Source organism: Larkinella sp. (genome assembly GCF_965227735.1).
GTDB lineage: Bacteria > Bacteroidota > Bacteroidia > Cytophagales > Spirosomataceae > Larkinella.
On record NZ_OZ245776.1, the window covers coordinates 2,191,261 to 2,306,603 of the forward strand.

Below are 115,343 nucleotides of genomic sequence, written 5' to 3' on the forward strand. Positions count from 1 at the left end.
TCGTTGGTCTGGCGGTATTTTTCGTAGGTAGCAATGAACTCATTCGTCAGGATCTTCCGGCTGTCGTCGGCCGACCGCCCATCGACCCGCTTCGCCAACTGGCGGTTATCGACTTTGGGTTTGTTTTTAAACTCGAACGCCTTATACCGGGTCAGTTGGTTGTTCACCTGGGCGTTGGTGCCGCTAAAGCGGAAAGGCGCTTCGGACAAAAACAGAGAGTCGGCATCGAGCGCAATTTCGATGGTGCCGGCCGAACCCAGAAAAGCGGTCGAAATCTGGCCAAAATTGAAATACAGTTCTTCGTATGGATACACCAGCGGCAGCGTCACCTGAAACGAGCCGTCGGGCGCGAGCGGGGCCGGGCGTGCCATTTCGCGGCTGGCCTGCAGGATGTTGTTCCGCGAAACCGTTACATTGGGACTTTGGCGGTACAGTTGAAGCGTCAGATTTTTGATCCGGCCCTTCACCGTCACGGAATCGGATTTGAATTGGGCGTAAACGGAGGGGAATTGGCCAAAAAAGAAGGTCAAAAGAAGGCCGATGGCCGGGAATAGTCTATAACGTCGCGTTGGCATGAAGGCAATGGCTCAAATCCAGAAAAGATACAAGTTAAACTGCCAATTGCACACTACCAAACGTTCCGGGCTTGCCGGGCTATTTCACTTTGATTCCGTGGTACGTTTCCATCTCCCGATAGTCTTTCCGCAACGGATGGCCCTGCCAGTCGGTGGGGAGCAGAATCCGGCGCAAATCGGGGTGGCCGTCGAAGTGAATACCGACCAGATCGTAGATTTCGCGCTCGTGCCAGTCGGCCGTTCGCCAAACGCTGCTGACCGTCGGCACTACCGGCAGCGGTTCGCCTTCGGCCGTGCGCGGCAACACGACTTTCAGTGTCAGGTTATGTTCGTAGGGGATGGAGGTGAGGTTGTAAACAACTTCCATCGTGTTAACCTGCAGACCGTTGTCGATTCCGGTCATGCAGGCCAGAAAGTCAAAAAAAAGCCGGTCATCGTCGCGCAAAAACCGGCAAATTTCGGCAATCTGCGTTGACTCCACCACGAGGAAAGGCTGCGGATTGGCGGTGTTGGCTTGCAGAATTCCGTCGGTGCCAAATTGAGCCACCAGCACCTCGGTCAGTTCGGAAAAATTCATTCTGCAAGTTAGCGAATTGAGACGATCGTTATCTCATCGGCTTCGAATTTCGAGCCCCAGCCGCACTCGACGGTTTTCTTCCGGTCCGTAAATTTGTAGACGATGGTACCCTGCTTCTGGATTTCTTTACCCACGAAGTTCTCCACCAGGGCGACGGATTCGGCATCGGGTGCATACCGGATTATCTTCTGCGGATCGTTCCAGTTCAGGGCTACGTGCGCCTGACAACCGTCATACGCCAGTCCGTTGGGATACAGCATGACGTCCGACCGGAGTTCGGGGCCGGAAGTGGAATCGTCTTCGGTGCAGGCTGCGAAGCACAACACCATCAGGGTGATCAGGGTCGTTTTCATACGTGTTAGCATTTGTTAAACGATATGACCCTTTTATCCTTTCATTAGTTGGAGCGTATGCTGTTCTTTTCCAACAAAATTAATTCCCGTCCGGCGCTGCGTCAGCTTCCATCGCCAGCAGGGCCGTCGGGGCCGGTTCGTCCCGCAGGCTGCTGTTGCGGATTTTCTCCTGGAGTTTCAGAAAACCGCCAATCAGGGCTTCGGGGCGCGGTGGACAGCCCGGCACATACACATCGACGGGAATGATCCGATCCACGCCCTTCACGACATGGTAACCGTGCTGCCAGTAGGGGCCTCCGCAGTTGGAACACGACCCCATCGAAATCACGTAGCGCGGTTCGGGCATCTGTTCGTAGAGCCGCCGGATGCGGTCGGCCATTTTGAAGGTCACGGTTCCGGACACGATCATGACGTCCGACTGCCGGGGCGAAGGCCGGGGAAAAATCCCGAACCGCTCCAGGTCGTAGCCCGACGCGAAGGTTTGCATCATTTCGATGGCGCAGCAGGCCAGCCCGAAGCCCATCGGCCACAGCGACGAAAGCCGTGCCCAGTTCAGGAGGTCTTCGGCGGTGGTCAGCAACACCCCACCTTCGCCGGATTTGAATCGTTGATCGAGTAAACCGCTCATGGTTGTTTCGCCCCCAACCCCCTAATTGACTTAAACAAAGTAACTACTGAAGTGAATGGTCACCAGCCCACTGCTTTAGCTGTGGGTAAATTATAACGAAACCGGATCATGACAGAACCGTTTTAACGGTTTGCCGGCCGATGAAACCGTTAAAACGGTTTTATTAGAAGAGCGTTACTTTCCGATTGACCCACAGCTAAAGCAGTGGGCTGGTAAGCCAGATTCATAATTCGGCGGTTGCTTTGTTTAAGTCAATTAGGGGTTGGGGGCATTTTTTTATATTTCTGATTCACTTTTTCGTACAGCGAAACCGGTACGGCGGTTTTCATTTCCGGCACCTTCGGTTCCGGTTTGACCCAATCCAGGAAGCCTTTGGCCCAGACATACGCCAGCCCTAGTGCCAGAAGAGCCACAAAGATGACCATTTCTGCCAGCGAAAGCCAGCCCCACAAGCCGTTCGTTTCTTCGATCAAGGCTTTTTGCCCAAAAACCGTAGCCCACGGAAACAAAAAGACCAGTTCGACGTCGAACAAAACAAAAATAAGGGCAACCACATAAAACCGGACATTAAACTGCACATTGGCATTGCCAACCGGTTCTTCGCCGGATTCGTAGGTGGTTTGCTTTTCAATGTTGGGGCGATTGGGGCGCAACAGGCTCCCAACAAACAAAACCAGCCCAACGAACGCCAGGCCGGTAATGATGAACAAGAGGATGATTCCGAAGTCGGAGAGCATACGGTATTATTTCATATACGTTCCAAACACATGATCCCAGAGGGGCGACGATACGCCGTAGTTCTTTTCGTGGCTCTTGTAGTGGTGTACCGAGTGATTGATCCACAGCCACTTAAAGAGGTTCTTGGGCGGTGCGTAGGCATGAACGATGAAATGCACGAACAGATAGCCCGAATAGCCGACCAGAAAACCGGGGAAAAACGCGTAGGAAGCTTCGCCCAGCAATAGGAAAAGGACGCCAAACAAGGCCGACGCCACAAATACAGCCGCAGCCGGAGGCATCGCCAGCCGGGTTTTGTCTTTCGGATACTCGTGGTGAATGCCGTGGAAGGTATACTGAATTTTAGCCTTCGTCGGCGTGTCGGTTTCCATGTGAAAAACGCCCCGGTGAACGGCGTATTCGACCAACGTAAAAACGGTAATGCCCGCAAAAAAGAGGAAAGTAATCCAGAGAGCCGACATCTCCGTATACGCAAAAGCGTACCAGCCGAAGAGTGTGGACGTTACCAGATAAATCGTGATCGGAACCGCAATGTGGGTACGTGACAACCGTTCAAGAATCGGGTTCTCAAACAACGGCTTGGTGCCACTATTTTTAGGTCTGGTTTTGGTTATCGTTTGTTCCATACTATAAAGAATTAAATGCCGCCCAAACGTGGGGAACGCCGGGGCGCGGGTGTGTAAACTGCAAATTTAAACTACTTTTCAACAGATGGTCAAACAAGTTGACCATTTATTATTTTGTGATTAACTGGTCTTCTACTTTCTGCTGTATGGCTTCCATGTTGCCTTTCGGGAGTTTGGGTTTGATAATCAGCCGCAGCGATTGATCGTCGCTGAGGTAATTCCACGCCCAGTTGACCAGAATAAGCAACCGGTTTTTAACGCCGACAATGGCCATAAGGTGCACAAAAAGCCAGACCATCCACGCAAAAACGCCCTGAAAGCTCCAAAAAGGCAGATCAACGACCGCTTTTCCGCGACCAATCGTCGCCATTGTTCCCAAATCCTTATACGTGAACGGCTCCATCAGTTGACCCTTCACCAGCCTCACCAGGTTTTTCGACAGGTGTTTCCCCTGCTGAATGGCCGGTTGGGCAATTTGCGGATGACCATTCGGGTATTTCTCTTCCGTCATCAACGCAATGTCGCCCAGAGCAAAAATATCCGTAAAGCCCTGCACCTGACTGAACCGGTTGACGAGCAGACGCCCCCCTCGGCCCGTCGCTTCGGTCGGTAGCCCGTTCAACGGATTGGCTTTGACGCCAGCCGCCCAAACCAGGTTGTTTGTCCGAATCGTGGACCCGTCGGCCATGTGAACCAGTCGACCGTCGAAATCCTGAACGCGGGTATTCAGTTTAACGATGACACCCAGCTTTTCGAGATATTGCTGCGATTTCACCTGCGACTCTACCGACATCGGCCCCAGCAATTCCGCCCCGGACTCGACCAGATAAATCTGCATCATCCTGAAGTCCAGTTCGGGGTAATCGCTCGGCAGAACGGTTTTCCGCATCTCCGCAAAGGTTCCGCATAACTCGACACCCGTAGGCCCTCCACCCACTACGACCACATTCAAAAAACCTTCTTTTTCATCCAGCGTATCGACGGAAAGGGCATCTTCAAAATTTTGCAGCACCCGGTTTCGGAGCGCAATAGCCTCAGAGACCGACTTCATCGGCAACGCGCGCTCGATGATGTTCTTCATGCCGAAAAAGTTGGTGTCGGCTCCGGTGGCCACCACCAGGTAGTCGTAATCGATGGGTCCTAAATCGGTATCGACGGTTTTGGTGTCGGGATGAACCGCCGTCACGGTGGTGACGCGGATGTGAACATTCTTGCAATCCTGAAAAACCGCCCGGAGTGGAAACAGGATGGAACTGGCTTCCAGTCCCGAGGTGGCTACCTGGTAATAAAGCGGCTGAAACTCGTGGAAATTATGCTTGTTGATCAGAACGACCTGAAATTCTTTGCGGCTGGAAAGTTTGCGCGCCAGTTGCAGACCGCCGAACCCCGCTCCCACAATCACTACGCGTTTGCGGTCGGTACGTGGAATATTTGGGTTCATACGTCGTGGGATTAATCCTGTTGACAGAATAACTGCAATCGTTTCCGTAAGGTTTCAACCGCTTACGCGAATCGGTTGATTTTCGCCGAAACCGCTTTCGAACGGTTCCGTCCTCACGATTTTACTTCCACCGCTTTGCTTTCCATCACCGGCTTCGCTTTTCCGCGCTCAAACGTCAGGTCGATCCGGCCCAGGTAGATCCCGGCAAACCCCACCTGGTTGATCAGAACCGGAAGTCCGTCCTGGTTCAGCACATTGACCGGCGCTTCCAGAAACGTGTGCGTATGCCCGCCGATGACCAAATCGATATGCCTGCTTTTGGAGGCAAAAACCCGGTCCGACACGGCTTTGTCGTTGTATTGATAACCCAGGTGCGACAGACAGATCACGTAATCGCAGTTCAGGTCGTTCCGCAGCTTCGCGGCCATGTCGTTGCCGGTTTCAATAGGATCCAGATACCGGGTTTCCCGGAATAACTCCTTCGGAATCAACCCTTCCGGTTTGATACCCACGCCAAAGACACCAATCTTCAAACCGTCTTTTTTGAAAACCCGGTACGGTTCCGTGCGGCCATCCATCGCCGTGTTTTTAAAGTCATAATTGGCAATCAGAAACGGAAAGTTCGCTTTTCCGAACTGCGTCACCATATTGTCCATGCCGCCGTCGAAGTCGTGGTTGCCGATGGTGCTGGCGTCGTAGCGCATCTGGTTCATGGCCTGCACTTCGGGTTCGCCCTTGTAGAGATTGAAATAGGGCGTTCCCTGAAACAAATCCCCCGCGTCGAACAGCAGCACGTTGGCTTGTTCGCTCCGAATCTGGTTGATCAGCGTGGCCCGGCGGACAATACCGCCCCGCCCGGCATTGCGGCCGCCATCCATCGGAAACGGTTCCAGTCGGCTGTGGACGTCGTTTGTGTGCAGAATGGTCAGTTGGGTGAGCTTCGGTTTGGCCAGGGCTTCCGGGGCAAAACCGCCCACCACGGCAGCCGCACCGAACAGCTTCAGAAACTGGCGTCTATTGGATTGAAATGCGTCCATCGGTTGTCGGATTGATCGGTTGACCGGATTTACCAAGCTGTCGAAAATACTCAATGAAAACGTCCCGGATGGGAACGTTGAAATTCTTCCGGGCCACGGCATCTTTCAGAAACGCCGTTCCTCCACCCCGATCGGCCACGTAATCGCTCATCAAAACCGTGTAGTTCTGGTTGGGGTCGAAGGTCTTCCCGTTCGTAAAGGTAATGTCGGTCAGGATGTTGTTCTTGATCACCACCCGAACGCCACCCACTACCAGCGATTTTTCATCGATTTCACTGCCCACGAAAAACTCGAAAAACTCCCGCAGCATCGAGCCTTTCAGCGTTAGCATCACCAGTTGGTTGTCGAACGGCATCACTTCATAAATGCTGCCAATCCGGATCGGGCCTTGTGGCAATCCCGTCCGAATCCCGCCGTAATTGAGGTGCGAGCAATCGGCGGGTTGCCCCAGCTTCTGCTGCGCATATTGCAACATGGCGTCGGTGAGCATATTGTTGAGGGCGCACTCGGGTTTGGAGCGGTTCAAAGGCACCGCCGACTGCACCAGTACCTCGTTCATGGTTTGATCCATCTGCTGCTTAAAGGGTTGCAGAAAACGAGCCATGCTGCTATCGGCCGGAGCCGCCAGCGAGTCGACCTGAATGCGTTTGTAGCCCTGGTCGGTCAGGTGGTAGCCCGTCTGGCAAGCGGTGGTCAGCACGGCCAGCAGCGGAAGAAACCGTAGTGTTGAGAAGCGCGTCATATCCTTATTCCTGAGTTTTCTGTGCGGTTTCGACCAGGGGCCGGGCGCCGAAGTATTGCAATTCATACGCAAAATTTAACCACCCCTGCGACCGGCGAATGAGCATCGTCTGCCATTCCCGCGTGGTAAACAGGGTGTGCCAGGGGCCGTAGGCAAACCGGTATTTCAACGGCATGTTGAAACCGGGCGCGTCGGCAATCCAGCGGTGCTGCACTTCGATAAAGTCCCCCTTTTCGGTTACCTTGTATTCGAGCACGGGTGGCGCAGCATAGTTCAGAAACTGATCGAAGATGGGTCGCAGGTCTTTTTCGGTTTCCCGACACAAAATATCGATGATCTGTTTGGTGGTCACCAGCGAGTGTTTGCGTTCCAGCGCCACTTTCCGCAGCGCCATAAACCAGACGTTGTCGTCGTCGACCACACACCGCAGGGAATGCAGCAGCCACGCTCCCTTGTAATAAATATCCGTATCCTTGTGCTGGAAGTTGACGCCCCGCGGCCCCATCAGCGGAAATTTGTTTTTAATCAGCGGTTTTTGCGTCATCAAATACTTGATTGCCTGCGGGGGGCCGTGGGTGTTTTCCACATAAATCGATTCCATGTATGTAGCAAACGATTCGTGGATCCACATTTCGGCGGGATCGGAGACACTCAGGCTGTTGCCAAAATACTCGTGTGCACTTTCGTGAATCAGAATAAAATCGAAGCCGAAAGGATTGTTCTGGTATTTATTTCCGTAGCCAATGGCGCTCTGGTGCTCCATGCCCCAATACGGGGTTTCGACCACCGAATAACCATCACGCCAGTAGGGATAATGCCCGAAATACCACTCGTAACAATCGAGCATTCCGATCACCTGCTCGAAGTGTTTTTTGGCTTTTTCTTCGTTATAGCGCAGCACGTGGTAGTTCAGATCGAGATACTGGTAATCGCGGCTCCGGTATTGCTCCTGAATCGTGACGTAATCGCCCAGGTTGAAAGTAACGTTGTAGGTATTGATGGAATACGAAACCGCCCACACAAACTCCGTCTGGTTGTCACCCACCTCCCGCTCTTCCTGAAGCCTGCCGTTCGAGACGGCTTTCAGTCCTCGGGGTACGCGGAAAGTCATCTGCATTGATTCGGGTTCGTCGGACAGGTGATCTTTGCAGGGCCACCACGAACTGGCGCCCAGCCCCTCGCAGGAAACGCCCACCCAATCGTTGCCGGTGCTGTCTTTGCTCCAGGAAAAACCGCCATCCCAGGGCGGATTTACGGCTTCGCGCGGTTTTCCGTGGTAGGCTATTTTTATTTCTTCAATGTTATCTTTTTCCTGGGCCGCCTTCATCGTCACAAAAATAGCGTTGCCTTCACGGGTATACCGCAGGGATTGGCCGCCCTGCGTGATCGCATCGATGGTCAGGTTTTCAAACAGGTCAATCTGCATCCGTTTGAAGGGCGTTCGCACCCGATACCGGATGGTGTTGCTCCCCGCAATGCTTTTTGTAGCCGGATCAACGGATAAATTGAGGTCATAAAAAAGGACATTGTAACAGGTGCGTTCCGGCCGGAGCGAGCCCCGCAGCGAATCCTGCCGGGTAAAGGTGTCGACCGTAAGCCGTTCGGGTTCAGAAGGTTGCTTCGGTTGTTGAGCAAAAAGAGGAAATACGTACCAAAAGGCCAGCAGGCCCACTACCCATTGTTTCATGTAAAGAAGCTGCAAATTGTATACAATGATACGGAATAATCCAGCGCCAACCCGTATTGTCTACCACGCGTTAGTCGCCTACGGTTTACAAATCTATCCAGTTCTCAAGCTTCGCACCGGCCAAATCCGCGAAATGTCGCGTATTGCGGGTAACCAGCGTCAATCCGAATACAATAGCCGTCGATCCGATCAGCAAATCGAAGTCATCGACGGTCCGGCCCATCCGTCTGAGGGAAGCTTTTTGGCGGGCATACTCATATAGGCTTTCACCGATGCGGAGAATACGCCCCTGAAAAAAAGCCTGGAGATCATCTACATTTTCTCGATTCTTCTGCCGTCTATCAGGTGCGCTGTTCTCTACACCAAATAATAATTCGGCAATGGTAATCTCCGACACGAAACACGATTTTGTCCCAACGTCGGCAATTTTTCGTTTGATACCGAATTCGTCTTTAATCAGATGCACACAAATGTTGGTATCGAGCAGATAACGGCTCATAGGTGTATAGTGCGGTCATGGAAAGAACGCGCATTCTGGAGCATGGCCGCCAGTTCATCGCCAGATTCATCACTTTTCCAGCCACCAGCCACGCGATTCAGTAAACGCAATTCTTCGGCTTCGCTTCGTTCACCTTCCGTGTGCGTTTCTCTGATGCGAAGTCCCAAACGCTGTGCCAGGCCTTTGAACAACTCAAAATCAGTGTCGTTTTGGGTTTCAATCGTGATGGTGTGCATCATGCTATTTCTTGTTAATATCCCTGCTAATTTAACTAATTTTCGACGTAACCTGTTCCCTGTGTGCACTATTCACTATGAATTCAGACCCATTCCTTCTTATCTTTAAGAAAGCAAAAAGCCCTCCGTGTTTCCAGCGTCATGACCAAACCCCACATTGCCGATTTTCAGGACGTTAGTCGGTTTCACCTCGTTGAATCGTTCTCCGTCGACGACATGAAAGTGTTTTTGCTGCGCGAACTGGGCCTGAACCCGTCTGCGGAAAAGAAACCGGCCCGGCTAACCGCCAAGTCCGCCATTGCTGTTCTGATCATGGCGGGTTTTGGCGGTATTTTCGGCTTTCTGCTGGCCAAAACCGCCGGGACGGTTCCGTGGTGGCACATTCCCGCAGCCTTCGCCGGGCTGCTGCTGCTCCTGCCGATTCATGAAGGCATCCACGCCCTGGTTTTCAAGGCCCTGGGCGCGCCCGAGGTGGGTTTCGGGTATTCCATCAAAAGTTTGATTGTGTATGCCTACGCGCAGCGGTTTGTGATGACACTCCAGGGAAATGCGCTGGTGGCTGTCATGCCGTTTGTGTTCATTACCACGGCTTTGGTGCTGGCCTGGATCGCCTGGCCGTCAGGCGGTGTGATCTGGGGAATAGTCCTCCTGATGCACACGCTGGCCTGCATCGGCGACTATGTGCTGGTGCGGTATTCGTTTAAAAACCGCCACCGGACGATGTTTACTTACGACGATCTGGACGAACGGAGATCGTATTTTTACGAACAGACCGACGGACTTTAGTCCGTGTTACAGGAAACACGGACTAATTGATTTAAATTTAATAACCGCCGAAATGAATGTTTATCAGCCCACTGCTTTAGCTGTGGGTAAATTGTAGCGAAACCGAATCATTACAAAACCGTTTTAACGGTTTGCCGGACGATAAAACCGTTAAAACGGTTTTGTTAGCATGGGGTTACATTTCGCTTACCCGCAGCTAAAGCAGTGGGCTGGTAAGCCAAATATGAAGTCGGCGTTAAATCAATAAGTCCGTCGGCACTACAACAAGGTCGAAAGGTTCACTTCCAGCCCCGGCAGAACCGATTCGCCCGAAAGGGTTTCGGTAAACAATCGGGTTTCCGGTTCTTCATCCGGGCGATAGATGGTGGTTTGCTGTTGAAACGGATCGATCAGCCAAGCCAGCCGAACACCGTTTTTGAGGTATTTCTCCATTTTGACCGGCAACCAGTACTTTTCATCCCGATCCGACATCAACTCGATCACAAAATCCGGGCAAATTCGGGAGAATTTATCTTTGTCTTCTTCCGGCACGGAATCCCAGCGTTCATTGCTGATCCAGGCTACATCCGGAGCGCGAACGGACGTGTCGGGCAACGTAAAACCGCCATTCGAGTCTGTAACCTTACCCCGTTTTGCCAGTCGGTTCCAGATGCCGATTTCGATGACAAGATCCGCATTTCGTATACTCGTTTTCGTTCCGGTTGGCATCTGGAAATAGATTTGACCGTCTTCGTCCCGCTCAACCCGCAATTCGGGGTTCTGGCGACAGAATTCGAAGAACTCATCGTCGGTAAAGCGACCGTCGTAGGCGGGTAGTTTGATGGGTAAGCGCATAAGACGTTTTAGAGATAGACGTTCAACCGGATTAAAAGTAACGAAGAAACACCAAAAAGACTGGTTTTGATTCCGGGTTTCACCAGTTTGCCTGGCGCAGTTTTTCGGGCTGCAGCACCCGGATGGTGCCCGTTGAAGCAATTTCGAGCAAACCGTCGTGCCGGAACTCGCTCAGGGTGCGAATCAGGGTTTCGGTGGCCGTGCCGACAATGGCCGCCAGATTGTCCCGCGAAAGCTGAATAACGCCTTCCTGATCTTGACGGTAGAGGTTCAGAAGCGCGTCTGCCACCCGGCGACGGATGGAGTTGTAGGCCATGTGGAGCAACTGCTCCTCGCGCTCGCCGACGTGTCCCGCCAGCATTTTAATGAACTGTCCGCTCACCGTGGCATTCGCCAGGAGCAACTGCTGAAAATCTTCTTTCGGAATGTACACCAATTCCGAATCCTCCAGCGTTACGGCAGAGTCGCCATAATCCCGGTTTTCGAGCAGGGCGAGATACCCGAAAAAGTCGCCCGACTGGTAGAGTCCGGTGATAAATTCTTTCCCGTCGGCGTTGGTCCGAACGGTTTTGACCTTCCCGGATTTCAGAAAATACAGGCGTGTTGGCGTATCGCCTTCCGTATAGACAAACTGTTTTTTACGCAGCGGATGGGCTTTTCGATCCACCGACAGGCTCTCCAGATTGCCCGCGTGCCGGGCGTCGTTCAGAAAATGGTCGAAACCGTCCTGCTGCAGGTTGTAGGTCGGCCCGATGTTGCGGAAGCGGTTCAATCGCCCTTCAATCGCACTGAGCAGTTCCGACTCCTCGAAGGGCTTGGTCAGGTAATCATCGGCGCCGAGTTCCATGCCTTTGCGGAACTCCGTCCGCTCGGTTTTGGCGGTCAGGAAAATGAACGGAACACCGGCCAACTGCGGGTTTTTATTGAAAATATGCAGGACGCCATAGCCATCCAACACGGGCATCATGATGTCGCAGATGACCAGATCCGGCTTTTCGGCCAGGGCTTTTTCAACGCCCACTTTTCCGTTTTCGGCCGTGTGAACGGCATAACCGACCAATTCCAGAATTTCGGCGGTATTTTCGCGAATGGCGTCGTTGTCTTCAATCAAGAGAATGGTTTTCATACGGAATAAATAACGTAACGGACGTGCCCTGATCCAACTCACTTTTTAACGATACCTGACCACCCATCAACTCCACATACCGCCCCACGATGTGCAGACCGAGCCCGGTACCCGATATATCGGTTACATTTTGAGCCCGGAAAAACCGCTCGAAGAGGTGTTCCTGGTCTTCCCGGGAAATCCCCACGCCCTGGTCTTCCACCACCAGCTTCATCTGCCCGTCGGCGCAGGTTGCCCGGATGGTCACCGTCGATCCCGGCCCCGAATACTTGACGGCATTCGAAAGGAGATTCACCATAATTTTACGCAACAAAGACGGGTCGATCCATACCGAAATCGGGCACGACAGCTCGGTTTGAATCGTTTGTCCGGGTTTCAACAGACTCTGCATATCGGCCACGGTTTCGGCAACCAGTTGGGCAACCGCCACTTCAACGGGGTGAGCAACAACTTTTCCCTCCTCCAGTTTATCGACGGACAAAAACTCTTCGAGGATGTCGTTCAGGTGATTGACCGACGCCCGGATGCGGTCGAGGTGTTTCTGCCGGTTGCTTTGGTGTTCACTGCCGGCGTAGCGTTCGATCAGCGCGGCCGAGGTCAGAACCACCGTCAGCGGGGTCCGAAATTCGTGGGAAGCCATCGATACGAAGCGCGATTTTAACTCACCCAGTTCCCGTTCCACCACCAGCGCCTTCGCCAGTTCATCTTTTGAGTGCTCCAGTTGTTCCAGGGTGGTCATGAGCGCCTGGGTGCGGTCGGCCACTTTGTGCTCCAGGTCGGCATTGAGCCGCTCGATGTGGTCGCGGTGAGCCAGCAATTGCCGTTCGGCTTCTTTCTTAAACGTAATGTCAATAATATAGGCGACAGCGTGCAATTCATCTTCCAGCCGGAAGTAACTGAGGCTAATTTCAACCGGAAACACCGAGCCGTCTTTTCGCTGGGCGTGCAGATCGCGGTTGTGGCCCATCGCCCGCACCTGCGGATTTTCGTTGAAGGATTGCCGGAGTTTTTCGTGGTAACTGCTCACTTTTCGCGGAACCAACTGCTCGATGGTCAGGGCCATCAGTTCGTCCGGGGTATAGCCAAACAGTTGTTCAGCGAGTTGATTGGCCGACACGATCCGTCCCTGCTGGTTGCAAACGATGATGCCAATGGTGGCATTGGAAAAGATACCCTGATACCGCCGGACGCTGTTTTCCAGCTCGCGCTCGGCCTGGTGCAGCGGTTCCTGGTCGATGAGCTGAACGAGTGCGTAGGGCCGGTCATACACCACAAAAGTGCTGATGATGAGATGCCCCCAGAACATCTGCCCGTTTTGCCGCTTGATCGGTGTTCGTTCTTCATATTGCCCATCGCGCAGGAGCTGCCCGATCAGACGATTGCGGTCTTCGTCCGGCACAGGCTGCGTCCGGATGGAACGCGAACGAACCGGGTCGGCCAGCAAGGCCTGCTCCGAAGCAAAGCCCAGCATCTGAACACCCGCCGGGTTGACATGGACAAAGTGTTCTTCACTCAGGTCGTAGATGCCGAAAAAGTCGTCACTTTTTTCAAAAAGTAGATTGATTAAGGCCTCAGAGTATAGATTGACTAACATAGGATACGGCTATACTGCGGTAAAGTCTCCATCGGCACCGGCCGGATTGAACGAATACTCGTACAAAGTTACTAAATAGACCTTCCAAGTTACTCGATTCTGCTCACAATCCTCTATATACGTTGACTTTTTCAAAGAATGATCATCAATTTGTCAGGATCATTTCCGTTGGGCTTACTCCGCCAAGAATCATGACTGATCCTAACCAACATCAGTCTTTTTGGTCAACCAAATGAGCACATTTGTACCCATGAGGGCAACAACCCTGGTTGACGAACGAATGTGGCAACGCAAGCAAATGAACTTTAAAGATCCATACCCGGTGCAGACGCCCACCCGCCTGGCGGTTTTGCTCCTCTTCATGCCCTCGGAGCGGACCGACCGCATGCAGCAGGCGTGGCTACGAACCCTGGCCGATTCGCTGCAACACCAATTGTCCAGCCAGGTGCAGGTTTTGAAAATAGATGAACTCGCCCACCAGGATGTTTTCCGAAGCTTCGATATTACCCAGACGCCCTCGTTCGTGCTGGTGCAGCGGGGCGTCGAACTCTGGCGGCAGGTGGGAATGCCGCAGGAAGACCTGTCGGCGTTGCTGTCGGAACGCCTGGTTGCGGCAAGCGCCCCGGTCTTCAAGGCCTGACGGAATCGCTCAATTTTTAATCAGGTAGTTGACAGGAGCTGGCAGACAGGGAGTTAAAGGAGCTTCTTTGGAGGCCGGGGAAACCGGGAGCTTCCGGTTTTCTTTGGCAGCCACCCGGCCTTTGGGGCTGGATGCGTTCAAATCCGTACAGTCGAAATTTTCGGGCGATACGGTGCGGGTCAAAAGATAAAAATAGGGGCTTCGGGAAATGTTTCGGACGTCCCAGAAAGTCAAATGCGTATCGGGATAGGTGATGTAACCGGTCCACATCAGGGCCGTATGATCACACGGAACACCCGGTGCTTCGCAGCCAGCGGGGTGCAGCAGTCCAAACGCATGACCAATCTCATGACCCAGCCCACCAACATACCGGCCAATGCTCTCGTTTTCGTAATAGCCACGCCCACCCGAAACGCCCCGAACGTCGTAGCCCGACAGCACCACGACACTCCCGGCCGCAGCACCTCCCCCCTGCCCCTCCGCCGGATCGGCGTCGATGTAATAGACCCAGACCGTTTCCGGGTCGTCGTAACGCCCGCCGGTCAACGTCATGCCCTCGTTGGCGGCATTGTACCAGAACCACCACTGCTGGCTGTCGCCGATGGGGGTGGTGGCATACCAGCTCGCGGGATGGGCGGTTTTGATCACTTCAACCACCGGATAGCTGATGCTAAACGTCTGAAAACCGCTCAGTTGTTGCTGATACCAGATTTGCAGGTGCCGGATGGCGCGTTCCATGCCTTTCACCGCCGTCGGGTTCGCCGTCCGGTCGGCAGGAACCAGGTAAACCAGCCGAACCCGGTATTTGTAGGTTACGATGTTCAGGTTCTGCGTAAAAGCCCGTTCCTGGCTACCGGCCTGGGTCGTGATGGTAAAGGACGTTTCGCCCAGGCTGGCGGTAGACGCGCTGACCGACACCATGACTTTCGCTACGCCGTCTTTCGGAACTACCACCGGGTTGGCAAAGGGTTCGACGACAATACCGGGCGGCACATTCTTAAAAACCAGGGTGGTGGGACCACTAAATCCGTAGACGGATCGCAATTCCAGCAGGATCATCGCGGTGGTGGCCTGCGGCAGCACCAGCGGTTTGGCGGGTAAGGTGCTGACGATCGCTTCGGGCGTGTTGACGACAACAACGACGGTGGCGGTTTTTCCTTCGCAGGAAGCCGTGATGGTTACGTAAGCAGAAACGCCGGCCAAAGCCGTCACCAGCCCGGTTGATGAAACCCGCACTTTGGTCGAATCCGAACTGCTCCAGATCACAACCCGATCCGTTACGACCACGCCGTTTGCGTCCTTTATCGAAGGTTTCAGTTGCGTTTCCGAACCCACGTTCAAGACGAGTGAATCCGATGGCAGGCTGACCGAAGCAACGGGAATTTTACTGATGGTGAGCACCAGAAAATTACTTTTCCCCTCGCTGGTGGCCGTAATCCGGACGGTTCCGGGGGCCGTTGTTTTGACCAGCCCGGTTTGATCGACGGTCGCCAGTGCCGGGTTATCCACCGTCCAGGTGATGACCCGACCCGTCAGCAGATTGCCGGCCGCGTCGTTGAGAATGGCCGTCAGGGATAAGGGCTGCCCCACGGTCACGGTCGTACCCGGAGCCACCACCCGTACCGAAAAAACCGGGGCCGGATCGACCTGTTCTTTGCAGGAAAAAATAACCGCCTGCCCGATCAGGCAGATGAAAATGAATACGCGAAGGGAAAGGTTCATGGTCAGGGCGAAACAGGCTTGCGTACATCCGGAATACGCTTCCACAAAGTAACACCCTAACTACCTGTCTCACCATGACTTAGCTCACCCCTGGAGATGAGGACAGTTATTCCGGAGCCTGTCGACAATCAACTCTTGTTCAAACCGTTTGCGCTAGTTTTGGGCTTTCTGACCTTTGGAATACTCCCTGATCTGACTGATTTCATGAAACAACTACTGGCTTATTTTCTTACCACCTGTGCGATTTCGTGGCTGTGCTGGTCACCCTACTGGCTGCCTTTTTTCCCGGAAGCCTGGAAAACCTCTGCGTTTCTCCATTACCTGGGTTTGCTGGGCCCAATGCTTTCCGCCGTGATCTGGACAAAAAAGGAAAATTCCAGCCGGGGTCTTCGCGCCCTTTTCACGAGCCTGCTTGTTCCGCGCGAACCGGTTTTTTATGGCTTACTCAGCGCCCTGCTGCCATTCTTGATTCTTTTCGCTGCCGTGGGTATCAGCACCCACGGAGCAATCCAAACCGTCGACTGGCGGGGACTCTGGCATTCGCGTGAACTTGCCACCATTTCACCCATTCCGTTTGTGGCATTAAACCTCTTCGTGGTGGGTTTTGGTGAAGAAACCGGGTGGCGCGGCTATGCTCTGCCGCGTCTGCAACAGCGGTTTTCAGCCTTAACGTCATCGCTTCTCATCACGGCAGGATGGGCGCTGTGGCACTGGCCGTTGTTTTTTTATGTCCGCTCCGGCTATCATTCGATGGATGGTGCCGGCATCGGCGGCTGGCTGATCAGCCTGTTGACGGGTTCCATTCTTTTCACCTGGCTCTTCAACAGCAGCCGGGGAAGCCTGTTGGCCTGCGCCCTGTTTCATGCCACCATGGACATCGCCTTCATGGCCGATTTAGGCCGCCCCGACGTGATGACGTATGTCGGCATGGCCGTAACGCTCTGGGGCGTTGGTATTCTCCTGGTATTGAAACCCACCCATTTGTCCCGTCAGCCCCGCGTAAAAACCCTTGAACCGTAGTTATCGGCTGATCCATTTCAGCAGCCGTTCTACATCGTCCTTGTGGAACAACTCGGTGCCGGGGTTCATCGTAGCCGCCGTTCCGCAAGCCACGCCCAGCCGCAGCATTTCTTCGTAGGAGTGGCCCTGGGACAAAGCGAAAACCATTCCGCCGACCATGCTATCCCCCGCGCCGACGGTGGTTTGCTTTTTAACCGTTGGGGCCGGAACCCGGAAGCTCCTGCGCCGGTGTTCCCGGTGATTTTCTTTTGTCACCAGCAAAGCCCCCGCCGGTCCCAGCGATACGGCCATGATCTCGCACCCGCCCTGCTGAATCACCGACCGGGCGGCTTCTTCGACTTCCTCCAGTTCCAGTTTCTCAACGCCGACGAGGGACGCCAGTTCGCCCAGATTGGGTTTCAGCAAAAAAGTCCCTTCCTGAATTGCCCGTTTTAAGGGTTCGCCGGAGGTGTCGAGAACCAGCCGGATGTTCCGCTCCTTCGCCAGTTGGGCAATGGCGGCATAGTAGTCCGGTGGCAAACCAGGCGGCAAACTGCCACTGACCACCAGATACTCAATCGGTTCGGAAAAATCGCGCAAGCTGTTCAGCATCAGTTCGCCCTCAGCCGCCGACCAGGTGGGTCCCGGTAAGCCAAAGCGGAACTGTTGTCCAGTCGACGTCTCCAGAACAACAAAACTTTGCCGGGTCCAGCCCGCCATCGGAATCGCCCGGTAATCGATCCCCTGTTCGGCCACCAGTTGTTCCAGCCATTGACCCGTGGAACCACCCGCGGGAAAAACCGCCAGGGATTTTGCACCCAGCCGAAGCAGGGCTTTGGAGACGTTGATGCCGCCCCCACCGGGATCGTAGCGGGCGGTTTCACAGCGCAGTTTGTGTTCGGGTACCAGGCGGTCGATGGTGGTGCTGGCATCCACGGCTGGATTCAGCGTCAGTGTGAGAATCATCCTTTTAAATGGAAAAGCAACCCGTTTCGGAATTACCGGACGATCCGGCGACTCCCGAAACGGGTTGCGTAAGGTACGATGTATTGGTGAATTACCGCGCCAGATAACCGCCGTCGACCGGATAATACGATCCCGTTACGAACGAGGCTTTGTCTGACGACAGCCAGATCACCAGTTCCGCCACTTCTTCCGACCGACCCAGCCGCCCGATGGGGTGCAGGTCGACCAGCATCGTTTTGACTTCCGGCGGCAACACGCCCAGCAAAGGTGTATCGATGTAGGCCGGGCCAACTGCGTTGATCCGGATGCCGCGGGCGGCATACTCAATGGCGGCCGTCTGACTCAAACCTACCACCCCGTGTTTGGCGGCTACGTAGCCCGGCGACTGTGCCGTTCCGACCTGCCCCAGAATGGAGGCCATGTTGACGATGGACCCGGTTTTGTTCTGTTTCAGCATCGCTTCCAGTTCATATTTCAAACAGTAGAAAACGCTGTTGAGGTTGACGTTGATGATTTTCTGCCAGCCTTCCAGCGAATAATCCGCCGTCAGGTTCAGTTCTCCGCCGATGCCCGCGTTATTGCAGGCCATATCCAGCCCGCCAAACGCAGAGACGGTTTCCGAGACGAGTGCTTCACACTGCGCCGGATCACCGACGTCGGCCTTGAAAAACCGGGCAACGCCCCCGTCGGCGGTAATCTGGTCAACCACTTGCTGCCCCAGTGTTTCGTTGACGTCCGACACCATCACGCTGGCACCGTGCTGGCTATACAATACGGCAATCGCCTGGCCAATGCCCGAAGCCGCCCCGGTTACCAGAGCCACCTTACCTTGTAAGTCCTTTTCCATGTTTCCATTCAATTAAAAAAATGTTCTTAAGCGCGCATGATCAAAACCGGTATATCAGCATGATTCAGTACATCTTCGGCCACACTACCCTGAATCCAGTGGCGAATGCCGGTATAGCCGTGGGTATAGAGCACGATCAAATCGGCTTTTACGTCCCCGGCATAATCCAGTATACCCTCTGGAATAGACCGGTAAGGCCATATCTGAAATTTAAAATGATCGATGCCTTTGCTCAGCGCGTATTCGTCCATCCATTCCCGGATGCCTTCGGGTTGCCGGCCGTCGGTGGGCGTCAGCACATACACAAACTGACGAAGGCCCTGATCCGTGAGCTGAAACGGATACGGATGGCGTTGCTTCAGCTTGTCATCCACATCGATGGCACAGACAATGTTCCGGGGCTGAAAGTGTTCGATGGGGTGTTTGATCACCAAAACCGGGCAGTTGGCGTGCCGGACAATCAACTCGGCGTTCGAGCCTTCCAGCCACTCCGTCAAACCGGTGGCCCCTTTGGAAGCTAAAACGATCAGATCGGCCGGTTGTTCGGTAATGTTCCGAATTAAGCCGTCGAGGCTGCTGCCCAGTTTTGTTTTGATGGTAACATCCGCGTATTTCGGATTGGTCGCCAGCTTCTCCAGGGCCTCTTCGGCTTCTTTCCGGGCTTCGCCGTAGTTCTCCGTAACCATCAGCGACAGTTCCGGGGTGTAGTCCACGGCGGGCTGCGGAATCAGTTGGTAGAGAACCGTATGCAGGAGGATAATTTCGGCCCGGTAGGTCCGGGCCAGGCCCACGGCTACGTCCAGTGCATAAGCGGTCATGGGGCTCAAATCCGTGGGAACCAGTATTGTTTTCATCGTGAACATCCGTTAGTTTGATAGTCCAAAACACGTTGAAAACAGACTCCCTTTCCATGACGGAACGCACCCGGTTTGTTGAGAAAAGTCACTGGTTCAGTTGATGGATTGGCCGGGCAGCCACACCATCGCTTTCGTCCAGCCATCGGGGTAGCAACCGATCGACAGCGAACCGTGGTTTAGTTCAACCAGTTTTTTTACAATCGCCAGCCCCAGTCCAAAGCCCTGCTGCTCAAACTCCTGCCGGTCAAACTGCGTATAGGGTGCAATTTGGGCGACATGTTCCGGTTTAAACGTCCGTCCTTTGTTACCCACCGTAAGCCGGTATTCTTCACCTTCCAAATACCCTGTGACAACGATGCCGGTCTGATCCGAAAACTTGATGGCGTTATCGATCAGTTCGTCTAAAATAAGGGTCAGGTTTTCGTCCGAAACTTGTATTATTGCTTCCTCCACATCGACCCGCCAGGTGACTTGTTGCTCCTGCCGGTTTTCCACCAGCCGGATTTGCTCTTTCACGCGGTTGGGCTGCAAGGTGGTCGTTCCCGTCGTAAAATACGTATAGGCGCTGTGTGAAGGATCGACATGCTGAAGGATTCCAATCCGTTGAACATTGTCCAGCGACCTTTTGAGCCGCAGTCCGCACACGCGGATCGTCTCCAGCATCGACACCGCATCGACATCGTCGAACTCGTCCAGATGATTCGCCAGCAGGGTCGACATGCCAATAATCCCGTTGAGGGTAGTGTTGTATTCATGTCCGGCGGCCCGCGCCATCTTCAGGTGTTGTTCGGCCAGTTGGGACTGCAGGCTGGCTTTGCGCAGGGCCTCCCGTTGCAGGCGGTTTTCGACAGCCAGGAGCAGGCTTTCGCCCGTAAACGGTTTGGTCAGGTAATCATCCGCTCCCAGCGACATTCCCCGGCGCAAATCTTTCAGATCGGTTTTGGCCGTCAAAAACATGAAGGGGACGGTGGTCAGAGAACGATTGCTGCGGATGGTTTCCAACACCTGATACCCATCCATGTGCGGCATCAGAACATCGCAGAGGATCAGATCCGGTCGTTCCAGAATGGCTTGGGTAACGCCCTGTTTTCCGTCCGGAGCGGTTTCTACCTCAAACCCATTCAGCCGCAGCCACTCGGCCACATTTTCACGAATTTGTTCCTCGTCTTCAATAATCAATATTTGTGTCGACATAAAATAAGGTAAAACAGAGAACCATCCTGTACGAACGACAGAGAATAAACGGTTCGATTTGGAAAGCTAACTAAAGTTGAAAATCAGAAACTTAATGAAGAATAGGGTGGATTTATTGAACAAAACTACGTCGCATAAAGTCCCGTTTACATGACCTGATCTATGTAACGATATGACAAAAATCAGTAACATAGCTTTCGTAAATCATAAAAATCCACTCTTTTTCCCGGCATAAAGCCCGCCGGTTTTTCTCTCGGGTGTCGGGCCCGGCCTCCCGCAACATGCCGGTAATGAGCATCAGTAAGCCGCCTGAGTAACGTCATAGCGTCAAGGAGGTTCGTCCGCTAGTTTGCATCCGCATCTTAAACCCTTGAACGGACATGAACACGTGGGTACTTCCTTTCAGCCAGATCAACAACGGAATGATTGCCAAAGTGGGCGGCAAAAATGCCTCGCTCGGCGAAATGTTTAACGGACTGCGGTTTTATGGCGTCCGGGTTCCCGACGGCTTTGCCCTCACTACCGATGCCTACTACGAATTCCTGCATCACAATGAATTGCGGATGCCCATTCAGGCGTTGGTCGGCGAACTGGACACCCGGACGTTTTCCAACCTTCATGGCATCGGCCACCAGATCCGGAGCCTGATCCGGAAAGCCGCTTTTCCGCCGGTTCTTGCCGAAGCCATCGGCAAAGCGTTCATCGACCTGAAGCACCATTTTCCGAACCCGATTCAGGTGGCGGTTCGCAGCAGTGCCACTGCCGAAGATCTGGTGACGGCCAGTTTTGCCGGTCAGCACGAATCGTTCCTCAACATCCAGACCGAAGAGCAATTGCTGCAAGCCTGCCAGGCCTGTTACGCATCCCTGTTTACGGACCGGGCCATCAAATACCGGCATGACAACGGTTTTGATCACCTGAAAGTGGCGCTTTCGGTGGGCGTTCAGAAAATGGTGCGCTCCGATCAGGCATCGGCTGGCGTCTGTTTTACGGTAGACCCCGACACCAGCCACGAAAACCTGATGCTGATTACGGGGAGCTGGGGTTTGGGCGAAAACGTGGTGCTGGGCAATGTCAACCCCGATGAATTCTACGTCTTCAAACCGTCCATTGCCAAACGCCCCAACGCCATCGTCAGCCGGAAAGTGGGCGAAAAATCGGTGACGATGGTGTATGCCGATTCGCCCGAAGCCAGTCAGCCGACGGTCAATACCGATACGCCCCCGGAACGCCGGGATGCCTTCGTCCTGACAGATGCCGAGGTAAATCAGCTCGCCAGTTGGTCGCTGATCATTGAGCAACATTACCGCAAACCGATGGACATCGAGTGGGCCAAAGACGGCATCGATCAGCAGATCTACATCGTGCAGGCCCGGCCCATTACGGCCTTCGGATCGTCGACGCTGCAACTCACCGAATACCACCTGCAGGCACCGGGTAAAGCCCTCACGCAGGGCAAAGGCATTGGTCACCGAATCGTTACGGGAACCGCGCGGGTGGTGGCGTCGCCCAAGGATGTGCCGACCACCATCGGTGCGTCGGACATTCTGGTCACCGACATCACCACGCCCGACTGGGACCCTATTCTCAAAAAAGTGTCGGCCATCATCACCAACCGGGGTGGCCGGACGAGCCACGCGGCCATTGTGGCCCGCGAAGTGGGCGCGCTGGCGGTGGTTGGCACCAACAACGGCACGCAGGTCATTGCAGACGGGGCTACCATCACGGTTTCCTGCGTCGACGCCCAGGACGGTTTTGTGTATGAAGGTGCGTTGCCGTTTACGCAGGAAACCATCGATCTGACGGAACTGCCCAAACCCCACACCCAGTGCAACCTGATTCTGGGTGATCCTTCGCAGGCGCTGCGGCTGTCGCAACTGCCCAGCCAGGGCGTGGGGCTCATGCGGCTGGAATTCATCATCACCAATGCCATTGGCATTCACCCGATGGCGCTGGCCCGGTTCGACCAACTGACGGACGAAACCGTGAAGCAGGAAATTACGCAGCTCACCCACGGCTATACCGACAAAAAAGAATTTTTTGTGGATAAACTGGCCCAGGCCGTTGCGCTGGTAGCTGCCAGTTTTTACCCCCGACCGGTGATCGTTCGCATGAGCGATTTCAAAACCAACGAGTATGCCAACCTGCTGGGTGGCCGCGGTTTCGAACCCAAAGAAGAAAATCCGATGCTGGGCTGGCGCGGGGCGAGTCGCTACTATGATCCGCGGTACCGCGACGGGTTTCGGCTGGAATGTGACGCCATGCGCCGGGTGCGCAACCAGATGGGGTTCACCAATGTGAAACTAATGATTCCGTTCTGCCGGACGGTGGAAGAAGGCAAGCGGGTGCTTCAGGTGATGGATGAATACGGTTTGGCGCGGCACGAAAACGGGCTGGAGGTGTATGTGATGGCCGAAATCCCCAGCAACATCATCCAGGCCGAAGCGTTCGCCGAACTCTTCGACGGTTTTTCGGTTGGTTCCAACGACCTGACCCAACTGGCGCTGGGTGTCGACCGGGATTCGTCGACGGTGCAGGGACTTTTTGACGAAAACAACCCTACGGTGCAGACGTTGATTGCCATGCTCATCCGGAAGGCTCACCATGCCGCCCGTCCCGTGGGCATTTGTGGACAGGGCCCCAGCGACAACCCGGCCTTCGCCCGTTTCCTGACCGAAGAAGGCATCGACAGCATTTCGCTCACGCCCGACGCTTTCCTGCGCGGACTCACCACCATTCACGAAGCCGAGATTATGCTGGCACTCGATGCGCTATGACGGGAAGATGATTAAAAAAGGCGAATGTAAAAGTGGAAGCTGGCGGGCTACGGATTAAAAGATGAGCCCGGTTCTGACGCTAACCGGGCTCATCTTTTTAATACGGTTTGTTTGTGCCTTGTATGAGCCACATTTTGGCATAGTGGTGATCCTTACTTTGGCCGGCCGGAATAAAGTTGGTGCTACCCAACCGGTTCACGGCATCCGTGTAATTTGCGATGTATTTGGGATCCAGGTTGGGCGTAGGGTACATGTAACGGATTGGCAGGGCCGGGCCGAACTGTGCTACCGGACCGGTTTTCAGTGCGGGGTAGCCCGTCCGTCGCCAATCGAACCAGGATTGGACGCTGAACCAGGACGAGATCCATTTTTGCTCCAGAATCCGTTCCTGCTTGTTGCCAGCGCTGGCGTAGCTGACTCCGGGTTGCGCATAATACGTTTCGAAGTTGAATCCGGTAGCAGCCAGTGCTCCTTCTTTGTCCATCGACGCCTGAACCGCTTTTTTATAATGCGCTTCCGCATCGGTCGCACCAAATCCACCCAATAAGGCTGCCTCAGCCAGAATAAACTCGACCTCGGGGTAATTCATAAAATTCATGGCCACATAGGGATCGGTATTTTTCCGATAACGGTCATGAATAAACGAAATGTAGGGATTCTGTTCGTTGGGATAAACCGCCACATCATTTCCTTTGTTGTAAACGATGCCCTGCGTAATGGGCAGGCCGACGGGCAAACCAACGTACAGGTTTGTATCGGCACTGGAGGCCACACTCGGCACATAAACGACGGAATATGTTTCGCCGAACAGGTTCGTGACCGTCCTGGTGGTAATGGTGGTCACGTTGGCATCCCATTTTCTGCGCACCGGATTGGCCCAGCGCTGCAACCTCGGATCTTTCAGTTGAAGCAGCTTGTCGACGAGTGGTTTGGCCGGTTTTGTCAGCCAGTTGAAGGTAGCCGATGCCAGCGGGCCACCGGGCTGGGTATTGTCGGAGTTGGTACCCAGAAAAGCCAGCGTTGCATCGTCAGCCTTACTGGTAAATGCACTGGCGGCAGCCTCCTTAAACTCGGTCTCCAGATTGATTCCCAATGCCGCCATTTCCGCCTTTTTATCCACCAGACGAAGGGCGTAACGCAGACGCAGCGAATTGGCAAACTTTCTCCACTTTGCGGCATCTCCCTTATACATCACATCGGAAGTGGCACTCACCACATCCTTTGGCGTCAGGTTTTGAAGTAGCTCGTTCGCTTGTTTCAGGTCGGTCAGAATGCCCTTATAGACATCGGCTTGTTTGTCATATTTTGGAAAAAACGCTCCGGTGCTGGCCTTCAGTGCCTCGCTGTAGGGAATGTCGCCGTAAATGTCGGTCAGCAACCCGAAGAGCATGGCTTTCATGGTCAGTCCGATTCCCTGGAACAGTTTGTTGTCATCCCGCACGCCATTGTCATAAATGATCTGCACGTTCCGCAGGATATCGTAGTAGCTGCCCCAGCCTTCCTGACCCCACGCATACTGGTTCGTTTCGGCCGCACCTTCGTTTGTTCCCGCCTGCATGTACTGCATGGCCGCTGCGATTTTGGAACTGTTCTTCCCCAGACCAAAGACGAGCTTTCCACTATTGACCAGTGAATAGGTGAGGACGTAGTTGGACGACACATTTTCAGGACTGTTGGGATTTTTGTTCACCTCGGTAAGGTCCTCACAGGCGGACAGCCATAGAACCATCATCGCCAGCAGGGGAATTCTCAATGTTTTTATCGTTTTCATTTTCACTTCCAATTAAAAGTCTACGTTCAATTTAGCCCCGAACGAACCCGTGAAAGGCAGTACATTGTAGTACTCCACCCCCTGCGACCAGCCCACACCGTTGGGTCTGAAAGCCCGTTCGGGATCAAGCCCCTTAATGCCCGCGGCCGTCCACATGAAGATGTTGTTCGCGACGAACCCCACCGACGCGTTCTGCAGATGCAGACGGTTTACGAAGCCTTTGGGAAGGCGATAGGTGATGGAAACTTCCCGCACTTTCACGTAGGTAGCACTGTACATGTTCTTTTCGGCAAACGGACGGTTGGCGTAGCGGTAGGCACTGAAGGGATCGAGCCATTTACTGCCCGCCCCTCCCAGGTTTTCGGTATAAACCGTATTGCCGTTGGCATCTTTGGTGGCCAGTACGCCGGGATTAAGGCTGGCATCCTGCACCCGTCGGCTTGCTTCCACACTGCCTTCCGGCCAGGCAAACCCGTGGTATTCAGCATTGCGGCCACCCACCCAGCTCCCCAGGTATTTATCCGGATTTTCCTTGATCTGTTCGGCCAGGCTACGGTTCGGATCGTAGCTTTCACCCGTCAGGGTTTCTTCCAACTGTCCATTGTTGCCCAGGAACATCATCGTATTGGAGTAGAATGACCCGCCCAGGCGCCAGTCGACATTCGCGAACAACGTGAAATTCTTGTATGTGATCGACGGTTGAACGCCCATCAGGAACTTGTGGTTAAAGTTCCCGATCTTTTTCAGGCTGTTCACATCGTTGTCAGTCTGGTAAAGCCCCCCGTTGGTCACGATCGGGTAGCCGTAGTACGGAGAATTGGTATCTTTCACCCGCAGGATCGGGGCGGCATAGATATCCCCCACCTGGCCTCCTTCGTAGGTCCGCACTTCGGCACCCGAGTAGGACACAAACGAGAAGTACTTGATCCCGTCCGCCAGTCTGGTGATGTACGTGCGGTTCCGGGTCAGGGTGAAGTTCATGTCCCAGGTAAAATTCTCAGTTTTGATCGGAGTCGTGTAAAGGGCCAGTTCGAAGCCTTTGCTTTCCACCAGTCCGGCATTGATCTGCTTGGTGTTGGCCCCGGATTCAATCGGTGTCACGATCGACAGTACCTGGTTTTTATTGCCTCTCTGATAGAAGGTCGCATCCAATCCAAGGCGGTTGTTCAGGAACTTCAGGTCAACACCGATTTCGCCGGAAGTGGCGATTTCCGGTTTCAGATCCGGGTTGGTGAGCGTTCCACCCATGTACATGCTCTTGGCAGCGCCCCAGTCGAGGGCGGTCTGGTAGATACGGCTGTACGCGTAAGGGGCTACGTCGTTACCCACCTGCGCATAGCCCGCCCGGACTTTGGCAAAACTTACCCAACGCGGCATGGTGAACATTTCCGAAGCAATAACGCTCAGCGAAGCAGATGGATAAAAATAGGAATTGTTCCCTTTCGGCAGGGTGCTGGTCCAGTCGTTGCGCGCGGTCAGATCGAGGTAGACCATATCTTTGAAACCAATGGATGCCGATCCATACACGCCATAAAGCTGCTTCCGGTTCAGCAGGCTGTTGTAGGAAACCGCTCCCGGCGCGCCGTTGGAGATGTTGTAAACCCCGGGCACCACCAGGGCGGTTGCCGAAGTTGCCAGGCTCCGTCCGTATTGCTCCAGCCGGTTTACGCCGGCCAGTGCGTTCAGGCTCCAGGCTTCGCCAATGTTTTTCTTGTAGCTCAGGATCAGGTCCAGGTTGGTTTCCTTGTTGTAGTTGTTGGAAACCTGGTAGGCTCCATTCACAGCCTCGAAGTTGTTGTAGGCCTTTTTCGCTTCCAGAATCTCGGTATACGAGTCGCGCGAGTACCGGCCGGTGATCGAGAACGCCTTCGTGATGTCATAGTCGAGCTGGATTTTGCTCACCACCCGGTCGCGTTTAAAACCGGTGGGATTTTCGTACACCAGATAAAACGGATTATTTTGTTTGTCTTTGTACTTCCGCTGCGCAATGCCTTCCTGGCCGGGAAGCCAATAGTCGCGCAGGTCATTGATGTTGACCTGGGAACCGGTCTCGTAGACGCTCCGGACAACGTCATTGCGGCTTTGATCGATGATGGGCCGGTTGTCGGAACCCGATTCGGTGAGGTTCACATTCACCGAAGCCCGCAGTTTGTCGGTCAGGTTATAGGTGGTATTCAGGGCGATCGTCAGGCGGGACAGATCCGTGTTCGGGATGATGCCGGTATTCTTCATATTCCCGAGCGACAGCCTGAAGTTTCCTTTTTCGTAGTTACCATTGACCGATACGTTGTTCGTATTGGTGATGCCGGTTTGGAAAAAATCCCTGAACCGGTTGGGATACGAAACCAGGGGCACTTTTTGTCCGTTGCTGTTCCACAACGCCCATTGTTCCCCTTTGTCAAGTGCGGCTCCCCAGCTTTCATTTTCCGGCTCTTCCAGAATGTGCGCACCGGTTTTTCCCGATCCGAATTTGTTCTGAACCGCCACATACTGCAAAGGCACATCCGCCACCACCGAGGTGTTCAGCGACACACCGATCCCCTTTTTACCACCCGTGCCGGATTTTGTCGTGATCAGAACCACGCCGTTGCCAGCTCGTGAACCGTACAGGGCTGCGGCACTGGGTCCTTTCAGGATGGATACATTGGCAATGTCGTTCGGGTTGATATCGGAAATGGGATTACCCATGTCAGCACCGGCAAAACCGTTGGAAAGCTTGTTGGCAACCGGTACCCCGTCGATGACAAACAGCGGCTGATTGTCGCCGTTCAGCGAGTTGGCACCACGGATGATCATGCTCACTGAAGACCCAACGCCCCCGCCCATCTGCGAAATCTGAACACCGGCGATCTTACCAGCCATGGCGTTCAACACGTTATTTTGAGGGGTTTGTGTAATGGACGTTCCTTCAATCGTGCCTACGGAATATCCGAGCGACCTTTTATCGCGCTTGATCCCGAGGGCCGTCACAACCGCTTCCTGCAGGGTGTTGACACTTTCGACCATCACCACGTCAATCACGCTCCGGTTACTGACCGCAACCTCCTGTGTCTGGTAGCCGATATAGGAAAAGATCAACACGGCGCCTTCGCCGGTGACGTCCAGGGAAAACCTGCCCGTAGCATCGGTGGTTGTGCCAGACTGTGATCCTTTCAGGATGACGTTCACGCCCGGTATTCCCGCCTTGTCTCCACTGGAAGTAACAACGCCTGTCACCGTTTTTGCCGGTGCTGTACGCGCTTCGGACACCGGGATGATCACTGCCCCTGATTCATGGGGCGCGTTGCTGATCTTTTTGAAAAGCAGGATTTGTTTTCCTTTCACCTCATACCCGGTCTGCAAAGGGCTCAGCAGTTTGGTCAGCACATCACTCAACCGCTCATGACGGGCCGAGATGTTCACTTCCAGAGACGACTGAATTTCGCCGGGGTTATACACAAAACGGGCGTCTGACCGGGTTTCGAGCGCTAAAAGCACCTTTTTCAGGGTCATGCCCTCCATTTGAAGGCTTATTCTTTTCTCAAGGATTTCTTGTCCACGCGCGTCGGCACCGGCAAAAGAAAGGCTGGAAAAGACAAGGGCGATACAGAGCTGGAGTACCGATAGTTTCATAGTAGTGCGCCATAGGGTTTTGAAACGCGGGGTTGGGTTCATATTTTTAACTGTTTTACAACACTTGCTAATGGGGCAAAAAACCGCTGTTTGCCCGGATCAAGGCCTTGTCAACGGAAGAAGTTAAAGGGGTTTAGGAGCGAATGATGGTTGCGACATCATATGTTTTTTACAGATCAGTTTTTATTCATAGGGTTAAGGCTGGGTTTTGTGAATTAATTAGGCTTCTGAGGCAGTTATCGATCGGTTTCAATGATCACCCTGCCTTCTTCAATGTGGTAGGTGCCTTTGATAATGCGGCAGATGAGATGCAACTCGTCATGCAGGCTCATCTCCGAAAATGTGGCTGTCAGCCGATAGCCGTTCAACTTTTCAGGCTCGTATTCAATATCGATTCCATACGCTTTTTCAAGGGCGCTAAAAACGTCTGCAACGGGTGTTTCGTCGAACGAAAACCGGGGCGGGTGATACAGGTTCGCCAGCCCTTGAATCCTTGATCTGGTAAACCTGGCCTTATTCTGATTAAACGTAACCTGCTCATTGGGCAATAGAACCAGTCCCCCCGGACGAACCGCTACCCTGTCCATTTTTTCCAGGTCTTTTTTCGCGAATACGGTAACCTTCCCCGTGAGCACGCTTACCGAAGCCTGTTTTTCCCGCTCATAGGCCACTACGCGAAAAGAGGTACCCAACACCCTGGTAATTAGCTGGTTTGAATAAACGAAAAAAGGGTGAGCCGAATCTTTCACGACATCAAAGAAGGCCTCACCGTCGAGATACACGATGCGTCTGGGCTCTTTTTCCAAAGCCGAACTGAACGAGAGCTGGCTGCCCGGCTGCAAGATCACGGTACTCTTGTCACCCAGCAGCACCGTCATCGGCCGGTCGGTGTCATTGATCCGTTCCACACGGATTTCCGACGGTGATGACGTTGCGGAGACTGCCTCAGATGAAGCACCCAGGGGCAGCTTATGCACCAGCCAGCCAAGTCCGGCTACCACCAGAACAGCGGCCGCCACCCTGGCCCACACCAGATACATCCGCCTGCCCGTTGGCTGGCCCGTTTCCGGGTTACTGCTGAGCTTCCCAAGCGTGCCTTCCACGATCGTGTCGAGTTCATCGTCGGAAAGCGTTTGTTGTTTTTCAGCCATCGCCAGCAAAAGCGCCCTCGCGTCCTCAACGATTGCCGACCGGTCCGGATTGCCAGCCAGCCAGTGTTGCCAGAAAGCGGTCGCCTGGGCGTCACCGTTCAGGACCCATGCCCTGAAAAGAGCGTCGGTCAGAAAATCTTCGACGATAAACTTGCGGTAATCGGTCATAGAAACAGGCTTCAATAATGAGATGCAGGGAATGCCGCTCACATACCAGATTTTTGTATTATTTTTTGAAAAATTATGGGGAAGGCTTTTTCTAGACCAAAAACAGGGTCAATATGATGAAGATGCTGATCGCAACCGTCTTGATACGGTCTCGCAGATTCATGAACGCCAATTGAATCAGGTTCGATACCGTTTGGGGAGAAATGGTCATGACCTGCGCGATTTCATCCCGGCTGAGTTCCTGGTAGTATTTTAAATAGATCACCTCGCGTTGACGCTTGGGGAGGAGGTTGAGCAGGTGTCCCATTTTGCGGGTACGTTCTGCCAGACTTTCTTCTTCAATGAGCCACCATTCCGGAGAAAATTCAACGTGCAACCCGCTGTCTTCGGCATCCGCGCTTTCATGCTGAGAGAAAAGCGGGAGCTTGTGAACCTCCCGGTATATTTTGCGCCGGAGTGACGAAAAAAGATAGGCTTTGACGTTGTCGGGGCTCGACAGCGTTTGTCTCCGGTTCCAGATTTCGATGAACAATTCCTGGATGCAATCCTTGAGAAATTCTTCATCCCGGTTAAATTTTTGCCCGTAATTCAGCAAAGACCGGTAGTAGATCCGCATGAGCGATCCCAACGCCTGCTCGTTGCCAAGCACAAGATCTTTCCAGAGCCGGGAATCTCTCGATCGGTTGGTTTCAGGCAGATTGGACATGGTTTCGGGCTTAGCTAATGGTAACGGGTCAGAAGGGAGTGGTTCCCCGGGAAAGCGTGTGGCTGTTTATCGTTTCAATATTAGGAAAAGTACTAAAGAAATGACGCTGCATCAACATCTTTGTATTAAGAAAAAGTAAACCCCTGCGATTAGAATAGACGCCCATTTTTTATTCCCTGGTTCACAAACTGGCAAAAAGCGATCAAGCCCATCCAAAACCCACGATTACATTCAGCGTTCATCCTTTAAAAATTTGCATTTACGTCTCCAGCACTTCCGCTTTTTTTCACCAAAAAAGCAGGAGTCATCGACCCCTGCTTTTCCATCAATCCATCCTAGCTTACTTTCTTACGCTTCGTCAAAGAAGGGTTTCTCTGCCGATTCACCCCGGCTAACTGGCTCCGGGTCATACAGGGCCAGCAGCGGAACAGGCGGGCGGAAGGCCAGCCGACGCGTCAGGCTGCGGTTCCAGACCGCGTCCATCAGCGTTTTCCGGTGCGGAACGGTCACCAGCAAATCGACGGAATGTGTGGTCAGGTAGGTGTTGATCCCGTGTTCCACTTCATCGTCCATAATAAAATACGGCCCGGTTTCCACCGAATCGAATACCTGCGCGAGCCGCTGGTTGTAGTCATCAAACGCTTCGCCGACCAGCTTCGGCGTCTGGCTGTTCACGATGGACAAGGCCGTCAGACGCGCGCTTTTCCGCGTTACCAGTTCATTGAGCGGTTCCAAACAGGGCACATGCTGGAGCGTACTGGAGTCGGTGGCCAGCACCACCTCCCGAACGGGTCGGATGGTGATGGTATGGGGCACCACCAGCACGTTGGTTTTGGCGTGCCGAACCAGCCCGGTGGCCACGCTTCCCAAAACCGCCATGAATCCGGAGCCACTGGCGCCCACCACCACGTAGTCGAACGACTCCTGCTCCAGAGCCGCTTCCACCGCCCCGATGGGACTCCCGGGGGCGGTTCTAATCTGGTAGGAATGAAACGGCGGGTGGTAGTTGGCCATCAGTTCCGACAGCATTTCCTGCAGGCTGCGGTAGGCATTTTGTTCGGCCTCTTCCATCAGAAACGTTGTGCCATACATGGTATCGGATTCGAGCGGATACGCGTGCAGCAGACTGAATTCGACGGCCGTGTCGTCAAACAGAGCCTGGGCAAAGTGAATCGCTTTTTTCGATGCTTCCGAGAAGTCGGTTAGCAACAGTATCTTTTTCATAACCAGGGAATAAGGGTTTTCTTTTCTCCTGCAATTTCAATGCCGCTAAAAACCGTCTTGGTGAGTTTTCGGCACAGCAGGGCCTTAAAACTACCAATTTTATACAATCGCCAAAACCGGCACGTCAGATTGCCGCGCCATCTGCTGGGTGTTGCTTTCCAGAATGGAAAACAGAAACCGGTTGTGGGATTTGGGCAACATCATAACCAGGTCCGCACGGTTCTCCTGCGTAAACTCCAGAATGGTCCGGGTCAGGTCGTCTCCACCGACAACCGTTACCGTGTGCGGGCGGTGCCGGAGCAGGTCCCGAACGGCTTCCGCAGCCTGCTGAATGGCGGGGTCGGCGGGTTTGTCACTGACGCCGAGGATGTTCAGAAACGCATCGAACCGGGTGGCAAACCGCAGAACACCATCCAGCGCCAGGGCATCGACCGGTTTTCCGAAATCAATCGCCACGACGATGTTTTTGAACGGCACAAAATGGGCCGCTGGCGGCACCAGCAGCAAAGGCACCAGCGTGTGCAGAATCATTTCCGTGGCCTGGCTCCCAAAATACCGCGCACCGGGCGAGTTGGCACCGGCGGTGCCCATCACCAGCAAATCCGCCTTTTCTTCCTTCACCACCGCGTTGATGGTTTCCAGCGTCGCGCCCTCCCGGGCCTTGACCGAGATCGTCAGGCGGCCACCCGCAGCGGTTTGCATTTTGTCCCGCAACCGGTAGAGTTTCCGCCGGGCGCTCACTTTATTTTTTTCCTCCATGGGCGTAAACACGGCCTGCAAAGCCGGGATACGGAGCGGATGGTGGTAGACGTTCAGCAGAACCAGCCGGGCCTTGAGAAGCGTGGCAAGCTGGAGGGCAAAGTCCGACGCGGGCTTGGCACTTTTGGAAAAATCTGTCGCTAGAACAATGGTTTTCATTGGTAAAAGTAGGGTTGAAGTGGGGGCATGCAGAAAATGCCTTTGCCCCGTTTAGTGGATAACAATATCTTTTTCGGCCCAGTAATGACGTTTTCCATCCCACCAGTCCAGAATGACGTGCCAGAGCCCGCTGCTCAGTTGCTGCGTTGAAACCACCTGCCGGGGCCGTTGATTCGGCTGAACCACCAGATGAACTTCTTCGCTGTGCTCAAATCGTTTCTGAAAAATCACTTCCGCTTTCCGGAAGGAGACGGGCAGCACAAAGGCCAGTTGATGTTGGGCGGGTTCAAAAGTCATGGCGGTCTGGGTGGTTTAGGGCTGGATCAGGACTTTCATTCAATCTGTCGCAAAGCTAAAGCCCCCGCTCCGGTAACGCCCTGATATTCATTCGCCCAAAAGCTGACATAAATCACCTCGCCTGCCTATTATCATTAGCACTTCCCAGGCTGCGATCCCCTTCCTTTGATACCGGTTACCGCACCGATGCCGTCCACTCTTACCGCAACCGATGAATCTAAAAACGCTTTGGGTCCTCCTGGTTCTCATGACCACCCGGTTTCCGGCCGTGGTGGGTCAAACCCTTCCTGAATGGCAAAATCTGCTGTATCGGTCGGGGCTGGACACCACCGGGGTTCGGCTGGACAGCACCAGCCTGAGTCGGCTGGCGTATGAACTGGCCTACGGAAACCGCCCCAACCGGCTGATTTACTGGAACCTGCCGGAACAGATCGATTCGGCCCGCGTCGACCGGGTGGTTGAGCGGATTCGGATGAAAGCCCCCGACTGGGTGGCCCAATGGCACTCACTGGAGCCGGTTTTCGAGCCCTACCAAAGGCTGCGGGCGGGGTTGGACTCGTTGATGTTTTCCGGTGGCGATTCGATTCCGCGCTGGCAAGAAATCAAAACCGCCCTGAACAATTACCGCTGGCTGAATCGGGTGGATTCGGACCTGGTGGTGGTGGTCAACATTCCTTCCGCAACGCTTCGGGTTTTGAATCGCCAGGGGAACGAAGTGCTGCAGTCGCGGGTGATTGTCGGCAGTCCCCGCACCCCGACGCCCCTTTTCGGCGCGCAACTCACCCGAATCATTACGTACCCGTACTGGAATGTGCCACGTTCGATCGCCGTCAAGGAGTTTCTGCCGAAAATCAAACGCAATCCGGCGGGGTTTCTGGATGCAATGAAACTACAGGTACTCGATGCAAAGGGGAAAATTGTTGCGCCTGAATCCGTGAACTGGACGGCGCTTTCGGCCCAAAATTTCCCGTATCGGCTGCGCCAGTCTACCGGTTGCGATAACGCGCTGGGCGTAATGAAGTTCGACGTAAACAGTCCGTTTGATATTTACCTGCACGACACCAACCACCGGGAGTTGTTCAGCAATAGTCGGCGGTTTTTGAGCCACGGCTGCATCCGCGTGGCCAAACCGGTCGAACTGGCGAATCTGCTGCTGGCGTCGCCGTATTTCAAACCGGCTTTTCTGGAAAGCCGTCAGGTCAGTCTTCCCTCCCGAACCGTTCCTTTACCCGGCCCGGTTCCGGTCCTTATTCAGTACCAAACCGTCGATGTAAACTCGGCCGGCACGCTGGTTTTTTACCCGGATGTGTACGGCTGGCAAACCGTAAAACGCTAAATCCGATGTTAACCGAACTTACCAACGAAGTAATGGACTCCATGCTGGTCAATCAGTATATTGGCCGCATCGGTTGTGCCGCCGACAACCGGATTCTGATCGAACCCGTCATGTATTTCTACGACGGACATGCCATTCTGGGCCTCACCCGCGAAGGCACCAAAACCCAGTTGCTGCGCAAGAATCCGCACGTCGCTTTCGAAATCGACGAAATGATCAGTCCGGGTCTCTGGCACAGCGTGGTCATCGAAGGGTTGTTTGAAGAATTGCAGGGTGATGACCGGGATTACGCCCTGTATCTGCTCGAACACCGCAAAATCCCGGTTTTTGCCGGTGAAAAAATGGGGTATCCCGGCGAAAAAGAACCGGTCGATCACAACGTCGTCTACCCGGTGGTCTACCGAATTCAGATTCAGAGCAAAACCGGCCGGTGTTATACCCACTCGCTAACCTGACGATGATCAGCCGGTTACCTCTCATCCGTCATTCTCTTTTTCCCGATTCTGAAGGAGTTTTATACCGGTTTATACGCTCCTTCACTTACCAAGACGATGAAACGGATTACTTCAGTAGGAATCATGCTCGGCCTGTTGCTGGTCGGCTGCGCGGGGGCATCGGCCCAGACCGTCCGGGGTAGTATCGGCTTTTTTCAGATGGGCTACCTCAATGCCCCGCAATCCGGTGTTGTCGCCCAAGCCTTCGCTCCCGACTGGTTTCCCACGCTCCACAACCATTTCATCTACAGCGGAGGAGAAGGGTGGCTACGCCGAAACCGGTTGATGGCCGGTTTCAGCGCGTCGGCTCTGACGGCCCGCAGCATTTCGGTTCAGCAAACCCGCGTCGAACGCGTGGCTGGTCTGGGGCAGCTCAAGCTGGGCTACGTGCTGTTCGACAACCGTCGGTATCTGCTCTATTCGTCTTTTAGTCAGGGGTTTTCGTCATCCGTCATCAGCATCAACCAGTCGGGTTCGGAGCCGGTGGTGTGGATGCTACCCAGCCATTCCACCGATCTGGCGGTTCATTTCAACCACTTGATCGCCCGCAATCCGTCCGACAATCCGGATGAAGTCCGGGGCCTCTGGCTGGGGTTGCGCGTTGGGTATCTGGTCAGTTCGAAATCCGCCCACTGGGTACAAATTCCGGAAGGTGTTCAACACCAGTTCAAGCCGACGTATGCCCTCAACGGCCTGTATGGAAACCTGTCCATCGGCGGGGGCCGATTCCGTTATCCTCACGCTTTGTAACCGTTTTTCAAAAACCGCTATGTTTTTCTCCCTCACTTTTTTCTGGACGGCCTATACCGTCGCCAATCTGCTGTTCATCGTCGCCATCTGGGGAAGCAAACGCTGGCCCCGAACCACCCGGCTGTTTTTTCTGCTGCTGTTTGGCTGGGCCGCCTGGTTCAATGCATCGATGGCCTTAACGTCCCCTTCGGTGTATCAGGATTACGCCGACACTGCCATTCCGCTGTATCGCTGGTTTATCCTGGGACCGTTTGTAACCATCATCAGGCCCATGATCCTGGTGATTGCCGCCGGTCAGGCCCTGATTGCCGGGTCGATGCTTCTGAAAGGAGATCTTTTTAAACTGGGTTGCTGGGATGGGCTGGTTTTCGGGCTGGCCATTGCGCCACTGGGATTGTATGCGGCTTTTCCGGCAACGGTTCTCATGGCCATTGCCTTTTACCGGCTGCAGAAAAACCACGACAATACGTATTTTTGGGAGACCAAAAACGAAAAACCGGGGAGAAAGCCGATCCGGGAAGCCTTTTATACCCGGCACGCGGCCTCCTGAAACCTCTACCGCTGACGACCCCTCCACCGCTGACAGGGTCTTTGACCGCTGTCAGGGTGTCGGCAGCCCTGACAGCGGTCAAAGACCCTGTCAGCGGCTTAACGCTTCTTGATAAATGACTCCGTTTCGTTCTACCACAAACCCCTGAATAGAAGAGCTATTACGTTCTTGAATTAGAATCGACTAAGGCAGTCCACGCCCCCCAGTCTTCTAAAGAGGGCGCTTTAAGAGCGGGCCACCGCCACCGCTGACAGGCTCTTCGACCGCTGTCAGGGTGTCGGCTCCCTTTCAGCGGCTTAACGCTTCTTCAAACTTCTAAACCGTCTGCGAAAACAACCGCGTCCGGGGCTGGGCCTGGTTGAGCCGCGCATCGAACGCCATGCAGATATTCCGCAGGAAGGGCCGTCCTTCGGGCAGCACCCGCAAGCCTTCCGCATTGAAATCGATCAACCCATCAAACCGGAACGACTCCAGCCGGTCGCACAACACCGCCCACTCGTCTTCCGTCCAGCCATCCCAGTTCCAGCGGGTTTCGCCCTGGCACATGATGTTCAGAATCTGCCGGCGCAGAAATTGATCCTGCTGGCTCAGGACATGGCCGCGCAGCAGCGGCAGTTCGCCCACCCGAACCCGACTGAGATACGCATCCAGGTCTTTTTCATTCTGGGCAAACGCCGACCAGACATCGCCGATGGACGAGGTTCCGAGGCCAATCAGGACACGGGTCTGGGTCGTGGTGTAGCCCATGAAATTCCGGTGCAGCGTCCCGGTTTGCAGGGCTTTGAACAAGGGATCGTGCGGCAGGGCAAAATGGTCGATGCCAATTTCGACGTACCCCGCCTGTTCCAGCAACGCCCGCCCGGTTTCGTAAAGAATCCGTTTCTGCTCACCCGACGGCAGGTCTTCGTCCCGAAAACCGCGTTGCCCGTTGCCCTTGATCCAGGGAACGTGCGCGTAGGAATAAAACGCAATGCGGTCGGGCCGCAGCATCAGGGTTTTGTAGAACGTATCGGTAATGGAATCAGGCGTCTGAAACGGCAGTCCAAACACGATGTCGTGGCTAATCGATTGGTAGCCCATCTGGCTGGCCCAGGTCGTCACCTGCTGCACGTTTTCGAACGGCTGAAGCCGATGAATGGCCTTTTGTACCACCGGGTCGTAGTCCTGAACGCCGAAGCTGACCCGCCGAAAGCCAAACTGATAAAGTACCCGCAGGTGTTGACGGGTCGTGTTGTTCGGATGGCCTTCCCAGCCGTAATCCGGAGATTCGGTGGGCGTGGCCCGTTCGAAAATGCCCGTCAGCAGCCGTTCAAGTTGGTCGGGGGCAAAAAAACTGGGCGTTCCTCCCCCCAGGTGCAGTTCGGCGATCCGGGGCCGTTCGGGCAACAAATCGCAATAGAGATTCCATTCCGCCAAAACCGCATCGATGTACGGTGTTTCGACGCTGTGGTTGCGGGTGATGCGTTTGTTGCAACCGCAAAACGTACACAGGCTTTCGCAATACGGCAGGTGAATATACAGGCTCAAACCGGTCGTGCTGTTGCTGATCGAAACCGCCCGTTTGAGATTTTGCACCCAGGCGGTTTCGCTGAACGTGGTTTCGTCCCAGAACGGCACGGTTGGGTAACTCGTGTAGCGCGGGCCGGGAACGTCGTATTTTTGAATGAGAGACTGCATACGGTTTGGAGATTAGCGCACCAAAATTGGCGGAGATTCGCACGCCATACCCTGACCGGTATCACTCGCTTTGCTGACGCTCGTCAGGGTTTAACATGCTGTTCCGCCCCAACTTGCCAGGAAAAAGACGGTATGCGTACAGCAACGATTTCAGCGACTACCTGTTACCACTGTGGCAACGACTGTGCGGAGCACAACCTTGAATACGATGAAAAACCGTTCTGCTGCGAAGGCTGCCAAACGGTCTACACCATTCTGAATCAAAACCAGCTTTGTCAATACTATTCGATTGAGCAGGAAGCCACCGGCGTTCGGCCCGGCAACCCCCTTAAAACGGAAAATGCCCCCAAAAACCGGCTCGACTTTCTGGACCATCCCGCCATCGTGGCCCAACTGCTGGAATTTTCCAGCGCATCGGTCGCCCGGGTTACGTTTTTTGTTCCGACCATCCATTGCAGTTCGTGTTTGTGGCTGCTTGAACACCTCTACCGCATTCATCCGGGCATTCAGCAATCGCGGGTGGATTTTCTCAAAAAGCAGGTTCACCTGACCTACCAGCCCGATCAGCTCACGCTCCGGCAGGTGGTCGAACTACTGGCGTCGATTGGCTACGAGCCCTTGATCAGCCTGAACGATGTCGTTAAAGAACAGCAAAAACCGTCATACCGCCCCTTGCTCTACCGGCTGGCCCTGGCGGGTTTCTGTTCGGGCAACATCATGCTGTTCAGCTTTCCCGAATACCTCGGCCTCGACGATCCATCGTTCAAACACCTCTTCGGGTTGCTCAATATTGTGCTGGCCATTCCGGTCGTCTTTTATTCGGCATCGGGTTATTTCGAATCGGTCTGGACGAGTCTGAAAAAAGGAATTATCAACATCGATTTTCCCATTCTGCTCGGGATTCTGGTGGCCTTTTTCCGGGGAACCTACGAAGTTCTATTCCTCAACGGTGCCGGTTATTTCGATTCACTGACGGGCCTGATTTTCTTTCTGTTGTGCGGTAAATGGTTTCAGCAGCGCACCCACGAATTTCTGTCGTTCGAACGGGATTACAAATCCTATTTCCCGCTGGCCGTAACGGTTTTAAAACCGGATGGCGAAACCGCCATTCCCGTAGCTGAACTCCGCAAGGGCGACCGCATCCGGGTGCGCAACCACGAACTGATTCCCGCCGATGGGCTGCTCTATAAAGGAGCAGCCCTGATCGATTACAGTTTCGTGACGGGTGAATCGGAGCCGGAAGCCCAGAAACCCGGGGCCTTGCTGTATGCCGGTGGCAAGCAGATGGGCGAAGCCATCGAACTGGAAGTGGTGCGGGAGGTTTCGCAAAGTTACCTGACCCAACTCTGGAACAACGACGCGTTCCGCAAGGGCGACACCTCCCGCATGCGCACCTTTGCCGATGCCGTCGGAAAGTATTTTACCCTGACTGTCATTGCGTTAGCCACGATCGTAGCCCTATACTGGTATACGCACGACCCCGCGCGGGCCATCAATGCTTTTACGGCGGTTCTGATTATTGCCTGCCCGTGTGCGCTGTCGCTCTCGTATCCGTTCGCGCTGGGGAATGGAATTCGGAAGCTGAGCCAGCAGAAATTGTACCTCAAAAATGCGGACGTCATTGAGCACATGGCGGATTGTGATACGGTCGTTTTCGATAAAACCGGTACGCTGACGGAGACATTGCGTGAAAGAGCGATTGAGCGATTGAGTGAAGAAAAAGTCCGGGGCGTTGTGGAGGAGTTTTCGACCGGGCTAACGGACTTTGAACGGGCGCTGGTCGTGTCATTGGCGCGGCAGTCGGCTCACCCGCTCAGCCGGAAACTGGCCGCTCATCTGGCCGGTGTTCAGCCGCTGGTGGTGGAGGATTTTACGGAAATACCGGGTCGCGGCTTACATGGGTTCGTGGATGGCTGGGAAGTCAAAATCGGCTCGGCTTCGTTTGTCAATCCGCAGCCGGTGTCTGCACCAGGCACGCAGGAAACCCCATCTGATTCAGTCGGAGCGGGTGTTCATATGGCCATCGAGCAGCAATACCGGGGCTGTTTCCGGTTTCCAAACCAATACCGGCCCGGTCTTGACGCGATGCTCGATTCGCTGAAATCCACGCACCAACTGTATCTGCTTTCGGGCGATACGGACGCAGCCCGGCCCGAACTGGCACGCTGGTTCGCTCCGGATCACATGACGTTCAACTGCCAGCCACAGCAAAAGCTCGACATCGTGCGGCACCTGCAAAACCAGGGCCACCGCGTGTTGATGGTGGGCGACGGCCTGAACGATGCCGGGGCGCTGAAACAGGCCGATGTCGGAATTGCCGTTACGGAAGACACCGTTCAGTTTACGCCCGCCAGCGACGCCATTCTGGAAGCAACCTCATTACGAAAGCTGCCCGAACTGTTGGCGTACAGCCGCTTCGGTATGCGCCTGATCCGCTTTAGTTTTGCGGTTTCGCTGCTGTATAACTTCATCGGCCTTTCCTACGCGCTGACGGGCAATCTGTCGCCGGTTGTGGCCGCCATTCTGATGCCGGTCAGCTCCGCGACGATGCTGCTGGTTGCGACGTTGGGGATGCGGTGGAAAAAATGGGGAGGACCATTGCCTCATTCAGCCGTCGTCATCTGAACATTGTTTACGTGAATCGGTCATTCTGGTATCCCCATTAAACAGAATGATGATGAATGACCAACAGAACCGGCGCAACACGAACGACAAAATCGAGGAGTTAAACCAAAACCGGGAAGACAGTACGGACCAATATTTAACTACCAATCAGGGACTTCGGGTTAATGATGATCAGAATTCCCTGAAAGCGGGTCCGAGAGGAGCCACCCTGCTGGAGGATTTTATTCTTCGCGAAAAAATCACCCACTTCGACCATGAGCGGATTCCGGAGCGGATTGTACACGCCCGCGGAGCCGCGGCTCACGGTTATTTTCAGGTCTATGAACCACAGACTGAATTAACGAGGGCCCAATTTTTACAGGACCCCTCGAAGAAAACACCAGTCTTCGTCCGTTTTTCAACCGTAGCGGGGTCACGGGGTTCTACCGATCTCGCCCGCGATGTACGCGGATTCGCTGTCAAGTTTTACACGGAAGAAGGAAACTTTGATCTGGTCGGTAACAACATGCCGGTTTTCTTCATTCAGGATGCCATCAAATTTCCGGATTTAGTTCATGCCGTCAAACCGGAACCGCACAACGAAATACCGCAGGCGGCATCGGCCCACGATACATTCTGGGATTTCATTTCGATTACGCCCGAATCCATGCACATGATTATGTGGGTGATGTCGGACCGGGCCATTCCCCGCAGCTACCGGATGATGGAGGGATTTGGCGTCCACACCTTCCGGTTTGTGAATGCCCAGGGAAAATCCCGCTTTGTCAAGTTTCACTGGAAACCGTTGCTGGGCGTTCACTCGGTGGTTTGGGACGAAGCCCAGCTCATTTCGGGCCGTGACCCCGACTTTCACCGTCGCGACCTGTGGGATTCGATCGAAGCAGGCGCTTATCCGGAATGGGAACTGGGCGTACAGATTGTGGAGGAAGAAGACGAGCACACCTTTGATTTTGATTTACTGGATGCCACCAAGATCATCCCGGAAGAACTCGTGCCGGTTCAGCGCATCGGCAAATTAACGCTGAACCGAAATCCGGACAACTTCTTCGCCGAAACCGAGCAGGTTGCTTTTCACCTGGGTCACCTGGTGCCGGGGCTCGATTTCACCAGTGACCCGCTCTTGCAGGGGCGTCTTTTCTCGTATACGGATACCCAGTTGTTGCGGTTGGGCGGACCTAATTTCCACGAGATTCCGATCAACCGGCCGGTTGTGCCCGTACACAACAATCAGCGCGATGGACATATGCGCCAGACCATCAACAAAGGAAAAACCAGCTATGGCCCCAATACGCTGAGTGGGGGCTGCCCATTCCAGGCAGGTCAGGACATGAGCGGTTTTACGAGCTATGCGGAACGAATTGACGCCCAAAAGGTGCGCGCCCGCAGCAAAAGTTTCATGGACCACTATAGTCAGGCCAAACTGTTCTGGAATAGCCAGACTGAGGTGGAAAAAACGCACCTGGTGAAAGCCTTGCGGTTTGAACTGGGAAAAGTGGCGGTGGAAGAAATCCGGAAACGGATGCTCATTCACCTGGCGCAGGTGGATGACACACTGGCAACACTCGTTGCCGCAGGGCTGGGCCTGGAAGTGCCTCCGGCGAAGGGAGTTCAGTTGAACATGGGCGTTCCGGCCGATGCCGATCCCGCTGACTACCAGCCGACCCCCGCCCGTTCGGATGTCGGCCGTTCGGCGGCACTCAGTATGGCAAATCCCCCCAACGTTGGCATTAAAACCCGTCAGGTCGCCATTCTGGCCGCCGATGGTGTAGATAACGATGCGCTGGAAGCCATGAAAAATACCTTGTCTGCTGAAGAAGCCATTGTTGCCATCATTGCGCCACGGTTGGGTATGCTCAAAACGTCAACTGGCCAAACAGTCAAGATCGACGCCAGCTTACAAACGGTTGCGTCGGTTCTGTTCGACGCGGTTTATGTTCCGGGTGGTCAAAGCAGCGTCGATTCGCTCTGCCAGGAATCCGACGCGATCCGGTTTGTCCATGAAGCATTCATGCATTGCAAAGCCATTGCCGCCACCGGCGAAGGCGTTGAACTCCTGAAAGCAGCCGCCAATGGCGGAGCCGAAAAGCTGCTCAAAAGTGACGGGGTTGTTACCAGCACTGAAACAAAGTTGGCCGACGTTCCTCAGAAATTCGTAGCAGTCATTGCCCGGCACCGGTTCTGGAGTCGGGAAAAGACCCTGTTATAAACTTTTGAAGGGTCGGTCGGCCCCACCCCTGGTAGTGGATTTGGTGGCTATACCGAAACCGCACTATCAACTGATAGCAAAATCACCCCAACTCAACCAACAAGACCGGTCGAATTGGGGTGATTTTTTTTGACGTATCCTGTTACATATACGCTTCGTCGCGCCCGCGCCGGAGCTTCACGATGCCCAGTTTATTCATCAATAAAATCAGCGGATAAGCCGGGTCGAACTCGTGCCAGCGGAAACCGCCAAAGTTGGCCCGGCCGCCGTAGCGGTGGTGGTTGTTGTGATACGATTCGCCCATCATCAGAAAGTCGAACGGCAACAGGTTTTTGGCCGTATCGTCCACTTTGAAGTTGATGTAGCCGTAGCGGTGGGCGCACCAATTGATGATGGCACCATGCACCGGTCCCATAAAAAAATGGAACGGCAGCAGCAGAAACAGCCAGGGTGAGGTGGCAAACTGGATGTAAAACAGCACGTAGAACGTTCCCCAGGCTACCCGCACCGGCCAGCGATCGCCGAACCATTCCATCCACGGCCAGTTAGGCACACCCTTTTTGAATTTCGCCGGAACGGTGTCGCGGTTGTTGAGAATGTCGTTGTAAAACTGCCGGGTTTTCCACATCATATCCATCATGCTTTTGGAATACTTCGGCGAGTGCGGGTCTTCCTCCGTATCGGCGTAGGCGTGGTGCAGCCGGTGCATGATACCGTATGCGCGTGGACTCAGAAATGACGATCCCTGGCTAATGAACGTCAGCATGTAAAAAACCTTCTCCCAGCCCTTGCTCATCGTGAACATCTGGTGGGCGGCATAGCGGTGGAGAAAGAGGGTCTGCATCAGGACCGACAGGTACCAATGCGCGAGAAAAAAAGCGAGAATGATCATTCGAAACAAGATTCTGGTGTAATGCGCCAAAAGTAGTTCCTGCCGGTTCGCGCGGGCCTAACACGGGTCAGCCGACCGGATGAGTTTTGTCAGCCCGCCTGGTTTACCTGAATTCTATCACCCCCCTGCCTGACGAACCTCATACGTTGCCCAGCGGATAAGCCGCACTTTTGACCCGGCAAACGCTCACGAGTATGAACATTATCTTCTTTATGATTGGCATTAGTCTGCTGCTGGCACTGGGGTTTTTCGGGGCTTTTCTGTGGTCGATGAAAACCGGCCAACAGGACGACCTCTACACCCCTTCGATGCGGATGCTGCTCGACGACAACGAACCTACTACTACCTCCTCCATCGATACCCCCGCATAATCGCTCGTTACCACTATGAATGTCTCGCAAAAACCGCCTGTTACGATTTCGCCTGAACATCCCCGACCGGGGAACGGAGCCGCTCCCGCCGTGGAACGCTTCGAGTATGACAACCGCATTGTCCGGGATTTCGCCGTTGCCACCATCATCTGGGGCGTCGTCGGCATGTTGGTCGGGGTGCTGATTGCCAGCCAGTTGTTCGCTCCGGCGGCCAACCTCGGCAACCAGTATACGACCTTCGGACGGATCCGGCCGCTGCACACCAACGCGGTCATTTTCGCCTTCGTCGGCAATGCCATTTTTATGGGGGTATATTACTCGCTGCAACGGCTTTGCAAAGCCCGGATGTTCAGCGATTTGCTCAGTAAAATCCACTTCTGGGGCTGGCAGGCCATCATCGTAGCCGCAGCCATCACGCTGCCACTGGGTCTGACCACGTCGCACGAATATGCCGAACTCGAATGGCCGATCGACATTGCCATTACGCTGATCTGGGTGGTTTTCGGGATCAATATGTTCGGCACGATCATCAAACGCCGGGAGCGCCACCTGTATGTCGCCATCTGGTTCTACATCGCCACGTTTGTAACGGTTGCGGTTCTGCACATCGTCAATTCGTACCAGATGCCTGTCAGTCTGTTCAAAAGTTATTACGTCTACGCCGGGGTGCAGGATGCGCTCGTGCAGTGGTGGTATGGTCACAATGCCGTGGCATTTTTCCTGACCACGCCGTTTCTGGGGCTGATGTATTACTTCCTGCCCAAAATGGCAAACCGCCCGGTGTACTCTTATAAACTATCGATTCTGCACTTCTGGGCGCTGATTTTCATCTACATCTGGGCCGGTCCTCACCACTTGCTCTATTCATCGCTGCCCGACTGGGCGCAATCGCTGGGGGTGGTTTTCTCCATCATGCTCATTGCCCCCTCCTGGGGTGGGATGATCAACGGATTGCTGACGCTGCGCGGAGCCTGGGACAAGGTTCGGGAAGATACCATCCTGAAATTCATGGTCGTCGGGATTACCGCCTACGGGATGGCCACCTTCGAAGGGCCCATGCTGTCGCTCAAGAACGTCAACGCCATTGCGCACTTTACCGACTGGATCGTAGCCCACGTACACGTCGGAGCGCTGGGCTGGAACGGTTTTCTGACCTTCGCGATCCTGTACTGGCTCATTCCGCGCATGTATAAAACGCCCCTGTATTCTAAAAAACTGCTGAGTATCCACTTCTGGATCGGCACGCTGGGAATCCTGTTCTACGCCATTCCGATGTACATCTCAGGTTTCACCCAGGGCATGATGTGGAAGGAATTTACACCGGAAGGCACCCTGCGCTACCCGAATTTCCTGGAAACCACCCTACAACTGCTGCCCATGCACCAGATGCGGGCGCTGGGTGGTACTTTCTACCTGCTGGGCGCGATTTTGATGGCCTATAACCTGTTCAAAACGATGGCGGCCGGGCAACTGGTGGTCAACGAAACCGCCGAAGCACCTGCCCTGGAGCAAGCCTATGTACCGACGGGAACCGATACTTACTGGCACCGCTGGTTAGAGCGCAAGCCCATTCCGCTGCTGATTGGCTCACTGGTGGTGATTCTGATCGGTTCGATGGTAGAATTGATTCCGACGTTCATGGTAGAGTCCAATGTGCCGACGATTTCTGCCGTGCAACCGTATAGTGCGCTCGAAGTGCAGGGCCGCGACCTCTACATCCGCGAGGGCTGCGTCAACTGCCACAGCCAGATGGTCCGGCCTTTCCGCAGCGAAACCGAGCGGTACGGGGAGTATTCCAAAGCGGGCGAATTTGTGTATGACCACCCGTTCCTGTGGGGCAGCAAACGCACCGGTCCGGACCTGCACCGCGAGGGCGGCAAGTACCCCGACTCCTGGCATTACCACCACATGCGGGATCCAACGTCGATGTCGCCGGGGTCGATCATGCCCGCCTATCCGTGGCTGCTGGATCAGAAACTCGACATTTCCAATACGTCGGATAAGCTGAGAACGCTGGCACAAGTGGGTGTTTCCTACGACGACGCCACGATCAGCTACGCCAACGAAGATTTGCAAAAACAGGCCCAGGAAGTCAGCGACCGCCTGGCGAAAGACGGGATTAAAGTCGACGCCGACCGCGAGATCGTCGCCCTGATTGCCTACCTCCAGCGGCTCGGCACAGACATCAAGAAAATGGAAAACGCAACCAAATAACGATGGATGATGAACGATGAACGGGCTGACGCATAATTCATCGTTCATCGTTACCTCGTTCATCATTCCCTTCAAAGCCATGTTCAAGCAATTTATTTCCAAAATTCCCGGCGCGGACGTTTATATGGTCGGCTCGTTTGTCACCTTCCTCGCCTTTTTCATTCTCGTTGGCCTGTATCTGGTTCTGGTGGATAAAACCTACATCCGCCAGATGAGCCGGATGCCCCTCGATGAATCGTCAACCGATTAACCACCTTCCTCTTTCCATGAATTCATTTATTCTACTCAATGGTGGGCTGCTGGGCCAGGAACCGGCAAAATCCATCTGGGACATTTCATCCGGTCAGGATCTGTTGCTGGTTACGGTCGCTCTTTTTCTGCTGGTGGGCATGGTAGCCGTCGGAGCAGTGGCACTGAACCTGGTGTTCCTCCTCAAAAAAATAATAGAGCCCGACGCCCAAACCGTTGCCAAACCGGTCGATACGCGCTCGTGGTGGCAACGCATGGCAGGGCTGCACGAACTGAATCAGGAAAAAAACCTGACGATGGAACACGCCTACGACGGCATTGCCGAACTCGACAACCCAACGCCCCCCTGGTTTATGGGCCTGTTCTACGGAACCATCGTGGCGGGTGTCATCTACCTGCTCGTCTACCACGTCTTCAACACCGGCGACATCATGGTGCAGGAATATACCCAGGAAATGGCCATTGCCGATAAACAGCGGGAAGACTACATCAAAAAAGTGGCCGGTTCCATCAACGAAAATACCGTTACGGTCTTGAAAGATGCGAAAGGGATCGACGCCGGAAAAGCCCTGTTCACCCAAAACTGCGTGGCCTGCCACGGCGCCAATGCCGAGGGGAAAGTAGGCCCCAACCTGACCGATGTCTACTGGCTGCACGGCGGTGACATCAAGGCGGTTTTCCACATTATTACGGAAGGCGTTCCCGAAAAAGGGATGATGTCCTGGAAAAAACAACTGAATCCGCTCCAGGTGCAACAAGTCGCCAGTTATATTCTGTCGCTGCAAGGCACGAACCCCGCCGGAGCCAAAGAACCGCAGGGCGAAAAAGTGACCATCGGCGAACCCGTTGCAACCCGCTAACTCAACACTCCGATGAAAACCAACGTAGCACTTCCCCCCTCGGACTTCCGCGATACGTTGCCCACGGCCGATGCTTCTGGTGGTCGGCGGTGGTTGTACCCGCGTGAAACCACGGGCCGGTTTACCCGCTGGCGGACGGTGGTGGCGGTGGTGCTGCTGATCGTGTTGTTTGCCGGGCCGTTTGTGTGGATCGATGGACATCCGTTGTTCCTGTTCAACGTGCTCGAACGCCGGTTTATCTTTTTTGGCGTACCGTTCTGGCCGCAGGATTTTTACCTGGTGGCGTTTGGGTTGATCGCCTTTATCGTGTTTGTGGCGCTGTTTACGGTCGTCTATGGCCGGGTGTGGTGCGGCTGGGCGTGTCCGCAGACGATTTTTATGGAAATGGTTTTCCGGAAAATCGAAGGTTGGATCGAGGGTGATTACAACGCCCGGAAACGGCTGGATGCCAGCCCCTGGACAACCGAAAAAGTGGTCAAAAAAGGGCTGAAACACGGCGTTTTCTTTCTGATTTCGTTCGCTATCAGCAACACCTTTCTGGCCTACATCATTGGCCGCGACCAGTGGCTGACCCTCATCACCGACAACCCGGCGAAGCACCTCGCCGGTCTGTCGGCCATCGTAGTCTTTACGGGCGTATTTTACCTCGTTTTTGCCTGGTTGCGCGAAATCGTCTGCACCACCATCTGCCCGTACGGACGACTTCAAGGCGTTTTACTGGACAAAAACTCCCTGATCGTCGCGTATGACTACATCCGGGGAGAACCGCGCGGGAAAAAGCACCGGGCAGAGGGTGACGGGCAAGGGATCTATACCGAACGGAACACTCTACCCGTAAGCCCAAGCTCGAAACCCAAGGGCGATTGCATCGACTGCAAACTTTGTGTGCAGGTTTGTCCGATGGGAATCGACATTCGGAACGGGACGCAACTGGAATGCATTAACTGCACGCTCTGCATCGACGTCTGTGATAGTGTTATGGACAAAATCGAACTGCCTCAGGGGCTGATCCGCATGGATTCGCAGGCTAATATTGAACAGGGAAAACCGTTCCGGTTTACCGCCCGGATTCTGGCCTACAGTGGCGTTTTGCTCGTTTTGTTGGGAATCATCGGTTTTCTGCTCGTTAGCCGACCGGTGGTGGACGTGACAGTTTTGCGCGCACCGGGGCAGTTGTACCAGCATGAAACGGGTGGTAAAGTCTCGAATCTGTATCTGGTCGAGGTGATCAACAAGACCTACCAGACGTTGCCGGTTCAATTCCGCCTGAGCCGAACGGATGCCAATCTGCGCTTCGTACAGCCGCTGTCGTCGGTGCCGGCCGGGGAACTGACCAAGGGAATGTTCTTTATCGATTTACCGGAAAAAACCATCCGGCAAAACAGCACGCCACTTCACATCGACGTGCTGGCCGGTAACGAAGTCGTCGATCAAATCGAAACTACGTTTTTGGGACCGGTCAAGTAATTGAGTGATCGAGCGATTGAGTGATTGAGCGAAGTAGATTCCTTATTCACTCAATTCAATTACTCAATCACTCATTCACTCAATCACTCAATCACTCAATCACTCATTCACTCAATCACTCATTGAATCCATGAACTGGGGAAAAGCCATCATACTCGTTTACATCCTGTTTGCCGGATTTATTGGCACCCTGGTGTATCTCATGTGCCGCCAACGGGTCGATCTGGTGCGCGATGATTATTACCAGACCGAAATCGCCTTTCAACAACAGATTGACCGGGTAGCCCGAACCGCTAAACTGGCGGAATCGCCAACCATTCGCTTCGATGCCACCCGGCAGACGATCGAACTGACGCGATCCGAAGCGGGTTCAACCGGCGGCAGACTGACCTTTTATCGCCCTTCGGATCGCCGACAGGATCGAAGCGTTTCCCTACAACCCGGCCAAACGACGGTTTCGACCGCCAAACTGGCCTCCGGTTTCTGGCGTGTGCAGCTGAACTGGCTGGAAAACGGGCAGGAATATTATAGCGAACAAACCGTAACCATTCCGTAACGTGCCGAATGTCTGGATCATCGCAGCCCTGACCACGGGTTTAGTCGGTAGCCTGCACTGCCTCGGCATGTGCGGACCGCTGGCGATGGCGTTGCCGGTCGGACGCTTGCCGCGTTCGCAACGGGTGCTGGCGATGGGACTGTATCATGTGGGGAGAATTACCGCCTATTCCGGATTGGGGTTGCTGGTCGGCACCATCGGCCAGGGGTTGTTGCTGGCCGGTTTGCAAAGGTCGGTGTCAATTGCGGGCGGTCTGTTTCTGCTGCTCTGGGTTCTGTTCCAGCACGGAAAACTGACCGGTTTGTCCTTGAATGGGGGACGAAACTGGGTGACCAAACCAATGTCCCGGTTTTTGCAAAGCCCTACTTTACAGGCATTTGCCGGACTGGGTTTTCTGAACGGTTTGTTACCCTGCGGTTTTCTGTATGTGGCCCTAACCGGAGCCATCGCCACCGGGAACGCGGCAACCGGCGCGCTCTACATGGCGTTGTTCGGCCTGGGAACGGTTCCGGCTTTGTTGCTGGTCCGGTTTGTCCCGACGTTTTTCCCGGCAAACCTGCGACGCCGGTTTTCGGTCTTGATGCCGGTCCTCACGATTGCCCTGGCCTTTCTTTTACTCGTTCGGGGTCTTTATCCTTCCACCGTCATCGACCAGACGGGTCACGAAGTTCCGATTTGCCACGGGAATTGAGTGAAGAATTAAGAGTTAAAAATTAAAAGTTAGCTGACGCGTTCAACTGCGCAATCGTGTATTAGCGGTTAGAAGTTGCTTGAATGAAGACCGGAGGCCTGTCCTGTCAATAGACAATAGCAGACATGAGTAATGGTAGCTCCGGAGGAGCGGCCTGAAGATGTTTTTAGACCGCTCCTCCGGAGCTACCATTACTCATGTCTGCTATTGTCTATTGACAGATCGCCCTTCCAGGGCTCCCCGGTTAACTCAAAACAGCTTGTTAACTCTTAACTCCTAATACCGGTACAGATCCGATTTGTAGGGACCTTCGGTGGTTACACCGATGTATTCCGCTTGTTCCTGATCCAGTTTTTCCAGTTTCGCACCCACGTGATCGAGGTGCAAAGCCGCTACTTTTTCGTCGAGGTGTTTCGGCAGAATGTAGACTTTGTTTTCGTATTTGTCCGAATTGGCCCACAGTTCCAACTGCGCCAGGGTCTGGTTCGAGAACGAACACGACATCACAAAAGACGGGTGGCCCATCGCAACGCCCAGGTTCACCAGACGGCCTTCGGCCAGCACGATGATTTCTTTTCCATCGATTTCGTACAGATCGACCTGCGGTTTGATCTGACTCTTCGAATGACCGTAGTTGGTGTTCAACCACGCCATGTCGATTTCGTTGTCGAAGTGGCCGATGTTACAAACCACCGCTTTGTCGCGCATCGTCTTGAAGTGACGATCTTTCACGATGTTGATGTTGCCCGTTGCGGTGACGAAAATGTTGGCGCGGGTCGCAGCCTCATCCATCGTAACCACTTCGTAGCCGTCCATCGCAGCTTGCAGCGCACAGATCGGGTCGATTTCCGTCACCAGCACGCGGCAACCGGCGCCCCGGAGTGATTCGGCAGAACCTTTTCCGACGTCACCATATCCGGCCACAACCGCTACTTTACCGGCCAGCATCAAATCGGTTCCCCGACGGATGGCATCGACCAGCGACTCGCGGCAACCGTATTTGTTATCGAATTTCGATTTCGTCACCGAGTCGTTGACGTTGATGGCGGGCAAATGTAATGTCCCGTTTTTCATCCGCTCATACAAGCGGTGAACACCCGTCGTCGTTTCTTCTGACAAGCCTTTGATGTTGGCAATCAGTTCCGGATAGAGGTCGAAAACCATGTTGGTCAAATCACCACCATCGTCCAGAATCATGTTCAGCGGTTTCCGTTCTTCGCCAAAAAACAGCGTTTGCTCGATACACCAGTTAAATTCTTCCTCGTTCATGCCTTTCCACGCATACACCGAAATACCGGCGGCCGCAATGGCGGCTGCGGCATGGTCCTGCGTCGAGAAGATATTACACGATGACCAGGTCACTTCGGCACCCAGTTCAACCAGTGTTTCGATCAGAACGGCGGTCTGGATCGTCATGTGCAGACAACCGGCAATGTAGGCACCAGCGAGGGGTTTCGACGGTCCGAACTCTTTGCGGAGGGACATCAAACCCGGCATTTCGGCTTCGGCCAACCGGATTTCCTTGCGGCCCCATTCGGCCAGCGCGATGTCTTTAACTTTGTACGGAACGTACGTGGATGTTTCTGTAGACATAAGAAGGGAGTAATTAATGCTTGATGAATAGAGAGGTATTCGGTTTACGGTTTTCAGTTTACGGTGGCTGACGCGCGCTTAGAAAAGAACTCGCTAGCCACCGAAAACTGTAAACCAAATACCGTAAACCTTTTATTTTAACGTTGCCACCGCGTCTTTAATGCGTTGTACGGCTTCGGTCAGGGCTTCGTCGGAGGCTGCGGTTGAAATTCGCAGACCGTAGGGAGCACCAAAACCTGAGCCGGCCACGGTTGCCACATAAGCCGTATTGAGCAACCAGGCCGCAAAATCATCCGAATCGTTGATGGTCGTTGTTCCATCCGATTTGCCGTAATAATAGCTGATGTCGGGGAACGCGTAGAAAGCACCCTCCGGCACGTTCACTTTAAAACCGGGAATTTCTTTCAGCAATTTTACCACCAGATCCCGGCGACGTTCGTAGGCTTTCGACATTTCCCGCGTCGGTTCCATGGGGCCGTTCAGGGCGGCCAGTGTAGCCCGCTGCGAGATCGAACCGGTTCCGGAGGTGACCTGTCCCTGCAATTTCTCCACCCCGTCGGCAATCCATTTGGCGGCACCGATGTAACCAATCCGCCAGCCTGTCATCGCAAAACCTTTCGCGACACCGTTAACGGTAACTACGCGGTCTTTGATTTCGGGAATAGAACCGATGCTGAAATGGCCTTTATCCGTAAAATTAATGTGTTCGTAGATTTCGTCGGCCAGCACAATCACATTTTCGTGCCGGGCCACCACCTCGGCAATGGCGCGGAGTTCGTCTTCGCTATACACCGAACCGGTCGGATTGTTGGGCGATGCGTACATGACGATTTTGGTGCGATCCGTAATGGCCGCTTCCAGTTGATCCGCCGTTACTTTGAAGTCATTATCAAATGCCCCTTCGAGGATGATCGACTTTCCTTCGGCGAGTTTTACCATTTCGGAATAACTCACCCAGTAGGGAGCCAGAATGATCACCTCGTCGCCGGGGTTCACCAGCACCTGAATCACGTTCGCCAGCGAGTGTTTGGCACCCGTCGAAACCACGATATTTTCCGGTTTCCAGTCAATGTTATTTTCCCGTTTAAACTTATCTGCAATGGCTTTCCGCAGATCGGCATAACCCGCTACGGGCGAATAACCGTGGTAGCCTTCGTCGATGGCTTGCTTGGCGGCTTCGCAAATGTGTTTCGGCGTCTTGAAATCAGGTTCTCCAACGCTGAGACTGATTACTTTGTGGCCCTGAGCGGCCAGTTCGCGGGCTTTTTTGGTCATCGCCAATGTTGACGACTCCTCCAGCGCGATGATGCGGTCTGCCAATAAACTGACAGTTTCTACCGATGCAGACATGAGATATGAGGTGATTGATTCAATAAACGGGCCTATTCAACCTGACTTTGCGTCCCGGACTGCGTATCCCGGCCACAAAATTACTAACTATCTAACGATAAGTGCGTAAAATTTGAATTTTTATAGTTATCGGGCCGAAAACTGGACGCGCTGCATTTCCGGTTTTTATTCAATTATCCGAAAATCATCCGCATCACGATTGGCCGGAAACCGCTCGCGGTACGCCCTTAACTCATCCAGGGAAAGCGTGGTTTGGAACGCCGTTTCGGTCTGGTTTTGCCGGAAAAGCACCTCGCCTTTCGGGTCGATCAGGCTCGAATCACCCGCATAGGCATGTCCGTTTCCGTCTTCGCCAACGCGGTTGACACCAGCGACATAAGCCAGATTCTCGATGGCGCGGGCTTGCAGCAGGGCGTTCCAGGCGGTGCTGCGGGCGGCAGGCCAGTTGGCCACATACAGCAACAGGTCGTATGCCAGTCCGGCATTCCGGCTCCAGACCGGAAACCGGAGGTCGTAGCAAATCAGCGGACAAATGTTCCAGCCGCGCCAGGATTTCACCAGCCGCTTGGTGCCACCGGCGTAGGTTTGCTCCTCCCCCGCCATCCGAAACAAATGCCGTTTGTCGTAGACATCAAACGAACCGTCGGGCTCCATCCAGATCAGGCGGTTGTAGAACTGGCCTTTTTCCTGCACAATATAACTCCCCGTCACCACGGCGTCGGTTTGGGACGCCATCTGTTTGAGCCAGCGGAACGTCGTCAGGTTCATCGGTTCGGCCAAGGCTTTGGCGTTCATCGAAAAACCGGTCGTAAACATTTCCGGCAACACAATGAGGTCGGTTTTTTCGGGCAGCGCGAAGATTTTCTCTTCGAGCATGGCCCGGTTCGCCGTCGGATTTTCCCAGTGGAGGCTGGTTTGCAGCAGGGTCAGGTGGAGCATTCCTGTCTATTTCGGAAACTTCATTTTATAATCCGCTTTCACGTTGCCGCGCGTAATATCGGCCAGTTTTTTCTTCATCAACTGGCGTTTCAACGGCGGCAGGTAATCGGTAAACAGCTTGCCTTCCAGGTGGTCGTATTCATGCTGGATGATGCGGGCAGCCATGCCGTCATATTCTTCGATGTGCTCGTTCCAGTCGGTATCGAAATACTGAATTTTGACGAATTCGGGCCGAAAAACCTCCCCCCGGATTTGCGGAATGCTCAGACAGCCTTCCTCAAAGCCCCATTCGTCGCCGTCTTCTTCCAGAATCTGCGGATTGATAAATACCTTCTTGAAACCCATCAGGCTGGGGTCCTTGTCTTCTTCCGGTTCGTCTTCGTTCAGAGCCGTTCCATCGACCACAAACATGCGGATGCTTTTGCCGACCTGCGGAGCCGCCAACCCGATGCCCGAGGCATTGTACATTGTCTCGAAGAGGTCTTCACTGAGTTTTTTGACATCGGTAGTCCCTTTGTCGATGTTTTGCGCCCGTTTCCGCAAAACGGAATCACCGTACGCTACTATTGGGTAAATCATCACCTTTTGGATTCCATGAAGGATTGTAAAATAATTACTGCACTCACTTTGTCGATGTTGCCTTTGACGCGCCGGTCTTTCTTGCTGACACCACTGGCAATCATGGATTGTAAGGCCATCGCCGACGTAAACCGCTCGTCGTGCCAATGCACCGGAATGTCCGGAAAAGCGGCTTTGAGTCTGCCGACGAAGCCTTTCACCCGGGGCGTATTGTCCGTGTCCGATCCATCCAGGCGCGTGGGCATTCCCACCACAAACGCTTCGACTGGTTCGCTGGTAACATACCGTTTCAGGTAGTCCAGCAACTGGTGTGTCGGAACGGTTTCCAGGGCTGTCGCGATGATCTGCAACGGGTCGGTAACCGACAAACCGGTGCGCTTCGTTCCGTAATCGATGGCCAGTAATCGGGGCAAAGTAACTTTTGTTAAATGAATTGCAAATATACGGAAATCCGAACGGGGGTGTTTATATTGACCGCAAATCCTTCGTTGAACCGATGCCAAAGATGAATTTTTGTCCCCAATGCGGCAGTTCGCTCACCCCCGGTTTTGCCGGAGGACGCGAACGGCTCGTGTGTTCAGCCGCCTGTGGTTACATTTTCTGGAACAATCCGCTGCCGGTCGTGGGTGCCATTGTCGAATACGACAACGATACCGTCATTCTGATTCAAAACCGGGGCTGGCCCGCCGAATGGTTTGGTTTGGTAACGGGTTTTCTGGAACCGGGTGAAGAACCGGATCAGGCGGTTTTGCGGGAAATCAAGGAGGAAATCGGTCTGGATGCCAACATTGTGGAGCGGCTGGGCGTCTACACCTTTTATCAGCGCAATGAAGTGATCATTACGTACCACGTCCGGGCGTGGGGCGACATCCAAATTGACGAAGAAGAACTTCAGGCTTACAAACTGGTACCGATCAATGCGCTAAAACCGTGGCCGTTCGGAACCGGCCCGGCGGTGAAAGACTGGCTGGCGAAAAAGCGACCCTAACACCGCCACCATCATAGCCGAAGATCCGATCCAGGTCAATTTTGCCCCTTCGGGGCTCAACAGCGCAGCGTCGGTAGCCCCGACGTAATGGTTTTTTCTCAGCGTGCCGTAAGGTACGCGACCGCATAGTTACGACGGTCGTCGCGTACCTTACGGCACGCTGGCGGGGGGTAAATCGTATTATTTCTACCGACGCTGCGCTGTTAAGCCCCGATGGGGCAATAGAGTCGATTCGTTGAAAAATAGATTTGGGCGGAACCGCTAACAGGGCCTGCACCGGCATCCCGGCGCTGTCAGGGTTCGGGGGCCGCATAGGTCACGATATCGATTCCGATTCCGTTCGGATCGACGATGGCGAAATGACGGTCGCCCCAGGGTTCGTCGCGGAGTTCGATTTCAATCGGTACATTTAATGATTGGATGTGTTCGTATTCGGCATCAACATCGTCCACTTCCATCGTCAGATAGACGCCTTCGCCGGTAAACGGTTTCTGGAAAACCGGTCGTTGCGAGGGATGATTCGGCAGCAGAAAGCTCAGTTCGGCCTGCTGATTGGGCGTGTGCAACAACAGATAAAAATCATTTTCAAACGTGATGCCGAAGTTCAGGACGGTCTGGTAAAACGCTTTGGTTTCGGCCAGTTTGTCGGTAATAATGCCTGCGTTCAGTTTCATACCGGTGCGGTTTTAATGAATTCCCAGATAAATTTGCGTCACATTATTAGCCGGATTTTCAAAATCCATGTGGACATACACTTCCCGGTTTACGGCACTCAGCCGGTGTCCATCCTGCAACAAACCGCCGACTAATGACCCGTAAGTTGCGGCCAGGTTGTCCCAACTGCCGGGGTGTTCGGCAAAACCGCTGTTAAAAGAATCCAGACTTTTAAAAGCCAGACCCTCAGCCGGTTCACCCTGCGCCGACTGAACGGGCAGCACAATGTCCAGGCCGAAAACCGTGTCCGGTTTGCCGTCTACGCCGGTGTATTGCCAGCAAATTGGCCCGGTAATTTCGAGATCGAGCCGGACGGCTTCGCGGTACAGTTGCCGGGCCACGGTGCAAACGAAAGGGGTTAAACCCGCCAGGGTGGTTCGGGTTGAAAAAGCCAGGGTGGTGAGCGGTTTCGCTTCTTTGAGTTGCATAGCAATGGTGTTTGATGGAGGATGCAACAAAGTAAACGCCCGGTTGTGACAGCCGTATGTCAGCAGGCTTGCGGTATTTTCAGGAATTGATGCGTTCCGATAAATAATGCGCCTGCAACTCCTGCGCCAGTTCTTTCATGGTTTCATGCAGCGCATCGGGCGATTCTACTGCCACCCACTGGCCGAACATCAGCAGCCAGCGACCCACTTCCCGCACACACTGGGTCATAAACTTCATCCGCACCCAACGCCCGGTTTCTTCCTCTTCCGACACGTAGCCGTAGTGATACTTCATTTCCTGAATATGCCGCACCACTTTTTTGTCAAACCGCACCACCACCTCCTCCAGATGCTGCGTCTGCTGGATTTTTTCGAGGTACGCCGTCAGCGTCAGGCGGTTTTGGCTGGAGTAGGTATGGCCCGTATGGTTCAGTTGCCGGATTCGGTCGACCCGAAAATCGCGGTAGTCCTGCCGAAGACGGCAAAACGCAATGAGATGCCAGCCCGCCCCGTAATGATACAAGCCCACGGGTTCCACCTCCCGGTCCGTCGTTTCGTCCTTGTAGGCCGACCGGTAATCCAGTTGCAAGACCTGCTGTTGCCCGATGGCCCGCTGAATATCAACCAGTAAGTCATCCGAAAACGGGGGCGTCGTGGGGCGTTTGGCCACCTGAACACGCGGTTCCAGGTCTTCCAGGTGTTCCTGATCCTTGCGTTTCAGCACCGATTTGATCTTGTACAAAGCCGATTCAAACTCCGCCCGGATCGATTCGTCCGCAAATTTTTCAATCACTTTGGCGCCAAACAACAGCGCGCTGGCTTCTTCGCGGGTGAGCATCACCGGCGGCAGGTGGTAATCTTCCAGAAAATAACCAATCCCGGCTTCGGCACCAATCGGCACGCCCGCTTCCTCCAGCGAGCGAATGTCCCGGTAGATCGTCCGCAGGCTGGTACCGAAACGTTTGGCCAGTTCCTGCGCTTTGACAACGCGTTTGGTCTGGAGGTGGATCAGAATGGCGGTCAGGCGGTCGATGCGGTTCATTTCGGGGGCGCGGTTTTCTGCAAAGGTAACCAGCCTGCGGTTTCAGGGGCAATCCGATCGGTCTGTTTCCGGTAAACATTTTTTTTAAGCCACGTGGGGGTAGAACGCGGGATGGCGGTCATAGGAGCAGATTCGGGAAACAGCAGCCCGGTTTATTAAACTCGTATCGTACAACATAGGACTTTCGCTTTCTGCCCCTAAATCCCCTAAAGGGGACTTTTAGCATCCGGATTAAGCCGTGTCCAAGTCCCCTTTAGGGGATTTAGGGGCAGAAAGCGAAAGTTTGATAGAATTATCAGACATAAGTCCTGCAACAGTAAACAGCCATAAAAAAGAACAATTGCCATGAAAAAATTACTCGTACTAGCCACCTCCCTGTTTTGTTTTGCCGCACGGGCCTATTCGCAGGATGCCGACTCGCTGCGGACGGAATTGAAAGAAGCCCGGCAAAACCGGTATCCAATCCGCCCCGCCCAAATCGGCTTCGTGCCGCCCCTGAGCACCAACGGACTCGATAACGCCCTGTTCAGCAACCGGTTTTCGTTGAATTTGCTCGGCGGTTATGCCGCGGCCCTGGACGGCATCGAGTTCAGCGGTTTGTTCAGTCTGGAGAAAGATTATGCCAAGGGCGCGCAATTTTCGGGCATTCTGAACGGCGTCAGAAATGAAGTCGATGGCGCACAATTTGCCGGAATCGTCAACGCCGTGGGTGGCCCGCTCTACGGAGCCCAGTTCGGCGGAATCGTCAACGTCGTCGGAAAAAGCGTGAAAGGTGCGCAATTTGCCGGAATTGCCAATGTGACGAAGGGAGCCGTCAAAGGCGCACAAATTGCCGGCATTGCCAATCTGGCTGAATCGGTCGAAGGTTTGCAGGTCGCGGGCATTGCCAACGTGGCGAAACGCGTGAAAGGCACCCAGATCGGGCTGATCAACGTGGCCGAAAACGTCGACGGCGCACAGATCGGTTTGCTGAATCTATCTAAAAACGGCTACCACCGCTTCGAAATCTGGGCGGGCGACGCCCTGCACGCCAACATTGGCTTCAAAATGGGCGGAAACCGCAAGTTTTACAACATCTTCGCCCTCGGAGCCGCCTGGCCCGAAAACGACAATGTCCGTTGGAACAGCCTCCGCTGGGGCTACGGCTACGGGATTGGCACCAACCAGTTTATTGGCAAACGCAACCAGATCAGCATCGAAGCCCTGACCTACCAGATTCAGGAAGAAGGCAACCACTGGGAAGATCTCAATTTGCTGAATCAGGCCCGGGTAAGTTTCATTTTGCCGATTCACAACCGCATTGCCGTCACCGTAACGCCCACCTTCAATGTGCAGGTAACGAAATTTGAAACCGGCGAAGGAACCGGAACAGAATGGGTCAAATGGGACGTGTACGACAAGACGTTCAGCCGCCGGTGGTCGGACGAAGAAGTGCGGGTTCGGATGTGGCCGGGACTCAATGTCGGGATTCAATTTTAGCGCACACTGTTGTAGCAAACCACCCACCAGTAGGGATCAATCGAATCGGTTGGAAGCCAGGTTGCTTTCAACCGATCCTGTTTTTTCAACCTTCACTTTACCACCGATTAACCAAAACACTTTCAGCGACAGCTTTACATGTAACGAATTTGGGGATTGTATTCGATAAATTTTACTCAATTCAGAGACCTACCAACCCGAGGTGCTGGAAGTCCTTCACCGGGATAATTTTGACAAGTTTGTGGGGATAGAGTAGAATATTTGAAGAAACTTCATCAATTTTACAACAGCGTGAACGGTGACGTTCAGCACTTTGTAGTATTTCTAAATGCCTTGTTTCGTTTAAACCGGACCTGCCATCCGGCTCAGCCAATGGATAACAAGTTTATTGAAAAAGCCTCTGGTGCCATTGCCGATAAATACCGGCTGCAAATTTTGCTGGCCCTTTCCGAAAAAGGAAGTTTGAACAATTCGGATATTCAGGAAATGACCGGACTGTCGCAACCCTGCGTTTCACACCACGTCAAGACCCTGATCGACAGCGGACTCGTCAACTCCCACAAAGAAGGACGCAACCAGAACCTGAGTTTAAATAAAGAGGGATTGAAGGACTTGTCGGGCTTCCTGACGAAGCTAACTTAAAAAATTTCCCCCGATACATCCAAACTTTTAAATGTATGGATGCGTTATCCCCCCGAACCAAGACATCCATCGCTATGCGTAATTTACTTTTTTCCCCCGTCCAACTCGGTACGCTAACACTCACCAACCGAATCGCCATGGCTCCGATGACCCGCAGCCGGGCTTATAACAACATTCCCAACGAACTGATTGCCAACTATTATGGTCAACGGGCTTCGGCGGGTTTAATCATTTCCGAAGGCGTTTCACCCTCCCCCAACGGTTTGGGTTACGCCCGGATTCCGGGTCTTTTCAGTGCCGAACAAGTGGCGGGATGGAAACTGACGACGCAGGCTGTCCACGAAAAAGGCGGACATATTTTCGTGCAATTGATGCACACCGGCCGCATCGGCCACCCGCTTAACTTGCCAGCCGGAGCTGAGGTGATTGCGCCATCGGCGATTGCAGCCGACGGCCCGATGTGGACCGATCAGGGAGGTATGCAGGCCAACGCCCAACCCCGCGAACTGACCACCGACGAGGTGAAGCAAACGATTCAGGAATTTGTTCAGGCGGCTAAAAATGCCGTGGAAGCCGGTTTTGACGGTATCGAGTTACACGGTGCCAATGGCTATCTGATCGAGCAGTTTCTCAATCCGAACAGCAACCAGCGCACCGACGAATACGGCGGCAGCGTCGAAAACCGCGCCCGTTTTGCGCTGGAGATTGCCGAACAGTCGGCGCAGGCCATCGGAAAAGATCGCGTTGGCATCCGGTTTTCGCCCTACAACGTATACAACGATATGTCGGTTTATCCGGAAATCGACGAAACCTACACCTACCTGGCCGAAAAGCTAAACGACCTGGGCATTGTTTACCTCCACGTCATCAATACCGCAGCCCCGGAAGGAGCCGAAACCACCCTGCCGCTGCTCAAAACCATCCGAAAAAAATTCAGCAATACGCTGATTCTGAATAGCAAATACACCGCTGAACGGGCCGAAGAAGACCTGCAAAACGGCCTGGGCGATCTGGTTGCCTTTGGGTATCCGTTCATTGCGAACCCGGATCTGGTCGAACGCTTCAGCACCGGTGCGGAACTGGCCCAGGCCGACCCGGCAACGTTCTATGCCGGTGGTGAAAAAGGGTTTATCGACTACCCCGCACTGGTCGAAGCGCAGGTGTGATAGACACGATGGACCATTGACGATGGACCACGGACAAAAGATACAGATCGACTGTCTATCGTCAATGGTCTATCGTCAATCTAACGTCTCTTCACCTGCTGATCGGCGAAGTCCAGAAATTGCTCCCAATCATACCGCTTGACGTCATGTTCGCCCGTGCGGATGTGGTATCGAACTGTCTCGCCGACGGGGGTGTGAACGGGCGGCCAATCGTCGGTTCCAATGCCTTTTTTGCCGTATAGTTTGTAAACCGGATCGGTTTGGCGGGCACTCATGAATTCGCCTTTCGGATCAGCCCACTGGTCGCCCTGCGCACTGGCAACGTAGAGTGGCCGGGGCGCGATCAGGGCCAGGAGCTGGTGCTGATCGAACGGCAGGGCTTCGGGCCGGTTGTTATAGGTTTGGTATTGCGGACAAAACCAGTGTGGAAAACTCGTATTAAGCCGCAGAATCGTTTCGCCAAAAACGCGCTTCGATAAAGCCGCTCCGCCTTCGCCGGACTCGTTGGCGATGACGGCCGCAAACCGCGTATCCTGCGCACCCGCCCACAAAGCGGCTTTTCCCTGGCGCGAATGCCCCAGCGCAATCGCCCGTTTGGCATCCACCAATCCGTCGGTTTCCAGGTAATCGAGCATCCGGCTCATGCCCCACGCCCAGACGCCAATTGCCTGCCAGCCGTCACTTTTCTTCGCCGTCGGTGGCCCCAATACAGAACGAATGCCGGTTTTCCAGCCCTCCGGATGATCCGGTTCCAGATCGCCGTAATAGGCCGTTGCCACACTGTAGCCCTTCGAAATAATCAGTTCCAGAGGCCAGCGGGATAGCTGAACACCCCGCGCGGCTTCTGTCGCCCGGTTGTTGACGACTTTTCCGTCGGGCCGGTTGGGTAACCAGTGTGTGGAGAGGGCAATACCGGGTTCGGTGCTGATGCTGTGGTTTCCCATGTAATTGAACCCGACAAAAACCGGCGGTCGTTTCACGCTTTTGGGCACATACAGCAGAATATCCAGCGACGGCAGATTGGGGTATTCGGTCCAGATGATGGAAATTTGCTTGCGAATCGCCGTTCCGCCGAGCGCGGAGGAATCCACCGATTTTACTTCATACCGGGTGGCCAGCCGACGCTCGGGCGTTGCGCCGTACACCTGCGTTGCAAATTGTTTCAACAAAACCGGTCGGTGACTTTCCCACTGGCGAGTGGTTGTGATGCGCTTCCCAGCCTGCGTGACCAGGGGATCGGGCAAGGTGTAAGGCGGTATTTTGGTTTCGTCGTAATTGGGTTCAGGTACCTGCGCATACCCTGCGATCTGATGTAATAGAAGCCCTGAAAGAAGGAAGAATCTGACAAAAAAAGTCTGCATGGCGTTCGATAGCGTTGAAACCGGTCATTTCCTAAAGGCTTTCCCATCTCTATTTTACTTTGCTGACCTCCGCTGATCGAGATTTGCAATCTCGATTCACTCTGTCCCGGATTTATAATCCGAGTTTCACTAACCAACTGCCCGCTCTTTCCCGCTCGTTATTTACCCCAACCCACTTGTTACCGACTCCGGCTGGCCGACCGAATATCGACCATCTACCTTTGTTGCACCAACATACCAAAACAACAAAGAACCAATGAACCTCACTAAAATCAGCGCTCTGGTGCTCTGTAGTATCCTGATCAGTTTGTCATCGTGCGAAAACCAGCAGCTTGAACCTTCAGCACCCCGCCAGTCGAACATGGAACAGTCGGCTGAATCCAATGCCCTGGGAATGGATGACATCATCGTGTCGGTAGCGAAAAAACACACCCTGGTGAAACAAGGCAACGCTACGTTGTCGTATGATGCGAACGGAAAGCTGGTGAAAGTCATGGAAGGCAACCGCACGACCACGTATGCCTACAGTCCCGGAAAAGTTACGACGCTAACGCTGGTAGGCGGTACGAAAACGCAGGATGGCACCTATTTTCTGGATGCGAACGGCCGCTGCACGCACTCTGAAGTACCGGATTATTCCGTCGTGGATGGCATCCCACACATTACCATGAACTCGTTTAAGTACGATTACGACGCCAAGGGACGGTTGATCAACCGCTACCATTCCATTTACCCCAACATGCGCGTAGAATTTGCCTACAACGCCGACGGTGATCTGGTTGAAGTAAAGCGGTTCAACAACCCGAATGATGTAATCCAGAAGAATATCTATGAATACCAGTTTGCAGGTTCATCCATCCTAACCGATAATAACCGTCTGAATGCGGTTGGCGTATTCAACCTGGACCCGTACCTGCGTATTTTTGGCAAAACCAGCAAACACCTGGTGCAACGGCTGAAGACGATTCAAATGGTATACGGTGGCACAACGACCGATTACCGGTTTGCTTACACCCTCAATGCCGATGGATACGTCACGACCAGCAAAAAATACAGCGTATCGAACGGGGCGCTGCTCCAGACGTCGCCCTACGAATATGTGGTGTCAGACCTGACCGTATCGCTGTAATACGATCCAAATCCATTACTAACCCATCCTCCTGAACGAAAAAACCTCCCGGGCCGGGAGGTTTTTCATGTTAATGCTGAACGGTATCCACTTTCATCGCTCCACCCCGCCGAAGCGAATCGGTGCGAAGCTGCTTCGGATTCGGGTCGCCCGTTGGTCGTCGGTCTTCGATCTGACCCCGGCGCATCCGGTCGCCCTGCCGAAGCCGGTTTGTATCTTTTTTAATCGTATCCTGCGTGGCGGTTTGTCCGGCAACAGGATCCCAGAGACGGACCATCCCCGTAGTTTGGGCGGAGATTCCAAAAAAGGAAATTCCGATCAGGCTGGCAATCAGTAGCTTTTTCATGGTTGTAAGGAAAAAAAGCAGACACCGAGTGATGACTGCTTTTCTTGGATTACCTAACTGATTCTCTACTATTTATTTTGCAGCGTATCACGCTTCATCGTCGAATCGTTCCGGTTTCTATTTCTCCGGTTTTTGCGGTCGTTCGAATTGTTCGTCGTTCCCTTGGTGTTCATTTCTGAGTTCGTCGGGCTGGTCGTAGTCGAAGGATTGGTCGTCGTTGAACCCTGAACCGGATCGGTCTGGGTAGACGTTGGATCGGTGGTCCGGCGCTCACGATTCATCTGACCCTGTTGGTTCATTTGCCCCTGCTGGCCTTGCTGCGTTTGCGGAAACGTAGTGGTTCCGGTCGTCGGAGGCTGCGTTTGCATTTGCGGATTGGCCGTCGAGCCGGTAGGCGACTGCGATCCCAAAGTCGTTTGTCCCTGCGGATAGGTCGTCGTGTTGGTGTTCCCCGTCGTACCCGTCGACTGGCTATTCATCCCCTGGGTTTGCGGATTGGTCGTCTGCGTTTGTGGATTTACAGTCGTACCGGTCGTCGTACCGGTGCCTGTCGACCCGGTCGTGTTCTGTGCTTTGGCGTTGAGGGCAACCGCCACGAACATAGCCCCCATCATCACTAGCTTTTTCATCGTTGAGTTTTGTTTTATGATGGTTGTTTGAACCAAATCAATTATAAAACAAACTCTGATCATACTAAAGTTGTTCGGAAAAATTTTAAATTCCTGAGCCAACGGGACGACGGTCCGTTCATATTTAAGGCTGCCAGTGTAGCCCAATTACCAGACCATAGCTGTAGGGTCGGACGCTGAAACAGCGGGAATTATCGCTGATGGCGTTGAGATTATAGACGATTCCGGGTTCAACCTGCAACCGCAATTTCTCCGTCAATTGGCGCTCAATGCCGTAGGAAGCCTGCAAAAAGGGCTGCCAGCGCTGGCTGGAGCGGCCATTGACCAGATAACCCACGCTCCCTCCGAACGCAATCGAATGTCGCAGCCCCGTCATCTGACCCGGATTCAACTGCCAACGTCCTTCTGCACTCAGGGCGGCATACTGCCAGGTGGTTTTCACCCGGTGCTCCTCTGATTTATACAAAGGCGTTAATTTAATGGTTTGCTGATCGACCCACTCCACCTTGGTCGAATCCGAGCGGAGCGCCCGGGCGGAGTAGGTCATTTCCTGCTGCAATTTCTGATAAACCGCTCCAACCCGTAGACTAAGCCTGCGGCTCAGCGGCCATTCGGCCCCGGCCTGCACCCGCAAACCCGTTCGGGCGGATAAAGATGTGGACGGGCGGATTTTTTCCATTACGACCTCATCCTGCCGCACCGGCGTTACTTCCCGGAACGTGTACAGCGGCATTACACTGGCAAAAAAGGAAGGACGCGCGGCCAGACGCTCCGGTTCAATAGCGGGTGCCTGCTGCGTGGCCAGTGCATGAACAGCGGGTAAGTTGGCAACGGGAAACACAAGCCGGGTCGCTTTTCGGGCCACAAACACGTAGCGCAGAGCCGTTTCCGTCTCCATATTCGTTTGTGGATAGGATGATTGAATCGTAGAGTTTACATCATAGGCTTTGTTGGGTATTTCTTTCGGTATACTGCTCAGTTGATTTACTACCTTCACACTCGTGTTTTGATCATTCCTTCGCAACGGGTCAGAACCTGAGCCAACGGGTTTTCGCCGGAATTTTTCGATTGCCCGGGCAAAAACTGCTCCTTCATCACCCTGGGTTCTGGCAAGGCCGGGAAGGGCCGCTGCCGGTTGGTCAATCGCGTGGGCCGACCTTCCGTTTTGGGGTATACGATGCCCGGCTGTTGGACGGTTTTCAGAACCAACGGTAGTCCGTGCCGTTTCCGGTTTCACCACCGCCGGTGATTGCGCAACGGTGCCTTCCGACGAGGCTGAATACTCCCGGACGCCAACGGTTAGCAGGACCAGAATAGCCAGGAAGGCCAGACTCAGGCCAATTCGCCGACCCATGTGACGCCCCGGTTTTTCGACCGATGGCGGTTTTGATCCCCTTAAAATACGTTCCAGAGCGTCTTCCGCCGGTTCAGACTCGTAGTTTTCGAGTCGCTGCCGGAAAATCCGTTCCCACTCCTCTTCAGTAGCTGCCATAGCTGACAATCCCTATTTTCTTCAATTTTTGTCTTAAAACGTCTTTGGCCCGCGCCAGTTGCGACTTCGAGGTTCCTTCCGAAATTCCCAGCATCCGGGCAATTTCCTGGTGGCTGTAGCCATCGACAACGTACAGGTTGAATACCATGCGGTAGCCATCGGCCAGGTCCTGCACCAGCGTGAGCAGTTCCTCCGTTGAGATGCGGGCCAGAATATCGTTGTGTTCGGTGTTGCTGGTTTCCCAGGCTTCTTCGTAATCGGTTTCGGATTGCTCGTGGTGGTGCTTGTGGTACCAGTTAATGGCCGTGTTGACCATCACCCGTTTCATCCAGTTCAGCAACCGCTCGGGTTGTTCGATGGTGTGAATTTGCTGGAAGATGCGGATAAACCCTTCCTGAAACATGTCTTCCGCTTCCGGGCGCGAACGGGCATAGCGACGGCAAAGGCCCATCATCCGGCTTTTGTGACGTTCGTACAAAGCCGTTTGAGCCCGCGCATCGTGACGCTGGCATGCCCGCAACAATTCTATTTCAGACAAAGAGTTTCTTCAGGACGACGGTGTACGTACGAATTACAACTTTTCCTTAAACCGACCCAATTTACCATTCCTAATTTACTGAATGGCAAGATTTACCGTCGCCGACGACTTATTATTTTTCACGTCTGTCAATTCATAGGTAAATTGAAAATTTCCTCTAAAATCCAGGGATGGCCGGTACATAATAACCCCGTTCGGCAGGACTTCCAGAGCCGCACCCGATGGATTATCCGTAATGGTCATACTTTGCAAGGGTGTACAAACGCGGTCATTTCCCAGCGCATAAATGTAAACAACCCGTTTCTTAGGATCAGCAGGCAAAATAGCGGACGAAATCTGCCCGTTGTCGTTACGGGCCGTCAAGGCGCAACCGGCCTCCGGGCCGGTGACCGAAATGCGGGCCGTGGCTTCCTGACAATCTCCGGCATCACAACGCCGGTACGTCAATTCATCCTCTCCCGTATAGCCATTTGTCGGAAAATACAACACCGTATTGTTCTTCAACACCCGCGCCGTACCCTTGCCGGGTGCCTTGACGATCGTAACCGGCAAATCGTACCGGGATTTACAAAGCTGGTCGTTGGCCAGAACCGGAATGCGCAGCGAATCGGTAATGAACCATTGTTTCCAGTAGACCTGCTCGTCTTTCAGCAGAATTTTACAGTCTTTATACGGATCGCCGACGCTAATCCGAACCGGACATAGAAACGTGCGGCTTTTCTGCGGAAAAACCGCCTTCACCTTATAAAAGAAAAAATCAAATCCGTTGAAACCGGCCGTGGGCGTATACCTTATTTCCCCGTTTTCGACGGTTACTTTGCCATGCTCCGGTTGCTGCTGTACGGCCAGACTGGCCAGATCGACCGTGGCATCACAAAACCGGTCATTTTTTAAGACGTCTGCTGTAATGGGCTGGCTTTCGGCCGTCCGGTACCAATCCGGAATCGGACCGGCATTACACGGAATCCGGCTGCTGTCGGCCGCCATGCTGATCCGGAACGACCGGGCCAGCCGGGTTTCTTTCCCCGTGCTGACCGAAAACTGGTCTTCACCCACCACAAAGGTGGAATAGGGCGTATAAACCAGCAAACCGCTGCCACTGAATCGGGCATTACCAAGCCGCGGTGTTTGGGTGATGTACAGGGTTGTGACCGAATTGAGGCCGGAAATGGAAGTCAGATCAATGGCTACCTGCTGGTCGGGCAGGGTATAATACTCTATTTCTTCCGTATCAACGCCATCAGGGCCGGGTGCAGCGTCCTGCGCGATTCGATCGCAAGCCACTGTGCCCAGTAATAACACCGTCAATACCGTACTATAAAATCTGGATGTAAACATATCACCGCCGAGACAACGCTCTGAACGATATGACAAGGCTGATATCGAAAGGGTTGCAAAAAGAATGATGAGTTATGAATGATGAACGATGAATTGATAAGCGTAAGCCCATTCATCATTCATAACTCATCATTCTACTACAGGTTTTGCCGCTTCAGTTCCTGCACGGCGTAGTTGGCCGCGCGGGCGGTCATGGCCATGTAGGTGAGCGACGGGTTGACACACGAAGCCGAAACCATGAACGCGCCGTCGGTACAGAAAACATTTTTCACCGAATGCACCTGGTTGAATTTGTTCAGCACCGACTGTTTCGGATCATTCCCCATCCGGGCGGTTCCCATTTCGTGAATCCCCAGACCCGGCCACGAACCGTTGTCGTTGATGGTCACGTTTTTCAAACCCGCCGTTTCGAGCATTTCGGCCGCATCGTTGCCCATGTCCTTCCGCATTTTCATTTCGTTTTCCTTGAATTCGGCATCGAAACGCAGTACCGGCAGACCATACTTATCGGTTTTCGACTTGTCGATCACGACTTTGTTTTCGAAATACGGCAGGCATTCGCCAAAACCGCCCAGGTTCATGGCCCAGGGTCCGGGTTTGGTCATTTCGTCTTTGAAGGCCGCTCCGAAGCCCTCCGAAGCCGTACCCCGGCCCCAGTTCATGCGCGAAGCACCGCCCTGGTAGCCAAAACCGCGCAGGTAATCGCGTTTTGCCTGGCCGGGCAGGTTGCGGAAACGCGGCACGTAAATCCCGTTCGCCCGACGACCGTAGTAGTATTTATCGCCAAACCCTTCGTAGACGCCACTGGCACCCACCCGGAAATGGTGATCCATTACATAGTGACCCAGCACCCCGCTTTCGTTGCCCAAACCGTTCGGAAACCGGTTGGAAACCGACGCCATCAGGATTTGCGTCGACGCCATCGAGGAAGCACACAGGAAAATAATTTTGGCGTTGAACGTCAGTTCTTCTTTCGTCAACTGATCGACCACCCGAACGCCCGTCGCTTTTTTCTTCGCTTCGTCGTAGATCACCGAGGTCACGATGGAATGCGGGCGGAGCGTCAGGTTTTTGGTTTTCATGGCTGCCGGCAAGGTGGCCGACTGCGTGCTGAAATACGCGCCGAACGGACACCCCCGGCTACACAGGTTCCGGTATTGACATTGCGCTCGGCCCAGGGCGCTTTGTTGCGCCGTAGGCTTGGTGATGTGTGCCACCCGGCCAATGGTGATCGTCCGTTCCTTGAATTTTTTCTCTACCTCGCCTTTGACGTGTTTTTCGAGACAATACATGTCCATCGGCGGTTGAAACTGCCCGTCGGGCAACTGCGGCAACCCGTCGCGTGAACCACTGACGCCGATGAATTTTTCGACGTAATCGTACCAGGGCGAAATGTCTTTGTAGCGGATCGGCCAGTCGGCACCGACGCCTTCCTTGATGTTGGCTTCAAAATCGAGATCGCCCAGGCGGTAGCTCTGACGGCCCCACATCAGCGAACGCCCACCCGTGTGGTAGCCGCGCATCCAGTCGAACCGCTTGTCTTCCAGATACGGATTTTCTTTATCGTTGACAAACAGGTAAGCGGTTCCTTCCGAAACCGTGTAGCCCGTCCGGGCCTGAACGGCCTGTTCTTCGGCAATCTCCGACGTCACCCGCCCCCGGTGCGGAAACTGCCAGGGGTCGGTCATGGCGGTTTTATACCCTTCAATGTGTTTGATGTCTTCGCCCCGCTCGAGCATCAGCACCTTCAAACCCTTCTCCGTCAGCTCTTTCGCTGCCCATCCCCCGCTGATCCCCGATCCGACCACAATGGCGTCGTAGGTAGTGGCTTTGATACTATCTATGTTGAGGTTCATGTTTTTAATAACGAATGAAAATGGATAATGAACAATTGCCGGAACTGCTCAGGCAGCCCCAAATGACGAACGAACCGGAAAGCCTTTCATTCGTCCTTGTTCATCGACACTAGGTAGCCCAGGCTTTCTGTCCGGGTTTCAGATCAACACACCCCTGGAACCGGCCCGGAACGGCAATGTAGGCCAGGGCCTGCGTAGCACCGATTTCCGATGTAAAATACCCGTTCAGCGTCAAAGATTTCAGGGTGTTGAAGAAGGGCGTATACCGTTTTTCAGCGGGCATCGATGCCATCGCCTTGCGTTGTTCGGCGGCTTCGGCCTGCAATTTCGTCATGATCTCCGTCCGTTGCGTGGCGTCGAGTGCCACGAAATTCTTGCTGTAGGCAGCCTGACTCAGCTCATTGGTATGGGCCAGTCCGTCTAAAAACTGCTTCTGATCTTTTTGCGGATAACAGTCTTTTAAAATAATGTCAATGATTTCATTGACTTTGGCGGCTTTCGCACCGGGGGTGCTGGTCGTAGGGATAATGACTTCGGTCATTTCAGCGACCATCGTGTCCTGGTCGGCCGTAAACAACAGAGGCTTTCCGCTCAGGGCCCGTCTGGTGGCCGACGCTTCGAGCGTATCCGCGAGTGCAGGCAGCGTCAGGGTGGTTCCCATCAAGGCCGCAACCCGCATCAAGGCATCTCTTCTGTTCATACTATATTGAGTAAAAGATTAGTGAGATTCAAAAAACTAACGGAATAATCCATGACAAATATAGGCAATCGATCGGCTATTTGTATGGCGTTCGGCAGGTTTCATCCGAAAAAGGAAGGCCAACAGAGCGTATAGTCTTACCGGTTATGCCCCGATACGTCATCGCGGATTCGGGTTATGAATCTGCCAAAAAACCGGTAGAAATGAAATGGATGGGGCATTTTTCTTTTTTGCGCCTGGGACGGCAGGGATGAGTGGTGAGATGAATGCCTCAAAAATAACCTTCTCACATCTCTTGTCTTTCTTCTAACTTCTTTACTCCCAAGCCCTAAACAACCTTTCGTCGGGTCAATTGCGCCACTTATCCATTTTTAGGGACTTCAGGCACTGTCCATACAATATCCGCTGTTTTCATCCGACTTCCCTACTGTATGAGAAACGTTGCGCTGTCAGTCCCCATCAATCCGGAGGGATCGGACCATTCCGGTCCCGATTCCCGGCCACCCGACGGGGCGGCCCGGGCGGTTCAGCGCGAACGACCCCGCCTGCTGGATTTTATTCGTCGACGGCTCCCGACGCGCGAGGATGCCGAAGACCTGTTGCAGGATGTGCTGATGGACTGGGCTGAAATCGACCGGCGGACGCAACTGCCGTCGCCCACGGAACCGCTGACGCAGCCCATCGAGCATCTGGCGGGGTGGCTGTTTGCGGTGGCCCGGCGGAAAATCGTCGACTGGTACCGGAAAAAGCGGACGGTTTCGCTGGAAGACCAGTCCAGGGGCTACGCCGACGACGATGGCGAACCGCTGCTGATGGCCAGTTTGCTGCCCGCCAACGACCTGACCGCCGACGAAATGCTGATGCGCGAAGCGATGATGGAAGCCGTCATGGAAGCGGTTTCGGAACTCCCCGCCGAACAACGCGAGGTATTTATCCGGCACGAGATCGACGGACAGAGTTTCCGGGACATGGCCGACGAAACCGGTATTCCGATCAACACACTGCTGTCGCGCAAACGCTACGCGATTCTGTACCTGCGGGAACGCCTGCGGGGCTTATACGAAGAATGGATCATAAACTAAACACAACGACAATGGAACCTCTGTTGATTTTAAAAGGAATTGGCTTTTTAGCCCTCGGAATTGCCCTCTTCATGCTCGTCACGCTGGTGGTCATGCGGCTGTGGAACTGGCTGGTGCCCTCGGTTTTTAACGGACCCAAAATCCGGTTCGTTCAGGCACTGGGTCTTCTGTTTCTGACGAGACTGCTGGTGGGCGGTTTTGGCTTCGGCGGTGGGCATGGCGGACACTGGCGCGGACAACACGGTTTTGACCGTCACCATGCCGCCGTTTGCCAGCCGTATGACAAAGGGTCGAACACGGTGAAACCGCGCGAACAATAACCTATTTAAATTTTAGGAAATAAGGCATTATATCGGTCATCCCTACGGGATTTTAGACCCACCTCGTTCCCTTTTACCCCGATTAAAATCGAGGGCTACAATATGAATCATCCCTACGGGATTATCAAATCCCAAAATCCCTTAGGGATGACGCATGTTGTAACAATGGGCAAAACCGCCGAATTAGAATGAAACAAGTCCCGTAGGGATGATTCATATTGTAGCAATGGGGCAAAACCACCGAATTAGAATGAAACAAATCCCGTAGGGATGACGCATGTTGTAACAATGGGGTGAAACCATCTACCCGTATTAAACATTTAAGAAACCATGAAACTATTTTGGATTAAACGCGTATTTGGCGGCCTGTTACTCGCTGCCATTTTTGTAACGGCGGCCGGCTGGGCCGTATCGAGTCTCTGGAACTGGCTGGTGCCGGTGCTGTTTGCCGGCCCGACCATCACCTTCGTTCAGGCCCTGGGCCTGCTCCTGCTGAGCCGGATGCTGGTCGGTTTTCGCGGGGGCTGGGGTGGCCGACGGTGGGGCGGTGGCGGCTGGGGCGGGAATCCCTACGGTCACCCGAAACACGCTTACTGGCGCGAGAAAATGTCGAACCGCTGGCAAAACATGACGCCCGAAGAACGCCAGCAGTTCAAGCAGCAGATGAAGGAACAATGGAAAGGCGGCTGTGGCCCGCGCGGATTCGGACGTGGGCGACACTGGGGACCTGAACCACAGGAAACGGAACCCGGCCATTCGGCAGAGCCTACCGCGACGCAGAGTTGATTTTTAGTGATATAAGGGAAATGAAGAACTCGTTCAGGATTTCATTTCTCTACAAGGAAAAGAGAATGATGAATATCGAATGAAAAATGATGAATATTAAATGTAAAAGTATTGGAATGTGAGCCACTTTTACATTTAATATTCATCATTTTTCATTCGATATTCGTTTTACGCAATCCTGAAATCGTTTCTATACCGAATCGTCCTCTTTCAGTTTTTTCTTCACATAATCGGCCGGGTATTGCAAGGCAATTTCGCGGATTTTGTAACTAAATTCCGTAAATGTTTCCTCCCAAAGCCGGGCTTCTTCCGGCGTGTAGTCGTAAAAACCGTGTGCATTGGCGACGCCCCGCCCCCCGCTTTTTACGATGTCGTCGATCAGCTTAGGCACTTCCGTACTGTTGTTGAGCGTGGGCAACAGGTCTTTCATAACGGTATGGTAGGCCGGAACGCCGGTCAAATCCATCCAGCGGAAAACCCCCACCAGCGTCATGAAATAGCCCGCATTGTTGCGGCAGGAACGGTCCACATCCTCCACTGTCGCGTAGCCATTTTCGACCAGACTGATGGCTTCCCGGTACATCGCATACATCAGGCGATTGGTGATAAAACCGGCGATATCCTTCCGGACCAGGATCGGTTCCTTGCCCCAGAAGTGGGCCAGTTCATAGAGGTATTCGCCCTGGGAAACCGCACTGTCGTCTCCGCAAATGATTTCCAGAAACCGGGTGGTATGCGCCGGTTCGGCCCAGTGCAGTCCAAAAAACCGCTCCGGGTGCTGGGTCAGTTTCTGAAGCACACTGATCGGAATGGCCGAAGTGTTGCTGGCCAGCAGCGCATCGGAAGCAATCACCCGTTCCACTTTCTGGTATACCGATTCCTTAATCCCCCGGTCTTCGATGGTACATTCGATGACCAGCCGGGCGGGCCGGAGTTCTTCGTAGTCCTCCGTCAGAATCAGGTTTTCCAGATACGATTCCGGTTGATTCGTAATTAGTCCTTTCTGATACGACCGTTCGAGGTGCTCTTTGATCCGGGGCAGGGCGGTGACCATGTCAACGGGAATCGGCGCAACGGCAACGACGGGATGACCGGCAATCAGTAAACAGGTGGTAATGCTGCATCCCATCAGCCCAAGGCCAACGATGCCGACCGGGATTTCTTGCGGAATTGGGGTCATTGGCTACAATCTAGTGGTTTTTGATTCTAAACAGGTGCTATTTCCTTCGTAAAGGAGCAAGTTCCACTTTTCTAACAAACAGTTCGGCACCTTCGGATTGAATCTGGATGCGACCTTTCGCGGGTTTCACCTGGATAGCCTGGTTGACCAGCGTTCCGTTCAGGTAAATCGAAACCGTGTCGCCCTCGGCCACGCAAACCACCGTATTCCACTCGCCCAGCGGTTTTTCAATGTCTTTGGCACCCCGGAACCCCTTGACATCCTTCCAGGCCGGGTCCCGGTCGAACCAGTCGATCCGGCCGCTGTGGATGGTCAGGGGCGAACCCGACGGGGAATACACATTGCCCCGGCCTTCCTGTTTGGGTGCTACGGTGGCCGTCAAGGCGTAGTTCTCACTGCCATCGCCCACCACCAGAAAATCACCCGATCCACCCTCAATGAGCTGGCATTCGATGGAACGCATCCAGATCCCGCGATACCCGCCATCCGGCCCGGTAGAATGCAATAGGATGCCATTGTCCCGCGCACGGTCTTCCCGGGGCGCATAAGTCCTGTCTCCCCATTTAAACTCCACCGTCAGCATATAATTTTCGTACTCCTTATTGGTAATGATGCTGCCATATTCTTCGCCCGAGACGTGAATCAGTCCATCGTGTACTGCAAAGACCTTTTTGATATCATTCTCCCGCCCCCGTTTTTCAATAAAGACATACCACCCCTTCAGGTTTTTTCCGTTAAACAGTCTGACGGTTTTCGACCGCGCCGATTGAGCGGTGGCATCGCCTGTGGCAACCAACAGGCCAACGATCACCGCCAGAACGATTAAACCCAAGCCCCTCATTTTCAATCACTTTTATCAGGAACAGATTCCGGTTTTATTTTTTCTGACTGGCCTGAATCATCCGGTCCAGTCGGTAGGGCAGCGCGTTGAGAAAAGCGATCAAGTGGGCCATTTCGGCCGGATTCAGTTGCTGATCCAGGCCCGGCGGCATCATCGACAACGTCTGCGGTTCGATGGTGGTGATCTCCGAACGGGCAATCCGTACACCGGGGGCAGGCCCCAGTTCAATCACGACCGACTCCGGAAGCTGTTCCTTCAGGATGCCCGTATACGACGTGTTTTTCGTGAACACCCGGAACGTTTCATACTCCCGGGCAAAACTGGCGCTCGGGTATACGATGGCTTCCAGAATGTCGTGCTGAGAACGGATTTCACCGATGTTGGTCAGGTCGGGACCAAAACGCCCGCCTTCTGCTCCCACGGCATGGCAGGTAGAACACGACGCCTTGCCATAAAACAGTTTCCGGCCTTCGCCCACATCGCCCCCTGTCAACCGGGCTTCCAGGTTTTGCAGGTGCGCCAACCGCTCCGCATGCAACGACTTTAGTTTGACCAGCAGCGGGGCGGCCTGGGTTTGCACCGATGCCGGAAACGGCTTCAACAGGTTTTGAAAATCCTGCTCCGGCACATTGTCCAGCCGCCCCGAAACCACTTGCAGGGCGGTGATGAGTTCCTGGCCCACCTGTTCATCCCGGTTTCCTTCAAAGGCACTCAGCAGGGGCGGCAACAGGAAAGCGTCCGCCTTCCCGAGTTGGGTGCGGGCGATCACCAGAAGCTGGTCATTGGTCAGTTCAGCGTGGTTCAGGAGCCGAACCGCCTGCTGGCGCACCGGCGAATCGAACGATGGGCCGAGGTACGTCAGCAAGAGTTGAAACTCCGGATCGGTCAGACCCGGCGACGACATGATCCGCGCGCTCAGGGCTTTCAGCCGGAAGCCAACGGGCGTCTTTTCCCCCTGAACGATCCGGTCCAGATGCGGATTCAGCACCTTGATCCGCCGGGATTCAATCAATCCCAACACCTGAGAAAGCACCTGCTCATCGTTGCTCCGGAGTTGATTCCCCAGTTCTTCTACCCACACATCCGGCAGCTTCTTCAACGTACATTTTGCCATGACCTCCAGCAGCAACCCTTTTCGGGCGGAGGTCGTGGCCGAACTTGCCAGTTGGGCGGCTAAAAAATTCTGTAAAGTGGGTTCCTTGCTAAAGGTCAGCATCAGTTCCTGAACCGAACCGGCGTCGGCATCCGAAAGCGCCCCGTCCCTGAGTTTTTTTTCCAGAAAACCGATGACAATGTCCGACCATTCGGGGTGGTGGGAAGCCACCCAGATACCGGTTTTCTGGAAATCCGTCTCCCGGGCGGCCAGGGCTGCGGCCAGATGCGTTTTTTGAAGCGGAGCACCGTCCATCTGATCCAACGCAATCAGGGCCGCAACACGGATCTTCGAAGACGAATTTTCCAGCGCCTTGATCAGCAGTTCCGTATTCCTGAGTGTAATGAGTGAGTGGACGATGGCATGTCCGACAAACCGGTCGGTATTGCTCGCGGCAGCGTTCAGCAAGGCCGGAACGGCTTTTTGATCGCCGATCTGCCCCAGCGCCGTGGCCGCCTGGCGACGAACCGGCAACGCATCCTTCTGCATCAAAGCAATGAGCTTGTCAACGGCCATTCTGTCTTTATGCAACCCCAACGCCCGAACGGCAGCCGTACGAACGACACTACTCCTGTCAGTCAGTGCTTTATGAACGCCATTCCAGGCCGAAGGCGTATTGATCCGGGACAACGCAAAAACCGCCGATGCCCGCACCTCCTCATCTTTTAAGGCAGGCCAAACCGTGAGAAGGGGGTTGACCGCTGCATTTCCGCGTTGAATCAATTGCTCCATCGCATTGTCGCGGACGGCCAGCCGGGTATCCGTGAGGTAGTTGAGCAGGGTTTGGGGCGTCTGTTTGGCCAGTGTGAGTTTTTTGCCCCACGCATCGTTCGGCCTGGGCGCACCGGTTTTGCGGATGCGGTAAATACCGCCCTGAACATCCGGTTTGGCAACGCGCGACAGCGGACATCCTTCGATGAACCAGCCGCCCGTCACCACCATCAGCATACTGCCATCTGCATCCTGAAGCACATCCGTCGGGTGCGAATCGGCGCTGAACGACTTCAAAAAGACGTTATCCTCCGTTTTGAACGTGGCTCCGTCGGGCGAAAGGCTATGCCGCATGATTCGTCCGGTATTAAATTCGGCATTGAACAAATTACCTTGATAAGCCGCTCCAAAACCGGCACCCCGGTAACGCATGATGCCGGAAGGGGCCACGCGGGGCATTTTGGTCATCGTCGGCATCAGGTCGCCGGTGAGTTTCAGGCCATCTTCGGCGATGACGGGGTTCGGTTTGGGGTACGTGCCGCCTTCCACCCAGTGCATCAGGGCGTCGCGTTGCCCATCCTGCGGATCGACAAAATAAGTCATCGTTCCGATGGTTTCACCCGACGGCATAAAGGCAATTTCAATGGAATTATCAAAACCGCCCCCCGCCAGCGACTCCAGGCCGGTTCCGTCGGGGCGACAGCGCCAGATTCGGGCACTTTTTCCTTTCAGGAGCTTACCCTCTTTGGTGGTAATCGAAAATCCCCGGCGGGCGTCGGTCAGGTAGAGCCAGCCATCGGGGCCGAAAAAAGGGCCACCCAGCGTGGCTCCATTGGCGTGCAGCGTCCAGCCCGTCAGAATCACATCTTTTTGGTCCGAAACGCCATCGTCGTTCGTATCCGTATACTTCACCAGATTGGGAGATTCGGCTACATACAGGCTGCCCCGGTAAAATACACCACCTTTGGGAAACGGAATGTTTTTGGCAAAAATCCGGCTTTTTTCAAACTGGCCGTCGTCATCGGCATCTTCCAGCAAGCGAATGTGATACGACGGTTCGGCCAGCATTTTTTCGGTTCCCATGGCATTCGGACCAGTTGATTCAAACACAAAAAGCCGACCGGCGCCATCGAAGCTGGCAAACATGGGGTAAGACAGCAAGTCCGGTGCCACGGCCCGTTCGATGGTAAAACCGTCCGGCACCTGAAAGCCCGGCGTTTCGCTGGGTTTTCGACCCGTTGATCCGATCAGGAACAGGCCCGCCAGAAAAAACACACCGGTCTGGCTCACTCGACGGCCCCACCGGTACTTGCTGGTACGAAGAGACATAGCTATAGCAAAGAAGACTTTTACACACAACAATCTTATCGTATTTCCTGCGTAGACGCAAGCGAGCCCACCCAATCCCGAAATAAAGTATTATTAATCAGCAAAAATGTTGAATCGGCTCCTCCCGGCGGCAGGCTACCCATTCGGATAGGGCGTTGGGGAAAGATTCGGCAGGGATGAAGAGGGGTGTTTTTTTCGCAGGACGTGGACGAAGAAAAAGAGAAAAAAACCGTTCCGGGCTGTCAGCAGCAAAACACCAAAAACCGTAGGATCAACCAGTTTGGGGTAAAAAACCGGGTAGACCAGCGTGGTCAGTAAAAAAATGAAGCCCATCCAGGCGATCTGCTTGACGGATAGAAAGAGCACAAACGGAAGTAACCAGATCAGGTATTGGGGCGAAAACACCTTGTTGGTACTGATAAAAACCATCAAAGCACCCAGCAAAAACCGAAGCAGACTGTCCGCAGAAACCGTTCCGGTCTGCCCGTATTCGAGCCGGAACCGGAACCAGCCAAGCGCCAGAAGCCCGCTAAAAGCCACCAGAAACAATCCCGGTAAGGCTTTCAGAACCGGCCCAACCCCACTGGCTTCCAGGTGAAAGGCCCCGTAGTTAAAGGCGGTGCTGACCCGCGACAAATCCGTTAAATGTCCCAGCAGAACCAAGCCCCCGGCCACACTTTCGATTTGAAGTCCCCGCAATTGGTGATATGTCAGAAAGGAAAATACCTGATTCCCAGACAGAAACACAACCGGCAGCAACACCAGCGCAACCGCAAGCCCGGTTCCGGCCACCAGCCGCACCGACGCCCGGTATTGCTGCCCGGCCAGGTAATACACCAGCAGAACCGGCACCAGCATAACCGGATATAATTTGGCCATGATGGCCAGCCCAATCCACATCCCCGCCAGCAGGGGTTGCTTCTTTAAAACCGCCAGAAAAGCCAGTAAGGTCAGCCAGGCCGGAAAGAGATCATACCGCCAGAATACAAAATCTTTGCTCAGAATGATGAGCAGCAAATAAACCGCCAGGAGCCGCCAGGGGGGCAACGATTCCGGCCAAAACCGGGCCACTTGTTGTACCGTGAAGGCAATCAGCAACAGCAGTGAAAAGGTTTCCAGTAGATACAGCATGGAATACGCCCGGTAATCGAGCGTCAGGCCAGCCGTAACCAGGTGCGGAAGCACCAGCGGCAACAGGGCCAATGGCGGGTATTCAACGGTAAAATCGCGGTACGGTATTTTCCCTTCAGACAGTTGGGTAGAAACCGAAAAATACAATTTCATGTCGGCTGGTGGAGCCGTTGCTTTTCGCTGCCACAGTAAAAAACCGTAGCTGAGCAGCAGAATCCCCATCGCCCCGGCAACCCACTTGAAGAATCCTTCCTTAACCTTCACATTGACAATTTGTTAGCACCGGGGCGCAATATACCGGATAACCATTGTTCAACCAATCGCGGACGGTTTTTCGCGTTGCAAAGATTCGGCTCAAATTTGCTTTTTGGTGACCAGTTTGCTGATCGCCGTGCCGTTGATTGAAATGACTTCCTTAGCCTCCATGGCCGGCTCGATGTCGATGGCTCTGAAGTTGACGCTAATTCCTCCTTTTGGCCGGACCAGCACCACCAAGCGTTTATCAGCGCCCGTACCAACCTCGCGAAACTCTCTGATGGTCGCATATTTGAAGGCGTACCCCTCTTCCAGCGCAGCCGCTTTTTGTCCAAATTTGTCAAACGAGAGATAGGCATGCTGATAAGCCCCCGAAGGCAATCCGCCCTTCCCAAACCGAACCGAATCCCCCGCTTTCAGAACGATGCCGCGCTTCGTGGTAACGGGGCCGTCGATGCGTTTGCCCGCAGCCGGTAACTGCGCCAGACCGTTCAGGGAAACGACGGCAAGAACAAAAAACAGGATCCATTTCATACGATTCAGGAAGGGGTTTAGGGTTGACGGTGTTCGGTTTACGGTTTACGGTATTCGGTTTACGGTATTCAGTTTAAGGTAGCTAACGTATCCAAGTAAGCACGCGTCAGCCACCGTAAACCATAAACTGAAAACCGTAAACCGATTTTAAATCTGCGCGGCCAGAACCGCAATGCCTTCTTCAAAACTTTTGGGTTCGTAGCCCAACACCCGGCGCGGTTTGTCCAGCACAAAACCCGTGCGCGGGGGGCGTCTGGCGGGTTGCGAAAATGTCGACGAATCGGCCTGGGTAATGAGCGACTTATCGAGGTTGAAATACTCGGCGGTTTTGATGGCCATTTCGTAGGGATTCAGAAAGTCTTTCCCGGAAATGTTATAAATACCTTCCGCTTTCTGGTCGGCAATGAGCCAGCAGCCGAGGGCCAGATCTTCGGCCAGCGTTGGCGTGCGCCACTGATCGGTCACCACTTTGATCGTCTTGCCGTCTTCGAGCGATTTCTTCACCCAAAGAATAATGTTACTCCGGCTCATGTCGTGGGCAATGCCGTAGACCAGAACCGTCCGGGCGATGGCCCAACGAATGCCCGAATGAATAACGGCTTTTTCGGCGGCATATTTGCTCCAGCCGTAGAAACTGATCGGGTTCGCTTCGGCTTCTTCGGTGTAAGGCCCGGCGGCACCGTCGAAGATAAAATCCGTCGAAACGTGCAACAGGAAGCTATCGGTGCTGCGGCAGGCTTCCACCAGATACTCGACCGCTTTCACATTCTGCGCCCAGCAGGCGTCTTTTTCCGACTCACACTGATCCACGTTGGTCATGGCCGCCGTGTGGATCACCACATCCGGTTTTGTTTCGCCAATTACGTCAAGCACCTGCTGGCGGTCGGTAATGTCCATCGGTTGATAGGAATACCGATCTGACTCCGGCAGCCGGTTGGCCCCGCGCGCCGTGGCAATGAGTTCCACCTCCGGTTGCCGGATCAATAGATCGACTAACTTCTGCCCCAGAAGGCCGTTGGAACCGGTAATAAGAATTCGTTTTTTCATAGCATTCAATCACTTCCGATAGGTGTACCCGAATTGTTTCGTAATTTTTTTCTTCTTCATCCACTCGCCCGAAACCGTCATGCGAAGGTCTTTCAGGGGGCGATTAAGCGGGTTGGCGGGTTGTTTGGCCACGCTGTCCACCACGGCCAGGCCGTCGATCACCTCGCCAAAAACCGTGTAATTTCCGTCCAGGTGCGGGGTTCCGCCCAACGACTGGTACACCTGTTTCTGCGCGTCGGTTGGCTGGCGTCCTTTCAGTTGCGTGATGCGCTCGGTCTGTTTCCGGAAGTTTTCATCGTCCCAAACCCGGCCCTGTACCACGTAAAACTGACAGCCGCTCGAGGCTTTTTCCGGATTGTTGTCGCGGGCTGCCGCCAGTGCGCCTTTCTTGTGAAACAATTCCGGGACAAATTCGGCCGGTACCGTATAGCCCACGTCGCCACTGCCCAGCATCTGTTCGGCCTGGGCCGTCCGGGAATTCGGGTCGCCCCCCTGAATCATAAAATTCTGGATGATCCGGTGAAACAGCAACCCGTTGTAGAACTTTTCCTGGGTGAGCTTGATAAAATTCGCCTTGTGTTTCGGCGTCTGGTCGTACAGAATCAACCGCATCACGCCAAAATCCGTCTGGATCGTCACCAGATAATCCTTGCGTTTGGACGGTTTTTTGGCCAGAACCGGCTCGGTTAACAGAAAGCAAATAAGGATGACAAATAGTCGCATACGTGGTGTGTTGGTTTGCTTGCCCCCAACCCCCTGAAGGGGGCTTCAGCATCTGAATTTATAAAGCCCCCTTCAGGGGGTTGGGGGTAATTTTATTACAATTTCAACGCAAAGTGGTGACTGACAATGTTAAACCGCTTGTTCAGATACAGCCGGTGGGCATCATACCGCTGTGGATTATGGCCCGAATCGAGCGTGACGGCCACGCAACCGGCTTTGCGGGCTTCGTCGATCACGAAGTCCAACAACTGGCTGGCGTAGCCTTTCCCGCGCTGGTCGGGCAGGGTCGACAAGTCATCAATGTACAGGGTTTTCCCGCTGAAAAGCAGGTTCATATAGCGGTAGCCGATGGCGGCCGGGGCCACGGTTTCGGACGGATCAGTATCCGAATTATCGACAAAAGCGACCACGTAGCGGTCTTCTTCCTGCAACAAAAAAATCTGTCGGAGCGCCTGTTCTTCGGTTAAATGCGGCCGCAGGGTCACCAGAGCGGGCAGACAACGGCGAAGATCGGCTTCGGTTTGGGCAATTTTAATCATGAGAAACGGTGGCAGATGGCTTGAGCCGACAAGTTACAAGTTTTGGCGAACCGCCCGCAAAATTTCGTCCCCCCCTTTCGCTAATAAACTTTCGGCCAGATCGTGCCCAATCTGTTCGGCATCCGCCAGCGGCCCGCTGAATTGTTCCCGCAACAGCTCCTGGCCGTCGAGGCTCACGACGCCACCGGTCAGCGTCAGTTCCTCATCCTGCAAGGTGGCCAGCCCAAAAACCGGGATGCTGCAACCGCCTTCCAGCCTCCGCAAAAAGGCCCGCTCGGCTTTCAGGCAGGCTTCGGTGGGCGCGTGGTTGGTGAGTTGACGAATGGTATTGAGTTTGTCGATCGGCAGGCTGGTTGCCGCTTCGATGGCCACGCTGCCCTGCCCCACGGCGGGCGTAAAATCCTGCGTCGGCAGGTATTCGGCAATCAAATCGTCGTATTCCATCCGGTGAACGCCTGCGTAGGCCAGCAGCAGCGCGTCGCACTGCCCCTCTTCCAGTTTTCGCAGGCGGGTTTGCAGGTTGCCGCGCATGTCGACGGTGGTGATGTGCGGGCAAAAGTGCTTCAGCATCGCCACCCGGCGCGTCGAAGAAGTGCCGACGACAAATTCCCGGCCACCGGTCAGCGACAGGCTTTTGTCGTGGCTCACCAGCACGTCGTTGACCCGTTCGCGCTCCGTGAAAGCAATGATCGCCAGATCGTTCGGCAGGGATGATTGCAGGTCTTTGGCACTGTGAACGGCAATGTCGATGGTGCCCGCCCGAAGCTGGTCTTCCAGTTCCTGCGTAAAAACGCCCTTGCTGCCAATTTTCGATAGGGAGCGATCCAGAATCTGGTCGCCCTTGGTTTCGATCAGCACCAGTTCCGACTCGACCTCAGCCGCTTTCAGCAGATCCTGAATGTAATACGCCTGCCAAAGCGCCAGCCGACTGCTGCGCGTTCCAATTTTTATTTTCATGGGTAAAAACCGTATCTGAAATGAAGGCGGCAAGTTATTCAAGAATAACTTGCCGACCAACGAAAACGCCGGGCGGCAATCCGTCAATTGTTTACATTTGCCATTCAGAAAAAATAGCGATCCTGTATGAATACGAGTGCTCACAATAAATTAGTCTCTTTTATCTGGTCCATTGCTGACGACTGCCTCCGCGATGTGTATGTTCGGGGTAAATACCGGGACGTTATCCTGCCAATGGTGGTGCTGCGCCGGTTGGATGCCCTGCTCGAACCGAGCAAGGACGAGGTGATGGAAGAAGTACGGTTTCAGCGCGAGGAAGCCGGTTTTACCGAACTGGACGATACGGGTTTGCGGGGGGCATCGGGCTACGTATTTTACAACACCAGCGTCTGGACGCTGCAAAAACTGCACGACACGGCCACCAATAACCAGCAATTGCTGGAAGCCAACTTCACGGATTACCTGGACGGTTTCAGCGATAATGTGAAAGAGATTGTTCGCAAGTTTAATCTCAAAAGCCAGGTCAGGCACATGGCCAACAAGGATGTGCTGCTCGATGTATTGGAAAAATTCACCTCGCCGTATATCAATCTCACTCCGCATGAAAAACTGGACCCGGAAGGCCGTAAACTCCCGGCCTTGTCGAACCTGGGGATGGGTTATGTGTTCGAGGAGTTAATTCGGAAATTTAACGAAGAGAACAACGAAGAAGCGGGGGAACACTTTACGCCCCGCGAGGTCATCGACCTGATGACGCACCTGGTTTTTGAGCCGATTAAAGACCGACTGCCACCCGTGATGACCATCTATGACCCGGCTTGCGGATCGGGCGGCATGCTGACCGAATCGCAGAACTTCATCAAAGACGAAGAGGGCATGATCCGCGCTACGGGTGATGTGTATCTGTTCGGCAAGGAAATCAACGACGAAACCTACGCCATTTGCAAGTCGGATATGATGATCAAGGGCAACGACCCCGAAAACATCAAAAACGGCTCGACGCTTTCGACCGACGAATTTGCCGGTCGTCAGTTTGATTTTATGCTCTCCAACCCACCTTATGGCAAATCGTGGGCGAGTGAGGTTAAATACATCAAAGATGGGAATGACGTGATCGACCCGCGTTTCCGCATCAGGCTCAAAAATTATTGGGGTGAAGAGGAAGACGCTGACGCCATTCCGCGGTCGAGCGACGGGCAGTTGCTGTTCCTGATGGAAATGGTTAACAAACTCAAACCGTTAACGGCGGCTCCGGCCGGGTCCCGGATTGCCTCGGTCCACAACGGTTCCAGTCTATTTACGGGCGATGCCGGGGGTGGCGAAAGCAACATCCGGCGCTACTTGATCGAAAATGATCTGCTCGAAGCCATCATTCAGTTGCCCAATAACCTGTTTTACAACACCGGTATTACGACGTATATCTGGTTGTTGAGCAACGGCAAAACCGCCCACCGGAGAGGTAAAGTACAACTCATTGACGCTGGTCCGCTATATCGCAAACTACGGAAAAATCTCGGGGCCAAAAACTGTGAACTGGCCCCCGAGCACATCCATGAAATCCTGCAAGCGTATTTACAGCTATCGAACATCGAACGCACGGGAGATGAGGGGCTGGCCAGTCGGGTGTTCGACAACCCGGATTTTGGCTATTATAAAGTGACCATCGAGCGGCCCAAACGCCTGAAAGCCCAGTTTAGCGCCGAACGGATTGCGGAGTTACGCTTTGACAATAAACTCCGCGAACCGATGGCCTGGGCCTGGGAAACCTACGGCGATCGGGTGTATACGGACCTGCCCGCGCTGGAAAAAGACCTGATCGACTGGTGCGAGAAACAGGACCTGAACCTGGCCCGCAAACAGCAGGAAGCCCTGTTAAAACCCGACAACTGGCTGAAACAGCAGGTGCTGATGAATACCGCCACCAAACTAATGCGCGCCATCGGCACCGACGAATACCACAATTTTAATGTCTTTGCCCGCGAGGTCGACCTGGAATTGAAGGCGCTGGGCGTCAAACTGTCGGCTTCCGAAAAGAAACAGATTCTGGATGCCGTGAGCTGGTACGATGCCGATGCCGAAAAGGTGGTGAAAGGCACCATCAAGCTCAAAGGCGATAAACTGAACGAGCTGCTGGCGCATCTGAATTGTACCGAAGCCCAATTGCCTGATTTTGGCTATTATACTACGGAAAAACCGGGCGCATCCACGCGGGGTGAATACCTCGAATATGAAACCGAATCAGACCTGCGTGATACGGAAAACGTGCCGCTCAAAGACGATATCCACGCCTATTTTCTGCGCGAAGTGAAACCCCACGTGGCCGAAGCCTGGATTAACCTCGACGCCACCAAGATTGGCTACGAAATCAGCTTTAACAAATACTTTTACCGCCACAAACCGCTGCGGACGCTGGAGGAAGTGAGTGCCGATATTCTGCAACTGGAAGAAGAAAGTGAAGGGCTGATTAAGTCTATTTTATCCTTAACCTGATTTTACAATACTCTCGGCACTGCCGGGGGTATTTTCCGGACGCAGTAATCAAGATGGATAAAGAGCTACTACCCGAAGATAATCAACTTGTTAGTGACATTAAGCAGTTGATCGAAGGCACTCGTCAGATGGTTAGCCAAACCGTAAATTCGGGACTGACGCAGTTGTACTGGCACATTGGCAAACGAATCAATACAGAGTTACTTGCCCACGCACGAGCCGAATACGGCAAGCAGATTGTGGTTTCGATAGCCCAGGAATTGACGGGTGAATATGGCCGTAGTTTTGACGAGAAGAACCTACGCCGGATGATCCAGTTTTCAGAATTATTTCCGGATGCTGACATTGTCGCGACACTGTCACGACAATTGAGTTGGTCGCACTTTGTCGCTATGATTCCGCTGAAAGACAGCCTGCAACGGGATTTTTACGCGCAAATGTGCCGGATCGAAAACTGGTCGGTGCGAACGCTGCGGCAAAAAATCGACGGTATGTTGTTTGAACGGACTGCTCTGTCCAAAAAGCCCGAAGACCTGGCCCAACTGGAGTTACGGCAACTCCGGGAAGAGGACCGGATAACTCCCGATCTGATTTTCAAAGACCCGTACCTCCTTGACTTTCTGAACCTGAAAGACACGTTCAGCGAACTGGATCTGGAAGAAGCTATTCTACGCGAGATTGAAAAGTTTATTCTTGAACTTGGCAACGGATTTACGTTTGTGGAACGGCAAAAGCGGATGGTGATCGACAATCAGGATTTTCGGCTTGATCTGCTCTTCTATCATCGACGGCTGAAACGGCTGGTGGCCGTTGAGTTGAAACTTGGTAAGTTCAAAGCCGCCTACAAAGGGCAGATGGAGCTTTATTTACGCTGGCTGGAGAAGTACGACCAACAGCCCGGCGAAGAACAACCCATTGGGCTGATTCTCTGTGCGGAAGGAAACCGGGAGCAAATTGAACTGCTCCAGCTCGATACGGCTAACATCCGGGTTGCTGAATACCTGACTGATTATTTACCCAAAGAACTGCTGATGCAGAAACTACATCAATTTACGGAATCGAGCAAACGAATGCTGGACAACCGACCTCAACCCGACACCCATGACTGATACCGCTGAAATCAAAACGAACGAAACGCTGAAACACAACCGATATGCCGACTACAAAGATTCCGGTGTAGAGTGGCTGGGCGAAATTCCGGCGCATTGGGAGGTTGTGAAATCTAAATACTTATGGAAAGAAAGAATTGACTTATCAGAAAATGGCGATGAAATGCTTCTTTCTGTATCTCAATATACTGGAGTAGGTACAAGAGACGATGGTTCCAGAACGGAATCACTGGTTGGGTATAAAAAGGTCCAGAAAAACGACTTAGTAATAAATATAATGCTAGCCTGGTTAGGTGGCTTAGGGCTATCTTCTTTCAGCGGTGTTGTGAGTCCAGCTTATGCAGTATATAGACAGACAAAAGATTTAAACCCCAAGTTTCTACACTATCTGTACCGAACGAGTATTTACCTTGATGAATTTGGCCGGAGATCAAAAGGGGTTGTCCCATCCAGATGGAGAATGTATACTGATGACTTTGGGCAGGTTATAACTCTTCTCGCCCCCCTCACCGAACAAACCCGCATTGCCGAATTTTTAGACCGAAAAACCGCCCAGATCGACCAGGCCATTGCCCAGAAAGAACGGCTGATCGAGTTGCTCAACGAACGGCGGCAGGTGATGATTCATCAAGCCATTACGCGGGGATTGAATCCGGATGTGCCGATGAAAGATTCTGGTATTGAGTGGATAGGGGAAATTCCGGCACATTGGGAGGTGAAGAAGTTGAAGTACGTGCTGACAGAAAGAAATGACAGGTCAGATACTGGTCTTGAAACGATGTTGATGATGAGCCAAGAACATGGCCTTGTTGTGAGAGCCGAATACCATGAAAAAGCTATTGCTGGCCAAACAAGCATTGGTAGTAAAAAGGTGCTTTACAACGACTTAGTATTCAATAAACTTAAAGCACATTTGGGCGTTTTCTTCAAAAGTACGATTGAAGAAGTTGGATTAGTTAGTCCAGATTATGCAGTATATACTTCAAATGGAGTGGTTGAAGATTTAAAGTTCTTAGAACTTTTGTTTAGGCACCCAGCTTACATATGGCAATTTATTTGCAGTGCAACTGGCATTGTTGAGGGTTTAATTCGATTATACACTGGGGATTTATTCAATATAAGAATTTCCGTTCCTCCTTTGACTGAGCAAAAAGAAATCTTAGCCGAAGTAAATGAAAAAAGTTCGCAGATAGAAAGTGCTTTAAAAAAGATGGAGTATGAAATTAAACTCCTCCAGGAACTCAAATCAACCTTGATCAACTCGGCTGTAACGGGCAAGATCAAGGTATAACGGCAACCGGTTTTTTGAGCGATAAATACCAAACTATGTGTTTTCTTTTATGTATTTTTCGAACCCAGTAGAATGCCGAAAGCCCGGCTTGTGGCCGGGCTTCAGCATCTTAAGGAGGAGGGCGTTACGCTTCGGGCTCTGTAGCCACTGTCCAACGCAGGCACTGCAACCCTATCAGTTTCATTCAGTAAAGCAGTAGAAGAAACGATTTCTACTGAACTTACTACTTATTCTGGTACAAATGTCGCACCAAATACACGAATAAAACAAGTGATTTCAGTCTGTGCTGAATGGGTTGATGGGTTTTCTGCTGAATAACCCAGCAGATGCAAATAGGGATGGTGAGATATCCATTGATGATTATTCATTCTGCAACAACTACAGTTAAACGTCATTGAGCACAGTAAATACCAATTGGATGATTTATTGCGTGTCGATAATCCAATGGAAGTTTTTTACTAGATTTTAGACTGCTATTCCTACAAAATCACTCTTAATCAATGCCCAGCCAGACCAACGAACAAGCCCTCGAAGCCGCCATTGAGAAACAATTAACCGGCACCACCCGCGAAGACGTTCAGGCGGGAACCGTCGCCGAAACCGCTCCGCACTACCGGGCGGGCAACGGCTACTGGCTGGGCGAACCCGCCGATTTCAACGCCGACTACGCCATCGACACCCGGCGCTTCTGGCATTTTCTGACCACCACCCAGCCCGACGAACTGGCTAAACTCCAGACCCAGCCCCAGTGGGAGTTGCTGATCCTGCAAAAAGTGGATCGGCTGATCAAAAAATACGGCATTCTGTATCTGTTCCGCAAAGGGCTGGACATCGATGATGCCCAATTTACGATGCTGTATGTGCCGCCCCTGGCGTCGAGCAGTCAGGCCGTGAAAGACGCCTTCGAGCGGAACGAATTCAGCGTAACGCGGCAACTGCGCTATTCGACCACCAACCCCCGCGAAGAACTGGACATGGTGGTGTTTATCAACGGGTTGCCCGTGGCCACGATGGAGCTAAAGAACCAGTGGACGGGGCAAAACGCGCGGGTCCACGGCATCAAACAATACAAATGGGATCGTGACGCCACCCAGCCGCTGTTGCAGTTTGGCCGGTGCGTGGTCCATTTTGCCGTCGATCCCGATGAAGTTTTCATGACCACCCGGCTGAGTGGGAAAGACACCTATTTTCTGCCGTTCAACAAGGGTGACAAAAATCATGGCGCCGGCAATCCACCCAATTCTTTCGGCCATAAAACCGCCTACCTCTGGGAAGAGGTGCTAACCCGGCAAAACCTGAGTACGATTATCCAGCACTTTGTTACCCTCGACGGCAAAGCTACCGATCCGCTGTCGAAGCGAAACCTGCTTTTTCCGCGCTATCACCAGTGGGATGTTGTTCGGGGTTTACTAAAAAAAGTCAGCCTGCATGGCGTGGGGCAAACGTATCTGATTCAGCATTCGGCGGGTTCGGGCAAATCCAACTCCATCACCTGGGCGGCTTTCCAATTGATCGAAGCCTATCCCGAGTCGGAATCCACACCGGGAAACCGGGGCATCACCCACCCGCTGTTCGACTCGGTTATTGTGGTCACCGACCGCCGGTTGCTCGACCGCCAGATTCGGGACAATATCAAAGAGTTTTCGCAGGTTAAAAACATTGTGGCTCCGGCGTTTAGCTCTCAGGAGTTACGCACGGCGCTGGAAGGTGGCAAGAAGATCATCATCACCACCATTCAGAAATTCCCGTTCATCATCGACGGAATTGCCGACCTGAGCGACAAGCGGTTTGCGGTCATCATCGACGAAGCCCACAGTTCGCAGAGTGGTTCGGCCCACGACAGCATGAACAACGCGATGGGCAAAGCCAAAGCGGACAACAACGACGAGGAGACCGACGCCCAGGACCTGATTCTGGCGGCCATGCAGGCCCGAAAAATGCGCGGCAATGCGTCGTATTTCGCCTTTACGGCCACACCCAAGCCCAACACCCTCGAAAAGTTTGGCACGAAGCAGGCCGACGGCAAATTCGCTCCGTTTCATTTATACTCGATGAAACAGGCTATTGAGGAAGGTTTCATTCTGGATGTTCTGGCCAATTATACGACGTACAAAAGTTATTACGAGATTGAGAAATCAATCGAAGAAAATCCGCTTTTCGATACCCAGAAGGCCCAGAAAAAGCTACGCAGTTACGTCGAACAGCACCGGCAAACCATTCATACCAAGGCTGAGATTATGCTGGACCACTTCACGACGCAGGTGGTGAACACCAAAAAGCTCAAGGGCAAAGCCAAAGGCATGGTGGTTACGCAAAGCATTGAATCGGCTATTCGGTATTTTCTGGCCATCCGCACCATCCTGGCCGATAAAAATACCGCCTTCAAAGCCGTCATTGCTTTTTCGGGCAAAAAAACCGTTGATGGCATCGAGCATACGGAAGCCAGCCTGAACGGTTTTGCCGAGACCGAAACCAAAGACCGGTTTGACACCGATGAATACCGGCTGTTGGTCGTGGCCAACAAATACCTGACGGGTTTCGACCAGCCCAAACTCTCGGCCATGTACATCGACAAGAAATTGCAGGGTGTGCTGGCCGTTCAGGCGCTGTCGCGGTTGAACCGGGCGGCCAATGCCCTGGGCAAGAAAACCGAAGATTTGTTTATTCTGGATTTCTTCAATACCGTCGATGACATCAAGTCCGCATTCGATCCCTTTTATACGGCGACCTCGTTGAGCAGTGCCACCGACGTCAACGTGTTGCACGAGTTGAAAGCCCAACTGGACGATGTTGGGGTCTATGAATGGGGCGAAGTGGAGGATTTTGTCGCCAAATATTTCCGGGGCGTCGATGCCCAGCAGCTCAGTCCCATCATTGACGTAGCCGCTGATCGGTTCAGCAGCGAGCTGGGGCTGGAAGACAATGACAAGGCCGATTTTAAAATCAAAGCCAAGCAGTTTGTCAAGATTTACGGGCAAATGGCGTCCATCCTCCCGTTTGAAGTGGTGAACTGGGAAAAGTTGTTCTGGTTTTTAAAGTTCCTGATTCCCAAGCTGATCGTCCGCGACCCGCAGGGCGATGCGCTGGATGAGTTGCTCCAGTCGGTCGATCTATCCACGTATGGTCTGGAACGCACCAAACTGGGCCATACCATCGGTCTGGATGATTCCGAAACCGAAGTAGACCCGCAAAACCCGAATCCGCGCGGAGCCCACGGCAGCGATGCCGAGCACGACCCCTTAGACCTGATCATCAACAGCTTCAACGAGCAGCATTTTCAGGGCTGGAGTGCTACACCCGAAGAGCAGCGGGTAAAGTTTATCAGCATGTTGAAGTATGTTCAACAACAGCCGAGTTTTAAGACCCATGTTCTCAATAATCCGGATGTGCAAAACCGTGAAATTGCCTTCCAGAAGCTGTTCAACGATGCCGTCAACCAGCAACGCAAATTGGATATTGAATTTTATAAATTATATACGCAGGATGCAGCTTTTAAACAAGCCTGTCAGGACTCAGGTCGGCGGGTGTTGGGGATCTGACTACCGCTACACCCCCACCGTGTCATTTTCATCCGTCGGAATCTTCTCTTCGATGAAGTCCACAATCTGACCGGCGATGTCGATTCCCGTCGTTTTTTCGATGCCTTCCAGCCCCGGCGACGAGTTGACTTCCAGCACCAGCGGCCCCCGCTGCGATTGTAGCATATCGACGCCCGCGACCCGTAATCCCAGCGCTTTGGCGGCATTGACCGCCGTCCATTCTTCGTCGGGCGTCAGCAAAACCGCCTGACCGGAGCCACCCCGGTGCAGGTTGGACCGAAACTCGCCTTCCTTGCCCTGGCGTTTCATAGCCCCCACCACGCGCCCACCCACGACGAACGCCCGGATGTCGGCCCCTCTGGCTTCGGCGATGTATTCCTGAATCAACACATTGGCTTTCAAACCGTAAAACGCTTCGATCGTCGATTTGGCATTTTTGGCGGTTTCGGCCAGCACCACGCCCATGCCCTGCGTGCCTTCGAGCAGTTTGATCACCACCGGCGGGCCGCCCACCAGCGCAATCAGTTGATCGACGTCTTTGGGATGTTTGGCAAACACGGTTTTGGGCAGCCCTACGCCCGCTTTCGACAACACCTGCAAGCTCCGCAGTTTGTTTCGGGAACGGGTGATGGCCTGCGAACGCGCCGTTGTAAACACTTTCATCATCTCAAACTGGCGAACCACCGCGCAGCCGTAGTCGGTAACGGAAGCGCCGATCCGCGGCACAATGGCGTCGATTTGCTTCAGTGGCTGGCCTTTGTAGAGCACTTCGGGTTTTCCGCCTTCGATCATCACCTGGCACCGCAGGTGGTCGATCACAACGGGTTCGTGTCCGTGCTGCTCGGCAGCCTGTACCAATCGCCGGGTAGAATACAGGTCGGAATTGGTTGACAATATGGCAATACGCATATCGGTAAAAAAGGAAAGTCGGTTGGTGTAGATTCAGGGAAGCACAGACCCGGTTTTCGCGACAGAAATCAGGATTTCGGCGTCTGTTGTTTGAGTTGATACGAAACGTTTTGCAGTGATACGTCAACAACAAATTTGTTACGCAATAGTTTGCGGCCCAGCAAGACCGGGAAGCGCATTGTGCCGCGGTTGGCCAGCGAAAATTCGGCCCGGATGTGCCGCCCCATCACCAGAACGCGGGTTTGGATGACAAACCGCTTTTCGGATTGACCGAATGAGTTTTTAACGGTTTTATATTGAAAAACGTCGGTTACAAACTGCTTTTTTTTTCGGCCCCGCGCGCCCGCCAGCGTGAAATGCAGCCGCGACTGGTCGCCGTTTTGCACTAGTTTTACGTCGGTACAATGCAGGGCAGAGCCGAAGGCTCCGGTGTCGATTTTGGCTTCGATGTCGTTCCAGTCCAGATCCGGAAAATCCACCCGGTCGGCAAAACCGATAACCTGTTTGGGGCGCTCGGCCGAAGCCTTCTGCGTCGGTTTTTTCATTTTCCGTTGCGAATCAAACTACTGAACGTGAGCGACAAATCCATCATCACCATCTTGGCGCGGACGTTCCGTTCGATGTGAAAAACCGCTTCGTTCAGGTTACCGACCATGTGTTCGAGGTGTTCGGGTTCGAGAACTTTGCCAAAGTTTTCCACAAACGTACGTTCTTCGGCGGGGAGTCGCAAGAGTTCGTTGACGCCGTGTTTCCACAAAAACAGGTCGCGGCAGAGGTTCAGGCTGTAGTCGAGCAAACCGCGCTGTTTTTCTTTCCCGAGCGCATCGAACACATCCGCCTGTTTGACCAGCGCGATCAGGTCCTGGCGGTAACAAAACCGCATCCACTCGGCAAACCACGCGTGCCGGTCCGACCCCGGTTCGCCGTCTTTCTGCTCCGGTTCTTCTTCCGACAACCGAATGGCTTCCGACAGATTCCCGTCGGCCAGATAGGCTAGTTCCCGGGCCCGTTTTTCGGGCAGATTCAGGTGCTGGCGCAGGTGCGTGGCCACTTCATCGTCCGAAAACGCCTGAACGGCCACGCGCTGTGTCCGCGACAGAATCGTAATCAGCAGTTTGTCAGACTGGTTGGTGACCAACAGAAAAAGCGTTCGGGCGGGCGGTTCTTCCAGCAATTTCAGCAGGGCATTGGCCGTTGCCGTATGCAGATTTTCGGCACACCAGATCAACACAATTTTATACTCGCCTTCGTACGCTTTCAGCGACAGTTTACCCATCAGCTCACGCGCTTCCTCGACCGGAATGTTGCCCTGTTTGATGCTGATTGCAGCCAGCCACTCATCCAGCACGCGGTAGGGATGCTGGGCAACAAACTTGCGCCAGTCGGCCATGAACGTTTCGCTGGTGACCTTGCTGCCCGCTACCGGAAAAATGATGGAAAGGTCCGGGTGAACGAGTTTGTTCATTTTCGTGCAGGACGGACAGCGACCGCAGGCGTCGGCCAGGCCATCCGGAAGTTCCTGCCGGTTTTCGCAGTTGATGAACGTCGCAAAGGCCAGCGCCAGCGCAAGGTTCGCACTGCCCGGTGGCCCGTCAAAAAGCTGGGCGTGGGCCAGGTGGTTGGTCTGAACCGCCCGCGTCAACGCCCGCTTCGTGTCGTCGTGTCCAATGATTTCGCTGAATTGCATGGTATCAAAAGAGCCGGAAAATCCTGCCGTTTAGCCTGTCGTCTTTCTGTTCAAATCCCCTCTCCCGCTTTTTCCTGACGCCGTTTGGCCGTCTGCCGATGCACTTCCCGCAAAATAGTTTCTTCGACCCCGTCAAAGTCCAGCCCCCGGCGTCCGATGGTTTCGCGGGCCACCTGCAAGGCTTTGTCGAGCCGGTATTCCGTAAACCCCTCAGCTCCACCGCCCCACGAAAACGAGGGAATGTGTTTGGGTTGAAAACCGGCTCCGAACACGTTGGCATTCACGCCCACAACGGTGCCGGTATTGAACATCGTGCTAATGCCCACCTTCGTATAGTCGCCCATCATCAACCCGCAGAACAGCCGACCGGTATTTTCGAGCCGGTTGGTGGCGTAACTATACAGGTTCACGTTGGTATAATCGTTTTTTAGGTTGGAATTGTTGGTGTTGGCGCCCAGATTACACCACTCACCAATGACTGAATTGCCCAGAAAACCGTCGTGGCCCTTGTTGCTGTAGCCCAGAAAAACCGAGTTTCCGACTTCTCCGCCCACTTTGCTATACGGCCCGATGGTGGTATTGCTGCGCATTTTGCCGCCCCAGTTCACCGTGGCGTTGTCGCACAGCGCAAAAGGGCCGAGCATGACCGTTCCTTCCTGAATCAACGCGTTTTTGCCGATGTAAATCGGGCCGTTTTCGGCATTCAGAATAGCCGCCCGAATCACCGCGCCTTCCTCCACAAAAATGTTTTCGGGCGCATAACAACGGGTGTGCGGATCGGTTATCGGCTGCGAAGTCCGGCCAGCCGTCAGCAGTTCAAAGTCAGCTCGGATCTGCTCACCGTTGTGAACAAAAATCGACGGCAGGTCTTTCAGAATTGTCAATGGCTCTTCGAATACGTCCCAGGTACCGGCATCGTCGGCCGAGGGGGCGGTTTCCAGCGGTTTTTCGGTGCGAAATGCCAGCAGCAATCCTTCCGTTGTTACCAGCCCCGACTCCGGTTTTAACCCATTCAACGCATTAATGAGAGCGTTGGTAGGGCAAACAGCACCGTTTACGAAAAAATTATCGTGAATTGTCCGATAGGGATATTTTATTTGCAGGTACAAATCCGTCAAAAATGAAGGCGTTGTCCGGAGCCGGATGGCCCATTTTTCAGTGATGGTGCAGATGCCGATCCGGATTTCGCTTACGGGCCGGGTAAAGGTCAAGGGCAGCAGGGCCGTGCGAATCGTTGGATCGTCAAAGAGAATCAGGTTGTGCATACACTACTCGACAGTCAGGTTGCAAATATCCGAGTTTAATCGGGAAAGTGACTGCCTGAATTTTATCAAATAAATTAATTTTTTTGATGTGCCTTTTAAACCATTACCCCGTCTAAATGGTCACTGTACATAGTACTGCCTTTTCCCGCCTATATCCACATGAAGAATATCCTTTTACTGGCTTTGATTGGTTCCATGCTGAATTGCGACAATAAGAAAATAGGGGTTCCTCAAATCCCGAATTGTGGCAATTTCATGGCGTTGAAGAATTCACAGGAATGGTCAGCGGCTTCAACGGCGACCTTTGCGAACCGCGACAGCATCAATGTGATGGTGGAAGAATGCGGCACGTTCCGCACCGCCGGTGAAGTCGACTGGCTCAGCATCAATCAGTTACCCACAAAACCCGGTACCTATCGGCTGCGGCCCATCCGCTGGGACGACCTCAACGGCACCCCGCTTTCGGCCTGGGTGTATACGCGCATTGGCGATAACCCGACCGGCGACCGCTACAACCTCTACGCGTCGAAGACCGAGACCAATGAGGTCATCGTCGACGCCTACAACCCCACCAGCCGCCAACTCGAAGGCCATCTGAACGCAACGTTCGTGATCGACCCCGACAGTGATTCGCCCGGCCGGTCGCGGCCCGACACCATCCGGATTCGGGATGCTATATTTTCGGTGGTGGTCAACGGGGCAATTTAGCCGGTTTTTTGTCGGGTTTACCGGTTTTGGTCGTAGCTTTGGGCAACCGATTTATCCTTTGTTATGCGCCGTTACGGACTGATTGGGTATCCGCTCACCCACTCGTTTTCCCAGAAATATTTTACTGAAAAGTTTGAAAGAGAAGGTATTCCGGACAGTCGCTACGACCTGTTCGCATTGCCCGATCCGACGGCTTTTCCGAACCTGATCGCTTCAATTCCCTACCTCGTCGGCCTGAACGTCACCATTCCGCACAAACAGGCCATTCTCCCGTTTCTGGATGAACTTGATCCGGCTTCGGCCGGGCGGATTGGGGCTGTCAACACCATCCGGATTTTGCCCGACGGTCGAAAAATCGGCTACAACACGGATTACTACGGGTTTCGGTTGTCGCTGGAAGTCTGGCTGAAATCGCTCGACATTGCGCCCGAAACGCTTCAGGCGATGGTGCTGGGCAATGGCGGAGCAGCCAAAGCCGTCACGACCGCCCTGGCTGATTTACACATCCGCTACCGGCTGGTTTCCCGGCAACAAACCGCCGAAGCCCTGGCCTACGAAAACATCAGCCCGACGATCCTGGACGAATACCGCCTGATTATCAATACCTCACCCGTCGGCACGTACCCCAATGTAGAAGCTAGTCCGGCCATTCCGTACGGTCTGCTGACGAGCCGACATTTGCTGTATGACCTGGTCTATAATCCGGCGGAAACCCGGTTTCTGCAGCAGGGCCGCGAACAGGGAGCCGCGACCCATAACGGGCTGCCTATGCTCCACCTGCAAGCCGAAAAAGCCTGGGAAATCTGGAATTTGTAGCAATGCCGCTGACAGGGTCTTTGACCGCTGTCAGGGCCACGCAAAAAATGCCGCTGACAGGGTCTTTGACCACTGTTAGGGCTACGCAAAAAATGCCGCTGACAGGGTCTTCGACCGCTGTCAGGGCCTCGTAATCATGCACGAACTAACACTGACCAACGCGACGGTTTTTACCGGAACAACCCTTTTGCCGAATGCTTCGGTGCGGATTTCGAACGGACTGATCCAGGAGGTCTTCGCCGGAACAGCGGACGACCCGGACGCCGTCGACCTGCGGGGCCACTGGCTGGTTCCCGGTTTTGTCGATCTGCAGTTGTACGGCGGCTCCGACTTTTTCCTGAACGCATCGCCCACCGCCGAAACCGTCGCGCACATTTACGAAACACACCTGAAAACCGGAACGACCTCCGTGGTGCCGACCTTGTATTCAACCTCGCTGGAAACCATTCTGCAAGCCGTGGAAGCCGTTCGGCAGGTGCGGCAAACGAATCCGAATGGCGTGTTGGGGCTGCACGTGGAAGGGCCGTATATCAACGCCGTGAAGCGGGGGGCGCACAGTGCGAATTACGTGCGCCAGCCTACTGATGCCGAGTTGGTCGAGTTGTTTGAGAAGGGCCGTGACGTCATCCGGCTGCTGACCATCGCCCCCGAAATTTTTGGTCCGGAGCAGCTTTCCAGGCTGATTGAACAAGCCAGTCAGGCTTCTACCCTGCTGTCGCTGGGTCATAGCAATGCCACCTACGCGGAAGCCACCGGGGCTTTCAACCGCGGAATTATCCTTTCGACGCACCTCTACAACGCCATGCGCCCGTTTGAAAGCCGCGAACCGGGTGTTGTCGGGGCGGTTTTCGACCATCCGGGCGTTCGGGCCAGCATCATTGCCGACGGTTTTCACTGCGACTGGGCCACCATCCGGATTGCGAAACGGCTGCTCGGCGAGCGGCTTTTTCTGATTTCGGATGCGACCTTTGCCAACCCGACCCAGCCCACCTATGCCTTCGAAGATTTTATTCTGCACTACGAAAACGGGCGGTATACCAACCCGGAAGGCAAACTGGCCGGTTCGTCGATTACCCTGCTCAAAGCCGTTCAGAATTGCATTCAGCACGTGGGGCTGGAACCGGCCGAGGTGTTCCGGATGGCGGCCACCGTTCCGGCTGAAATCATTGGATTGGGGGATTCAATGGGCAAAATCCAGACCGGTTTTGTTGCCAATCTGGCGGTTTTAACGGAAGACTTTCGGGTTTCTGAGGTGCTGGTGGGTGGCCGGTTTCAGAACCGGTAAATTAGTCAGACCTTGCCGGGTGGATGCAAAACAAGAAAGGATACGAACCTAGGCGGCTTATTAAAGGTTTTTGGTGTAATTTGAGAGAACAAAAGCGGACAAAAAATGGAAACTAAAAAAACGCTTGAGCCAATTCCACCGATGCGTCGCGGGGCCAATTCATACAAACCTGAGGATATTATCCACTGGGCTGTTCAACGGTTTCTGGACGAAGTCTCTCATAAAGAGCCGCTAGAGATTCCAGACCTGGGTTTTACGGATGAAGAAAACCGGCGAATGGACGAAATTTTAGCAGAAGAACGCAAGTCATCATCTCCAGATCATTGATCACACTGTATGCCTAAATCGATTCAAATAGCCAAGGAAAATTGAGATCGAATCCCCTTCCACCCGGCATGTCGGCCCGAAATATGGGCAAGAATGATTTATGGGTTGCTGCTACCGCTTTATATTTTGATATGGAACTGCATACTACTGATCATGACTTCGATCATTTGTCGCTATTAGGTCTCAGATTGATGAAATCGTAGCGTTTTCTTCTTCGCAATCACCCGAATCGTTACGGCCAGCGCAACCAGCACCAGCGCCAGAATCAGCAGATACAGATAGCCCCGCGATGCGTCCGGACTCGCTACGGTTTTCTGGTTGCTGAGCATTTCATACGTCGGAATGACCCACTGGAAGACGTAGGCCTGCGCCAGCGTGATGAAACAGATGACCGTCAGCATGATAAAACTGTGCTTGACCGTAAAACGAAATAGCTCCGATTCTTTCCCGACTAAACTGCCGGCCGCAGCCGCCACCGCAATGGACTGCGGAGAAATCATTTTCCCCACCACGCCCCCCGACACGTTGGCAGCCACCGTCACCACCGGATCGACGCCAATCGACTGAGCCGTAGCGTATTGCAGTTTGCTGAACAAGGCATTGGCCGACGTATCGGAGCCGGTAATGAACACCCCCAGCCAGCCCAGAATCGGCGCGAAAAAGGGGAACAAAAAACCGGTATTGGCCAGCACCGCGGCCAGAGTGAGCGTGATGCCCGAGTCGTTGACGATGTAGGCAAAGCCCAAAACCGCAGCAATGGTCAGCACGGGAAATTTTAACTGGTTGAGTGTACTGATAAAAATGCGGGCAGCCTCCCGGTAAGTCAGCCCAATCAGGGGAATCACCACCAGATTGGCGATAAGAATGGCGGTTCCGGCCGCCGATAAGTAATTGAATTTGAATATTTTTGGCAAAACCGCTCCATTTTCGCCCACAATGGCGTTGTGCAGGCCGGGCACTTCGAACTGGATCATACCCACGGCGTTGAGTACGTCCTTGATCGGTTGCACACCCCAGGCAATTACCATGATGGTCAGCACCAGAAACGGCGACCAGGCCCGCAGCATCTGACCGCTGCTATACGAAACGTCGGTGTTGAACGTGGGAGCCGGTTCATTGGCAAACCGCCAGACGGTTTCGGGTTTCCAGAACCGCAGAAAAACCATGAGGCAGATAATCGATCCCAGACCCGCGATCACGTCGGGCAGCGAAGGCCCCAGGTAATTGGACGAAAACCATTGCAGGAAGGCGAACGAAATACCGCACACCATGACCGCCGGCAACACTTCCCTCGCTTTTTTGAAACCGGCGATGATCGTTACGAGGTAAAAAGGCAGAATGATCGACAAAATCGGCAGCGTGCGGCCCACCATTTGAGAAATCGGCAACTCCGGAATCCCGGAAACCTGCGAGGCCACGGTGATGGGAATGCCGATGGAGCCAAACGCCACCGGGGCGGTATTGGCAATCAGGCAAATTCCCGAAGCATACAGCGGATTGAACCCCAGACCCACCAGCATGGCCGCCGTGATGGCCACCGGTGCTCCGAATCCTGCCGTCCCTTCCAGAAAAGAGCCGAACGAGAACGCAATGAGCAGCGCCTGCAACCGCCGGTCGGACGTGATGCCCGCCATGAAGTGTTTGATGATTTCGAATTGCCCGCTTTTGACCGTCAGATTGAACAGAAAAACCGCCATGACCACCAGCCAGCAAATGGGAAACAACCCGTATAACGCGCCGTGGGCGAAGGACAGAACCGCCAGTTTGACCGGCATTCCGTACACCAGAATGGCCAGCAGGGCGGCAATGACCGTGGCGAGTAGACTGGCCTGATAACCTTTCATTTTTCGGATGATCAACGCCCAGAAAATGAAGAGAATGGGGAGGGCCGCGACGAGTACGGACAACGTGAGGTTCTGCAGGGGATCAATAACCTGGGTCCATTTCATAAACTATCCGGGCGTTAAGGGTTCAGGGTAAAGGTAGATCAATCAGATAAAGCAAATTTTACCGCTTTTTACTATACGATTTCGCCCGTTCGGGATCTGCGTCTCTTTTCTGATTCGTTTTTACCGCCCTGTCAATCCGCTAACCGTTATCTTTGTGGCTTGTTTTGTGTTACTTTCTGGTTTATAGAATGTTAAAAATTGCCGTCATCAGCGATATTCACGCCAATCTGCCCGCTCTGGAAGCGGTTTTACAGGACATTGAAAACCGTCGGGTCGATCAGCTTTTCTGCCTCGGCGATCTGGTCGATTTTGCCCCCTGGCCCAATGAAGTCATCGACCTGATCCGGCGAAACCGCATCCCGACGATCATGGGAAACCACGACGAACGCATTGCCTTCGACCTGCCGGTTATTCCGTTAGCGAAACACCGCGATTCCGAAACCCAGGCCCGGATGGCCGCCATCGCCTACACCCGTCAGCACATTACGCCGGAAAACAAGTCATTCCTGGCCAGCCTGCCGCGTCAGCTCCGGGTAGAATTCACGTTTGCGGATGCGTCGCTTTCCGTCCTCATGACCCACGCCAGCACCCGGTCGATCGACGAGTACATTTACGAAGACCATGATTCCGATGAGCTGGCGACGATGATGGACGAACAAAACGCCGACGTATTGATCATGGGTCACACGCACCAGTCGTACATCCGCACGGTTCAAAACCGCCCCGGTTTTCCGGCCAGAACCGCCATCAATTGCGGCTCTGTCGGGCGATCCAAAGAAGCACTACCGCTGGCTACCTACCTGCTCATCACCACCTCCGGCGTTCAGAAGCGGTTTGATGCCGACTCGATTGCGTATGAACTGATTCAGGTGGACTACCCCATCGCGCAGACCGCCCACGGAATCCGGCGCAGTGAAATCCCGGATTTTTACGCCGACTTTTTGGAGAGAGTGTTGCCGGTCGACTGATCCATGACCCGTCGCCAGAAATGGTAAAGGGGACTGATTCGCAGTGGCTTAGTAAATTGATTCGCTTCGCTGCTTTAGGGATAAAAGCGTCTAAGCAACCCGATCCTAAACCCTACCCCATGACTGTCGGACTTTTTATTCCCTGCTACGTCAACCAGTTTTATCCCCAGGCCGCGATTGCAACCCTGCAACTGCTGCAAAAACTGGGGGTCGAGGTGGTGTATCCGCCCCGGCAAACCTGCTGCGGACAACCGATGGCCAATTCCGGCTTCGAACACCTCACGCAGGACTGCAACCGTCTTTTTCTGGAAAATTTTTCCGACTTCGATTACATCGTGGCGCCCTCGGCCAGTTGCGTGTTACACGTCAAGCAACACCTCCATGCGCCGACGAATCCGGCTCTGGCGGAACGGACCCGATCCAGAGTCTACGAACTGGTGGAGTTTCTGACCGATGTACTGAAAGTGGAAAATCTGGCGGCCCGGTTTCCCCACAAAGTTGGCATTCACCAGAGTTGCCACGGGCTGCGGGGGCTGTATCTGGCCCAGATGAGCGAACTCAACGCGTCGCCCTTTTCCAAACCAGTGCAGTTGCTGAACATGGTGGACGGCCTGGAACTAGTTGATCTGGATCGCCCGGACGAATGCTGCGGTTTTGGCGGCACCTTCTGCGTGGCCGAAGAAGCTGTTTCCGTCAAAATGGGCAAAGACCGCGTGACCGATCACGTTAAAAATGGCGCCGAATACATTACCTCCGTGGATCTTTCCTGCCTGATGCACCTGGAAGGCATCCTGCACCGGAATAAAAGCGCCATCAAAGCCGTACACATTGCCGAAATTCTAAACGCCACCGTGTGATGGAAAAAGCAACGAAAGATCATGCCGCCCTGGCCGAAGCGTTTAACCAGGACGAAGAACACGTGAACTGGCACGACGGTGCGCTCTGGTGGATTCGGCAAAAACGGGACATAGCCGCCAAAAATATCCCCGAATGGGAACAATTGCGCGAAACCGCTTCCCGAATCAAAAGCAACGTGCTGTCCAACCTGCACGATTATCTGCTGGAGTTTGAAGCCAACCTCACCAAAAATGGCGTAACGGTTCACTGGGCGGCTGATGCGGAAGAACACAACCGGATTGTGTATTCCATCCTGAAAGCGAAGGAAATCACGCAGATGATCAAGAGCAAATCCATGCTCACGGAAGAATGCCACCTGAACGAATACCTGATCGAACGCGGCATCGACGTCATCAACTCGGATCTGGGCGAATACATTCAGCAACTGGACAACGAACCGCCGAGCCACATTGTGCTGCCCTGTATTCACAAACGAAAAGAAGAAATCGGCGAGATTTTTCACGAACACCTGGGCACCGAAAAAGGCGTTTCGGACCCGACCACCTTAACCCGGTTTGCCCGCTGGCACCTCCGCGATGCCTTCATCAGCCGCCGGGCCGCCCTGACCGGCGTTAATTTCGCCGTGGCCGAAACCGGCGAATACGTCGTCTGTACGAACGAGGGAAATGCCGATATGGGCGCCCATTTGTCGGACATTCAGATTGCGTCGATGGGCATTGAAAAGATCATTCCCAAAAAGGAACACCTCGGTGTTTTTTTACGGTTGCTGGCCCGGAGTGCTACCGGTCAGCCCATCACGATTTATTCCAGCCATTTTAAAAAACCGCGTGCGGGTCAGGAGATGCATCTGGTTCTGGTCGATCTCGGCCGAAGCCGTCAGTTGGGTCGGCCGGATTTCCGGGATTCATTGAAATGCATCAAATGTGGCGCGTGCATGAACACTTGCCCGGTGTATCGAAAAAGTGGTGGTTTGAGCTACCACAACACCATTTCCGGCCCGATTGGGGCGATTCTGGCCCCGAATCTGGACATGAAAAGGCACGCGGATCTGCCGTTTGCATCGACGCTCTGCGGTTCGTGTTCCAATGTCTGCCCGGTAAAAATCAATATTCACGATCAGCTCTACCAGTGGCGGCAGGTAATCGTTCAGGAAGGCTATGCGGCCAATACCAAGGTTTTGGGTATGAAAGCAATGGCCTGGACCTTATCCTCACCCGGTTCGTATACCACCATCGGGCGGGCCGGTCGGTGGGTGTTGAACAACATCCCGTTTGCCGTGAACAACAAGTTTAATCCGTGGTACAAACAGCGGGAAATGCCAGACGGGCCGAAGGAGTCGTTCGGGGAATGGTACGCCAAGAACCAGGGCGACAACGGTTCCGAAAAAGTTTAAAATACCCTTTCCATCCTGAACCTGAAAACCGGCATGAACACCCGAGAAAGTATACTGGCTGCGGTTTTGAAAAACCAGCCCCCCGCCAGTCCGTTGCCCGATCTGTCTTTTTTGAAGGGCAACCGACCGGACATCATTGCAACCTATCAGGCGGTTTTTACCAGCATCGGCGGTAGCGTCTTTGTCGTTGACGATCTGGCCACCGTGAACACCCGGCTTCGGGAGAACTTCGATTCTACGAAGCGGCTGGTTACCACCCTGCCGGAGCTGGGCGAACCGTTTGAAGTTCTCTCCAAAACCGCCGACCCGCGCACCTTCAACGACGTCGAACTGGCCGTGATTGAAGCCCAACTGGCCGTTGCCGAAAACGGGGCGGTCTGGCTCCCGGAACAACGGATGGGACAACGCATCATTCCGTACATCTGTCAGCATCTGGCGGTGGTCGTCCGGGCCGAAACCATCGTTCCGACCCTGCACGAAGCCTATGCGCAAATCGGGCCGGGCGACTACGGTTTTGGTGCGTTTATCGGCGGGCCTTCCAAAACGGCGGACATCGAGCAGGCGCTGGTGATGGGCGCCCACGGACCGATTACGATGACGGTATTTATTTTGGATTAATTTGAACTATAAATTGGGCAGTCCAGAAATCCAGCCCACAGTTTTAACTGTGGGTTTGTGAGAAGAAACCGGTGTAAATGAAACCGTTTTAACGGTTTGAAGATCTCAAAACCGTTAAAACGGTTCCAATTATATATTGCATTTTTTCTAAACCCACGGTTAAAACCGCGGGCTATAATAAAAACTAAACCCGATAATCTGACTGATTTATAGTCCATGCATTTCACGTTATTTTAAGCAACTAAACCCCGAACATGACCCTTATCATTCGCGACAACCTGCAGGAAATCTATACAGACGTCTATACCGAAGAAGCCCTCGCGGCCCTTTCGGCCCTCGCTCCCTTCAACCAACGCATCAAAACTGCCATGGCCGACCGGCTGAAACGGCGCGCTGATCGGCAGCAACAGAAAAACCGGATTACCTTCCTCGACCCGGAAAGTTTGATTCCCGGCACAAAAATCAAGGTGAAGGACGCCCGCGACGGCCAATTCGAAGGTTCGGTTATTCCGGCCGATCTGCAACGCCAGTGGATTCAGGGAACCGGGCCAGCCGCCAAACCCAACGCGCCCGTCGAAAACAGCATTCGGAATGTCGCCTACGCGCTGCTTTCCGGTGCCGACGGCTGGATGTTCGACGGAGAAGATGCGTTGGGCCAAATTACCACCATGTCGCTCGACAACCAGCGCAACCTCAAACTCGCCATTCACAAAGACCCGGTTTTCCTGAAAGTTGCCGAACAGGTCGCTCAGGAAATGAACCGCTGGTCGAAATCGTTTTTGGGTCGGGAAATGATCACCGATTGGGAAAAACAACTCAATTTTACCACCAAAATCTTTCGCGCGCGGGGTCTTCACCTCGACGACCGGCACATCCGCGATGCCGACGGCGTCGCTTTGGCCGCTTCGATTGTCGATGCGACACTCTACGTCGTCAACAATTATCAGGCTTTGCAAAAAGCCGGTTCGTCCATCGTGCTGTATCTGCCCAAAATCCAGACTGCCGGAGAAGCCGCCGTCTGGAACGACCTGCTCAACGCACTGGAGAGTCAGATTGGACTCCCTGTCGGAACGATTAAAGTGTATGTGCTAGTCGAACAACTCGAAGCGACGCACCAGTTGATGGAAATCCGGGCGGCTTTGGGCAAGCATTTCGTAGGCTACAATACCGGTCGCTGGGATTACATCAACAGCGTTTCAGATGCGATGGCGTGGGATAAAACGTTCATTAATCCCAACATCGAAGCCATCACGATGACGTATGGGTACATGCGGAATTACGAAGACCGGGTGCGCCGGGCCGTCAACACACCGGACCTGCACGGCAATTTCGCTTTGTGGCAGGGCGGTATGGAACCCAACATTCCGGTCGGTTCCGAAGCCGGAGTCGCAGCCAGCATGGAAAAAGCCGTGGCCGGTGCCGGTCGCGAACAGCGCGAAGGAGCCAGCGGAAAATGGGTGGCGCACTGGAAAATGGTACACATCGTCCGACCGGTTTGGGAAAAAGTCGGCGAAGCCAATCAGTTGGGACGCGAATTTCCCCGGCTGACGTACACGCAAGCCGATGCCGATGGCTTAATTCTGATCGAACCCGCACCGACCGACATTCGGGGCGCGCGGAATCTGGTGAGTGTGGCGTTGCAATACGGCAATGCGTTCGGGCAGGGCATGCAGGCAGCAGCCCTGAAACCGGCGGATTTTTTCGGCAACGACGATATTCTGTACCTGATGGAAGACATGGCAACGGGGGAAATCCGGCTGAGTATTCTGTGGGAATGGATTCACAAAGGGGCGGTATTGACAGACGATGATCCTGAAACCGGAACCCGGGCCGGGGCGGTTTTTTCGATGGAACTGTACCAAAAACTGGTAGCCGAAGAATACGAAAAGCTGTTGAAAGCGGCCAGTAAGGATGTGTACGAATCCTCGAAAACGACGACCTTGCCCATTGCGCTGGAGATTGCGAATGTCTACACGCTGAGCGAAGTAAAACCGCCCTGGTTCATCGACCTGCTGAACATCAACCTCAACAATCTGGACCTGGACGTGGCGAAAAAACGGATTCAACTGTATATGAACACGCTGGTGCAGGACGGCAAACGAATCACCGAAAATGTAGACTTTGTAGCAACGAGTCCGTATGTTTAGGGGCGGTTTTAGGCAGCAGTGGGCTGTTCTGAAAATCGTCATCAGCAAACTACGATTCCATGAGTTCGCAAAAATTACGGGAAGATGCGTTGCACTACCACGCCAAAGGACGTCCGGGGAAAATTGAAGTTGTTCCGACCAAAGAAACGCTAAATCAACGGGATCTGTCGCTGGCTTATTCCCCCGGCGTGGCGGAACCGTGTCTGGAAATTGCCAGCTTTCCCGAGAAAATTTACGATTACACGACCAAAGGAAATCTGGTGGCGGTGATCACCAACGGCACGGCGGTGTTGGGTCTGGGCGACATTGGCCCCGGCGCGTCCAAACCGGTGATGGAAGGAAAATGCCTGCTGTTTAAAATCTATGCCGACATCGACGCCTTCGATATTGAACTGAATACCACCAACATCGATGAATTTGTACGAACCGTCAAGATTCTGGAACCCACCTTCGGCGGGGTCAATCTGGAGGACATTGCGGCTCCGGCCTGCTTCGAAATTGAAGAACGGCTCCGGAAAGAACTGACGATTCCGGTCATGCACGACGACCAGCACGGCACCGCCATCACCAGCGCAGCGGCTTTGCTGAACGCCCTGGCTATTTCTGGCAAAGAAATCAGTGAGATCAAGCTGGCCGTCAACGGAGCGGGCGCGGCTGCCATTGCCTGTCTGGATTTATATGTCGCGCTGGGCGTTAAAAAAGAACATATTACAGTTTTTGATAAGGACGGATTGCTGCACCCCGCCCGCACGAATCTGGTTCCGAATCAATACAAGTACGTCCGGGATCAACTCCCCGATGGCTGGACGCTGGCCGACGCCATGCAGGGAGCGGATGTGTTTCTGGGGCTGTCGATCGGGAAAGTGGTCAGTCAGGATATGATTAAATCCATGGCGAAAGATTGCATCGTGTTTGCCATGGCGAATCCCACGCCCGAAATTTCCTACGAAGAAGCGGTTGCCGTCCGGCCCGACATCATCATGGCCACGGGGCGGTCCGACTATCCCAATCAAGTCAATAATGTGCTGGGGTTCCCCTATATTTTTCGGGGTGCGCTGGATGTTCGGGCCACGGCCATCAACGAAGCCATGAAACTGGCGGCTGTTCGGGCGCTGGCCGATCTGGCGAAAAAAACCGTACCGGAAATTGTCAACATGACCTACGGACAACAGAATCTGTCATTTGGAAGGCAATATATTCTACCTAAACCGACAGACCCGCGTTTACTGACCACCGTAGCGCCCGCCGTTGCCAAAGCCGCGATGGAATCCGGGGTTGCGGGCAGATTCATTACCGATTGGGAAGAATACAATTCGCAGTTATCGCACCGCATCGGGCTGGACAATTCGCTGATTCGGGGCCTGATCAACCAGGCGAAACGGTCGCCGAAACGGGTGGTTTTCACCGACGGCGAAAATCTGACTGTACTCCGGGCGGTTCAGGAAGTGCTTGAACAGAAAATCGCCGTGCCAATTCTGCTGGGAAATGCGACGAAAATCAACCGAATCATCCGGGAAAATAAACTGGCGATCGAACGGGTTACCATCCTGGATCCCCGCTCCCGGAAGCAGGAAAAAACCGTACTCGAGTACGCGGAAGTGTTGTATGAAAAACGGAAGCGGAAAGGACTGACCTTTGTCGACGCGAAGGGATTGATGCTGCACCGCAATTATTACGGGGCCGTTATGGTGGAAGTTGGTGCTGCCGATGTATTGATTTCCGGCTTGACGCGCAATTACCCCCAAACGCTGCGACCGGCCTTGCAGGTGATTGGACCACAGGACGGCATCAACAAGATTCTGGGGATGTATATTTTGATGAGCCGCTTCGGCCCGATTTTCCTGGCCGACACCACGGTCAACATCAGCCCGACCGCCGAGGAGTTGGTGGAAATTGCCGAAATTACGGCCAATGAAGTGAAACGTTTGAATGTGGAACCCCGCATCGCGTTTCTGTCTTATTCGACGTTTGGCAGTGCCGGTGGCGAAGACGCTCTGAAAATGCAGAAAGCCGTCAAAATTCTTCACGCCAAACGCCCGGATTTGATCGTCGACGGTGAAATGCAGGCTCATTTGCCTTTCAATCTGAACTTGTTGAAGGAAACCTATCCATTCTCGCCCCTGGCAAAATCGGGCGCCAACACGCTGATTTTCCCCAATCTGTCATCGTCAAATATCGCGTATAACCTGTTGAAAGAAATTGCGCAGATTGAAAAAATCGGCCCGGTGCTGATGGGGCTGAAAAAACCGATCCACGTTTTGCAACTCGGCAGTACGGTGCGGGAAATTTTCAACATGGTTGCGGTCGCGGTGGTCGATCGGTAATTCGGTTCAGGAAGGCCGGTACGTCATCAGCGAGTCGTCACCGATCCGCCCGGTAGCGACCAGCCTTCCCCGAACCACGGGAACCGCCAGCCCTTCGCCCATGACTTTCAGACTTTTAAAAACCCGCACCTCATCCCAAAGCCCCAGATTCAGAAAGCTTTCCAGCAAAGCCGCCCCGCCTTCCACAATCACCGACTGAATTTTCTGCCGGTATAAATCGGCAACGAGTTGGGGAAGAAAAGGAGTTTCGGGGTTTAGCTGGATGTATTTTGTTAAAGCCCCTAAATCCCCTAAAGGGGACTTGGACGCACCTGCATCCGGATGCTTAAAGTCCCCTTTAGGGGATTTAGGGGCATCCGCCGGAAACTCAGAAGCATTTTTTTTCGCAACAACCGTATACACCAGCGTCGGTTGCGAACCGTCGAAAAGGTGCAGGGAAGTGGGTAATTGCAATTGTTTGTCGATCACGATGCGAACGGGATTTCGACCGCTCCAAAGCCGGACGTTCAACTGCGGATTGTCGTGCCGGGCGGTGTTGGTGCCCACCATGATCGCATCTTCCTCGGTTCGCCATTTGTGAACCAACTGCCGCGACAGCGGGCTACTGATCGGAATGGGGCGAAAATCGGCGGGAGCCATAAAACCGTCGGCGGTTTCGGCCCATTTCAGAATCAGGTACGGTCGTTGTTGCTCGATAAAGGTAAAAAACCGCCGGTTTAACTCGCGGCCCTGTTCGGCCAGCAAACCGGTTTCTACTTCAATACCGGCCGCTTGTAGTTTGGCTAAACCTTTCCCGGCCACCAGCGGATTCGGGTCGTCGTTGCAAACGATCACCTTTTTTACACCTTTGGCAATCAGCAAATCGGCGCAGGGGGGCGTTTTTCCAAAATGCGAACACGGTTCCAGGGTGACGTAAACCGTCGATTCGGGCAACAGCGATTCATCGCTCACCGAGCGCACGGCGTTCACTTCGGCGTGTGGGCCGCCATACTGCCGGTGCCAGCCTTCGCCAATGATGCGCTGATTGTGGACAATTACGCAGCCCACCATCGGGTTTGGGCTGACGCGCCCCCGGCCCAGTTTGGCCAGTTCCAGGGCGCGGGACATGAATAAGGAGTCGTCGATCAACGGTTTTCAGGATCAGTTGTAAACTCTAACGTAAAGAAATCAGTAAAATCCGTGAAATCTGTTTCGCGAAGGTTTAGATTTACGCAAATTTTACGTCCGCATGATTACAGCCAAGTCGTTATTTGATTCGCTGGTGGGGCAACTGGTCGGTTACCGCCCGGAAGAAGCCCGCGCCATCGTGTTTTTGTTGCTGGAACATTTCCTGTTGCTTCGCCGAACCGACGTAGTGGCTGGTAAACCCATTCCCACGAACCCTCCTCAACCCGACTGGGCCGAACTCATCCGGCGGCTCAACAGCCACGAACCCGTTCAGCACCTCATTGGCACAACGGAGTTTTGCGGTCTGGAGTTTCAGGTGTCGCCGGCGGTGCTGATTCCCCGTCCCGAAACCGAAGAACTGATCCGGCTCATCGTCCGGGACTATGCCGAAACCACCGGGCAACTGAACCTGATCGACATTGGAACCGGCAGCGGCTGCATTGCCGTCACCCTGGCGCGGTTTCTGCCACAAGCATCGGTAGTGGCCTGGGATTTGTCGCCGGAAGCCTTGGAAGTGGCGCAGTTAAACGCCCGAACGCTTTTGGCAGACGTGGAATTTGAACAACGTGACATTCTTAAGGTTGGTGAAGAAAACCGCCGGTTTGAGTGCGTGGTCAGCAATCCGCCGTACGTAACCTTGTCGGAAGCGGAACAGATGGAAACGAATGTTTTACGATATGAGCCTCATCTGGCGTTATTTGTAGAAGACCAGGATCCGTTGCTGTTCTACAAAGCCGTTGCCGATTTCGGGCAGCAACACCTGAATACGGAGGGCGCCTGCTACGTCGAAATCAACGAGCGGTTTGGTCCACAAACCCAGCAGGTTTTTGAAGAACGCGGCTATCGGAATGTGCAGATTTTCAAGGATATTCATGGCAAAGAGCGATTTGTTAAGGCGGTTAAATAATATCGAATACTGAATATTAAATAACGAATAGCGAAGTAATTCTGCTGGCGTTCTTTATTCAATATTCAGTGTTCGATATTCGATATTCATTTACATGACATCAGCAGACATCACCTATCATACCAAAATCCGTCAGGTATTCGACGAAATGAGCAAGGTCGTTGTGGGGCAGCAGGCCCTGCTCAACCGGCTGCTGATCGGCCTGTTTACGGGCGGACACATTTTACTGGAAGGCGTTCCCGGTTTGGCCAAAACGCTGACGATCAACACGCTGGCCAAGGCTTTGCAGCTCGATTTCCAGCGAATCCAGTTTACGCCCGATCTGCTCCCGGCCGATTTGGTCGGTACGATGATTTTTAACCAGAAATCCGGCGAGTTCGAAGTGAAGCAGGGACCGGTTTTTGCGAACCTGATTCTGGCCGATGAAGTCAACCGCTCGCCCGCCAAAGTGCAATCCGCCCTGCTCGAAGCCATGCAGGAAAAACAGGTGACGATTGGTGAAGAAACGTTTATTCTCGATAAGCCTTTTCTGGTATTGGCGACGCAAAACCCGGTGGAACAGGAAGGAACCTATCCCCTGCCCGAAGCCCAGATTGACCGGTTTATGATGAAGGTTTTTGTGGGCTATCTGTCGAAAGACGAAGAACTGGAGGTCATGCGCCGGATGTCGAACCTGAATTTCGATTACGAAGTGCAGCCGGTGCTGGACAAGGAAGACATTTTCGCGATCAAGAACGAAATCAATAAAATTACCATTTCAGAAACCCTCGAACGCTACATCATCGAGCTGGTTTTTGCCACCCGCCGACCGCTCGACTACAACCTCCGCGACGAAGCCCGGTACATTCAGTACGGCGTTTCGCCCCGCGCCAGCATCAACCTCAACCGGGCCGCCAAAGCCCTCGCCTACTTCGACCAGCGCGATTACGTGTTGCCCGAAGACATCAAGGAAGTCGCGCCTGACGTGTTCAACCACCGGATTCTGCTCAATTACGAAGCCGAAGCGGATGGCGTGACGACCCTACAGATCATCGACTCGATTCTGCGGAAAGTGGCCATTGGGCGGTAGAATAGCCCGAAAACCCGGGCCAGTTGCTTCTTTGCGGTTACAATACCGCGCAACCCGGTTTTGAATAAATTATAAATAGAGATGGTAGTGACGGGTTGAGTTGAGCGAAATTCTGCCTTTCCCTACAGCTTTCCAACGGATCGCCAGAGGGCCAGTTCTTCACTAAACCGGTTGTTGATGACCTCGCATTGGGCATCGATCCGCATGGTTGGGCGGGTTTTCAGGTTATAGGCTGGCCAGGCCGGAACCTCTTTTGCCGCCGGTTTGCCGGTTCGGGCAAAGGTCGTCCACAATTCGGCGAAGTGCCGGGAAGCCGTAAACCGTTCGGGTCGGTTGCCGCCAAAGAAGCTTTCCTTCGGCTCGGAACCGTCGCGGGGCGGAAGTTCATTGTTGAATTTGAACGAAATATCCATCGCGTGGGGCGTTCCCATCGCATAGTCCGTACCCGGTATTTTCTTCTCCGACTTATAGCCGAAATTATACAGATACACCGGTGCTCCGCCCTGCTTCACTTTTTTCTCGGCAATATCGACCGACCCCAGGCCCATCATGGTAATGGACGAAACCGCCACGTAAAGATCCGAAGCGGAGGCATTGGGGTTGGCTTTGCGGTAGGTATCGACAATTTTTCCGGCATCGTCACCATACTGCGGTTCGAGTTTTTTCGGCAGGCTGTCGAAATCCAGTTTGGCAAACTCGGTGTCTTTGCGCTCCCAGGCAAAGAACGTGTATTCATCCTCATTCCAACCCACCAGCAGCGGTTTGTTGCGCGAAATGGCCGGGGCAGTTGGATCAAACGGGTGATGAGGCAACACCACGCCATCGACCACGGGGCCAAAACCGCCGTAATTGCGACGCATCATGCCCTGGTTGCGGTTTTTCTCCTGAAAGGGTGGCACAAAGGGCAACTTACCTTGCATCGCGAGTAAATCAGCCGCTGGCACATCCAGGAGTTTCCGCCAGTCTTTGGGCGCAATGTTGAGTTCTTTCAGCAGCATCGCCGTCGTTTCGGCCGCTACGTCTTTGGGCGTCATCCGAACCCCCGGACCACTTTCGATGGAAGCCTTGTTGAAATACGGAGCCGCTTCGGGCATCGCATAGAGGCAGGAGGTTTTGGCTCCCCCGCCCGATTCGCCCCAGATCATGACGTTGTCGGGATCGCCCCCAAACCGGGCAATGTTGTCGTGCACCCATTTCAGGCCCGCCGTTATGTCGAGCATGCCCATGTTCCCCGACCCGGCATAATCCGACCCGCCCAGTTCGTCCAGATACAGAAAACCCAGCAGCCCCAGCCGGTGGTTGGTTTCGACGACGACTACATCAAAATTCCGGGCCAGATTGGAGCCATCCTGACTGGCCGACGCTCCCGAGCCAATCACAAAACCGCCCCCGTGGCTGTAGAACATCACCGGACGCTTGCGATTGTCGTTGGCCGGGGTCCAGACGTTCAGAAAGAGACAGTCTTCCGAAGGAGCAGGCTCGTTGCGACGGGGTGACTGAATGGCCGGTGGGCCCACCTGCAACGCATCCCGAACCCCGGTCCAGGGATCGAGTGGCGCAGCCCGGCGAAACCGGCGATCACCGGAGGTACGTCCGGCATACGGAATGCCTTTAAACACATTGACTCCTTCTTTCCGAATCCCACGGACGCGGCCATAGGCGGTTTCCGTTTCAATGAATTCATCCGATCGGTTTCCGGAGGAAAAAGCAGCGTGAGAAACAGAAACCGCTGCGGTGGCCAGCGCTAGTTGAGCTAAAAAATCCCGTCTGCCGATTGGGTTCATTTTTCTGTAAGAATGGTCTTCCCTAAAGCCTGCGCTAAACTTTCATACAAAAAGACAGAAAAATCACGGCAATGTCTAATCATACTTTCTTACCTTTTAATAAGTTTTTCTTATCACAACTGATTACAAATCCAGGGTCGATTCGCAGACGATATGGAATTACGCCAGTTAAAATATTTTGTGGGGGTGGCGGATGCGTTGCATTTTGGCCGGGCGGCTAAAACCCTTTTTGTATCGCAACCGGCGCTGAGTCAGCAGATTAAATTATTGGAAGGCGAGTTGGGGGTCGAGTTATTTGTGACCAGCCAGCGAAACCGCCACCATAAAGTGGCGTTGACCGAAGCCGGAAGTTACTTTCTGGCCGAAGCCAAACGGATATTACAGCTCAGTGAAAACGCCGTCCGAAATGTGCGACAGGTCGGAGCCAATCAACTGGCCGTTACCCTGGGCGTCTTCAAGTTGATCCTTCCGGAGCGGATCATGGGGATGCTCGAGCTTTTTACGACCCATTTCCCAACCATCGATGTTCGGCTTGTGGAGCAACCCAACCCGGTTCTGGTACAGGATTCGGTGGCGAACGACCGGATTGATCTGGGCATGACGGTGCTTCCCCTGGAGCGGAAAGGTTTGATTGCCACGCCCTATGCCGAAGCCGATTACGCGGTTTTGCTGGATAAAAACCATGCACTGGCGACCCAAACGGCCGTCAGACTTTCGCAGTTACAAACCGAACGGTGGATCGACCACGGCCCGGATGCGGGGCTCTATTTTGGCCAGCTCGAGGAGGCCTGTCGGCAGGCGGGATTTGTCCGACAAAACAACATCGTGCAATACGTCCCCTCGTTCGACCTCCTGAAAAGCATGGTTCGACTGGGAAGGGGAATTGCCTTTATTCCGATTTCGCTCGATTTACGCCAGGAACCCGATTTGTTGGCGATGCCCATCATTAATGCCGACGGCAGCGCGTTCAAACAGGTCGTCATTCAGCACGTCCTGATTCACAAAGCAGAACACGCCAAACCGCTGGTTCAGGCACTGAGCGGTTTATTGAACCGGCGTTGATTCGAGCAGGAACAGCCCACGACCGTTAGTATTGGCTTTACGACCAGGCTGCCGCATCCGCCCGGTAGTAAAGCAAACGATGGATTCAGTATAATCGGCTCTGCGTCAGCTTTCTGAACCAACTTAACTTTTTACGATGATGACTCATTTGGCAAAATACCGGTTGAGAACGAGTGGTTTTCTAACCGGAGCGTTGTTGATCATGGCCACGGTCGCAGCTCAAAAACCGCAGCAACCGGCCCTTGCCTCCCGCTCGGTCAAGATTTTGACGCAAAAGGGGTTGACCTTTAAAGATCTTAATAAAAACGGTAAACTCGATCGCTACGAAGACTGGCGACTGCCCGTTGAAACGCGGGTGAAAGACCTGGTCGATCAGATGACCCTGGAGGAAAAAGTGGGCTTCATGCTCATCAGCACGACCCGGATGAGTGGCGATAATGCCTTTCAGCAGAATGCTCCTCAAGCCGGACGGAGACCGGCTGAAATTACCAGTGATTTCAACGAAGAG

The 115,343-nt window shown here is 53.7% G+C and carries 104 protein-coding genes (2 of these 104 only partly in view); 43 read left to right on the forward strand and 61 right to left on the reverse strand.

Translation table 11 applies throughout. The features are described from left to right. The 12 genes from ACO064_RS08325 to ACO064_RS08380 all read right to left on the reverse strand — a co-directional run. A protein-coding gene (locus ACO064_RS08325; protein ID WP_421826924.1) for a TlpA family protein disulfide reductase crosses the window boundary here: on the reverse strand, positions 1–575 show its start. Its footprint begins 1,099 nt before the window's first position; only the first 575 of its 1,674 coding nucleotides appear in the window; its start codon is at positions 573–575; the stop codon falls past the left edge of the window. Positions 576–654: 79 nt separating this feature from the next. Further along, a complete protein-coding gene (locus ACO064_RS08330) occupies positions 655–1,152 on the reverse strand; it encodes an NADH-quinone oxidoreductase subunit C (protein WP_421826925.1) in 498 nt (165 codons plus the stop codon). A gap of 8 nt (positions 1,153–1,160) precedes the next feature. Further along, complete coding sequence (locus ACO064_RS08335; protein WP_421826926.1) at positions 1,161–1,505, reverse strand: hypothetical protein; 345 nt, start codon at positions 1,503–1,505, stop codon at positions 1,161–1,163. A 79-nt stretch (positions 1,506–1,584) separates the two neighbouring features. Beyond that, a complete protein-coding gene (gene nuoB, locus ACO064_RS08340) occupies positions 1,585–2,133 on the reverse strand; it encodes an NADH-quinone oxidoreductase subunit NuoB (protein WP_421826927.1) in 549 nt (182 codons plus the stop codon). Positions 2,134–2,384: 251 nt separating this feature from the next. Further along, entirely contained in the window at positions 2,385–2,870 is a 486-nt protein-coding gene (locus ACO064_RS08345) for an NADH-quinone oxidoreductase subunit A (RefSeq protein WP_421826928.1), read from the reverse strand. A gap of 6 nt (positions 2,871–2,876) precedes the next feature. After that, entirely contained in the window at positions 2,877–3,497 is a 621-nt protein-coding gene (locus ACO064_RS08350) for a sterol desaturase family protein (RefSeq protein WP_421826930.1), read from the reverse strand. A gap of 109 nt (positions 3,498–3,606) precedes the next feature. Next, positions 3,607–4,938 (reverse strand): NAD(P)/FAD-dependent oxidoreductase, encoded by a 1,332-nt coding sequence (locus tag ACO064_RS08355; RefSeq protein WP_421826931.1) that lies wholly within the window; start codon positions 4,936–4,938, stop codon positions 3,607–3,609. Between the two features lie 113 nt (positions 4,939–5,051). Then, positions 5,052–5,975, reverse strand: coding sequence for a bifunctional metallophosphatase/5'-nucleotidase (locus ACO064_RS08360; RefSeq protein WP_421826932.1), 924 nt, complete (start codon positions 5,973–5,975; stop codon positions 5,052–5,054). Further along, entirely contained in the window at positions 5,953–6,717 is a 765-nt protein-coding gene (locus tag ACO064_RS08365) for a 5'-nucleotidase C-terminal domain-containing protein (RefSeq protein ID WP_421826933.1), read from the reverse strand. The genes ACO064_RS08360 and ACO064_RS08365 overlap by 23 nt, the downstream gene beginning before the upstream one ends. A gap of 4 nt (positions 6,718–6,721) precedes the next feature. Next, positions 6,722–8,404: a M1 family metallopeptidase gene (locus ACO064_RS08370; protein WP_421826934.1), complete on the reverse strand. Its 1,683-nt coding sequence runs from the start codon at positions 8,402–8,404 to the stop codon at positions 6,722–6,724. 85 nt (positions 8,405–8,489) lie between these two features. Beyond that, positions 8,490–8,903, reverse strand: coding sequence for a type II toxin-antitoxin system VapC family toxin (locus ACO064_RS08375; protein ID WP_421826935.1), 414 nt, complete (start codon positions 8,901–8,903; stop codon positions 8,490–8,492). Continuing rightward, positions 8,900–9,142, reverse strand: coding sequence for a hypothetical protein (locus ACO064_RS08380; protein ID WP_421826936.1), 243 nt, complete (start codon positions 9,140–9,142; stop codon positions 8,900–8,902). Before ACO064_RS08380 ends, ACO064_RS08375 begins: the two co-directional genes overlap by 4 nt. A 138-nt stretch (positions 9,143–9,280) precedes the next feature. On the opposite strand from ACO064_RS08380, the gene ACO064_RS08385 reads away from it, so the two are divergent. Then, the gene (locus tag ACO064_RS08385) at positions 9,281–9,925 is read left to right on the forward strand and encodes a DUF3267 domain-containing protein (protein WP_421826937.1); all 645 of its coding nucleotides are present in this window, start codon (positions 9,281–9,283) and stop codon (positions 9,923–9,925) included. Between the two features lie 258 nt (positions 9,926–10,183). On the opposite strand, the gene ACO064_RS08390 is transcribed toward ACO064_RS08385, so the two are convergent. The 3 genes from ACO064_RS08390 to ACO064_RS08400 form a co-directional block, all read right to left on the reverse strand. Further along, complete coding sequence (locus ACO064_RS08390; protein ID WP_421826938.1) at positions 10,184–10,759, reverse strand: Uma2 family endonuclease; 576 nt, start codon at positions 10,757–10,759, stop codon at positions 10,184–10,186. Positions 10,760–10,838: 79 nt separating this feature from the next. Next, positions 10,839–11,885, reverse strand: a complete 1,047-nt coding sequence (locus ACO064_RS08395; RefSeq protein ID WP_421826939.1) for a response regulator — start codon at positions 11,883–11,885, stop codon at positions 10,839–10,841. Next, on the reverse strand, positions 11,863–13,479 hold the full coding sequence (locus ACO064_RS08400; protein ID WP_421826940.1) for a PAS domain-containing sensor histidine kinase: 1,617 nt from the start codon (positions 13,477–13,479) through the stop codon (positions 11,863–11,865). The genes ACO064_RS08395 and ACO064_RS08400 overlap by 23 nt, the downstream gene beginning before the upstream one ends. A 232-nt stretch (positions 13,480–13,711) precedes the next feature. On the opposite strand from ACO064_RS08400, the gene ACO064_RS08405 reads away from it, so the two are divergent. Further along, positions 13,712–14,119, forward strand: coding sequence for a thioredoxin family protein (locus ACO064_RS08405; RefSeq protein WP_421826941.1), 408 nt, complete (start codon positions 13,712–13,714; stop codon positions 14,117–14,119). Positions 14,120–14,128: 9 nt separating this feature from the next. Here the strand turns inward: ACO064_RS08405 and ACO064_RS08410 are convergent, their stop codons facing one another. Then, complete coding sequence (locus ACO064_RS08410; protein ID WP_421826942.1) at positions 14,129–15,841, reverse strand: Ig-like domain-containing protein; 1,713 nt, start codon at positions 15,839–15,841, stop codon at positions 14,129–14,131. Between the two features lie 204 nt (positions 15,842–16,045). Between ACO064_RS08410 and ACO064_RS08415 the strand changes: the two genes are divergently transcribed. After that, complete coding sequence (locus ACO064_RS08415; RefSeq protein WP_421826943.1) at positions 16,046–16,861, forward strand: CPBP family intramembrane glutamic endopeptidase; 816 nt, start codon at positions 16,046–16,048, stop codon at positions 16,859–16,861. Here the strand turns inward: ACO064_RS08415 and ACO064_RS08420 are convergent, their stop codons facing one another. From ACO064_RS08420 to ACO064_RS08435, 4 genes are all read right to left on the reverse strand, one after another. Further along, positions 16,862–17,806, reverse strand: a complete 945-nt coding sequence (locus ACO064_RS08420; RefSeq protein WP_421826944.1) for a 1-phosphofructokinase family hexose kinase — start codon at positions 17,804–17,806, stop codon at positions 16,862–16,864. 91 nt (positions 17,807–17,897) lie between these two features. After that, positions 17,898–18,653 (reverse strand): SDR family NAD(P)-dependent oxidoreductase, encoded by a 756-nt coding sequence (locus ACO064_RS08425; RefSeq protein WP_421826945.1) that lies wholly within the window; start codon positions 18,651–18,653, stop codon positions 17,898–17,900. A 26-nt stretch (positions 18,654–18,679) separates the two neighbouring features. Beyond that, on the reverse strand, positions 18,680–19,507 hold the full coding sequence (locus tag ACO064_RS08430) for a universal stress protein (RefSeq protein ID WP_421826946.1): 828 nt from the start codon (positions 19,505–19,507) through the stop codon (positions 18,680–18,682). 96 nt (positions 19,508–19,603) lie between these two features. Next, positions 19,604–20,704, reverse strand: coding sequence for a hybrid sensor histidine kinase/response regulator (locus ACO064_RS08435; RefSeq protein ID WP_421826947.1), 1,101 nt, complete (start codon positions 20,702–20,704; stop codon positions 19,604–19,606). A gap of 380 nt (positions 20,705–21,084) precedes the next feature. Between ACO064_RS08435 and ppsA the strand changes: the two genes are divergently transcribed. Beyond that, positions 21,085–23,481 (forward strand): phosphoenolpyruvate synthase, encoded by a 2,397-nt coding sequence (gene ppsA, locus ACO064_RS08440; RefSeq protein WP_421826948.1) that lies wholly within the window; start codon positions 21,085–21,087, stop codon positions 23,479–23,481. 97 nt (positions 23,482–23,578) lie between these two features. Here ppsA and ACO064_RS08445 read toward each other — a convergent pair whose 3' ends face one another. From ACO064_RS08445 to ACO064_RS08475, 7 genes are all read right to left on the reverse strand, one after another. Continuing rightward, on the reverse strand, positions 23,579–25,252 hold the full coding sequence (locus tag ACO064_RS08445) for a SusD/RagB family nutrient-binding outer membrane lipoprotein (protein WP_421826949.1): 1,674 nt from the start codon (positions 25,250–25,252) through the stop codon (positions 23,579–23,581). A 12-nt stretch (positions 25,253–25,264) separates the two neighbouring features. Next, positions 25,265–28,864, reverse strand: a complete 3,600-nt coding sequence (locus ACO064_RS08450; RefSeq protein ID WP_421826950.1) for a SusC/RagA family TonB-linked outer membrane protein — start codon at positions 28,862–28,864, stop codon at positions 25,265–25,267. A 236-nt stretch (positions 28,865–29,100) separates the two neighbouring features. Further along, positions 29,101–30,183 carry a FecR family protein gene (locus tag ACO064_RS08455; protein WP_421826951.1) on the reverse strand — a complete coding sequence of 361 codons (1,083 nt, stop codon included), beginning with the start codon at positions 30,181–30,183 and terminating at the stop codon, positions 29,101–29,103. Positions 30,184–30,274: 91 nt separating this feature from the next. Next, complete coding sequence (locus tag ACO064_RS08460; protein ID WP_421826952.1) at positions 30,275–30,889, reverse strand: RNA polymerase sigma factor; 615 nt, start codon at positions 30,887–30,889, stop codon at positions 30,275–30,277. A gap of 348 nt (positions 30,890–31,237) precedes the next feature. Continuing rightward, on the reverse strand, positions 31,238–32,113 hold the full coding sequence (locus ACO064_RS08465; protein WP_421826953.1) for a universal stress protein: 876 nt from the start codon (positions 32,111–32,113) through the stop codon (positions 31,238–31,240). 99 nt (positions 32,114–32,212) lie between these two features. Continuing rightward, positions 32,213–33,031, reverse strand: coding sequence for a universal stress protein (locus ACO064_RS08470; protein ID WP_421826954.1), 819 nt, complete (start codon positions 33,029–33,031; stop codon positions 32,213–32,215). Between the two features lie 51 nt (positions 33,032–33,082). Beyond that, positions 33,083–33,328 (reverse strand): hypothetical protein, encoded by a 246-nt coding sequence (locus tag ACO064_RS08475; protein ID WP_421826955.1) that lies wholly within the window; start codon positions 33,326–33,328, stop codon positions 33,083–33,085. A 211-nt stretch (positions 33,329–33,539) separates the two neighbouring features. On the opposite strand from ACO064_RS08475, the gene ACO064_RS08480 reads away from it, so the two are divergent. The 4 genes from ACO064_RS08480 to ACO064_RS08495 all read left to right on the forward strand — a co-directional run bounded on the left by ACO064_RS08480 (position 33,540) and on the right by ACO064_RS08495 (position 36,458). Then, positions 33,540–34,664 (forward strand): L,D-transpeptidase family protein, encoded by a 1,125-nt coding sequence (locus ACO064_RS08480; RefSeq protein WP_421826956.1) that lies wholly within the window; start codon positions 33,540–33,542, stop codon positions 34,662–34,664. 5 nt (positions 34,665–34,669) lie between these two features. Further along, complete coding sequence (locus ACO064_RS08485; RefSeq protein ID WP_421826957.1) at positions 34,670–35,119, forward strand: pyridoxamine 5'-phosphate oxidase family protein; 450 nt, start codon at positions 34,670–34,672, stop codon at positions 35,117–35,119. Positions 35,120–35,215: 96 nt separating this feature from the next. Continuing rightward, positions 35,216–35,908 (forward strand): hypothetical protein, encoded by a 693-nt coding sequence (locus ACO064_RS08490; protein ID WP_421826958.1) that lies wholly within the window; start codon positions 35,216–35,218, stop codon positions 35,906–35,908. Between the two features lie 19 nt (positions 35,909–35,927). Next, the gene (locus ACO064_RS08495) at positions 35,928–36,458 is read left to right on the forward strand and encodes a hypothetical protein (RefSeq protein WP_421826959.1); all 531 of its coding nucleotides are present in this window, start codon (positions 35,928–35,930) and stop codon (positions 36,456–36,458) included. A gap of 315 nt (positions 36,459–36,773) precedes the next feature. On the opposite strand, the gene hemN is transcribed toward ACO064_RS08495, so the two are convergent. Continuing rightward, a complete protein-coding gene (gene hemN / locus ACO064_RS08500; protein ID WP_421826960.1) occupies positions 36,774–38,135 on the reverse strand; it encodes an oxygen-independent coproporphyrinogen III oxidase in 1,362 nt (453 codons plus the stop codon). Between the two features lie 132 nt (positions 38,136–38,267). On the opposite strand from hemN, the gene ACO064_RS08505 reads away from it, so the two are divergent. Both ACO064_RS08505 and ACO064_RS08510 read left to right on the forward strand, forming a co-directional pair. Continuing rightward, entirely contained in the window at positions 38,268–40,760 is a 2,493-nt protein-coding gene (locus ACO064_RS08505) for a heavy metal translocating P-type ATPase (protein WP_421826961.1), read from the forward strand. A gap of 49 nt (positions 40,761–40,809) precedes the next feature. After that, entirely contained in the window at positions 40,810–42,966 is a 2,157-nt protein-coding gene (locus tag ACO064_RS08510) for a catalase (protein ID WP_421831000.1), read from the forward strand. Positions 42,967–43,108: 142 nt separating this feature from the next. Here ACO064_RS08510 and ACO064_RS08515 read toward each other — a convergent pair whose 3' ends face one another. Then, a complete protein-coding gene (locus ACO064_RS08515; protein WP_421826962.1) occupies positions 43,109–43,858 on the reverse strand; it encodes an acyl-CoA desaturase in 750 nt (249 codons plus the stop codon). A gap of 194 nt (positions 43,859–44,052) precedes the next feature. Between ACO064_RS08515 and ccoS the strand changes: the two genes are divergently transcribed. The 7 genes from ccoS (at position 44,053) to ACO064_RS08550 (ending at position 50,266) form a co-directional block, all read left to right on the forward strand. After that, positions 44,053–44,229, forward strand: a complete 177-nt coding sequence (gene ccoS, locus ACO064_RS08520) for a cbb3-type cytochrome oxidase assembly protein CcoS (protein ID WP_150874439.1) — start codon at positions 44,053–44,055, stop codon at positions 44,227–44,229. 15 nt (positions 44,230–44,244) lie between these two features. Then, positions 44,245–46,443, forward strand: a complete 2,199-nt coding sequence (gene ccoN, locus ACO064_RS08525) for a cytochrome-c oxidase, cbb3-type subunit I (protein ID WP_421826963.1) — start codon at positions 44,245–44,247, stop codon at positions 46,441–46,443. A gap of 16 nt (positions 46,444–46,459) precedes the next feature. Further along, entirely contained in the window at positions 46,460–46,693 is a 234-nt protein-coding gene (locus tag ACO064_RS08530; protein ID WP_421826964.1) for a hypothetical protein, read from the forward strand. 16 nt (positions 46,694–46,709) lie between these two features. Then, a complete protein-coding gene (locus ACO064_RS08535) occupies positions 46,710–47,552 on the forward strand; it encodes a cbb3-type cytochrome c oxidase N-terminal domain-containing protein (protein WP_421826965.1) in 843 nt (280 codons plus the stop codon). Positions 47,553–47,564: 12 nt separating this feature from the next. After that, on the forward strand, positions 47,565–49,019 hold the full coding sequence (gene ccoG, locus ACO064_RS08540; protein ID WP_421826966.1) for a cytochrome c oxidase accessory protein CcoG: 1,455 nt from the start codon (positions 47,565–47,567) through the stop codon (positions 49,017–49,019). A 130-nt stretch (positions 49,020–49,149) separates the two neighbouring features. Next, positions 49,150–49,575, forward strand: coding sequence for a FixH family protein (locus ACO064_RS08545; protein ID WP_421826967.1), 426 nt, complete (start codon positions 49,150–49,152; stop codon positions 49,573–49,575). A gap of 1 nt (position 49,576) precedes the next feature. Continuing rightward, positions 49,577–50,266, forward strand: a complete 690-nt coding sequence (locus ACO064_RS08550) for a sulfite exporter TauE/SafE family protein (RefSeq protein ID WP_421826968.1) — start codon at positions 49,577–49,579, stop codon at positions 50,264–50,266. Positions 50,267–50,542: 276 nt separating this feature from the next. Here the strand turns inward: ACO064_RS08550 and ahcY are convergent, their stop codons facing one another. The 5 genes from ahcY to ruvX all read right to left on the reverse strand — a co-directional run bounded on the left by ahcY (position 50,543) and on the right by ruvX (position 55,140). Continuing rightward, positions 50,543–51,859 carry an adenosylhomocysteinase gene (gene ahcY / locus ACO064_RS08555; protein ID WP_421826969.1) on the reverse strand — a complete coding sequence of 439 codons (1,317 nt, stop codon included), beginning with the start codon at positions 51,857–51,859 and terminating at the stop codon, positions 50,543–50,545. 132 nt (positions 51,860–51,991) lie between these two features. After that, positions 51,992–53,209, reverse strand: coding sequence for a pyridoxal phosphate-dependent aminotransferase (locus ACO064_RS08560; RefSeq protein ID WP_138991063.1), 1,218 nt, complete (start codon positions 53,207–53,209; stop codon positions 51,992–51,994). Positions 53,210–53,374: 165 nt separating this feature from the next. Continuing rightward, on the reverse strand, positions 53,375–54,148 hold the full coding sequence (locus ACO064_RS08565) for an amidohydrolase (RefSeq protein ID WP_421826970.1): 774 nt from the start codon (positions 54,146–54,148) through the stop codon (positions 53,375–53,377). Between the two features lie 6 nt (positions 54,149–54,154). After that, positions 54,155–54,727, reverse strand: coding sequence for a peptide deformylase (gene def / locus ACO064_RS08570; RefSeq protein ID WP_421826971.1), 573 nt, complete (start codon positions 54,725–54,727; stop codon positions 54,155–54,157). Beyond that, complete coding sequence (gene ruvX / locus ACO064_RS08575; protein ID WP_421826972.1) at positions 54,727–55,140, reverse strand: Holliday junction resolvase RuvX; 414 nt, start codon at positions 55,138–55,140, stop codon at positions 54,727–54,729. Before ruvX ends, def begins: the two co-directional genes overlap by 1 nt. Positions 55,141–55,232: 92 nt before the next feature. On the opposite strand from ruvX, the gene ACO064_RS08580 reads away from it, so the two are divergent. After that, positions 55,233–55,715: an NUDIX domain-containing protein gene (locus ACO064_RS08580; RefSeq protein ID WP_421826973.1), complete on the forward strand. Its 483-nt coding sequence runs from the start codon at positions 55,233–55,235 to the stop codon at positions 55,713–55,715. Positions 55,716–56,008: 293 nt separating this feature from the next. Here ACO064_RS08580 and ACO064_RS08585 read toward each other — a convergent pair whose 3' ends face one another. The 3 genes from ACO064_RS08585 to ACO064_RS08595 form a co-directional block, all read right to left on the reverse strand. Beyond that, positions 56,009–56,389 (reverse strand): VOC family protein, encoded by a 381-nt coding sequence (locus tag ACO064_RS08585; RefSeq protein ID WP_421826974.1) that lies wholly within the window; start codon positions 56,387–56,389, stop codon positions 56,009–56,011. Between the two features lie 12 nt (positions 56,390–56,401). Then, positions 56,402–56,857 (reverse strand): GyrI-like domain-containing protein, encoded by a 456-nt coding sequence (locus ACO064_RS08590; RefSeq protein ID WP_421826975.1) that lies wholly within the window; start codon positions 56,855–56,857, stop codon positions 56,402–56,404. Positions 56,858–56,936: 79 nt separating this feature from the next. Then, a complete protein-coding gene (locus ACO064_RS08595) occupies positions 56,937–57,899 on the reverse strand; it encodes a helix-turn-helix transcriptional regulator (RefSeq protein ID WP_421826976.1) in 963 nt (320 codons plus the stop codon). A gap of 345 nt (positions 57,900–58,244) precedes the next feature. Between ACO064_RS08595 and ACO064_RS08600 the strand changes: the two genes are divergently transcribed. The 3 genes from ACO064_RS08600 (at position 58,245) to ACO064_RS08610 (ending at position 61,186) form a co-directional block, all read left to right on the forward strand. Beyond that, on the forward strand, positions 58,245–59,378 hold the full coding sequence (locus tag ACO064_RS08600) for an LA_2272 family surface repeat-containing protein (protein ID WP_421826977.1): 1,134 nt from the start codon (positions 58,245–58,247) through the stop codon (positions 59,376–59,378). Positions 59,379–59,750: 372 nt separating this feature from the next. Beyond that, the gene (locus ACO064_RS08605; protein ID WP_114408859.1) at positions 59,751–60,020 is read left to right on the forward strand and encodes an ArsR/SmtB family transcription factor; all 270 of its coding nucleotides are present in this window, start codon (positions 59,751–59,753) and stop codon (positions 60,018–60,020) included. 74 nt (positions 60,021–60,094) lie between these two features. Next, positions 60,095–61,186, forward strand: coding sequence for an alkene reductase (locus tag ACO064_RS08610; protein ID WP_421826978.1), 1,092 nt, complete (start codon positions 60,095–60,097; stop codon positions 61,184–61,186). 80 nt (positions 61,187–61,266) lie between these two features. On the opposite strand, the gene ACO064_RS08615 is transcribed toward ACO064_RS08610, so the two are convergent. Continuing rightward, positions 61,267–62,430, reverse strand: coding sequence for an alpha/beta hydrolase family protein (locus tag ACO064_RS08615; protein ID WP_421826979.1), 1,164 nt, complete (start codon positions 62,428–62,430; stop codon positions 61,267–61,269). Between the two features lie 373 nt (positions 62,431–62,803). Between ACO064_RS08615 and ACO064_RS08620 the strand changes: the two genes are divergently transcribed. Then, positions 62,804–63,676, forward strand: coding sequence for a hypothetical protein (locus tag ACO064_RS08620; RefSeq protein WP_421826980.1), 873 nt, complete (start codon positions 62,804–62,806; stop codon positions 63,674–63,676). A 70-nt stretch (positions 63,677–63,746) separates the two neighbouring features. Here ACO064_RS08620 and ACO064_RS08625 read toward each other — a convergent pair whose 3' ends face one another. From ACO064_RS08625 to ACO064_RS08655, 7 genes are all read right to left on the reverse strand, one after another. Further along, positions 63,747–64,022, reverse strand: coding sequence for a hypothetical protein (locus ACO064_RS08625; RefSeq protein ID WP_421826981.1), 276 nt, complete (start codon positions 64,020–64,022; stop codon positions 63,747–63,749). A 68-nt stretch (positions 64,023–64,090) separates the two neighbouring features. Then, on the reverse strand, positions 64,091–64,651 hold the full coding sequence (locus tag ACO064_RS08630; protein ID WP_421826982.1) for a hypothetical protein: 561 nt from the start codon (positions 64,649–64,651) through the stop codon (positions 64,091–64,093). A gap of 124 nt (positions 64,652–64,775) precedes the next feature. After that, complete coding sequence (locus ACO064_RS08635; protein WP_421826983.1) at positions 64,776–66,143, reverse strand: hypothetical protein; 1,368 nt, start codon at positions 66,141–66,143, stop codon at positions 64,776–64,778. Beyond that, complete coding sequence (locus tag ACO064_RS08640) at positions 66,130–66,681, reverse strand: RNA polymerase sigma factor (RefSeq protein ID WP_421826984.1); 552 nt, start codon at positions 66,679–66,681, stop codon at positions 66,130–66,132. The genes ACO064_RS08635 and ACO064_RS08640 overlap by 14 nt, the downstream gene beginning before the upstream one ends. Before the next feature lie 75 nt (positions 66,682–66,756). Next, positions 66,757–67,965, reverse strand: a complete 1,209-nt coding sequence (locus ACO064_RS08645) for an Ig-like domain-containing protein (protein ID WP_421826985.1) — start codon at positions 67,963–67,965, stop codon at positions 66,757–66,759. Positions 67,966–68,156: 191 nt separating this feature from the next. Next, the gene (locus ACO064_RS08650; protein ID WP_114408106.1) at positions 68,157–69,875 is read right to left on the reverse strand and encodes a GMC oxidoreductase; all 1,719 of its coding nucleotides are present in this window, start codon (positions 69,873–69,875) and stop codon (positions 68,157–68,159) included. Between the two features lie 109 nt (positions 69,876–69,984). Further along, on the reverse strand, positions 69,985–70,575 hold the full coding sequence (locus ACO064_RS08655; RefSeq protein WP_229312255.1) for a gluconate 2-dehydrogenase subunit 3 family protein: 591 nt from the start codon (positions 70,573–70,575) through the stop codon (positions 69,985–69,987). Positions 70,576–71,006: 431 nt separating this feature from the next. Here ACO064_RS08655 and ACO064_RS08660 point away from each other — a divergent pair, with 431 nt between their 5' ends. The 3 genes from ACO064_RS08660 (at position 71,007) to ACO064_RS08670 (ending at position 72,763) form a co-directional block, all read left to right on the forward strand. Beyond that, positions 71,007–71,657, forward strand: a complete 651-nt coding sequence (locus ACO064_RS08660; protein ID WP_421826986.1) for an RNA polymerase sigma factor — start codon at positions 71,007–71,009, stop codon at positions 71,655–71,657. A gap of 11 nt (positions 71,658–71,668) precedes the next feature. Next, positions 71,669–71,977, forward strand: a complete 309-nt coding sequence (locus ACO064_RS08665) for a hypothetical protein (RefSeq protein ID WP_421826987.1) — start codon at positions 71,669–71,671, stop codon at positions 71,975–71,977. A gap of 330 nt (positions 71,978–72,307) precedes the next feature. After that, positions 72,308–72,763: a hypothetical protein gene (locus tag ACO064_RS08670; RefSeq protein WP_421826988.1), complete on the forward strand. Its 456-nt coding sequence runs from the start codon at positions 72,308–72,310 to the stop codon at positions 72,761–72,763. A 190-nt stretch (positions 72,764–72,953) separates the two neighbouring features. On the opposite strand, the gene ACO064_RS08675 is transcribed toward ACO064_RS08670, so the two are convergent. The 9 genes from ACO064_RS08675 to hemC form a co-directional block, all read right to left on the reverse strand. Further along, the gene (locus ACO064_RS08675) at positions 72,954–73,943 is read right to left on the reverse strand and encodes a 3-hydroxyacyl-CoA dehydrogenase family protein (RefSeq protein ID WP_421826989.1); all 990 of its coding nucleotides are present in this window, start codon (positions 73,941–73,943) and stop codon (positions 72,954–72,956) included. 37 nt (positions 73,944–73,980) lie between these two features. Then, positions 73,981–74,784, reverse strand: a complete 804-nt coding sequence (locus ACO064_RS08680; protein WP_421826990.1) for a 3-keto-disaccharide hydrolase — start codon at positions 74,782–74,784, stop codon at positions 73,981–73,983. 34 nt (positions 74,785–74,818) lie between these two features. Next, entirely contained in the window at positions 74,819–77,977 is a 3,159-nt protein-coding gene (locus tag ACO064_RS08685; protein ID WP_421826991.1) for a PVC-type heme-binding CxxCH protein, read from the reverse strand. A 135-nt stretch (positions 77,978–78,112) separates the two neighbouring features. Next, positions 78,113–79,372, reverse strand: coding sequence for a glycosyltransferase 87 family protein (locus ACO064_RS08690; RefSeq protein WP_421826992.1), 1,260 nt, complete (start codon positions 79,370–79,372; stop codon positions 78,113–78,115). A 90-nt stretch (positions 79,373–79,462) separates the two neighbouring features. Continuing rightward, positions 79,463–79,897 carry a hypothetical protein gene (locus ACO064_RS08695; protein WP_421826993.1) on the reverse strand — a complete coding sequence of 145 codons (435 nt, stop codon included), beginning with the start codon at positions 79,895–79,897 and terminating at the stop codon, positions 79,463–79,465. 147 nt (positions 79,898–80,044) lie between these two features. Continuing rightward, the gene (locus ACO064_RS08700; protein WP_421826994.1) at positions 80,045–80,944 is read right to left on the reverse strand and encodes an SDR family oxidoreductase; all 900 of its coding nucleotides are present in this window, start codon (positions 80,942–80,944) and stop codon (positions 80,045–80,047) included. Positions 80,945–80,953: 9 nt separating this feature from the next. Continuing rightward, on the reverse strand, positions 80,954–81,667 hold the full coding sequence (locus ACO064_RS08705) for a peptidylprolyl isomerase (RefSeq protein WP_421826995.1): 714 nt from the start codon (positions 81,665–81,667) through the stop codon (positions 80,954–80,956). Between the two features lie 95 nt (positions 81,668–81,762). After that, entirely contained in the window at positions 81,763–82,206 is a 444-nt protein-coding gene (locus ACO064_RS08710) for a GNAT family N-acetyltransferase (RefSeq protein WP_421826996.1), read from the reverse strand. Between the two features lie 33 nt (positions 82,207–82,239). Continuing rightward, the gene (hemC, locus tag ACO064_RS08715; protein WP_421826997.1) at positions 82,240–83,163 is read right to left on the reverse strand and encodes a hydroxymethylbilane synthase; all 924 of its coding nucleotides are present in this window, start codon (positions 83,161–83,163) and stop codon (positions 82,240–82,242) included. A 126-nt stretch (positions 83,164–83,289) separates the two neighbouring features. Between hemC and ACO064_RS08720 the strand changes: the two genes are divergently transcribed. The 4 genes from ACO064_RS08720 (at position 83,290) to ACO064_RS08735 (ending at position 91,592) form a co-directional block, all read left to right on the forward strand. Continuing rightward, on the forward strand, positions 83,290–85,653 hold the full coding sequence (locus ACO064_RS08720) for a type I restriction-modification system subunit M (protein ID WP_421826998.1): 2,364 nt from the start codon (positions 83,290–83,292) through the stop codon (positions 85,651–85,653). 53 nt (positions 85,654–85,706) lie between these two features. Continuing rightward, positions 85,707–86,762 carry a PDDEXK nuclease domain-containing protein gene (locus ACO064_RS08725; protein ID WP_421826999.1) on the forward strand — a complete coding sequence of 352 codons (1,056 nt, stop codon included), beginning with the start codon at positions 85,707–85,709 and terminating at the stop codon, positions 86,760–86,762. Further along, positions 86,755–88,053, forward strand: coding sequence for a restriction endonuclease subunit S (locus ACO064_RS08730; RefSeq protein ID WP_421827000.1), 1,299 nt, complete (start codon positions 86,755–86,757; stop codon positions 88,051–88,053). Before ACO064_RS08725 ends, ACO064_RS08730 begins: the two co-directional genes overlap by 8 nt. Positions 88,054–88,553: 500 nt before the next feature. Continuing rightward, positions 88,554–91,592, forward strand: coding sequence for a type I restriction endonuclease subunit R (locus ACO064_RS08735; RefSeq protein WP_421827001.1), 3,039 nt, complete (start codon positions 88,554–88,556; stop codon positions 91,590–91,592). Between the two features lie 6 nt (positions 91,593–91,598). Here ACO064_RS08735 and rimK read toward each other — a convergent pair whose 3' ends face one another. The 4 genes from rimK to ACO064_RS08755 all read right to left on the reverse strand — a co-directional run bounded on the left by rimK (position 91,599) and on the right by ACO064_RS08755 (position 95,453). Continuing rightward, positions 91,599–92,501: a 30S ribosomal protein S6--L-glutamate ligase gene (rimK, locus tag ACO064_RS08740; protein ID WP_421827002.1), complete on the reverse strand. Its 903-nt coding sequence runs from the start codon at positions 92,499–92,501 to the stop codon at positions 91,599–91,601. 68 nt (positions 92,502–92,569) lie between these two features. After that, positions 92,570–93,046, reverse strand: coding sequence for an ATP-dependent zinc protease (locus ACO064_RS08745; protein ID WP_421827003.1), 477 nt, complete (start codon positions 93,044–93,046; stop codon positions 92,570–92,572). Continuing rightward, a complete protein-coding gene (locus ACO064_RS08750; RefSeq protein ID WP_421827004.1) occupies positions 93,043–94,188 on the reverse strand; it encodes an ATP-binding protein in 1,146 nt (381 codons plus the stop codon). The genes ACO064_RS08745 and ACO064_RS08750 overlap by 4 nt, the downstream gene beginning before the upstream one ends. Positions 94,189–94,238: 50 nt before the next feature. Beyond that, the gene (locus ACO064_RS08755; RefSeq protein WP_421827005.1) at positions 94,239–95,453 is read right to left on the reverse strand and encodes a GlmU family protein; all 1,215 of its coding nucleotides are present in this window, start codon (positions 95,451–95,453) and stop codon (positions 94,239–94,241) included. 159 nt (positions 95,454–95,612) lie between these two features. Between ACO064_RS08755 and ACO064_RS08760 the strand changes: the two genes are divergently transcribed. The 4 genes from ACO064_RS08760 (at position 95,613) to ACO064_RS08775 (ending at position 98,589) form a co-directional block, all read left to right on the forward strand. After that, the gene (locus ACO064_RS08760; protein WP_421827006.1) at positions 95,613–96,161 is read left to right on the forward strand and encodes a hypothetical protein; all 549 of its coding nucleotides are present in this window, start codon (positions 95,613–95,615) and stop codon (positions 96,159–96,161) included. A 63-nt stretch (positions 96,162–96,224) separates the two neighbouring features. Further along, positions 96,225–96,977: a shikimate dehydrogenase family protein gene (locus tag ACO064_RS08765; RefSeq protein ID WP_421827007.1), complete on the forward strand. Its 753-nt coding sequence runs from the start codon at positions 96,225–96,227 to the stop codon at positions 96,975–96,977. Positions 96,978–97,113: 136 nt separating this feature from the next. Continuing rightward, positions 97,114–98,262: an N-acetylglucosamine-6-phosphate deacetylase gene (nagA, locus tag ACO064_RS08770; RefSeq protein ID WP_421827008.1), complete on the forward strand. Its 1,149-nt coding sequence runs from the start codon at positions 97,114–97,116 to the stop codon at positions 98,260–98,262. A gap of 105 nt (positions 98,263–98,367) precedes the next feature. Continuing rightward, positions 98,368–98,589, forward strand: a complete 222-nt coding sequence (locus ACO064_RS08775) for a hypothetical protein (RefSeq protein WP_421827009.1) — start codon at positions 98,368–98,370, stop codon at positions 98,587–98,589. Positions 98,590–98,765: 176 nt separating this feature from the next. Here the strand turns inward: ACO064_RS08775 and ACO064_RS08780 are convergent, their stop codons facing one another. Further along, the gene (locus tag ACO064_RS08780) at positions 98,766–100,538 is read right to left on the reverse strand and encodes an L-lactate permease (protein WP_421827010.1); all 1,773 of its coding nucleotides are present in this window, start codon (positions 100,536–100,538) and stop codon (positions 98,766–98,768) included. 188 nt (positions 100,539–100,726) lie between these two features. Here ACO064_RS08780 and ACO064_RS08785 point away from each other — a divergent pair, with 188 nt between their 5' ends. From ACO064_RS08785 to ACO064_RS08810, 6 genes are all read left to right on the forward strand, one after another. After that, on the forward strand, positions 100,727–101,506 hold the full coding sequence (locus tag ACO064_RS08785) for a metallophosphoesterase family protein (protein WP_421827011.1): 780 nt from the start codon (positions 100,727–100,729) through the stop codon (positions 101,504–101,506). Positions 101,507–101,625: 119 nt separating this feature from the next. Beyond that, positions 101,626–102,363, forward strand: coding sequence for a (Fe-S)-binding protein (locus ACO064_RS08790; RefSeq protein WP_421827012.1), 738 nt, complete (start codon positions 101,626–101,628; stop codon positions 102,361–102,363). After that, positions 102,363–103,757 carry a lactate utilization protein B gene (locus ACO064_RS08795; protein ID WP_421827013.1) on the forward strand — a complete coding sequence of 465 codons (1,395 nt, stop codon included), beginning with the start codon at positions 102,363–102,365 and terminating at the stop codon, positions 103,755–103,757. Before ACO064_RS08790 ends, ACO064_RS08795 begins: the two co-directional genes overlap by 1 nt. A gap of 33 nt (positions 103,758–103,790) precedes the next feature. After that, a complete protein-coding gene (locus ACO064_RS08800; protein WP_421827014.1) occupies positions 103,791–104,375 on the forward strand; it encodes a LutC/YkgG family protein in 585 nt (194 codons plus the stop codon). Positions 104,376–104,629: 254 nt separating this feature from the next. Then, complete coding sequence (locus ACO064_RS08805; protein ID WP_421827015.1) at positions 104,630–106,522, forward strand: malate synthase; 1,893 nt, start codon at positions 104,630–104,632, stop codon at positions 106,520–106,522. A gap of 59 nt (positions 106,523–106,581) precedes the next feature. Further along, positions 106,582–108,846, forward strand: a complete 2,265-nt coding sequence (locus tag ACO064_RS08810; RefSeq protein ID WP_421827016.1) for an NADP-dependent malic enzyme — start codon at positions 106,582–106,584, stop codon at positions 108,844–108,846. Between the two features lie 6 nt (positions 108,847–108,852). On the opposite strand, the gene ribD is transcribed toward ACO064_RS08810, so the two are convergent. Next, a complete protein-coding gene (gene ribD / locus ACO064_RS08815) occupies positions 108,853–109,953 on the reverse strand; it encodes a bifunctional diaminohydroxyphosphoribosylaminopyrimidine deaminase/5-amino-6-(5-phosphoribosylamino)uracil reductase RibD (protein ID WP_421827017.1) in 1,101 nt (366 codons plus the stop codon). A 121-nt stretch (positions 109,954–110,074) separates the two neighbouring features. On the opposite strand from ribD, the gene prmC reads away from it, so the two are divergent. Both prmC and ACO064_RS08825 read left to right on the forward strand, forming a co-directional pair. Then, the gene (gene prmC, locus ACO064_RS08820) at positions 110,075–110,920 is read left to right on the forward strand and encodes a peptide chain release factor N(5)-glutamine methyltransferase (RefSeq protein WP_421827018.1); all 846 of its coding nucleotides are present in this window, start codon (positions 110,075–110,077) and stop codon (positions 110,918–110,920) included. 94 nt (positions 110,921–111,014) lie between these two features. Beyond that, a complete protein-coding gene (locus tag ACO064_RS08825; protein ID WP_114408135.1) occupies positions 111,015–111,989 on the forward strand; it encodes an AAA family ATPase in 975 nt (324 codons plus the stop codon). Positions 111,990–112,111: 122 nt separating this feature from the next. On the opposite strand, the gene ACO064_RS08830 is transcribed toward ACO064_RS08825, so the two are convergent. Next, positions 112,112–113,773, reverse strand: a complete 1,662-nt coding sequence (locus ACO064_RS08830) for a carboxylesterase/lipase family protein (RefSeq protein WP_421827019.1) — start codon at positions 113,771–113,773, stop codon at positions 112,112–112,114. 153 nt (positions 113,774–113,926) lie between these two features. Between ACO064_RS08830 and ACO064_RS08835 the strand changes: the two genes are divergently transcribed. Together ACO064_RS08835 and ACO064_RS08840 are read left to right on the forward strand one after the other, a co-directional pair. Continuing rightward, positions 113,927–114,835: a LysR family transcriptional regulator gene (locus ACO064_RS08835; RefSeq protein ID WP_421827020.1), complete on the forward strand. Its 909-nt coding sequence runs from the start codon at positions 113,927–113,929 to the stop codon at positions 114,833–114,835. A 202-nt stretch (positions 114,836–115,037) separates the two neighbouring features. After that, positions 115,038–115,343: the 5' portion of a glycoside hydrolase family 3 N-terminal domain-containing protein gene (locus tag ACO064_RS08840; RefSeq protein WP_421831001.1), read on the forward strand. It continues 1,689 nt past the right edge of the window; only the first 306 of its 1,995 coding nucleotides appear in the window; it begins with the start codon at positions 115,038–115,040; its stop codon lies off the right edge, out of view.

What these genes read in the sequence shown, in the direction of transcription:
- ACO064_RS08330 (WP_421826925.1), bottom strand. Translation starts at nt 1,152, where the DNA reads ATGAATTTTTCCGAACTGACCGAGGTGCTGGTGGCTCAATTTGGCACC.
- ACO064_RS08335 (WP_421826926.1), bottom strand. Translation starts at nt 1,505, where the DNA reads ATGAAAACGACCCTGATCACCCTGATGGTGTTGTGCTTCGCAGCCTGC.
- nuoB (WP_421826927.1), bottom strand. Translation starts at nt 2,133, where the DNA reads ATGAGCGGTTTACTCGATCAACGATTCAAATCCGGCGAAGGTGGGGTG.
- ACO064_RS08345 (WP_421826928.1), bottom strand. Translation starts at nt 2,870, where the DNA reads ATGCTCTCCGACTTCGGAATCATCCTCTTGTTCATCATTACCGGCCTG.
- ACO064_RS08350 (WP_421826930.1), bottom strand. Translation starts at nt 3,497, where the DNA reads ATGGAACAAACGATAACCAAAACCAGACCTAAAAATAGTGGCACCAAG.
- ACO064_RS08355 (WP_421826931.1), bottom strand. Translation starts at nt 4,938, where the DNA reads ATGAACCCAAATATTCCACGTACCGACCGCAAACGCGTAGTGATTGTG.
- ACO064_RS08360 (WP_421826932.1), bottom strand. Translation starts at nt 5,975, where the DNA reads ATGGACGCATTTCAATCCAATAGACGCCAGTTTCTGAAGCTGTTCGGT.
- ACO064_RS08365 (WP_421826933.1), bottom strand. Translation starts at nt 6,717, where the DNA reads ATGACGCGCTTCTCAACACTACGGTTTCTTCCGCTGCTGGCCGTGCTG.
- ACO064_RS08370 (WP_421826934.1), bottom strand. Translation starts at nt 8,404, where the DNA reads ATGAAACAATGGGTAGTGGGCCTGCTGGCCTTTTGGTACGTATTTCCT.
- ACO064_RS08375 (WP_421826935.1), bottom strand. Translation starts at nt 8,903, where the DNA reads ATGAGCCGTTATCTGCTCGATACCAACATTTGTGTGCATCTGATTAAA.
- ACO064_RS08380 (WP_421826936.1), bottom strand. Translation starts at nt 9,142, where the DNA reads ATGATGCACACCATCACGATTGAAACCCAAAACGACACTGATTTTGAG.
- ACO064_RS08385 (WP_421826937.1), top strand. Translation starts at nt 9,281, where the DNA reads ATGACCAAACCCCACATTGCCGATTTTCAGGACGTTAGTCGGTTTCAC.
- ACO064_RS08390 (WP_421826938.1), bottom strand. Translation starts at nt 10,759, where the DNA reads ATGCGCTTACCCATCAAACTACCCGCCTACGACGGTCGCTTTACCGAC.
- ACO064_RS08395 (WP_421826939.1), bottom strand. Translation starts at nt 11,885, where the DNA reads ATGAAAACCATTCTCTTGATTGAAGACAACGACGCCATTCGCGAAAAT.
- ACO064_RS08400 (WP_421826940.1), bottom strand. Translation starts at nt 13,479, where the DNA reads ATGTTAGTCAATCTATACTCTGAGGCCTTAATCAATCTACTTTTTGAA.
- ACO064_RS08405 (WP_421826941.1), top strand. Translation starts at nt 13,712, where the DNA reads ATGAGCACATTTGTACCCATGAGGGCAACAACCCTGGTTGACGAACGA.
- ACO064_RS08410 (WP_421826942.1), bottom strand. Translation starts at nt 15,841, where the DNA reads ATGAACCTTTCCCTTCGCGTATTCATTTTCATCTGCCTGATCGGGCAG.
- ACO064_RS08415 (WP_421826943.1), top strand. Translation starts at nt 16,046, where the DNA reads ATGAAACAACTACTGGCTTATTTTCTTACCACCTGTGCGATTTCGTGG.
- ACO064_RS08420 (WP_421826944.1), bottom strand. Translation starts at nt 17,806, where the DNA reads ATGATTCTCACACTGACGCTGAATCCAGCCGTGGATGCCAGCACCACC.
- ACO064_RS08425 (WP_421826945.1), bottom strand. Translation starts at nt 18,653, where the DNA reads ATGGAAAAGGACTTACAAGGTAAGGTGGCTCTGGTAACCGGGGCGGCT.
- ACO064_RS08430 (WP_421826946.1), bottom strand. Translation starts at nt 19,507, where the DNA reads ATGAAAACAATACTGGTTCCCACGGATTTGAGCCCCATGACCGCTTAT.
- ACO064_RS08435 (WP_421826947.1), bottom strand. Translation starts at nt 20,704, where the DNA reads ATGTCGACACAAATATTGATTATTGAAGACGAGGAACAAATTCGTGAA.
- ppsA (WP_421826948.1), top strand. Translation starts at nt 21,085, where the DNA reads ATGAACACGTGGGTACTTCCTTTCAGCCAGATCAACAACGGAATGATT.
- ACO064_RS08445 (WP_421826949.1), bottom strand. Translation starts at nt 25,252, where the DNA reads ATGAAAACGATAAAAACATTGAGAATTCCCCTGCTGGCGATGATGGTT.
- ACO064_RS08450 (WP_421826950.1), bottom strand. Translation starts at nt 28,864, where the DNA reads ATGAAACTATCGGTACTCCAGCTCTGTATCGCCCTTGTCTTTTCCAGC.
- ACO064_RS08455 (WP_421826951.1), bottom strand. Translation starts at nt 30,183, where the DNA reads ATGACCGATTACCGCAAGTTTATCGTCGAAGATTTTCTGACCGACGCT.
- ACO064_RS08460 (WP_421826952.1), bottom strand. Translation starts at nt 30,889, where the DNA reads ATGTCCAATCTGCCTGAAACCAACCGATCGAGAGATTCCCGGCTCTGG.
- ACO064_RS08465 (WP_421826953.1), bottom strand. Translation starts at nt 32,113, where the DNA reads ATGAAAAAGATACTGTTGCTAACCGACTTCTCGGAAGCATCGAAAAAA.
- ACO064_RS08470 (WP_421826954.1), bottom strand. Translation starts at nt 33,031, where the DNA reads ATGAAAACCATTGTTCTAGCGACAGATTTTTCCAAAAGTGCCAAGCCC.
- ACO064_RS08475 (WP_421826955.1), bottom strand. Translation starts at nt 33,328, where the DNA reads ATGACTTTTGAACCCGCCCAACATCAACTGGCCTTTGTGCTGCCCGTC.
- ACO064_RS08480 (WP_421826956.1), top strand. Translation starts at nt 33,540, where the DNA reads ATGAATCTAAAAACGCTTTGGGTCCTCCTGGTTCTCATGACCACCCGG.
- ACO064_RS08485 (WP_421826957.1), top strand. Translation starts at nt 34,670, where the DNA reads ATGTTAACCGAACTTACCAACGAAGTAATGGACTCCATGCTGGTCAAT.
- ACO064_RS08490 (WP_421826958.1), top strand. Translation starts at nt 35,216, where the DNA reads ATGAAACGGATTACTTCAGTAGGAATCATGCTCGGCCTGTTGCTGGTC.
- ACO064_RS08495 (WP_421826959.1), top strand. Translation starts at nt 35,928, where the DNA reads ATGTTTTTCTCCCTCACTTTTTTCTGGACGGCCTATACCGTCGCCAAT.
- hemN (WP_421826960.1), bottom strand. Translation starts at nt 38,135, where the DNA reads ATGCAGTCTCTCATTCAAAAATACGACGTTCCCGGCCCGCGCTACACG.
- ACO064_RS08505 (WP_421826961.1), top strand. Translation starts at nt 38,268, where the DNA reads ATGCGTACAGCAACGATTTCAGCGACTACCTGTTACCACTGTGGCAAC.
- ACO064_RS08510 (WP_421831000.1), top strand. Translation starts at nt 40,810, where the DNA reads ATGATGAATGACCAACAGAACCGGCGCAACACGAACGACAAAATCGAG.
- ACO064_RS08515 (WP_421826962.1), bottom strand. Translation starts at nt 43,858, where the DNA reads ATGATCATTCTCGCTTTTTTTCTCGCGCATTGGTACCTGTCGGTCCTG.
- ccoS (WP_150874439.1), top strand. Translation starts at nt 44,053, where the DNA reads ATGAACATTATCTTCTTTATGATTGGCATTAGTCTGCTGCTGGCACTG.
- ccoN (WP_421826963.1), top strand. Translation starts at nt 44,245, where the DNA reads ATGAATGTCTCGCAAAAACCGCCTGTTACGATTTCGCCTGAACATCCC.
- ACO064_RS08530 (WP_421826964.1), top strand. Translation starts at nt 46,460, where the DNA reads ATGAACGGGCTGACGCATAATTCATCGTTCATCGTTACCTCGTTCATC.
- ACO064_RS08535 (WP_421826965.1), top strand. Translation starts at nt 46,710, where the DNA reads ATGAATTCATTTATTCTACTCAATGGTGGGCTGCTGGGCCAGGAACCG.
- ccoG (WP_421826966.1), top strand. Translation starts at nt 47,565, where the DNA reads ATGAAAACCAACGTAGCACTTCCCCCCTCGGACTTCCGCGATACGTTG.
- ACO064_RS08545 (WP_421826967.1), top strand. Translation starts at nt 49,150, where the DNA reads ATGAACTGGGGAAAAGCCATCATACTCGTTTACATCCTGTTTGCCGGA.
- ahcY (WP_421826969.1), bottom strand. Translation starts at nt 51,859, where the DNA reads ATGTCTACAGAAACATCCACGTACGTTCCGTACAAAGTTAAAGACATC.
- ACO064_RS08560 (WP_138991063.1), bottom strand. Translation starts at nt 53,209, where the DNA reads ATGTCTGCATCGGTAGAAACTGTCAGTTTATTGGCAGACCGCATCATC.
- ACO064_RS08565 (WP_421826970.1), bottom strand. Translation starts at nt 54,148, where the DNA reads ATGCTCCACCTGACCCTGCTGCAAACCAGCCTCCACTGGGAAAATCCG.
- def (WP_421826971.1), bottom strand. Translation starts at nt 54,727, where the DNA reads ATGATTTACCCAATAGTAGCGTACGGTGATTCCGTTTTGCGGAAACGG.
- ACO064_RS08580 (WP_421826973.1), top strand. Translation starts at nt 55,233, where the DNA reads ATGAATTTTTGTCCCCAATGCGGCAGTTCGCTCACCCCCGGTTTTGCC.
- ACO064_RS08585 (WP_421826974.1), bottom strand. Translation starts at nt 56,389, where the DNA reads ATGAAACTGAACGCAGGCATTATTACCGACAAACTGGCCGAAACCAAA.
- ACO064_RS08590 (WP_421826975.1), bottom strand. Translation starts at nt 56,857, where the DNA reads ATGCAACTCAAAGAAGCGAAACCGCTCACCACCCTGGCTTTTTCAACC.
- ACO064_RS08595 (WP_421826976.1), bottom strand. Translation starts at nt 57,899, where the DNA reads ATGAACCGCATCGACCGCCTGACCGCCATTCTGATCCACCTCCAGACC.
- ACO064_RS08600 (WP_421826977.1), top strand. Translation starts at nt 58,245, where the DNA reads ATGAAAAAATTACTCGTACTAGCCACCTCCCTGTTTTGTTTTGCCGCA.
- ACO064_RS08605 (WP_114408859.1), top strand. Translation starts at nt 59,751, where the DNA reads ATGGATAACAAGTTTATTGAAAAAGCCTCTGGTGCCATTGCCGATAAA.
- ACO064_RS08610 (WP_421826978.1), top strand. Translation starts at nt 60,095, where the DNA reads ATGCGTAATTTACTTTTTTCCCCCGTCCAACTCGGTACGCTAACACTC.
- ACO064_RS08620 (WP_421826980.1), top strand. Translation starts at nt 62,804, where the DNA reads ATGAACCTCACTAAAATCAGCGCTCTGGTGCTCTGTAGTATCCTGATC.
- ACO064_RS08625 (WP_421826981.1), bottom strand. Translation starts at nt 64,022, where the DNA reads ATGAAAAAGCTACTGATTGCCAGCCTGATCGGAATTTCCTTTTTTGGA.
- ACO064_RS08630 (WP_421826982.1), bottom strand. Translation starts at nt 64,651, where the DNA reads ATGAAAAAGCTAGTGATGATGGGGGCTATGTTCGTGGCGGTTGCCCTC.
- ACO064_RS08635 (WP_421826983.1), bottom strand. Translation starts at nt 66,143, where the DNA reads ATGGCAGCTACTGAAGAGGAGTGGGAACGGATTTTCCGGCAGCGACTC.
- ACO064_RS08650 (WP_114408106.1), bottom strand. Translation starts at nt 69,875, where the DNA reads ATGAACCTCAACATAGATAGTATCAAAGCCACTACCTACGACGCCATT.
- ACO064_RS08655 (WP_229312255.1), bottom strand. Translation starts at nt 70,575, where the DNA reads ATGAACAGAAGAGATGCCTTGATGCGGGTTGCGGCCTTGATGGGAACC.
- ACO064_RS08660 (WP_421826986.1), top strand. Translation starts at nt 71,007, where the DNA reads ATGAGAAACGTTGCGCTGTCAGTCCCCATCAATCCGGAGGGATCGGAC.
- ACO064_RS08665 (WP_421826987.1), top strand. Translation starts at nt 71,669, where the DNA reads ATGGAACCTCTGTTGATTTTAAAAGGAATTGGCTTTTTAGCCCTCGGA.
- ACO064_RS08670 (WP_421826988.1), top strand. Translation starts at nt 72,308, where the DNA reads ATGAAACTATTTTGGATTAAACGCGTATTTGGCGGCCTGTTACTCGCT.
- ACO064_RS08675 (WP_421826989.1), bottom strand. Translation starts at nt 73,943, where the DNA reads ATGACCCCAATTCCGCAAGAAATCCCGGTCGGCATCGTTGGCCTTGGG.
- ACO064_RS08680 (WP_421826990.1), bottom strand. Translation starts at nt 74,784, where the DNA reads ATGAGGGGCTTGGGTTTAATCGTTCTGGCGGTGATCGTTGGCCTGTTG.
- ACO064_RS08685 (WP_421826991.1), bottom strand. Translation starts at nt 77,977, where the DNA reads ATGTCTCTTCGTACCAGCAAGTACCGGTGGGGCCGTCGAGTGAGCCAG.
- ACO064_RS08695 (WP_421826993.1), bottom strand. Translation starts at nt 79,897, where the DNA reads ATGAAATGGATCCTGTTTTTTGTTCTTGCCGTCGTTTCCCTGAACGGT.
- ACO064_RS08700 (WP_421826994.1), bottom strand. Translation starts at nt 80,944, where the DNA reads ATGAAAAAACGAATTCTTATTACCGGTTCCAACGGCCTTCTGGGGCAG.
- ACO064_RS08705 (WP_421826995.1), bottom strand. Translation starts at nt 81,667, where the DNA reads ATGCGACTATTTGTCATCCTTATTTGCTTTCTGTTAACCGAGCCGGTT.
- ACO064_RS08710 (WP_421826996.1), bottom strand. Translation starts at nt 82,206, where the DNA reads ATGATTAAAATTGCCCAAACCGAAGCCGATCTTCGCCGTTGTCTGCCC.
- hemC (WP_421826997.1), bottom strand. Translation starts at nt 83,163, where the DNA reads ATGAAAATAAAAATTGGAACGCGCAGCAGTCGGCTGGCGCTTTGGCAG.
- ACO064_RS08720 (WP_421826998.1), top strand. Translation starts at nt 83,290, where the DNA reads ATGAATACGAGTGCTCACAATAAATTAGTCTCTTTTATCTGGTCCATT.
- ACO064_RS08725 (WP_421826999.1), top strand. Translation starts at nt 85,707, where the DNA reads ATGGATAAAGAGCTACTACCCGAAGATAATCAACTTGTTAGTGACATT.
- ACO064_RS08730 (WP_421827000.1), top strand. Translation starts at nt 86,755, where the DNA reads ATGACTGATACCGCTGAAATCAAAACGAACGAAACGCTGAAACACAAC.
- ACO064_RS08735 (WP_421827001.1), top strand. Translation starts at nt 88,554, where the DNA reads ATGCCCAGCCAGACCAACGAACAAGCCCTCGAAGCCGCCATTGAGAAA.
- rimK (WP_421827002.1), bottom strand. Translation starts at nt 92,501, where the DNA reads ATGCGTATTGCCATATTGTCAACCAATTCCGACCTGTATTCTACCCGG.
- ACO064_RS08745 (WP_421827003.1), bottom strand. Translation starts at nt 93,046, where the DNA reads ATGAAAAAACCGACGCAGAAGGCTTCGGCCGAGCGCCCCAAACAGGTT.
- ACO064_RS08750 (WP_421827004.1), bottom strand. Translation starts at nt 94,188, where the DNA reads ATGCAATTCAGCGAAATCATTGGACACGACGACACGAAGCGGGCGTTG.
- ACO064_RS08755 (WP_421827005.1), bottom strand. Translation starts at nt 95,453, where the DNA reads ATGCACAACCTGATTCTCTTTGACGATCCAACGATTCGCACGGCCCTG.
- ACO064_RS08760 (WP_421827006.1), top strand. Translation starts at nt 95,613, where the DNA reads ATGAAGAATATCCTTTTACTGGCTTTGATTGGTTCCATGCTGAATTGC.
- ACO064_RS08765 (WP_421827007.1), top strand. Translation starts at nt 96,225, where the DNA reads ATGCGCCGTTACGGACTGATTGGGTATCCGCTCACCCACTCGTTTTCC.
- nagA (WP_421827008.1), top strand. Translation starts at nt 97,114, where the DNA reads ATGCACGAACTAACACTGACCAACGCGACGGTTTTTACCGGAACAACC.
- ACO064_RS08775 (WP_421827009.1), top strand. Translation starts at nt 98,368, where the DNA reads ATGGAAACTAAAAAAACGCTTGAGCCAATTCCACCGATGCGTCGCGGG.
- ACO064_RS08780 (WP_421827010.1), bottom strand. Translation starts at nt 100,538, where the DNA reads ATGAAATGGACCCAGGTTATTGATCCCCTGCAGAACCTCACGTTGTCC.
- ACO064_RS08785 (WP_421827011.1), top strand. Translation starts at nt 100,727, where the DNA reads ATGTTAAAAATTGCCGTCATCAGCGATATTCACGCCAATCTGCCCGCT.
- ACO064_RS08790 (WP_421827012.1), top strand. Translation starts at nt 101,626, where the DNA reads ATGACTGTCGGACTTTTTATTCCCTGCTACGTCAACCAGTTTTATCCC.
- ACO064_RS08795 (WP_421827013.1), top strand. Translation starts at nt 102,363, where the DNA reads ATGGAAAAAGCAACGAAAGATCATGCCGCCCTGGCCGAAGCGTTTAAC.
- ACO064_RS08800 (WP_421827014.1), top strand. Translation starts at nt 103,791, where the DNA reads ATGAACACCCGAGAAAGTATACTGGCTGCGGTTTTGAAAAACCAGCCC.
- ACO064_RS08805 (WP_421827015.1), top strand. Translation starts at nt 104,630, where the DNA reads ATGACCCTTATCATTCGCGACAACCTGCAGGAAATCTATACAGACGTC.
- ACO064_RS08810 (WP_421827016.1), top strand. Translation starts at nt 106,582, where the DNA reads ATGAGTTCGCAAAAATTACGGGAAGATGCGTTGCACTACCACGCCAAA.
- ribD (WP_421827017.1), bottom strand. Translation starts at nt 109,953, where the DNA reads ATGTCCCGCGCCCTGGAACTGGCCAAACTGGGCCGGGGGCGCGTCAGC.
- prmC (WP_421827018.1), top strand. Translation starts at nt 110,075, where the DNA reads ATGATTACAGCCAAGTCGTTATTTGATTCGCTGGTGGGGCAACTGGTC.
- ACO064_RS08825 (WP_114408135.1), top strand. Translation starts at nt 111,015, where the DNA reads ATGACATCAGCAGACATCACCTATCATACCAAAATCCGTCAGGTATTC.
- ACO064_RS08830 (WP_421827019.1), bottom strand. Translation starts at nt 113,773, where the DNA reads ATGAACCCAATCGGCAGACGGGATTTTTTAGCTCAACTAGCGCTGGCC.
- ACO064_RS08835 (WP_421827020.1), top strand. Translation starts at nt 113,927, where the DNA reads ATGGAATTACGCCAGTTAAAATATTTTGTGGGGGTGGCGGATGCGTTG.